The organism is Zooshikella ganghwensis DSM 15267 (assembly GCF_000428585.1).
GTDB lineage: Bacteria > Pseudomonadota > Gammaproteobacteria > Pseudomonadales > Zooshikellaceae > Zooshikella > Zooshikella ganghwensis.
In genome coordinates, this window is the sequence record NZ_AUAF01000006.1 from 1 (window position 1) to 94797 (window position 94797).

Consider the following 94797-nt stretch of genomic DNA (forward strand, 5'->3'; position numbering starts at 1 on the left):
CTTAACACCACCTGATCTATATTTTTCTACGTAAGAACGTAAGGTTTCGTCATCGATGAGTAATGCATCTTTAACTTGGTTTAGCTTCCATCCGCTACCAAGCAAAATCACTGCATTGATTTTATACGCTGCATGACGATTGCGCTCAGCCCTATGAGCTATGCGCAACGCCTTTAATTCTTCTTCTGTGAGCCAAAATCCTTTCATGGTCGCAAAGGATATACAATTTCCCTTGTTAAATCAAAAGATTAAACCTAATTCTCAAACGCTATGGGTATATAAGCGAAAGCTAACGGATTAGACCAAAGTCTATACTTCGTAACTTAAAAATTAGTTGAAAGTGAGTATGGAATAGGTTAGCGTGACTTTGATAAAAAATATTACATTGATATATAAAATATAAATACGGAAAAAAGAAGAGTCTAATAGTATAAAGACTAATACAGGGGGTTGTAATGAGAGATCATCTACTTTTTTTGATGACTCTTCTGCTGTTATCTTTTAATAGTGTATCTGCAGAAAGGTTGAAGCCATTAGAGGTGAATACCTTTAAAATTGCTAATGGTCGACTGTATCACGTCGATAAAAAAAGTCACTCTACAGTTATAAATCACTCTGCTGAACATTCAAACAATAAAATTCTACTTAAAAGAGCTGAAAGTAACTATTACGATCATAGTGATCAATACGAACATTACCAGCAAGTTTATAGAGGGATAGATATTGAAGGTTCTGGCTTAATACTTAGTAAAAATAATCATCATAACGCTCAAGTTCTTTACCAGAAATTATTTAAAAATTTAGAAAGAGATATTGTAACTACAGCAGAACCACCCGATTTTACTCTAGACAAAGTTAAGCTTTGGCTTGTTGAAAACTATTTAAAGAGACAACAGGCTGTGAGTGATTGGCAACTCACAGGTTATACAGTTAAACCTGCTATTTATATTGATTCAAATGATAAGGCCCACTACAGCTATAAAGTTGAGTTTTTAGCGCGTTCCCCATCTATTATTAAGCCAATAAGAGAAAAACTGTTTTTAGATCCCTATTCTCAAACTATCATTGCCCGTCAAGACCTAATTAAATACGAAAGTGAACGTATTGCTGGTAGTGGTTATGGAGGAAATAAGAAGGTTGGTTATCGTCAATATAGTCAGCCGAACTATTTAAACAGAAATGATACGGCATTAGAAGCAAATACATTTTTAGTAAGTTACGATGGGGTAGCTACTTGCACAATGGATCAAGATAATGTGCAAGTTCTGGATGCCAGTCAGGATGATGCTATTAAAACGCCTTATCGCTATCCCTGCTCATTGTCTGGACAGCACGATGAGACTCAAATCAATGAAGCTTACGGTGTAAAGAGTGATGCTCAATTTCATGGTCAGGTAGCGTATCAGTTATTTGACCGTTTACCGTTTATTCATAAAGGGCCTCTTGGTAAGCATGGAGGGAAGAAGAAACCCGTCAAGATTCGTGTACATTCGGGCTCTAAATTAGATGATGGGTTCTGGGATGGAGAGTATATTAATTTGGGGGATGGTGATAAGTACTTTTATCCTTTGGTTTCTTTGGATTCTATTACGCATGAGCTAGCTCATGGTTTTCTTGAAACATACTCAAAACTTGAAGGTGATGCTGGTCACTCATTTGGTATCAGTGAGTCATTTGCAGATATTGCAGGTGAAGCAGCAGAATATTTATTAGGGAAAACACAAAGCTCTAACCTTAATGATTGGCTCTTTAATAAAGAGTCATTTAAGCAAGGAAAAGCCGCTCGTTATTTTGAAAAACCTTCTCAAGATGGTAAGTCAATCGATAGTGCTAAACACTATCATTGGCAACAAAATGGTCACTACTCAGCGGGTGTTTTTAACAAAGCATTTTATCATCTTATTAATGACAATAATGGATGGACTCCACTTGAAGGATTTGAATTATTTGCTCTGGCTGCAGTAAATTGCTGGGGCGATTACCCAAGTTTTACTGAAGCAGCACAGTGTGTATTAGACCAAGCCAAAAACTTGAATGTTTCAGATACAGCGCTAGCAGGGAAAACAATTGAAGAGCTTGAAAAAGAAATTATGTCTGCTTTTGCTAAAGTAGATGTGTATGTGCTGAGTAATACGGGGAGCCATGCTTTGTTTGACTATAGTGTCTCTTACCGTGAAGTTACCTTTACTAATTTGAGTCACCAGTGGGGTCGTGTGAATGGCTCTTCTTTTGTAAAATGGCACTGGGATTTTGGTGATGGGCTTACACAAATTGAAACTAACTCAGCTGCATTAGTAGAACATCAATATAAGGAGGATGGCTCCTATAAAGTCACACTCACCGTAGAGGATAGTTCAGGAAATCAATATACATACAGTAAGACAATAAGTTTAACGCCACATTATTGTACGCCTTCGGGTAATCCTGGTGATCAAGATTTTATCAAACAAGTTAGTTTAGTGAGTACAGCTCTAGGTCAACAATTAGGGCCTGTTACCTTGCAAGAAACCTCGGGTTATGGGAAGTATTTGAATACTCCTTTTAAAGTAAATGCGGGTGAAAATTTTACTATTAAGCTAAATAAAGAGAGTAATAGCTATAGTCATTATTGGTCAGTTTTTATTGATTCTAATGGCGACGGTGATTTTGCTGATGAAGGCGAGTTAATTACTGAGTTTAAGAGTAAAGAGAACATAAGCTCACAAATAACTATACCTTTAATGCCCGCTAACGCCAGTACGCGAATGCGTATTGCCATGAGTTGGGGAACGAAAATAAAAAATCCTTGTGATTCACTCAAGGTTGGGGAGTTTGAAGACTATCTGCTTATCAATGGTGGGACGGATACTCATCCAGATCCGCTAGTCAGTTTTAGCTTCAGAAAGGTAGAAGATACTGTTTATTTTAAAAATACTTCACGATATCTACCTGATGAAATGGATTGGCAGTGGCAAATCAATGGTCAAACTTTCAGTGGTAAACCGGCATTTAACAGCGAAATCTCACATCAATTTGAAGTACCAGGAGAAGGTGAGCCTCCAATTTCTTACCGGGTATCACTTGTTTTGAATGGTATATATACCAGTGATGTGGCAGAAATTACTTTTGAAAATGAAGCAGATACTTCAGGCTTGCCGCAAGGTTATTGTAACGCACAAGGCAGTTATGCTTTTTACGCCTATATAAATAAATTTGGACTCGGAACATTTTTGAATAGTTCGGGGAATAGTGGTGGCTATCAAAACTACACAGATCAAACAATTTCTTTAAAAAAAGGAAATACATATTATTACGCTTTAACACCATATTATTCATGGGGTAAGAAAGATTCTTATGCGGGTATTTGGATAGACCTTAACCGAAATGGTCGTTTTGAAGATAATGAAAAACTGGTAACAGAATCAAACTTTAGAGAAACTATTGCAGATAGTTTTTTGATACCAGTAACAGCAAGCACAGGTTTAACTAAAATGCGTGTAATATTGAAAAGTAATGAGCGTCCCAGTGCTTGTGGCACATTTGGTCATTTTTTGAATGGCATAGGCGGGGAGGTAGAAGACTATATTGTTAATTTACAATAGTATGATTTTGCCTTAACAAAATAAGTCGTCAAAGATACGGTTTAGTTCGTCAATAATCACCAGTTAAAGATATCTGTTTGGTTAGAATAATTAAAATGTATTCACTGAAGTTAATAGGTGTCTTTTTCTGTGAAAAAAATAAAACAGAATAACTATTACTAAATTGAGCAATCAACACTATACCCACAGTGAAGGTTTTTTTAGGGGCGGCTGTCAAGCGATGAAGCCCCTGGAGCTTATATAAATAAGTGACTGGGGTGGCAGTAAACTGCATTCCCACCATCCTTGGTGGTCAAGAGCCTGACAACAAAACCTAAAATTGATTCGCGAAGGGTATAAAAAGCATAAAGAGGACTCCGTCGTGAAACTTAATAAACTCTCATTTGCTATCGCTGCCATAGCGATGTCAGGGGCATTATGGCTAGGTAATCCAGCCTGTGCTGTTGAACACCGTTTATCTGCGCCTGTTGAGGAGTTAACGCCTTCGTTTAATAAGGCACGAGATCATATTGACAAAGTCATAGGTAAGAAAAGTAATGCTGTCAAATTAGACCTTTCTGACCAAAAACAATATGATTATATTTTAGAGCATTTACGCCTAACGGGTACTACCAGAGAAAAGTCGCCACAGTTATATAGAATGTTGGAGCAGTCTAAAAAAGAGCACACATTAAAACGTGAATATCATAAAATGCTGAAGTCAGGCGTAGCAAAAGACAGAGCTATTTCATTATTGAGTGCTAATAACAATGAGCAGATTAATTTAGCGAGAATTTTAACGAATAATAAACCTAAAGATATTTTTCATCGAATTCAAGATTTGGATGCGGGTAAAAATGTCAAAACGAAAAAGAATGAAATGCTGGCAAAAGCTAGGACCAGTATTACAGGTAAAATGACGTATACTTATACCAGTGCTGTTGTAATGGGACCTCATCCAGATGACCCCAAAAAGATGATTAAACTGGGGCATCCAGGAGGAATACATGCATTTGCAGGAAATGCAAATAATGTGGTGGCTTATAGTCCAGTAACCGATGAAATTATTAGCGCTGTTTACGATGATGGAGATTTGTTAACTGTTGAATCGATAGTGATATATGAAGATGCTGATGGTAATAAAGGTCATTATGTCACAAGGTCTAAAAAAACAGTCAGTGAGTATAAAGCGAAGAAAAAAGGAGAAAGTTCAAATGGTGAACTTGATCTCATAGCACCTGTGGATAAAAATGAAGATAATAAAATACAGGTATGTTTAAATCGAGATCATGGTGACTGTGATTATGAGCAAATGTATCCTGCTAATACGCCAAATGATAAGCTATTAATTAAACTTCCCTTTCAAGGAACAATTACAATACCGCATAAAGTAAAAAAAATATATAAGCCTTCTGAAGTACCCGCCGACTCATTCGTAACTGGAAAAACAAATATTTGGATATCAACCAATACTGGAGAACATGCCCAGTTAGTTGATCCTGCAACCGGAAAAACTTTTGTCGACTTTATGGACCCACCTCGTGAGGTAATGATTGATGGTAGGCCACATACTATTATTTCCTGGGACATCCCTAGAGAACAGGCTGTATTCGGTACTGCGACAATGTATAAACGGTTCAAAAATGTTGAGTGGGAGATCCATATTATAGCAGATGTTAATCTCATGTTTTATGAAGGGATAGAACCATTTACCGTGGATATTACTGCCGATAATAGCCAAACACCTTCACATCAATGGGTTATTGAAAGTCGAATGCCTTTTATGTATTTCGAATATAGCTGTATGGCAAAAGGTACACTGATTACAATGGCTGATGGTACACAAAAACCTATTGAGCAAGTCATGATTGGTGACCAAGTGCAAGCTAATGGCTTAGTTATGAGTGTTGAAGATACTTCCATTGGTAATGAAGTTTTACCGATGGTTCGCATCAATACTAAAGATGGAAAATCTGTATTATTAACGGAGACTCACCCAGTACTCACTAAAAATAGAGGTATTGTTTGGGCGCAGGAAGTTCGGCAGGGCGACCAGTTAATTACCCAGCAAGGTACTACATCTGTTATAAAGGTGGCTAATGAAAACTATAACGATACAGTACATAATCTAAAACTAGCTAAGCTCGAAGATTCAAAAGTCGTACTGGCAACGGATTCAAAAGCTGTGTTTGCTAATGGTCTGTTAGTAGGAGGAATTACTATGCAAGCAGATTACTCCTTTAAAGATCAACAATCGTTAACGGTTGAACAGCAATTACAACAAATCCCTGAACGCTGGCATCAAGACTTTTTGAATAACCAGTAATTACCTAAAGATATCAGTAACTGTGTGAAAAGCTGTACATCACATACACGGTTACTGATTCTGAGTTTTTCCTTCATGAATAGCAGGGCGTTATTAATCAATTAGTGAGCATACCTAAAAATGTGATTTTTAGACGTGCCCAGACGTAAACGCTAAATTTAAGGACATATATTGATGAAGATAAAAAAGTATAACTTCATCCAGGCCATGGTACTTACAGCAGGGGTGAGTTTAGCTTCTACAGCAAGCTTTGCAACTGAAATACCAGGCATCGATAATGATAATATTCCTTTGGGGACAGCCTATCATAGTAAAAAAGGTGGATTTTATGGTTTTCAAGCCGTTAACGGTGATATAGATGAAAGCTATGGAAATACTGAATCGGAAATTCGCTTTGCGGTTGATCTAGGTTATAAGCAGCTTTTGGATATGGTCAATGGTAGTGTTGATGTTGGTGTAAAAGTGAATGCCGTGAGTGTTGATGCAGGTGGTGAGTACGCTACTGAAAATGCAGCGGATGAATATACAGGTACCTATACTTTTTATCTAAATAGTAAACCCAAAAAACGACTACTGGTGCCTGTAAATAACCAAGGATATCAACCTACAGCGGCAGCGGTGGAGTTAGCTGATGAAAGCCCTGGAAATCGTTTTGAGGAATTGGGCGACGAGTTTGTAACAGCGATTGAGTATGGCTCATATTTGTTAATAAATATGAAAATCGAGTATCGCAGTGCTAAGGATAAAAAGAATATTGGTGGTTATCTAAAAGTCGATGCCATGGGTGTTGTCAATGTCAGTGGTGATTTGAACTTATTGGATGAAGCGACTAAAAATTCTGTCAAAATATCGATTACTGCGAAACAAGTGGGGGGTGATCCACTTCGCTTAGCGAATATTATTCCTGATGGTTTAATGAAATGTAGTTTAGCTAATCCGACACCTTGTTTTAATTTATTTAAAGAAGCTGTTGTTTACCTTAAAACAGATTATATTAATCAACTTAATGGTTTAGATAAATATAACCCTGTCAAACTTTATACGCAGCAGTATAAATATTCTGGTCCTGCGTTAAATGTATTACTGCCTCAAACAGGTTATGAGGATGTTGAGTATTTGACCAAGCTTTCGGTCAAACGAATGAGTGATCGTTGGGTTAAGTCTATGTTAGATAAGCGTCGAGCAGAGAATATTTTAAACTATTACTCAGCTACGTTAAATTCAGAGGATAAAGCAACTATTAAAGATATTGAAATTAAAGCGCGATTCAATGCGTATAGCTATGCCAGTGCCGTTTCTTACTGTCAAAAAAATCCCCTCGGCAGCTATTGCCGTGAACGTGAGCAAATGATTAATGCCAGTAGTATTAGAACGTATGATGATTCAAAACTGAATTTAAGCTCACTTTGATAGGGAAAAAGAGATGTTAATAAGGAATCGTATTTTAATCATTATGCTTTATTGCATGGCTGCTTTTTTTTCAAGTGTTAGCTATGCAAATCAATATCAAAACTATGGTATGTGGGATGATATCCTTTCACCGGTTCAAGCTGTTGGTCGCTTTCAGTGGCTAGAAAAATGCTATAGTGGTCTATTGGTTGAAACCTGGGAAAGAATGTATGATGCTACTGACTTACAATCTGAACAGGATACAATTAATGAGTTAAAAAAAACATGGCTTTATGAAGACGGTAGACTTAAGAGCTTTCCTCAATATTTAACGTTTGGTAATGAAGACCATGAAAACCCTGTAAACTGGAAAGCGGGTATTTCAGTCAGTGAATCTTGTAAAACAATACCTGTGGGGTATCGGATTATTGGCTTAATTACCAGCTTTGATTTTAAGGACTATTGTAAAATATCTGCAAGAGACTCATCAAAGGGCTATATAAAACAAGTTGAGTTTGGCACGTTTACTAATATTAGTGGTGCTAATAACCTGTCTAATTTTTGGGGACGTGTTATTCAAGTAGACCGTGGCGGTAATTATCATCTGGTAGTTACTCCTGGTTTTACAGTTATGGCATGGCCTGAAACATGGCACGGTTGGATTGACTGGAATAGAGATGGTGATTTTTCTGATAAAGGTGAAGCTATTTTAATCAATGAAGTGAGTGATGAGGCGATTAGTAAACTGATTAAAATTCCTGCCAATGCAAAACCAGGATTTACCAAAATGCGAATAACTATGGACGTGGGTGGTGGTAGTCGTAATCCATGTAACAATATCCGTTTCGGTGAAGTTGAAGAATACACCATTAAGATTAATTAAGGCAGGGCAAGGACATGAAATCAATATTATTTTCAGGTCTGTTGGTGAGCACAGCACTGAGTGTGAATAATGCTGCTGCCGCAATGAACAGAGATTTACCATTTGATAACCAGCCAGAAAGATCGTGGTCGATGATGTCGGAACGGTTTGGCACAAAAATTCCTGGCTTGGTCAATGATCATATTCAATTAGGTACTGCTTACGACAGTTCAAGAGAGATTTTTTTAAATCATCAACCTGTTGCGGGTGTAGAACGGCAGAATTATGGTGGTGTTAAATTTACCATTACCTATGATCAGGATACCAGTTATGATGAAGTCCTGAGTATGCTTAATGGTAGTGTTGATGCTTCTGTAGCAATTAATGTTGTGCAGGTTAATGCGGGTGCTCATATCGCTAAAGAAGCTGCAGAGTCGGAGTTTGCCAGCTCTTATACCTTCAGTGCAACAGCTACACCCAAAAAGCGTGTTTTACTGCCTGAAAACGCTAATACAGGTTTTGTTTTATCTCCAGTGGGAGACGCCATAGCCACTCAGTACCAAAATAAATTAGCTGAGCTGGCAGGTGATGAGTTTGTGACTTCCATTGAATACGGTGCCCAGCTGTTTGTTAACATGAAGGTGGAGTTTTTAAATAGCCGTGATAAAGATAATATTGGGGGATATTTAGGCGTTGATGTTGCTGGGGGGATTGTATCCGTTAAAGGTGAGCTGGATTTTCTGGATGAAGAGGTTAAGAAATCGGTTAAAATTACTGTGAGAGCACTGCAAAAAGGGGGTAATCCAATAGAATTACTAAAGGTTATTCCTAATAATATTATTACTTGCTCATTGGAAAACCCTAAGCCGTGCTTTGATTTATTTGAAGAGTCCATTCAGTATGCAAAAACTGATTTTCAAACACAGTTTGACTCATTAAGTGACTATAACGTTGTAAGTTATGAAACAACTCGTTATGACCGTAGTACAGTTGACGTGAAACGTTTAGTTCCAGAATATCAAGAAGTCAGTTGGCAACGTGATCAAATTATCTATGAGATGACGGATAATTATAAGCGCGCAATTAAGGATGAACAGCGTGCATCTGATTTACTTGCAAGTTACTTTAGTTGGATGCCGAGTGAGCAGCGCACGAAAGTGGAGCAAATTAAACAAGCGGCGTATAACAACGCTTGGCTATATTATGACATTGCCAAGTACTGCCAGGAGCATCCTTTTGGCACTGAATGTGTCGATTATTGGAATAATGTCAAAGAAACCTGTGCAAGCACTGCAGAAGAAGCCTGTATCGCTGAGTATGACCACTCTCAGTTAGAAGTAAACAGTGAAATTAAATCTGTGCATCAATGTGAAGTTGCACGGCAAACAGCCACCAATAAAGGTTTGGAAACCGATCGACAGTCGCTTGCTTATCGTAAGTTACGCTGGGCACCTGTTTTTGTTGATAATGCTAGACCCAACGATGGTGTCCTAGAGTGGACTCCTTGTGAGTTTGCGTTAACGACTTACGGTGATTATTTCATAAATTAATATCTTTAAAGCTATACCCTTTTTATGAAGGGTATAGTACACACAAGTTAGGTACTACTTTGTAGGAACCAACCCGGTGAAAAAAATAACCACAATCCTACCAATTATGTATAGTGCTCACTATGATATTGGGTCTAGTGTTATAAACAAGGCTGCTTTGAAATCTAGTTTGCTTGGTTTTTTAACGGCATCATTGATTTCGTTATCTTCTCAGGGGATGACTGCTGAATACATAGCAGATAATGCGCAGTTAGCATGGCTTGGGCTTGGTGTTGATAGTCGTAGTGGTTTTAAAAAGCAGGCATGTGTTGCTGGGCACTGGAAAAAAGCTGGAGATACCAGCGTCGAGTTAAGTTATTTAGGATCTCGCCAAGTCAAAGATACCATGGAGCAGGTTTTTGGTAAGATAAAAGGCGGCGTAAATGTTATTATATTTTCTGGCTCTGTCAGTGTGTCGATGACATCGCGTATCTCAGAAAATAAAACGACAGCAGCTTCAACCCTTAAACTTGCCTACAATGGACCCAACTATACTCTAGAAAATCGTCGTTTAACATCTCTAGGGCAGGCAATGACCCATGCAGACCCAACCAGCGTAATGAGTAACTGCGGCGATGAGTTTATCTATCATATGGATACCGGAGGTGAGGTTTATGTGACGGCAAAGTTGCACTTTAAGTCAAAGGAAGCATATAAAAAGTTTGTTACTAAAGTCAAAGTACGGGTGTTATTTGTCAAAAAGACAAAAACATATACCAAAGAGTGGTACAACTATGCAGAAGATGCTGTTTACAGCATTAATGTGGTAACAAAAGGCGGTAATACCCCAAAATTAAAACAGTTGCTCAGGGATAATCCTCAGTACTGTAAGATTGAAAATATTAACGATTGCTTTAATACCGCTAATTTATTGTTTGCTTACTTATTTGGTGATAATGGTTATCACCAGGACCTAAGCGCTGCGCCAATGAAAGTGCTGTCATTTGACACTCGGCGCTATGATGATTCTGGACACTTTGCCCTTAATCCACCCAATGAACCTTATGTTGACCCTGGTTTTAAAATTCAGGAAGAAAAAATAAAGATTACACTTCTAAAGCAGTACGACTATCAACAGTCACTTCAAGCATTTTATGCTGTTGAATCTAATAATGTACAAAAAGAAAAATATGCGGAAGAAATTGCTAAAGTAGAACATAATCTAACTGAACTTCATCAGGCAACGGTTACATGTCAGGCGGCATCAGCTTTCGTGGTGTGCCGGGCGGCAGTTGATCAGGCAATGGCAAATTTATATCCAGTGCAGATCTAGTTAACAATTATCCAATTAGTTTTTATTGTGCAATGCTAGGGCCTGTTAACACTATTTGAATATCACTGTTATGACGGTAAAAGCACTCATCTAGGCGCGAAGTTTAGTTGTTCTAAATGAACAATGAGCAACAACGAGTAGTGCTTTTACCGTCTTAACCCTTCGGGCCGTGATTATTTTTCCGCCTAGCGGTGTTACAAGTCATTTATGTAGAATGACTACACGGCATTCCTTGTGCCTAGCTAGGCGAAAAAATACTCTACGGCAGTGGTGATTCAAATAGTGTTAACAGGCCCTAGTCAGTATCAGCCTACTGACATAACGCTGTCAGTAGGGCTGGTTTATTCTGTTTAAGTGTTTTCAAAAAGACAGAAGGGTTATTGTATGGGAGAATATAAAGGTCAGTGTGCATGTGGAGCAGTTGCATACTCAATTGATGGAGAGCCAATTAATACAGCTTTTTGTTACTGTAAAAGTTGTCAAGTGCATACTGGTTCTGATAAATGGTTTGGTGTGTGGGTGCCAAAAGAAAAGCTGACTTTTACAAAAGGGCAGCCTACATTGTATACCCGCCTAGGTGACTCAGGAAAAGATATGATACACAATATTTGTGGTCATTGTGGAACTACGCTATGTATCGAAGTTACAGTAGGGAATTTTTATTCTGTTTCTGCGAGCACCTTAGATAACCATGAGAACTTAAAGCCCAATATTGCTATTTATACGGCCTCTGCGCCAAGCTGGGCCGTTTTTCCTGAGGGTATTGCCAAGTATGATGTATTACCTCCTGAGCTGAGTGGTTAAAAAAGGACTCATAAAGGGCATATTACCCACTGCTGCGTGCAGGACGGTAAGCATGTGCCCACCATGCGAAAGCATCTACTCCACGGGTTTGAATCCATACCTTACCTTTACCAGAAAAACGACAAACAAAGCCTTCACCTGAGAAAAATAATGATTTATAACCACCCACTTTGCTAATTTTATAATCGAGGTGTTCGGTAAACGCTACAATATTGCCAGTATCGACCACATAATTATCCTGAACATCAATTTCGATAATAGCTCCATAGCTATTGAACCATAAATCGCCTTTACCCGATGCGCGGATTAAAAATAAATTTTCACCAGAGAAAAAGCCTTTGGTAAAGCCTTGCCATTTTGTTTCAATGTTTACGGACATAGCCGAAGCGACAAAAGCGGAATTTTGCAAGTACAATACTTCATCATTTAAATACACATGCATCATATCGCCAGGCGCGCCTGGTGCAATACCAATTTCACCGGGGCCATGGGCGGCAGTAAACTCATTTATGAAAATAGACTCTCCTGTTACAAATCGTCCCAGGCCACCCTTAAGTTTCGTTTTCATCTCGATATGGGTGTCCATAGTTGCCATGGCCGAGGCTTCTACTTTTAAGGTTTGATTGGCAGGTAATTGGACTGTTACAAAACTGTAATCAGGTTTACCTTCTATTTTAAACTGTAAGCCAGGATGATCGGTTGGTGATTCAAATGTGTCACTGATGGGTGAGGAGGAGTCTTTTTTTACTGACGTGTTGTTGTTTACAGAAAGGTTTTGAGTAGCTGCTCTTGCTTCAGCATCAGCTTCGTCTGCAGTTAAAATACGACAGCCAATACCTAACTTATCCAATACATTACGAATTTTAATAGCGGTTGCCTGATCAACATTTCTTTTTATCGTGACTGGACCTTTTTGTAATGTTTGCATCGCTACTTCTGGTGTTGTTTTGAACAAACGAGCAAACTGAGCGGATGCATGCTCTATATTTGTAGCATCTGCTATTTTACCTGTTAATGTTACGTGATATTGGTTATCTTGCATTTGTGAACTTCCTGTGCGAATCGCTTTTGTCTCTGCTTACGGCGCTTAAACTTAATTATCACTTTAATTAATCTATGGTTTAAAGCTTGTTATCACAGATTAAAAGCCATTCACTTAAAATAAGACAAAACCTATCGAGATCTCAGATCACCGCCGAGCATAGCACCAAAGCTACTAGGATTATGTGACTGACACCAAACAGTACCTTTACCATGAAACTTACAGACTAAACCTTCTCCACCCAAAAATGAATGCAACCAGCTTTTTCCTGCTTTGGTGATGGTAAAGTCCAATGTTTCATTGAAGGCGACAATATGGCCCGTATCAACAATATACTCACCATCCACATGAATAGGATAAATAGCGCCAAAAGAGCTTATAAGTACTTTACCTGAGCCTTTTAAATGGACCCAAAATACCCGCTCGCCAGATAATATTGATTTAAACCCCTGCCAACCCAGGTCAATCTCAATGGCATGTTCACAGGCGAGAAATGAACTGCCTTGTACAACCAGTGTTTCATTATCCAGCGTCATGACTTCCATATCGCCAGCCAAGGCCGTGCCTAACCATACCTCACCCGTGGTGTTTTGTGCTTCAAAATGGTTAATGAATAATGACTCACCAGCGACCATCCGCTTTACAGCTTTTAGAATACTGCCTTTGCCTCGCTTATGGGTGGTGGTAGTAACGTTTATGTTATTGCTCATCGCAATCATGGCACCAGATTCAGCAGTGCACACCTCAGTGGGGTTTAAGGTGACTTTAGCCGCAGTATTTCCTGGCCGATGCAATAGCTGTATTTCCATTAAGAGGCCCTTTGTGAAAACATCAACAGACACTAAGGTAGTTTAGGGTTTATCCAACCTGCCAGCCCGGATAAACTACGTGTTTGTATGGTGATTTTGCCTTTGCCTACGACACGTGTTACTAACCCTTCACCACTGAAAAGACTGGAAAAAATGCCACCCGCTAATTGTAGCTTGAGTTTAATGGTGGGTTCGTAGGCAACTAAATGGCTGGTATCAACAATATACTCGCCATCGATTTGCTTTTCTAAAAGTGCGCCAAAAGCACCGTACCATACTGTGCCATTGCCCTTAACCACAATTTTAAAGAGACCTTCTTTGGCTAACCAGGAAACAAAACCAGCCCACTTAACGCCTACTTTAATACCCTCAGTACAGGCTAAAAATGCACCAGGTTGCAAGTAAAGCGTTTGTCCTTTTAACTCAATGGCTTTTATTTCGCCAGGAGTTGGCTGAGCAAGGGTTATCTGTCGAGTACTTTTAGTATTATTAGCGAACTCATTAATAAATAAGGTTTCACCACCTAAAAAATGACGTGCTAATGCAGGAAAAAAACCACCATTAAAACGAGAGTTCAAGTCTAAGTCCGCTGACATGGTTGCCATAGCATCAGACTCAGCGGTTATTCTCTCTCCAGGAGATAGTTCAACATCTAAGTAAGAAAAGGCTCGCCCGCCTTTAATTTCAGTTTTCATCTGTAGTTATGTCCGATGAAGTATGAGTCACAAATTGTTGTACAGCTTGTTTCAATTTGTCAAATTCTTTATCCAGATTACGAAATGAAGCACTATCTGCTTGTGTGAGTAATTTTAGCTGATCAATTCGATCTGATGTAGTTGGGTGGCTGCTCAGTAATGCCAAAGATTGTTGGATTAACGCGTGATTTTCATCATCGGTAACTTGCGATAAGCGTTTTTTTTCTTCCTCTTGAATTTTCTTGAAGAATTGGTGGAGTCCTTGGGGGTTAATATTGGCAGCTTTTAATAGCACAACACCTTTTTCATCGGCATCAGCTTCAAACTGTCTGGAGTAACTCTGGTTGATTAATAAAGGAGCAGCCTCGGCAATTACTGCTAAAAGTCCTGTCATATCGCCAAGGAATGCATCTATGATAATAAATGTGCCACTGGCACTGATCATATTGCGTAGTCCATGTTGCTCTGTCACATGCGCAATTTCATGGGCAACAACACCCAGTAATTCTTCGGCACTGTCTGCTTTTAATATGAGTCCTGAATGAATAACAATATAGCCTCCAGGTAATGCAAAGGCATTGACTTCCTCATCTAATGAAATTGAAAAATGAAAATCATAGCGTTTATCAGGTAATGCGGCTAATAGGGGGCTGGTAAGAGGTTTAAGTAGTAACTCAGCCTGCTTATCAGGCATGAACGTGCTTTCTAACTGATACTGTTTTAAGGCTCGTTTGGCTAGAGTTTGTTCCCAGTCTGCTGGTACCTGCCGAGCAATCATTGCAGCCATTGGGTCTATGGCGAAGTAAAGTGAAAATGGACTGGCAATAAATAGCAGGCTAACGACTATAAAGATGATATGGTTTGTTGTGCGTTTTCGTTTGGCATGAGATAGCTGGACAGCAATTGTAGGATGATCAATCAATAAAGGATCATTCAGTATCGATCGGTCACTGGTGTAGTACGACAGCTCTGGCCAGTCTGGATGAGAGATAAATACCAGGCGATTACTTGCACCGCCCAATTTAAACTCGCTGCCTTCAATAGGAATGGCTAGTTTCTGTTCACCACCAATAAAGCTGATTCTACCGTTTTCGATAGATAGTGTGCCAGAACATCGACCATTGGGGAGGTTTTTATAAAAAGCATGAGCGGTGTAGTTATGCTGAGAATTATCCATAGATTAAAGACTTTTGGCCTTGATGATAGTACCTATAATAAGTGTTGTTGGTGATTTTTAGAATCATTGATCTAACCTTTTTTGAATTATCATTATTTTAGGTATTAATGCTCTAATCAAACTACACTTGGAGCAAATTTCATTCAAGTGAAGTTGTAGTTATGATTTACACGTTTGTAAGAGCAGTCTTTTTATTCTTTCTCTCTATTTGTAGTCTGTATGTTATTGCTGATAGCAAAATTAAATTAACCATCGGAGAGTGGCCTCCATTTATGGCTGAGGGTTATAAACACAAAGGTGTTATGTCTCACATAGTTGAAGAAGCATTCAAGGCTGAAGGCATAGAAGTTCAATATCGCTTTTACCCATGGAAAAGAGCTTATAATGAGGCAGAAGAGGGTAAAGAGTGGCAAGGCACGGTCGGCTGGTCAATGTCTGATGAACGTAAAAGCTCATTTATCTATACTGAGCCTGTGATGAAATTAAAGGATGTTTTCTTTCACCGTAAAGATATGCAATTTGACTGGAAAACATTTGATGACCTAAAAAAATATCGTATCGGTGCTTCAGTAGGTTACTTTTATGGTGACGAGTTCGAGGGAGCTGAAAAAGAGAAAAAAATTAAAGTTTATCGCATATCTAAAGATGCGAGTAATATGAAAAAATTAGTTGATGGGAAAATTGACTTATTCCCACAAACTTTGGGTGTTGGCTATGAGATGATTGAAACAATGCCTGAAGCAAAGGGGGTAATTATCCATCACCCTCATCCAATAAGAGAAACTGACTATTACTTGATTATCAGTAAAAAGGCTGATAATGCACAAACTTATGTTGATGCTTTTAATAAAGGAATGGAAAAAATTAAAGCATCAGGTATGTATGAACAAATTCTAAAGGACAGTGCGGAAGGAAAATATCGCCAATAAGTTGCTTCTGACAAAGTCGGGAATACAGCAAGAAAGCTTGTTGAACTGTTTGCCGTATGGATGTGGCATTGGCAACAGTTTATGCTAGGACCTGTTAACACTATTTGAATATCACTGTTATGACGGTAAAAGCACTAATCTAGGCGCGAAGAGTGAAGTTTAGTTATTCTAAATGAACAATGAGCAACAACGAGTAGTGCTTTTACCGTCATAACCCTTCGGGCTGTGATCCACCTAGCAGTGTTACAAGTCATTTATGTAGAATGACTACACGGCATTCCTTGTGCCTTGCTAGGCGAAAAAATAGTCTACGGCAGTGGTGATTCAAATAGTGTTAACAGGCCCTAGATTAGAATACCTAATTTTTAGACTTGAAAAAGTAGTTTTAAAAGCAAATGAGAAACTGTAGAACAATATATTTTTTCATATTACAACCAGTCATCTAGTCCATACTTATCGAGAATGGTTTTAAGTTTGCCTGTTTCCCGCAACTTTTTGATGCCATCAGAAAATAATTGAACGTAATTTTGTGAAACATTTTTTGCTGGAGAACACGCAATGTATATGTCTTCTGGTTCAAGGAGTAAGCCAGCTTCGACGATGTCATTACTTAAGCCAAGTTCATTGAGCTTTGACTTTACGACCAAATCAGCTCCAACTGTCACAGTAATGCGCCCAGCGACCAGCTTCCTTAGATTTTTTTCAAGCGCGTTATTACTGCTAATGACCTTAACCATGGGCGATGATTGCTTGTTTTCTATGTAGGCATCTAAATTGTCACTATAATCATATCCACCAATAACCCCAAGTCGCTGGTTTTCGAGTGAGTCAATGCCTTTAAAGGTCCAGGTATTGCCTTTTTTGACATAAAAGGTAGAGCCAACTTTGCCCCATGATTCGGTTGGGTAAATAAAATCGGGTGCTTCGCTTTTGCTTACACCTACTAAGCAATCATAATTGCCTTGTTTGACTTCCAAAAGGCTACGTTGCCAAGGCATCATTTTGTAATCTATTTGGTGGCCGTGTTCACTCATAATAGCGTTAGCTATTTCAATCATATAACCTGGCTTTTCATCCTTAGGTTCACCATTAATGGGAAACCATTTATCTGCTCGGATGGTTATCGTATCTGCATGGGATACCTGAATTAATGGACTCAAAGTAAGCACAATTATTGCCTGCTGAATTAATTTCATCAGTTTTTTCCAAATTTTAGGGTATTTAGCAGTTCCAAAGTTTAGATTATAATGCCGCCGCTATCATGCTTATTATATAAGCATTGTAAAGCTACTTTTACCATCTTCTGATTAGGTTTAAATAAAAAAATAATACATCGATGTAAGGGGTATTTGGCGGACGTTCGTTATGCTGATTTTGGGAAAAGGGTACTTCAGAACAGGTGTCAACAAAAAACTGGCTTAATGCAAATCGAAATTTAGCGGTACATCTTATATGAAATTTAAGCACAAATGATTGAGTTTAAACTGCTATAACTAAAGGTATTGTCACGACACCGGCGCCTTTGTAGTTTATGCAGTATTTTAAAAAGGCTTCCTTTATTCCTTCATCTTTCAAGATCGTTATTTTATTAATGATCTATTTTTTTCTGTCAGCATCCGCTTATGGGGTTGATAGCGATATTCGCGTTGTGCATTCATTAACAGGGCGATCAGAGCAAGAATCTTTCAGTTATATGCTATCAATTTCAGACTGCCAGCAGGTATTAAAAGTGGTAGTGCCTGAATTAAGTAAGACTTATTTGCCTGATGAAATGACGTGGAATAGCCAAGGAAATTGTAGCTTACGTATTGACTTTGATAAATTGCAGTTGTTGCCTAGCGTTTCGTTGCAGCTGGCTGATGGATCTACGCAGCAAGTTCAAGAAACATTTAGTGTGGAAGCTCAAAAACCACAATTGACCTTACAGAAGGTCAGTGTTGCTGAAGAAGAAGGAAAAGGTTTCTTGCGAGTTGATTTAACGGCAAGTGATGATGTAGATATTCACTATATTGCGCTTAATGTCAAAGGTGTCCGTATTTCAGACCTTAGGCGCTACAGTGGAATTTTAAATCAAGCATTGGATAATGCATTTGCGGCCACAGCGACAACAAAAATACTTTACCCTTATCATGAACAGCAAACATCTTTTGTTTTGGAACTCCCACTCGCTGATATTTCGGTAGAAGAAGCCATCCAAAATGGCATGGTGATAATTGATGCTTATTGTGTCGATAGTTCTGGAAATCGCACTACCATTGCTGAAATGATGACATTGTCAGAAAGTACCGAAGAAGCCATTTTAAGTACTCATGTTATCCCTAAAGCAATGGTTTTTTCTAACTCACTACAGAACTTCCAAATTATTCCAATGGTGAATTATCAATACCGTGGAGAGGTGGCTTTGTCGGGGAGTGGTCGGGGTGTAAGTTACTCAACAAATGCACCTAACAAAGTATGGGTGAGTGAAGAAGGGGCTGTTTATCCCTTACAGGAAACGGCTGGTGAGACAGTTGAAATCAAGGTTGCCTTCCCCAACGGTGATACGCAATCTATTCCAGTCACAATTGATTTTAATAAGCGTGTTAGCCGCTTAGCCACTAATCAAATGGGTACCGTTGACCCCATAATGATTTCTAGGTTGAATCAGTTTCAACCATGGCAAGACTTATTTGTGGTATTTGATGATGGGACGGTGACGGCTTTACCCAATAACATTGCAGTAGACTATCAATTACAGGTAGAGGAAAAAACACGGCTTGAGCTGTCTACTGAGCAGGGACTATTAGCAAAACACAGTATTGATGAAAATGCCCCTGCACAATTACAGGTAACGGTACCCTCACTCAATAATTTATCGTTAGCAATACCCGTATCCGCAAAAGATGGTCCACCTCTTCTTAAACTTAAACCTGCTGGTAAATTAGTTGCTGAGCAGGCTTTTTCACTACAGGTTGATGCCGAAGATGATGTAGGTATTAATGAGGTTAACTATTATTTGAATAATCAATTAGTCGCGAGTACTTCTGCTGCACCTTTTCAGGTGTCCTTGCCTATTCCGGATCGGTTCGTAGGTCAGCAGGTTGAGATAAAAGCCATTGCTTATGATACGTTGGGCCAGTCGTCTATTGACCAGTTTACAGCACAAGTGGTCAGAGATGAGGCTGGTGTTTTTCCAGAAGTGCAATTTGAATTACCCATTGAAGGCAAGCGGGTAACAGAGGGCACATCATTAACGGCTCAATTAGCGATTGATTTAGGCATCATGGGCAAAGGTGAAACACGTTCATCTATCCAGTCGGTACGCTTTTTTATTGATGGTAAACCAACATTACCAATTACTTATCCGCAATTTACACTCAGAGATGGGCCTACGAAAGAAAAATATTTTTTTGAATTATGGCGTACTAATATCAACCTTGACCCCATTGGCACAGATGAAACAGCAATATCACTGTATGCAGAAATAACGAATACTCAACAAAAAAAGCAACAGCTCCCTGCAAAGTTAATTCGGGTTTTTAAAAATAAACCACCCATTGTGAAAATTGTGAGTCCTTTAACCGGGCGTGATGTCAGTGCGGGTGAAAAAATAACCATTAAGGTGGATGTATCTGATGATACTCTTTGGCTAGGAACGGCATTAAGGATTTCAGCCAATGGGAAAATGATTGAAGAGCAACAAATAATCGATATCACTCAACAGCAAAGCACAGCGTATAACTTAGGTAATACCCAACGGGAAATAAAACTCTCAGTACCTGCTGAAGCCATTGGCAGTTCTATTGAATTACAGGCAGAAGCTATTGATGTTCATGAGCAACGTGCACTGAGTTCGCCTGTTGTTATTTCTGTAAAAGCTGATACTAAACCTTCTGTTGCCTTAACTTATCCCGTTGAAGGAACTGTCATGACGGGAGATATTCCGGTTGAAATACGGGCTACGGCCACGGATGATTTAGGGGTGCAACGGGTAGCATTTTATGTAAATGAAGTATTACTCGGTACGGATACTCGGCCGCCTTTTAGTGTTATGTATACGCCACCTGTTTTAGAAAAAGAAACACCTGTTCAAGTAAAAGCCATGGTTTTTGATACGGCACAGCAACAGGCAGAAAGTAATGTGGTGAATGCTGTTATTGGCAAAGATGTTGAACCGCCGGTGGTTAATGTTGTATCTCCCTCAGAATACTCGGGTGATGGCCACTTAAAGGTCATTGAGCAGGAGCAGTTCGTTTTAAAATTAGCAGGCTATGATAATGTGGCTACTACCTCAATTTTGCTACAAGGATTACGCCATCAGCAAGGTCAAGGTTATCAATTAACGGGTGATGAAAATGATCAGGTAACATTTACTGGACAGGATATTAAAACTATTCCGGGTGCAGTCAATGCATATTCTTTAGCGTTGTTAGTGAATAGTCCTGCCACAGTGACTCAGGATACAGGTGACGTACTTTCGCTAAGAATTAATGTGAGTGACCAGCAGCAAAATACAGCAAAACTTACACAAACACTGTTGGTTTCGAAAGATAACCCACCCGCAATAACAGAATTCCAACCAGCAAATGTTCAACCGATGTTATTGAGCAAGCCTTATTTATTTACCTTGGTGGCTGAGGATGATATTAGTGTCAATAATCTGGTGGTGGAAGCAAGGCGGCCTAACACCAGTGATGTTGTATTCGCAAAAACCTTTGCTGGCGGGACAGATTTTCTAATTGATAAAAAGTTGATTAAGGATTTTGCATTGATATTGGCTGATCAACCCGCATTAGCCAGCTTGCCTGCAGTTGACTTGACGTTTTTTGTTGTTGATAACAAAGGTCAGCGCTCTCCAGCTCGGCAGCAAACACTTACCTTTTCACAAGATAATGAGCCACCTATAATTACACTTTTTGGGCCAGATGAAGGTAAAAACTATTATGCGGGTGAGAAAATTCAGTTAGATTTTTCTGCTCAAGATGCATCAAGTATTAAGCAAATTAATGTATTGCTGGATAGTCAATCCATTTACCAAAAAAACTATACGACAAATAGTATTAAAGAACGGCTACCTGTTACTGTACCTAATGGCCAACCCTCTTTTACATTAAGTATTTCAGGTAAGGATACTTATGATAATGAATCGGCCATTATTACCAAAACCTACACCATTATTCAGGATGAGAAACCTCAGGTTTCAATAAGAACGCCTGCCACTAACAGTGTTTTTATGGAAGGAGCATTGTTTGCGCTTAATGTGGCTGCCAGTGATGACCGTAAATTGCAGTCACTCACCGCCTACTGGCTTTTTTCTGACCAAACACAGCAGCCTATCCATAGTTTTAAATTATCAGATCAGGCGAGCAGTAATACGCAAGCTTCTAGCGTTCGCCAAGCACACTATCATCATCATGATGTACGGGTCCCCAAAGCGGTTGGCGGCAATGAGGCACAGCTTATCGTAGAAGCCAAAGACAGTAGCGGTCAAACACAGCAAGCTGCCGTCACGCTTCAACTGAAACATGATGCAGAGCCACCTGCGGTATCACTCACCAGTAACCAGTTTGATATTTTACCAGGGCAAGCGCTGACATTAACAGGGGTGGCCAGTGATAATCAGTTTATTGACCGCATAGTGCTGGCTATTAAAGATGCTAATGGCCAGTTATTAACACCTGGCATTTCCATTGGACGCAAAGACGAAGTAAAACAGGAGGTGGTACAGGATGTATTAACGCTTGGTACCTTTATGAAAGGGAGTCGTTTTTATTCAAATTTTGATTTGTTGGCTAACTTTTCCAATCAGGATTTTCTCACCTATGCCCGCCAGCCGCTCACGGGCACATTGACAGTAACGGATAAAGGGGGAAATAGTGCTGAGGAGTCATTGGTCATTCGGTTGCTCCCTGATAAAACACCACCACAGATATCGATTTTACGTCCAGAAAGCCAACAGTTTAGTAATGATGAGTTAGCGTTTTCTTATTCTGTTACGGATGATTTCTTGTTGGCTTCTGTTGTTTCTTATGTCGTTAAAGGGAATGACAAAGTCATTGTCCAGCAACAAGAAGGAATTAATGGTCCACATCATTCAGTGTCAGCACTCAGTAAACCACTGGCTGATTTTAACTTAGCGGTGAATGATCAGTTTGATGTATTAGTAGAGGCAAAAGATCAGTTTGGCAATACGGCATTACTATCACGTGCAGTAGAGGTAATAGCAGATCAGCCACCCAAGGTAGTTGTTACCAGTGAGCCTCAACAGATCCAGGGCAGTCGTATTGATTTGGCTATCCAGGTTGAGGATGATGCAGTCAGTCGAGAAGACCCTGTGTGGCTCTTTCCGCTTGCCACAACCTTAAGTGGTTTAAAGGTTGATGATTCATCATCGACGCAGGTTTCACGCCAGATCCAGCAACAGGTTAAGCAGCAGACAGTGACTTCACCCAGTCCACGGATGATTAATATGCCAGGCCTGACCTTGGCCTATCCAGAAGCCGGAAATTGGACAGGCCAAATTTGGGTTGGAGATCAATTGGTATTAAGTGTTAAGCAACAGCAAATGACGCTGTGGCCTGTGCCTTCACTTACATCTGACTCAGTGATTCGTTTTACAGATGGTCAACAGAATGCACTCCCCATTACAGCTGAGGTAACTCGGTATACAGACGATCTTTGCTTGGCTAAGCCCGATATCCTCACCAAGACCTTTGATGACGGGCAGTTAGCTTTAAAAGATTTGCAGGTAGCGGGTACCCATCGTTTGGAAATTAGCCTGCTTAACAACAATCCAGTACTGAATGGCTTGCTACGGCGCATGGTGATTCAGCTGGCGCAAAGTGATCAGTTGTTAGCGTCACTTATGGTAGCAGTCAGTGATCAGCAGCAAAATGAAGCGCTGTTGTATTTACCTAAGTTACTGTCTGCGCGGCAAGCTCAAACAGAGCTTAAACAGCAGGTGTTGACATCAGTAATGACTCAGGCAGATATGGCTATGGCCATGTTAGTCAGTGCCTCTGACCGGGCCACTCATACGCGTGATATGCAACAGCTAAACCCACTTTATCATTGGCAACTCAGGGGGGATACTTTGCCTCCTGAGCTGAGCTTATTATCCCCATCATCAGGCAGTCATGTCATCAGCCAGCAACAGCTCTTCTTAGAACTCAACTTGGCAGATAATTCCACGCAAATAAAAGCACTTCAGTTAATGAATAGTAAAGGACAGCTGTTACGTGCGTTTAGCCCTAAGGCAAGTCAAACCAGTGTTAAGCTGCCCTATACTGTGCCATCTGGTTTATTGACAGGCGATCTGGCACTGACTGCTCAACTTGTTGATTGGTCAGGAAATCAGCAACGTCAGGTGTTTTTATTCCCCATACAGCAAAACCAGCTACCCACCATTCAGCTGACAGGTTGGCATGATCAGGCTAGGGCGATTAAGGATTTGGAGCGATTGAGTTATGGCGAGTTTTGGGTCAGAAATGGTGGTCGCTTTACAGTCAATTGGCAGGGGGCTGACGATACCGGGGTCTCTAAAGTTACTCTGCGTCAGTTGTCAGCGGAAGGGGTTCCCATACAAACCCTGTTTGAGAAAAGCTATGGGGTATCCTGTCCTAATGCACCTAATCTGGTAGCTGATGAGCAGGTTAGTATTGATTTTAACGAAACGGCTCCCACACAGTACGAACTTATTATTGAAGATAATGCCCAGCAGCAAGCCCGCCAGCACTTTTTAGTCTACCCACAAGCTAATATCCAGCCACAAATAGCTATTCAATCCCCTGCTCAGGACCAGTTTATTGTAGCAGGCACCCAACAGCTCCTGGTGAAAGTGTTAGGGGTTGATGATCGAGGTATGAAAGGTTCTCCCAGCTTCCGCGTCAATGGTATGCCCGTCTTTCTCTCACAGCCTGATGTTAAAAGGGAGAAACTGGAAAAAGAAGAAATTAATGTCGTGTTGCAAGGGTTTTATGATCGATATGAGGCGCTCTATAACCCTCGTATCGCAGCAGAAGTCGCGATTAAAGAAAATATGGTTGAGCGCTACTATGTGCTGACGCTGCCTGAGCTATTGATGGATACCCAGCAACCCCTGACATTGCAAATGACCTGGGCTGATAATGAGTCGGCAGTGGCAACCTTAGAGCGGCGCATACAGGTTAAAGCGGATGATATTCCACCTGTTGCCGTATTTGTGGGACCTGCGGTTGAGGTGGGGGCAATAGAAGGTGCAGATATGACCCTGCTGTTACAGGGGTACGATAATGTACAAGTGAAGCAATTGGTGCTGGAAAAGCGTTATGGCATTAAGTTAAAGGATGGTAGTTATCAGTATGGTGATTACACGGTTATTCAACGCTATGAAAATACATCTCCAGTAGACTTCAATCCAGTTACCACCCTCAATATAGACTCTCCTTTATATCGGCATTTAGTGCATATTGATACCCAGTCTCGCATTCTTAGTTTGTTTCCGACGATAAGCCGTCAGCAAGTGGAGCGTATGGATGTTTGGTTCCGCTTGGAGGCATCCGATAAAAATCGTCAAGCTCACCGTGAAGTGGCGTTTCTCGTTAAACCGGATGAGCAGCCCATTGTCGATATCATGACACCCCAGCCAAACCAGAAGGTGGTGGAGTCTACAGCGTTAGAGGTGTTGGTAAATGCTCAAGATGATGTCGGGGTCGCTTATGTCAATTTATCAGCACGCTATGCTGATGGTAGCGAATATAGTTTTACCCAAAATGAGCCTCCGTATCGATTTCAAGTCCCTATGCCAACCTATCAGAACACGGGTTCAGCGGCTGACAATCAAGTAGAGCTTTGGGTGGAAGCAGTCGATACCTATGGGCATCGCTGTCCTTTAACAGACTTTAATCAACTACCAGCCTGTGAAAAGTTAACGGTTTACACTCAGACCGATCAGGCCCCCCTTATTACCCTGGTAAAACCTGATGCTGGGGCGGGTTTTATTGAAGGCCAGTCTGTTCTGGTACAGCTCAATGCGGCTGATGACGTCGGGGTGGATCGGGTTAACCTACAGGTTTCAGGGTTGGTTGGCGGTGACCAAGTACTGACTGATGTCGAGTTTCCCTATGAGTTTTTATTAACCTTACCCTATGGCCAGGCGGGCAAGCCGATTAGTTTAACGGCCAGTGTCACTGAAGTGCGCCAACAAAACCCACGGACGATTTATACCCCTGTACCACGTAAGCTGAATGTAGAGGGTGATCAGGTAGCGCCGGTTATTGCCGTCAAGGCACCCGCTCAGCAGGGGGCACAAATCTCTGAGCTACGAGTTCTGCCTTTTGCGGCGGAAATCTATGACAATGTGGCGGTTTCGCGCTTAGAAGCGCAGTTACGGGTCGATAAAAATCAGGATGGAGTGTTTGCTGATAACGAGGTGGTCCAACAACAGACTCAGGTTGCACCACCTTATGCGGGTAGTTTCAGTGTCCAGTCGCTGGCAACCTACTTAACTGGTCAGTCAAATGCAGGCAATGTGTCACAGCTGCCCTTGCAGGTAAAATTTATTGCTTATGATGGAGTAGGTAATACGGCTGAACAATCGGTAGCAGTTCAATTGGTCGCCAACCAGCCTCCGACGGTGACCAATATCCAGCTATTAGATAACCGGGGCTTTAATTTAGGTGAACAGTCTGAGATGGCCGAAGGCCGGCGGGTACGACTCAATGTTCTGGGACAAGATCCGGAGCAAGGGGTTGCCAGTGCTGCACTTTATTACAGCTTATTAGATGATGATGGCAATAACACTGAGCTTATCTTTTTAGGTGAAGATGTTGCTGCGCCTTTCCAGTTTGACTGGCAGATTCCAAAAGGCAGGGTCGGCCAACGCATTCGATTTGTTGCCAATGTTAAAGATGTGGATGGTTTTGCCTCTACAGACTTTGCCCGGCCGTCCACTTTGACTATTACGGCAGATGCTCCACCTGTGGCTAAAATTGTCAAACCCACTAATGCGAGTAGCGCGTTGATTGCGGGTACGGCGCTGGAAGTGGTGGTGGAAGCGTTTGATGATTTGGGTGTCGATGGCATTAACTATGTGGTGTTTTATGTTAATGGCAAGCCCATACGAACCGTTACCAGTAGTCTAGGCGCGCTGACAGGTTCATTAGCACAAAATCATCTTTATCAGGCCTTTTTGCCTGCACCAGAAGGTGTGGATGGCTTTTTGATACAAGCGCTGGCCTATGATCAGCAGGGCCAGGTGGGTCAAAGCCAAGTACTGCAAGTGGGGCAAGTCAGAGATACGGTTCCACCGAAAATCAGCATACTCTCACCCATTGACCGGGATATTTTGACAGCAGAACAACCACTGAAAGCAGTGGTTGCCGTCGATGATATTGGTGCCCCCATTGAGCGGGTAACAATGAGCTGGCAGCGTGAATATGAATCTGTGGGTGGTTGGCAAGTGTTAGCCAGTGATGAGTTGGAATTGAAGCAGACCACCAGTAATGACCCCGCTATCCCGGTAAGTGATCCGGAAAACCATCGCTATATTTATTGGGCAGAATATAGCAGTGGCATGATTTTATCTCGGGCTCGTGAACGTAATGAACGGGTCCGGGTGGTGACAAAGGTGGTGACACCTGCCCATACCGTAGAAGAAACAGCTTACTATGAAGTCGGCTGGCCGATCAGTCAGCGGCGCTATATGGCTCCCGCAGAAGGGCATACTGCTGAAGCGCGTGGGGTGTATTACACCGCCGTTGATCAGTTTAAATCTATTCGCCAGTCATCGACTTCAGATAGCCTACAGGGAGCGATGGTGGGCGCTTGGTCCACCCATGACCCGATGCGTTATGAGCAAGGTTTAGGTCATATTGAGGGTACCAGCCAAAGTAAAACACCACCACGTACGGGGATATTTATTCTGGATGCAGTGGATGAAAAAGCTGGGGATGCACAGGGTAATTTTTACGTTTACTCATCGCTACTCAACAGTGCTGCAGAAATATTTACTGGGACCATCACTGAGATTACTACTGCTTCTGATCTGGTATTAGCGGCTAAAATTGCCTCACAGCAGGATAATGTTAATGTTGAGGCGTTCAGCCAGAATGAACATACCTTTGTCACCACTTTAGCGCAGGAAATTGAGCAAGACTGGGGTGGCTCAGCAGACCAGGCCACAGGGCGTATTGATCTGACCAATACGCAAGCGGAGTTATTATTATTTGCTCATCGTAATGGTGATGGGCAGTTTGGTTTAGCTTATCAGCTCACTGGGCGAATACAGCTCCCTTACGAAGATGTTTATGGCGTTGCCCGTAAAGATCACTTGGCGCTGGTAGCCAATGGCTATGGTGGGGTGCAGGTATTTGACATTAGTAACCCGACAGCTCCTTACAAAATAGGGTTTATTAAGCCCAATGGTTATGCCAGAGATGTGGTGGTTCACCAACATTATGCGTTTATTGCCGCTTCTCACGAGGGTATTGTGGTCGCTGACCTGGCGGACCCAGCACTACCGATAGTGGCACAGCTGGATACCTTGGGTATTGCCAACCGGTTGACCTTGCAAGGTGACAGGCTGTATGTGACTGACATGGCAGGGGATGGCGGCGCATCCCAGCTCAACATCATCAACATTAACAATCCCTTCCAGCCGCAACTGGTCAAAGTGGTTGAGCTACAACCTAACCGGCCTGACCTGGTCGCAGATGGTATGTACGATGTGCATGTGTCAGGGCATTTAGCCTATGTCACCATGCATTACTCTGACCAGGAAGATAAGCCTGCCCAAGCTCTGGTAGAAATGATCGATTTGAGCAAAGTCGATGACCCGACCATTGATGCCACAATTCCAGTGTTAACCAAGGCTAAGGCGACATTAGATGATTATGCCTCTCGAGGCATTACCCTTGCCCGCGGTGGCTTGCAGGTCGCAACGGGTAAAGGTGGGATTGCACGGGTTGAAATGCCAGAGCTGTCTATCCTGCAGCATACTCCTGTGCTGAATCAATATGATGTGGGGCAGCAGTTACCGGCGATCGAAGTGATGTTCTCAGCACCGCTTGCGGCTGAGCAGGCAGAGGCTGTTCGCCCATCGATTCAAATCAAGGTAGGAGATCCTATTGTCGGTGAGTTGATTACGGATCAGTTTGAGCTGGCCTACAAACCAACAACCGGTAATGAAGTGAGTCGTCAGACGCTTCTGGTTAAGCGCAAGCAGGGCTTCAATCTGGCACCTAATCAGCAGTATTTTGTAACGTTGACGGCTGGGTTGGAGCCACTAGCCGGTTATCCGCTCAGTGAAGACTATCAATTTGGCTTTACCACACAGCGCTTTCTCAATGCTGCAACACCTGAAATCCAGCGCATTTGTGCGCAGTCAGCCGCTAACACACCCGTTGATAGCTGTGTCAGTGCTGGTGATATCAGTGGTGGTACACCAATTCGTATTACTGGTAAGCACTTTGGTGATAAGCCCAAGCTAGTAGTAGGTGGACAGCCACTAGTGGTCAGTCGAGTTGAGCATGATGATCTCACAGGGGTGGATACCCTTTATGCAACAACAGTCCCCAACTATGCGGGGCCTGCTGCCGTCAAAGTGACTAATGCATATGAGTTATCCGATGTGTTGTTAGGAGGCTTTACGTATGTTGATCAGTTGGAAATATCTTTCTTGACCCCAGCGGTGGTGAATACCAGTCAGCGGGGTGAAAACGATCAGGTGGCCATTGTCGGTTATGGTTTTCATAGCAGGATTAAGGTCACTGCCTATAAATCAGGGCAGCCTGCAACAGCACAGATTTTTACGCCAGGTGCTGGCACCTTACAGCTGCAAAGCGCAGAGCGCATGCAGTGGACCGTACCTGATTTTGGCGATGAAAATTATCGTGGTTTTGTTGATATTGAAGTGGAGGATGAGCTAGGGCGCCGCTTTGTCCGGCGAAATGCTTTATTTTACGGCAAGTTGACAGTTGATCGCCGACTGATCAGCTCAGCACCTTTAGCAGCCAACAAAATCCAAGAACTATTAGCCGATCTGGCTGAAGGTAAGCCTACAGACTTTTTGCAGGATGCAGGTCGTTTACCACCTGGGCAAATTGTTGACCTGCAGTTTGATTCAAGCCAACCCCTGCTTTATGTATTAGGTGCAGGTATTACAGATGGTGTAGCCCCTGACCATGTTTATGATCGGCAACAGTTTGAGCATTATTTTGCACCAGGCTGGATATCACTGGTTCATTATGAGCCTGGCCGCTTGGCTGAAGCAGCGACTGTGCATGGTTTAGGGTATTACAACTTGCCTCAGGATCTGGTGCCTCAGGGAATGCTGGTTCATGGTCAGCAGTTGTATATCTCAGCAAAAGGGTATCACTTTAAGCATATTCAAACCGAGTTTAATAATCGGACCGCGCTACTGGTTTATCCAGCCAATACCACTGTATTTGATACTTCAAGCTCTGGTACTGGCAACAGTAGTGTATTAGCGCCCAGTACCGAGCGAACCCTGCGTTATGCCTTACCGTTACCCCTTACCGCTACTCCCAGCAAAATGGTCGCTAAAGATGGGTTACTCTTTATTGCGGCGGATAAGCAAGGGGTTGCGGTAGTCAATATCAATCAGCCAGAGCGGCCAGTGGTAATTCGCCAGATTGAATCGGCTTTGATTCAAGGGCGAACGGTGCCATTAACCGTAGTGGATATTGCCATCGTGGAGCACTATCTGCATGTTACGACTGATCGTTATCGGGTGATTTATGATATTCGCCAGCCATCACTGGCACAGGTGGGGGTGAGTGAGCTGAATGGTTTAACGGCAACGACACCCACTAACCCATTACTTGCCACCAGCCGTAATATTACTTTGCTGGATGCCAGCCAGGCAGCCTATCCACAAGTGAAAGGGCAGTATCAGTCGTTTAACTTTACCGTACCCGGTACCATCAAAGCGCAAAAAATGCAGGCTGCCAGTGTTGCTGCCGCCTCATTTCAAGGGCTGCTTGGTAGTGAGTGTAAGGGGTATGCTACCTACTTAGCCCTTTATGATATTGCGCGGCCAGCACAAATCAGCTTATTGGATGCCTTGGCAGTACCTACCAGTCGTTGTGTGGGTGAACTCCATGTGCCCTTCTGGTTCTGGCATCAAACCCCTATGGATTATGCGCCTAACGGCGTGATTGCGTTGGCAACCCCATTAGGCAAGAACCAGTCACAGCTGTATTTTGTGGATCCTGTGCTATTGGATATTGCTCAGACCTCACCTGTAGCCAATGAGCGTTACGTACGACGTGATATCCAGCCGGTTATTACATTAACTCGGCCAGTTAACCTGACGGTTGAGCAGCTGACATCACAAATTGAGTTTGTGGCAATCAACGGGGACGCATCAGGTACCGCAACGCCCACTGCTGTCCCCTTTACTTTGGGTTTAAATGAGCAGCGTAACCAAATTACCTTACAACCTAGTTCCACCCTGGCTGCGAATCAGGCCTATCAGCTGCGTTTACAGAGCAGCGCTGATCGACGCAGTGATACTCTACCTGTTTTCACAATGGACTTTACCACAGGGGCTTTGTCTGCAGCGCCACTGGTGATTCATCAAGTAACTCCGAGTGCGCTGACCATCGAAGGCGGGGAAGTCACCGTTGAGTTGGATAATGTCAGCGGTAATCTGAGCCTACAGTTGTCGGGTATGCCATTGGAGACCCTAAGCCAAACTGACTTGGGCAATGGGCGTACGCGCTATCAAGTGCGGGCCCCTCGGCAGCTGGCAGGGCCTGCCACTCTGGAAGCAAGTACTGACCAAGGAGGTTATGCCCAGTTTGTTGGGGCAGTACAGTACCTTGATCCGTTGCTGCTGAGTACCGTCACACCTAGCCAAGGACCACTGACCGGGGGAACACGGGTGCGTATCTTAGGCCAAGGGTTTAGAGGTGATGCCGGAGGCATGGCCATTAAAGTGGGCAATCAGTCGTTGTCTGCGGATGTTATTAAAGTGCTGGACAGTAATACCCTGGAAATTATTACCCCGCCAGGTCCCTTAGGCACTGTTGATATTCAGGTTGCTCAAGCAGATGGTTCAGCAGGTGTGCTGAGTAGCGCTTTTACCTATCAACAAACTGTTCAGTCGAATATTGCTGGAGGCGAAAAACAACGTATTTTGGCATTAGCCCTTGACCCGACTGAAAATTATTTATTTGCCTCGACAGGCAGTGAAATTCTGATTTTAGATGCTCAGGCCAGTCGCTATACCAGCCGTGCTGAAAACCCACTTAACCCAGATGATTTGCTAAATCGGGTGGACCTAAATAAAGACGGCATTGATGACCGTATTCTCGCCAAAATAGCGTTACCAAAGGGATTGGTGGCACTGGATGTTGAGCCTTACTTTGAACAGGGGGTGGATCGTTTATTTGTCACAGCAGTACGTTTGCAAGATGGTCAACCGAGTCAACCCGAGTTAATGGTGTTGGCCGTTGATGCGCTGAATTTAGCCAATACCACGGTTATTAAGCGCCTGCCGTTGCCAGGTGAGGTGGCACAGGGGTTAACCGTAAAAAATTATAAATCCTTAGTGGCAATGGGGCGTGCTGGTGTGGGCTTGGTGGATAGCTTTTATCAGCAAAAGCTCTACTTGGTTGACCAGCAGCTGATGCCACAACAAACTCCAGTACTGGATGTAGCTCAGGCTCTGGAGGTAGAGCGTATACCTGGGCAGTCAGTCTATGTTGCGGTTGGGGGAGATTATGATTATCAGTCTTTCAAACTTAATGAGGGAGCAGGTGGCTTGTTTATTGTTGAACAGCAAGCTGCATCATCTGCCAGCGATCGAACTGAGTCAGCCTCCGGATTAGTTGTCTTGAGCCAGTTACCTGTGGCTGCGAATCGGGTCAAGGTCAAAGGTCACTTTGCCTATTTAGCGGCAGGTGCTGAAGGGCTGGTGATTGTGGATATCAGTAATCCATTACAGCCAGTGATTGTCAGGCGCTTGAGTGAAGTCGGTTTTGTTCACGATGTAGATATCAATGGCCATCTGGTTTACCTGGCGCTGGGTAAACAAGGGATGGTACAGGTGGATATTGCGGACCCGACACAGCCCGTTATTGTGGCAAGCTTAAATGCTTATCAGGGTAATAACTTAACGCAAGTGGTGGCGGGTAGTGCAACGGCTTTGGGTGCAGGCCAGTCAGGCAATGCCCAGTGGGTAGCTCAGGTGGTGCCTGATGCATCCCTTAAAATCTATGATATTGACCCGCAGCAGCAGCTCAGTGCTTTACCCTCAGGAGCTCTAGAGATCATACTTCGCTTTAATAAAGTGGTGGATGGGTTAGACAGCAATAAGGGCTTATTTAGCCTGAACGATGCTACTGGGCAGCCATTACCTGCTAAGGTATCCCTACAGCATAATGATGTGCTGCTGACCTTAGCCGCTGAGCATGTTAAAGCCCTGCAGGATCAGCAGCCATTACAGCTTGCAGTAAAAGCAGGGGTGGCCAGTACCATCGCTAATACTAGTCAGGTACTTTACCGTCTGGCGCAGGATGTTTATTACACACTCTATTTTAATAGTGGCAAAGACCCTGCGTTTAGTTTGGTTAATATCACACCCCACCATGTGTCAACAGCACAGTCGACCGAGGTCAGTGTAGCCGTCAGTGTTGCCGCAGCACATGCATCCCAGCTGAAGTTTTATGTGGGCGGCGTCAGTGTTCAGCCTCAGGCGATTGAGCCAGACCAGCAGAACGAGAGCATCTGGCTAGCAAAACTAACCATTCCACCGTTATCGATACCCGGTCTTTATGATTTATCTGCTGCCTTGGGAACGCAACAGCAACGGCTGCAAGGAGCCATTACGGCATCAGCACCACTTAGTTTTACCAGCATCAATCCTGGCTGGGGGCCTGCAGCGGGTAGGCAAACGGTCACAGTGCTGGGGCAAGGCTTCGAGCCAGGCACCACAGTCAGTGAAGGTTTGCAGATTTGGATTGGTGATACGGCGGTCAGCCAGGTTGAGGTGCTTTCCAGTCGAGAGCTGAAGCTGGTAACACCGAAAGGGTTACCCGGTAAACATACGGTCAGTGGGCGCGATCGTTTTGGGCATCAAGCGTTACTGGAAGGAGAACGGGGCTATGGCTATGGCTTACAACAACAGGTGGTACTGAACACCGGTAATGTGCATCCAACGATGCTGAACGTGTTGCCAGCATCGGGCATTGTTTTAACCAATGGGGGCTATTTACAGCAGGGCTATACCCTGGTGCCTGTTGAGCGTACTGCCTTTCCGGATAACTATCGGGCTGCTGCGTTTGCAGTGCAAGACCCGCTACATCCGTTATTAGTAGGGGGGGCACCTGCATTAACGGGGGATACCCAGCAACTGGTGAAGCTGGGGCAAATACTATCGTTGAAGCAAAAACAGGCGGCAGCTTCATTAATGCAAGGCACGTCATTGCAGTTATCCAGTGCCGAGCAGCAACTGCTCAGTCAGGAAGGTCGTTATGCGTTAACCATTGGTTTGGATTCCAGCCGGATTTATCCCGTCACCGAATGGGAAAATAGTATTGCCCGGCAGCGGCTTTATGTCGCCAGTGGTGTGGGAGGGATCAGCCGGTTAAATCTGGATGATCAGAATGCAATGCAATGGCTAGGTGATACCGATATCAATGGCCTGACCACGGATATCATTAAGCAGGGTAACAGTGTCTTTGCGTTGACAGCTCAGCCAGATCCTCCAGACGGTATCAAAGCACCTCAGAATTGTAGTTTTGTGGGCATTCCTGCTGAACCTGATGCCTTGATTCCAGTTAACTATCAGGTGGCCACGGATCCACTGCAGGTAACGGATAATGCCTTAGCCAGTGTCCAGGCTAATGCCCAGCTAAAAGGGCAAAGGGGGCGCTATCATAAAGGCTGGTTGTATTCAGGAGGAATACCCGCTGCGGTGCTATGGGGCAATTGTCCTTCCTGGTCAGGTGAAACGTTGCGAGCGCCTGAAAGTGGCAGCCAAACCAGCCAAATAATGGCGGTAAACCTGTTTGATCCTGCATTACAGGCGAACTATGACTTTCAGGGTAATGTACTGGACTTTGTCTTTTACCAGGCCGCTGTTCAGCCTGACTCTCAAGAACCTATGGCTGCAACCTATCTCATTGCGGCGTTAGGTACACAAGGCGTTGAGCTGGTACCACTGCATGCGGCTGAGCAGCGCGTGCGGATTGGTTTAGATGAGCTTAGTCCGTCAGGTAAGTATGCTGCCCGTACCCTGCGTATTCAGGGTAATACCCTGTGGGTCGCTACTGAGCAGGGTCTTGTCATGATTGATATGACTGACCCAGAGTCTCCCAAGGTGATTTCAGCGGGTAATGATGAGCCGGTGTGGGATATGGCCATTCATAATGATCGGGTGATTGGTGTGGCCGATGAGGGGCTACGCCAGTTTGAACTACCTGGTGCACTGGTGATGGGGGTTCAGGTAGGAGGAGAGCAAACGGGTAGCCAGACTAATGATCAAGCACCGTTCATTACAGCAGGAGATAAGGTTTCTCCCGGGGATCAGCAGTTAATTACTGTACAGTTTAATGAGCTGGTCAGCACTGAAAGTATCCAGCAACCAGGTGCTTTGGTGCTGCAACGTCGAGTACCCGAAGGTTTGCAAAATGTACCGATCACCTTTGAGGCTGCGCCTGATGCACCTGCCAGCACAGCGGTTCAGTTTAAAGTGAGCCTTGAACCCAACGCTGTTTATGAGCTGGCCGTCAATCAAGCCAATACGGTGCGAGGCCGTGACTTATGGTTACCCTTTAAACAGTCACTGCAGACAGCGGCCCAGTCGTTTAAACCTTTCTCAATTCATAATGTCAGTCAGGGACGGGTTCGTTATGGTAATCAAGAAGTTCCGGTTGTTATCCATGGGCGTGGCTTTAGTGCAGACATGCAGGCTCAGCTAAACCAGTATCCGCTTGCCCTGTCATTTATTGATGAGAATACGCTGCATATTCCTGCTCACACCTTAGACATGCTCCCCCTCAGTTCTGGGCAATATCACTTACGGTTAAGTCATGCCGGGTATCAGCAGGATTGGCTGGGTGCGGTGATTATCAGTGATGCGACGCCGTTGACGGCAGCCAAGTTTTGGCTAGCCCCGGATAATACCGATCAAGAAGGTGGGCAGCGTATTAATGTAACGGTTGATAAACCCGTACTCCAGCCCGGTACCACGGTCCTGCTAAAAGCACGTAACAGTGATCAGGAAATCTACAGTGGGCAAGCGTTAACAAGTGAAGCTGCAGGTGCGGAGGCGATTCAATTACAGGATGACGTACAAAGTCAGCAGGCCTTTAGCTTTTTGGCCCCCACCGTATTAGCCGCTGACCTGTATGAGGTTTGGTTACGCATCCCCACCGGCAACAGTCAGCAAGAGGTCTATGTTGGTGATATGTCATATACCTTACCTGGTGGTTTAGCCATCAGCTTGCCGAACTATCCACCGATGACCATAGGGGCTGTCACCCGCTGGGATAATTATCTTGCCGTGGGGGTTAAGTCAGGTCAGTCACGCTCTGCCAGTAATCGATTTTTGATGAATGCTGGTTTAGAGCTTTATGACATTAGTTTGTGGGACCGCCCTGTGCGCTTGTCACAGCTGCCTATGACAGACCCAGTGACTGGCATTGAACGCTGGGATGACACCTTATTTTTAGCCAATGGGCAAGGTGGAGTCCAGGTAGTGGATATTCAAGATAAGGCATCACCTTTGCTGGTGGCGAATGTAGCAACCCCAGGTTATGCCGCCATGGATATTGCGCTGTCTGCACCTACGGCTGAACAAACACGCGTTCTCGCTCTGGTGGCGGCGAATGATTTAGGTGAGGGGTATTTACGGTTCTTTAGTCTGGAGCGAGAAGGGCTAACCCAGGCTGCGGCGCTACCTACCTTAACCTTCAGTAATGATGCCCAGCAGCAAGCTGGGAGTGGTGAACAGCGCCTACTTGGTATGCCTGTGGATGTGGCATGGCAGGATGGTCAGCTTTATGTGCTGACTGTGCATCAAGGCAAGCTGTCATTAGTGATCTTTGATCAACTCCAGCCTACCGTGAATTATCAGGTGGTGGCTGTGCCAAGGGCGAATGTCGGAGGGGATTTGGCCAGTGCTAAATATGCTGCAGCGCTGCAAGTTTCGCCCTCTCAAGTGACTGTGGCAACCACAGATACATCGTTGATTTTGGCGAAGCAGGATGATCAATGGTCACTGCGGTATTGGCAGCAAAATCCTCAGCAGCAGGTTGAGCTTGCAAGTACCGGAGGGCAGGTGTTGCAAGCTGAACAGGGAGGGTTACGAGTCACGCAGAGTCCGGTTTTTGCCTTGGCCTCAGTCATGCCAGCGAAAGACAGTGTGCTGCATCCTGGAGCCACTATTACCCTATGGTTTAACCAGTTGATCAATACCGAGTCCAGTGTCATTGGTAGTAGTGTGAGCCTGTTGCAGGCCAATGGCAGCTCACTGAGTAGCAACAATTATCGCATTGAAGCCAGTAACACACTAGAGGGCGGGCAGGTCATCATTACGCTGGCAGATACCTTGAGTTACAGTGGCGTGCTCCGGTTGCAGGTGTCATCAACACTGGTGGATTTACAAGGCCGAAGTTTGGCGAGTGTTATTGATCAAGCTTATGTTATGAATGATCAGCACCAACCTGCCATTACTGAGGTGAAGCGCCTGGTTGCCGGAAAACAGCAGCGTCATTACTTCCATGCTGATGGTTCGGAGCAAGCGATTATCAAGGGGAAATACTTTGGTACAGATACAGCCAACCTCCACATCAAACTGGGCAGTCAAATACTCAATCCAGCTGACATTGTTGATGTGACGGATAGTCAGCTGACGATTAATGTTCCCGCACTGGCCATGGCTGATGCCAGTCAGTCAATCCCCTTAACCATTAAACGCCTGGATACCCTCACTCAAGCGACACGCTATGGTGCTCTGGTCATTTTACCGAAGCAGCAGATTGTTGATTTCAGACCTAGAACTGGTCCCCCACAAGGTGGTAATTGGGTTGATATTTATGGGTTGGGCTTCAGCCATCAAACCCAGGTACGTTTTGCGGAAGCGGTAGCGGGGGATCTACAGGTATTAAGTAGTCGCCACTTGCGAGTAAGGGCACCTGCGGGCAGCTTCGGTGATGTGATCCTGCAAGCCCAAAATACGCTGTTCCCTGGTGAACAGGCCCAAAGCACCGATGCTTACTTTTATACAGGGACTGGTACCGGAAGCACTGAGCTTGCCAGTGATCGTGCTAGCCCAGTAGCAAAAGTATTAGCCAGAGAGCAGATTCTCTATGCCGTTACTGGCGGTGGTATGGATGTGGTTAACCCGCAAGGTGAAGTGGTGAAACGGCTGACCAGTAATGTCGCACGACTGTCTGTCTTTGACCTGTCTGATCCGGTCAGGCCTGCATTGATTGAAAAAAATATTGCGGATCAGACACTACCCTATCATTTTGCTGTGCCCCAAGGCCTAACCCCCAATGGATTTACGGCAATAAGGCAGGTAGCCGATAGCCTGTATCTGGTTGGTGGGCAGCAGCTGTTTTATTTTGATGTCAGTTTACCGGCTGAACCACAGTTGATTACTCAGTTCTCGCTGAGGGGGAGAGCTTCAGACCTGGTCGCATCAGGAAACACCCTGTATGTTGCTACTCAGGTGGGGTTACAGGTATTGCAAATCGATAGTCACCAACAACTGACTGAGCTGGCATTTATTGAAGCGCAAAATCTGGGTGGACAGCCTGGTTTACTCTTTTTTACCCCTGAACAGCTTTGGCTCACTTTGCCGGCAACCCAACAAGTCAAAGCACTGGCGTTGAGCACTGGGGCCTACCAGCAACAGCAGGTACTGGATTGCCAGGATATGGCCGGTAATAAGTTCACCCCGCATGGCATCATGGTGACGGAAGACTTGCTGTGGCTAGCCAGTGGGCGTAATGCTTCAGTCGTTGCCTATTTGCCACAGCAAGGTGAGCGTTACGTGCCAGTGGCTTCATTGAATTTGAAACAGCTTGAAAAAGGTGAGCTGTTAGCCAGTGAGTTGAGGCTACAAGGGCAGTACCTATATGTGGTGGCAGGCCAAGGGGATATTCAGGTGTTTAATGTGGCTGACTGGTTAGCCAGTCGCTTTAGTCAGCGACCTGAACTGATACAAGCCTATGGCATCACCGGTAATGTCACCAGCTTGGCTGTCACAGCTAAAGCTTTGTATGCAGGTACAGCGCTGCTTTATGAAGATGGTGAAGCAAGGGAAAATCCTGTCAGTAATGAAGTGATTCCTCGTATAAATCATATGGGGGGAGGTATTAATACGATTTTGCCCTCACAGTTGATGGTTATTGATCAACAGCCTGCAGCACGCCAACTCTTAGCGGTGGAGGGTACTGTTGCGGTGCAATTTAACCGAATACTTGATGCCACACAGGTGAGTAACGCTGATGAGCAGCTCTTCAGTTTAACCGTCGCAGGGGAAACTACTCCTGTAGCAGGCTATATATCTCAACGGGTCAATAACCAGGGTTCACAGTTAATTTTTACCCCAGCCCAGCCTTTATTGGCGAATAAGCGTTATCAAGTAAGCGTGGCATCTGCCTGGCAGGATATTCAGGGGCAGACGCTGGGCCAGCCTTATGCATTTGCAGTGACCACCACTGATGCTGCACAGCCAGTACTGCGGTCAGTGGATCAGGCACTTGGCAGTTGGCGAGGGGGGCAAGCATTAACTTTGTCTGGGGAAGGGTTTGGCCTGGATACTCAGGTCTGGATCGGGGACTTACTATTGTCCCCTGAACAGGTTATTGAGCGCTCTCCCAATAAGCTGGTGATTCAGCTGCCCAGTTATGCTCTGGCGAAAGCACAGAATCGGGCTGTCAATATCAAAGTCACCAATGGCCCACTGGCCTCGACCTTAACGGCGGCCTACACGTTTATCGCTGACCCTCAGATTGAAGCGATTGGTGCTTGGGTCAATGGTCAACTGCAGCCAAACCAGAAGACATTTGTCTTTAACAGTGGTCAAGCATTCGCCATTCAGGGAAAAGGACTATCCGCTGAGACCCAAGTAAGCATCAACGGCGTCCGTGTTGCCCAGGTCAAACTGGTCAGTAGTAATCTATTAGAGTTAGCCATTCCTGCAAATGTGTTGGGACCACTGCAGGTAGCCGTGAGCAATGATGGCTTTAAGCAAGACGTGCAACGGGATATATCACTGCAGGTCCGCTTACAAGGACAGAAGCAGCTCCTGGCGGTTAACCAGGTGGCACGCTGGCAGGATTTGCTGGTGACTGCGCGGGGTACAACCCTGAGCTTGTATAGCACGGCAGGTAGTGCCGTTCCGGTTTTACTGGCAGAACTTTCACTGCCTGAGCATCCTGCAGCCATCACCCTTAATGACAATACGTTGGGGGTGATTCTGCAAACGAGTCAAGACGTTCTGCTGTATGAGCTGACCAATGTGTATCAGCCCAGCCTGCTCAACCGGTTAGTTCATGTGGCAAGCAGTAATACAACCGCTCAAGCTAACACAGCAGCTACATCCAATAGTTTCTTGGTACGTGGGGTTAATGTGTTGCGTCAGCAAGGGGATATCCTGCAGCTAACAACACTGAATGGCCGTGACTGGTTGTCTTTGAATTTGCGGGATCAAGGCGAGGACCTGCCAATATTAGGCCTTGCTGCTACAGATTACTATTTAGTTGTTGTTAAAGCCGGGTGGCTGGAGTTACGGCAACTGAGTCAGCCAGAAACCCTTGTTGTGGCGCAGCCTATTGCCGCGCAAACATTGCAGCAACTGTTAATCAATAAACATCGAGTAGGACTCGTCAGTGGAAATACGCTGTATGTCTATGATACTGCCTCGTTGATCACAGGGCTGGCTGAGCCACTGCTAGGTGCAGCCTCAATACCTGATGCGACTGATAACGATCACTATGCTTGGAGCGGAGAGTTGCTGGTGCAGTCTCAGCAGGCACATATTCGCTTTTACGATATTAGCGTTGATAGGGCGGTGACTGATTCGCAAAGGTTGCAGCTTGTTACCATGACCAGCCCTATGGCCGTAGGGCATTATTTAAAAGGGTTACAGCTAAGTCGTACCTTGCTGGAGTGGTGGGATAGCCATGCTTTTTACTCTATTGATTTACCCTTTGTGCTGAATAGTCAAACGCAACCTGAACAGCTTTACAGTGAGCAGCAGCCACTGCAGCTGAGTATTGCCCAGCCTAATCAGTGGCGGTCAGTAGGCTATCAATTGGCGAATCTACAAAGTGGTGATGATCTATCTCATACAACCCGATTGGATGGCCGGCAGGTAGTGCTTGAGCCATCAGGCTCAACCTTTGCCGTGGGAGGACTCTATCAATTACGGTTAGTCAATGAGCCAGCACAAGTGGTGCAAGGCGTGAGTTTCCAACATGATATTCCCTGGCGCTTAACAACACAGCCTGTGCTGGGACGAGCACCACCGCAGATTACCAGTGTGAAGCCCTCACTGGTTATTAAAGATCAACCTTACACATTTACCTTACATGGCAGTGGTCTAGCTGATATCACCTCATTACAGCTCGGTACGTTGCAGTTGACACAGCAGCAGCTCACCTATGACCCACAAAACCAAGCATTAACCTTTACCGCAGCACTTCCCACTCAAGGTATACAAACCTTACAAATTAATACTGCTCAGGGTGTTCAGCGGATACCTGCAGCGTTGAATGTCGTCTCACCGTTAGTGATTACCCAGGTCCAGTCCAATTATATTGGTGGCGTTGACCAGGTCAGTAATCAAGCAGGACAACAAGTAACGGTGGATATCAGTGGTTACTCATCCGATGTCACACTCCATTGGTTCCCTCAGTCAGGTGGCTATCAGGCAGGTACCGGCAATCAGGTGGCATATCAGGTACAGCAGCCTGCAAGTGGTCAGACTGGTAGCACAGCGCAGCTTCAGTTCGTAACGCCAGCGAGTACGGCAGGTTTGCGGTATCAGGTGGTGGCACGCCGTGCACTTCCTGCGACGGCTGCGGTGGAAAGCCATACAGCAGCACAAATGCTGTTGGTGGTTGATGATAAGGCCCCTGCTATTAAGCTTGTGCAAACACTCAGCTCACAACAGCCACTGAGATTAGAGGCCAGTGAACCGATACAGGCAAGTGGGCCCAGGGCATTCAGTGTGACTAAAATCTTTAAGGATTACCAAACCCACAGCTCACCTCAGGAAGATATTTCTGGGCGGTTTGCCGACTTACTGACTCAAGGTAACCAGCTATTGCTGCAGCTTCGTCCTGGTCAAACACTGGAGGTCAACGCCTTTTACGAAGTGAAGCTGTTTGGACTGCAGGATCAGTATGGCAATGCAGCAGCTGATAATGCGTTAATCACTCAGGGTACGTTAACCACGCTATACCAGGGTACTGACTCACTGCCTCCTAATAGGCAGTCAGTCACGTTGGTGAATAGTACAGATAATGCACCTGTCACCACTGCTACTTTAGTGAAAACCGGAAGTCGTTATCGCTGGCAAATTCAGGCAAATGATAACTACCTGGCCTCGGAAAAACTTCACTACAGCTATCGGTTATCGTTCGATGGGGGGCAAACTTATGCAACCAGCTGGCTTACTGCCAGGCAAGGGAACGTTGATATTGAGGTGCCTGCTGGTACCGTTGGTGTTGCGTTAAAAGCAATGATCAGTGATGGCAAACAAAGCATTGAAAAAGTTTGGCAGTTTGCCGCGACAGATCCTAGTTTAACATTGCAGCGCATCACCATGACCCCTTCACCTGCAGAAGAGCGACAGCAAAGCCTGATGGCTTTTGAGTTAACCGGTGATGTGGACCTGGTGCAATCAGCCAGCGTGCTCATTGACAATGGACAACAAGCAGGCTGGCAGCCAGTGACCATTGACCCTGCTACCCACCAGTTAACCTTTACCCTGACCCAGCCACGGCTATCTGATCTACCAGCCGCCGCCGGTAGTGGTCAAACGACTCGGCAAATCCCAGTTAGCTTACGTTTACAACTTGGCAATACGGGCACTTCACAACTACTGACCTTTACCGATAGCTATCTATTGGGGCCTGATGCTACTCCTCCACAGATAAGTATTGTCAGCCCTCTAGAGGGTGAGCGTGTGGCGAAAGGGCAGTCATTGAAGGTCTTGTTGAGTAGTTTTGACCAGTTTGGCATTGACCGTGTTGAGGTTTGTGTCAATGCCGCTGATGCCCAGCAGCCATTTACTGATGCTACAGCCTGCCAGGTCCTGACAGGTAGTAATCAGCTGACCTTAGCCATTGCCAAAGATGCCCCTGCACTCTTGCGGTTACAGGCAAGGGCTATTGATCTCAATGGTTTGGTCAGTGATACCGCCACCGTGCAACTGGCCACAGTGGATGCTACGGATATCCTGCCAGAGTTGGCGATTGTTGCGCCTAATCAGGGGCAAACATTTTACAGTGGTGAGACCCTTAATCTGTCGCTGCGCATGGTGAACCTGGCACAGGCTGAACTACACGTCGCATTAGCCGGTGATACCCAACATACTAATAATCCAGCATCAGTGATGATCACCAAACCGAGTGCAGAAACGGACTATGTTTCGTATGCACTGACCTTACCTGAAGTAACTGAGGCGATGGTTGCAGTACTTAAACTGACCACTACAGCCAGTAGTCAACTGCCATTGCCTATGGTGAGTCAGCAGTTGATTAATGTTTTACCCGCTCCTGGGATCAGTACTGCCCCAGAGATTAATGTGATTCCAGCACAGCGGGTGCTGTCGGGCAGTGAGCTGTTGATTCAGGTCCCCATACCAGAGGGCATGACGGACTTTAGTAAGGCCTCAACAGTTGCAGTTGCTGGGGTTGATCAGGCGCAATCCTTCGCCTTTGGCGATCAATGGCGGCATCTGCGTGTAGTGCCTGGTAATGCTGCCATCGATATTGCTGCAACCTTGCAGAACCGAGCTAGGCAGCAGGTGCAGCAACAGCATTCCGTGCAGCGGATCAACTATCTTTCTGAGCAGCCGTCGACCTACTACCAGGCAAGAACAGCGGGTTATGCGCTTGGCCAGCTGGTGGTCGTGCCAGGCTATCGTCCTGATCCAGCTGCGCCGGTTAACACGACTGAACCTGTGCAGGGACTGGTTTGGGTGGAAAATCGTTACCAAGGCGGCTATCAGCTGCGTGACCAGCATCAGGTGCTGTATACCTCACTGCAAGGGCGCCTGCAGCAGCTGAGTTTTACCGGAACAGGGCTGGTGGCGGTTGAAACCTCAGCAGAGCAGCAACAACTGCTATTCTGGCCGCTGATATCGGGTACGCAGTCAGGCGATTCCGTAGGGCGGTTTGGCCCTCCCATTAAGCGGCTCTTCCTCGCAGAGCTGTTAGGTGGTAGTGGTGACTTTATCTTTACCCGTTCGGGCAACGTGCTGAGTGGGCTTCAGTATCGCCCAGGCTCTGCATCCCCCGGTTTACTGTTACCGATGCTTGGCAAATCGCTCAGTGGTGATATCCAGCAGGCAGTGGTTGTTGAGCAGCGAGTCATGGTGCTTGTGAAGCGAGAAAATCAACAATCAGCATTAGTGATATTGACACCATCATCGGGTCAGCAGCTACATATGGCAGAAATAAACAGTCTGCTAGTCAGCGAACTGACATTACCTGAGGAGGGCGGAGAAAACACCAATAACTGGCAGGGAATGAGCGGGTTGAGTGATGAGCTGTATCTATGGCGAGGGCAACAGCTACAGCGAATCCGGCTGACTGATCCTGTTCAGCCCAACAGTTGGACACGGCAAAAAATCTCGATGTTGGGTGATATTCAGCAGGTGGCCCATGACGGTTATTTACTTTGGGTATTGACCCAAAGTGCGTTAGGTAACTACTGGGAGGTGTGGCATCAGGCCGAAAGGGTTGGCCTGATACCTCATACAGCTCATGAAGTATTAATCACGGCACAAAATCTATTTAAGGTCGAAGCAAATACCATCACTCAGCAGTCACTGCTTGCCAGTGCTGCGCAGTTAAGTACTCTTGACTTGACTGAGCCAAACTTGGCGGCCACCAGTATTGAGCAGATTGCACTGCCTGGAGGCTGGCTGTTGACTGGCTTGCCAGCAGCTCCCCTGCAAACAGCACAAAAATGGTATATCACTAATCAGCAGCAACAGCGGTTGCCTGCTCAGCAACTTTCAGTAATCCATACACTTAACCAAACCTTGCAGCATATTCTGGGGGCAAGTGCGCCCAGTTTGCCACTGTCAGCCGCAATACTATGGTTACCGGCTCAGCAATCTGAGCAGAACATTGTGGTCCATGGTCTGTCTCATAATCAGCATCTACAGCAGGTATTGACGCTACCTGCCAGCGTCAACACAGACTATCAGTGGACGTTACCTAGTCAGCGACAAAGCTTAGCAGAGCAGGGGCACTTACCTTTGGTGCTACGTGCCCAGCAAGGTAGTCCTTCATTACAGCAAGTACAGATTAATGATCAGTTGCTTACGCCAACCTATGACATTTGGGGGAACTACTATCTCGACTGGCCTGCAGCAGCAACCGGTGAGATGGTGCTGGCTATGCAGCAACCACTGCAGCAGCAACAAGCGGTCGATACGGTTGCTAATGAGTCGTTAGCCACCATGGTCATTGCTGGGATCGTAAATAACTCAGTGCATAGCGAAGGCAGTGAGGTGCAGTTATCTGTTTCCGTCACCGGCTTGGATGAGACCTTAATCCAACAGGGTATGACAGTTCAGGACTTACAGCTGCGCCTAGAAGACTTTAATGGTGCCACAGTGTTCAGTGAGTGGTTAACCGATGCTCAGTTAACGCAGGTGCTTAATGAGGGAACGGTATGGCGCTGGCGATTACCTCAGGTTGAACAACAGGCCAGTTACCGCATCAAGGCTCGGGCCTATATTGGTCAAGCTCGTTACGTCACGGAGCAGGAAGTTAACCTGCGGGTGATTCCCCAAGTCACCCTTGCAGTGCCTGAGCTACTGCCTTTACCTAACCATACTTATGCAGGTAGTACACTCAATCTGGCCTTTAAGCCAGACCAAGCCAATTTGGCTGGGCAAGCCGTGCAGAAAAGCATTGCTATTTACGATGAGCAGCAGCAACTCCTGCATGCTGGAGGGGAGCAGGTACGCTTTACGGTACCAAACGCTGTTCGTCAACTACGGGTAGTGGCTACGGTTGATGATGGTTTGGGTAACCAGCGACAGCAGCAATGGCAGCTGAGCGTTAGGGCTGCTCCGCAGTGGGCTATTTCAGCAGATTCCCTGCCATTTGATGCTTTTCTCCCCGTGGTAGGAGGTTATTGGTATAGCCAGGGGGCCACACTGCGAAACCTGCAAGGTCAGAGTTTTACCGCTAATGGTCCGCTGACTGCACTGGCTATGGTAGGCGCCCGGTTGGCCCTGGCAGAGCAAGGGATCGGAATCACGCTGGCGGTGACTGAGGGTAATCAACTACAACGACAGGGCCATTATCCCTTAGCAGGGCGTGTACAGTTAATGGCCAGTAATAGTCGTCAGCTACTTGTTGCGCATGGGCAGCGTTTAACGCTGTTGGATACTGATAACTTTAATGCTTTAACTCAGGACTCGGGTACTACGGTACCGCCTAGTTGGGTGCTTGAAAGTCCGATATTGGGTGTGCAACGTTATGGCAGCGACTTTTTGTGCTTAACACAGCAGCGACTCTGGAAAATTACTGCACAGGGGCAACAGATTAAGTTGCTGGATGGACACAGCCAGTTTGCAGGAAATACCTTCAGTGCAATGGCAGTGTATCGTGATGCAATTTACCTCGCACTGACTAATGCATCAGCTAGTCAACAGGGGTTGATCAGATTGGTGAGCGGGCAGTCACCTCAACATATGATTTTACCGGTTAATGCTCAGCGCTTGTTGGCATTATCAGGTCAGCTATTAGCACTGGATAGCCGGCAACAAACCCTGCAGCAGATCGATATCAGCTCACCGGATGCCATTCAGATAACAGCAGAGTGGCCTATTACCTTGAGCGTTGATGTTGATAGTGAGCAGCAGTCGGTGCTGGCTCATAATGCACTGAATCAAAGTGCATTGAGTCAAGGCAAGTTGTGGCTTGGTGGGAAGGCCGGTCAGGTCATAGAGTGGCAGCGCATGACTGATTATCAGACACAACTGGTTACCTCAGCTGCACTATTTGCCGCCAGTTATCCAGCTCCAGAGCACGTACTGCCTCAAACAGAGGGTTTTCGTGGGGTTGTCAGTGATGTGGCACTGGCACAAGGAACCCCCATACTGGCAGGGGGACACTGGGGCGCAGCCTGGTTGACGGCTACTCAGCAAGCGGGTTGGCAACTGCAAGCTTATCCTCCTCAGGCTTTTACCCAGGCAACCCAGCAAGTAGCAGCGAATATTCACTATCAGTTTATGGTTCAGCCTGGCTTACAGCGGGTGTTGATACAGCACAGGCAAACCAACCAAGTACGAGAATTTATCCGTAATATTGATCCGCAGGCCATTGCCTTGACAGCGCATCATTTAATCATTGCAGCAGGGAGTGAGCTGTACTGGTTACCGCTGCCTGCTGCCGGACAACCATTTACTTCAAGTCCATATAAAGCGGACTCAGCGCCACACTTATCGCTGGGTACAGCAGCCATTCAGCAACTTACCGCGCATGGGCAAAGTGTCGTGGCACTGCTGGACAACGGTCAGCTATGGCAGGTGACTGCAGCCGTTGCGGCGGCAGGACAGCATCAGCCATGGCAACCCCCATTGCTATTGAATGAAGGTGATGTCGATCAGCCGACGGCAATGGCACTAGGGGATGGCGCGCTATGGCTTGGCCAAGGCAGCCTGATACAGCGCCTTGACTTGATTACCCGACAACGCCAGGACATACCACTGAATCAGTTACTGTTGAGCTACCTGGTTTATCAGGATGGCCTGCTATGGCTAGCAGCCCAGCAAGCGGATAATACTGGGCAATATTGGGTTCAAGCCTTAGATACTCAGCAACAGCAACTCATTGCTGATAGCCGCCTCAGTATGGATAAGCCCATTACCGCGATGGCGGTAGATGCCAATCAGCTATTGCTGGGCTATGGGGTACAAGGGGCGCAACTTATTCAAATCCCTGAACAAGTGCTAACAGCCAGTGCTAGTCGCCAGCAGCCCTTACCACAAATTATTTCTCACCTTGAAGTGCCTTTACCTGTGCAATTCGTTCAAACCCAAGGTATTGCCGCAGCCGCAGTGTATGCGAATGAACAGCTTATTGCCCATTGGCATCAGCCTCCTTTCACAGGTACGGTGCGTTTACCTCCCTGGCTACCCACAGGACAGACACTTCAACTAAAAACCACGGTAGAAGACGTCAATGGTCGAGTTATAAGTGCTACCTCTGAGCCTTTTTTGGTGCAGCTACCTGCTCAACCTGGCAACACCTTCCGAGTGCAGGCTTTATTTGCAGAGCACAGCTGGTCGCCAGCACCTTTCATCGCCGAAGCCAGCATTCAGCAGAATCAGCAACCCATTGCTCAAGTGCTATTCCTCCATGCGGAGCAGGAAAATGGTCCCTGGCAGGTTGCCCAATCCCTGGTTGGTACGCCTTATATCTATCGGGATAATTTGGTCACACCTGCCACAGGTACTTATTTGAAAGTGCGTGCGGTGGATGTGTTTGGCAATGTGGCAGAAAGTAAACCACGGCTGTTCTACCGTCATGCGGACAATCGACCGCCACAAATCAGCTTAACTGTAGCTGGGTCCGGTACCCAACAGCTCACCACTAGCCAGGGTGAAGTGACTGCACAAGCCACACTGGGAGAGTCATATCACTTCAATGTGTCGCTAGAAGATGCTGAGAGTGGCATTGAGCAGGCATTGTTACGAAAAGATGGACAGGTCATTGCTGCGGCCTTTGCGGGTCAGCCCTTGCATTATGCTGTGGTGCCTAGTGCTGTTGGCCAAGCGGAGTATCAGCTGGAGGTTAGGGATAAAGCAGGCAATCAGCAGCAGCTTCGAGCAGTGGTCACCGTTGTTGGGGATCGTTATCCAACACTTGAGGCGTTGGCAAGTAGCCCATCCTCACAAATTTATGAGCAACAGTCTTTTTCAATCACGGTATCGGCTAAAGATGATATTGCGATACGTCAGTTGCAGGCTACATGGAATGGGCAGACACAAACCATTTCATTTGATCAGCCACAGCTCCGCAATTATAAGTTGACCTTAAGTGATGCCCGGACTGAGCGTTTAACTCAAGCCATTACCGATACGTTGACAGTTCAGGTCACGGACAGTAGAGGGCAAAAGGCTCAACAGACTCTTTCCTTGCAGGTTTTACCTGACCCCGTTCCCGATGCCAGCCGTATTAGCCTGAATTACCCGGCACAAACGGTATATGGGGCGACAGTGGCGATTAATTTGCGGCATTTAAGTCAGGCTGATGCGATGGCTGATGCGTTGCGCCTAGACCTACTGCAAGTGACGCAGACAGGAACCCATGTGCTGACTTCACTCACCAATCATCAAGGTCGCTATGATAACTATACGCACTATGTGCGCTTGCCTGTGCAGCCCTTACCTGAGCATCGTTACCGCTTTAAGGTGGTATTAACTGATCGTTTAGGCCAGCAGCAGCAAGGTGCTGAGCAGCAAATTATCCTGACCCAAGCACCCACAACATTAGTGTTTACCGAGGTTGCCAAAGTGGTCAAGGTAGGACAAGCACCGGTATATCAGGTGCGGGTGACGGATGCGAATGGTACTGGGGTAGCGGGTCAGCGTGTACAGTGGGGGTTAAGGGATAGCAGCAGTGGCTATGTAAGTCAGCAGGGAACGAATTTAACGGATACGGATGGCTATGCCAGTTTAACTCTGAATACGTCACGGCAGGCTAAAACTTATGAGCTACAAGTATCACTGATGGATTACGCTGCCATTGCTATGGTGCGTCAGCAAATTGAAGTACAAGCAGGCGTGGTCGCGGAGCTTCGTTTTAGTCATTTACCCGCCACAGCTGCGGGTGACAATCTGGGCATTGCCGTGCAAGGTGTTGATAGTCAGGGTAATAGGGTAACAGATGATAATCGCACCCAGTTTCTGATCCGCTTACCGAACACCCAGTTCCAATGGGTACCTAGTGAACAGTTAGTGGTTCAATCGGTTATTGAAGGTAGCCAGAACCTATCACAAGCACTTGTTACTCTAGCCAATGGCCAAGCGCGTTTAGTATTACAAGCCGCCACTCAGGCTAACCGTTATTTACTGCCACTACAGACAGCTCAAGGCCAAGGGGCGCTCCGCTTCAGCTACCAGCTGGATGCTCACCAGTTGGCTTTCCATACAGTGTCTCAGTTGCCCATTAACGTGATTGCTGGAGTCCCAGCCAGTGTCTTACTGACGGATGCACAAGGTCAACCACAAGCTTCAGGTGATGTCGCTGCAGTAGATACCCATCATGAGGTGGCATTACAACTGCGTTTGATGGATCGCTTTGGCAATCTAGCAGCTAATCAATCAGCAATGCATGTGCCTGTTTATACCACCGAGCCTGCGCAGATCAATCAACAAGGAGTTACCAGTCTCATTGCATTAAGTCAGGGGCAAGGTCAGCTGGTGGTTACCAGCGAGCAGTATGGCGAGGCAACCGTGGCGATTGGTCTAGCTTCAGGTGAAGCACCTCCTGAGTTAACCGGCATTGATCATAGTAGTGTGTTCCGCATCCAGTTCAGCGCGCAGCCACCTGAAGTCAGTCAAGCGTTGGCGACTAATCAGCAAGGCAGTAATACTATTCAGTTTATTTTCACCTTCGATGAGCCTATTGAGCTGAGTGGGGCCAATGGTGCAGCAGTTACCTTGCGACCAAAAACGGGAGATACCATTACGGATACTCCCATAACCGGTACCGTGAACTTACAAGGTCCTCAGCAGCTGGTATTTAGCCCTGCAAGTCCAGTGGCACTGGGCAGTTGTTATCAGTTTGATACCACAGGTTCAACATTAAAGGCTCAAGGTCGAGATGAAGCGATCAAAGTGCAGCAAGGAGAAGTCTGTACACCGCATTTACTCTGGAAATATGGTCAGAATATCAGCGTATCTGCCAGTCAGCTCACTGATCCAGCACCTGCTCATAGTCCTGCACAGTTTATGTTGACAGACCCACTATCCATTACTGCACCGCTGAGTCTGTCGTTACCGTATCAACTGGCTAATGGGCTCAGCCGGTACTTGTTAACCAACCTGAAAATTCATATTGGGTCGGCCACGCTGGGAGCTGAGGCAGTCTCCAGTCGAGATTACACTACCAGTGCATGGCTCACCCTGCCTGTAAACTATAGCTATAACGAGCCAACCATTTCAGTCGTACTCCCTAAAGACCTGCTGGATCAGCTGGCGGCATTATCACCACCGGTAAGGGCAAATGAGCCAGTCCTGGTGCAGCTGAGTGGCGATTACCGGGTTAATAATGAGCAGTCCTTTAAACTTCGGACAGGACGCCTGGCTGGTGTGAAGGTATTTGCTGAAGCTCAGGATACTGATCAAGATGGGCTGATTAATGGCCTGGAAATTATGCTGGGTTTAAGGCCAGATCTGGCTGATAGTGATGGTGATACTAAAGCTGATGGTGACGAAGACCTGGACAGTGATGGTTTATCAAATCTGGCTGAGCTGGCAGAAAAAACTCGATTAAACCGCTATGACACGGATGGTGATGGTTTATCCGATGGCAGTGAAGTACTGACCCATAAAACCAATCCACTCCTGGCGGATACTGACGAAGATGGTATCAATGATGGGGAAGAAGTCAGGCGTATACCTCCTACCTCGCCATTATTGGCCGATACCGATAACGATGGTGTGAATGATTACACTGAGCTTGTCAACGGGCTTGATCCTACCCGCAATGATATGGCTGAGGACCGTGATAATGATGGGTTAAGTAATGGCGATGAAATTAAACATGGTACCTACTTATCAGATTCAGATTCAGATAATGATGGCTTAAGTGATGGTCGAGAAGTAAATGAACTAGGGACTAACCCACTGTCCAGAGACACTGATGGTGACCTGCTAGCGGATGCTGATGATCCTGAGCCCCTGATTGCTGACCAGCAGCCACCACAGGTGGTAATTGCGCAACCAGCAGCCAATCAGCCGTTACTGTATGGACAACAGCTGCAGGTTAATGCAGAGGTGACCGAGGCTGGTCGGCTGGTAGAAGTGATGTTCCTGGTCAATGGCGTACAGGTCGCTCGTCTTACTAAACCTCCTTATCAATTCGCGGTGCAGCTACCCAGTGCGGGTAATCAGGTTGAGTTTGAAGTCCAGGCCCTGGATGTCAGTAATAACCTGGGCACCAGTGGCCCACAACCACATGCACTACAAAATGATCCGTTAACCACAGTGATAGGTCTGGTAGTTGATGGTCAAAATCGACCATTAGCGAATGTTAATGTGCAAGTAGCAGGGCAGTCTGCACAAACCGCACAAGATGGCTCCTTTGTAATAACTCAAGTGCCTGTTGCCCGTGGTGAGCTAGTAGCGCTGGTCAGTGGTCAACTGGCAGGTCAACCGGTTAATACCTTGAGCGAAGCTGTACAGCCAGTTTGGGGTGGGACCACCCAAATGGGCACCATTACCTTGCAGACACCTTTGGTCAATGTGGGGTATTTCAATGCACGACAGAATGCGGGTCAACTGTATCAGCGGCAGATTATCGAGCAGGCAGGCTTTAATGCCGTCCTGTTGAATGACTTGCAGTCTACTAGCCTGAATGCACTGGATATGCTGGTGCTTGACATTAATGCCGATCGAGTTGATCTGAATGCACAGCAACGGCAGGCGTTAGCTGATTTCGTAGCGGTAGGTGGCGTGGCCGTAATTCATGTAGCTTATTGGCGCAGTAATGCCTTGGACTGGTTGCCTGGCAGCCCTGCGACCAAGTTGCTAAGTCGCTATGCCCACGATAATAACTATCCCTTTGATCGTTGGGATACGTTAGCGGATGGTAAGGCTGGTCGCTTTACTCAATTAACACAGTCATATGCTACTCGGTCTTATTTACCAAAAGACAGTCTAGCTGCAACAACGCAGGCTTTGATGTTCTGTGGAGAACGTTATCAGAAGCAAGTTTCCGCCATTTGGTATGCCTATCAGCAAGGCTGGGTGTTCTTCTCAACCATTGGCCTTGAAATAACAAATGAAAGCTCCGTTGACCGGCAAACCTATGCACCGAATGTCTTGGCTTATGCCTATGAGCGCTCACTACTGGATTCGGATGAGGATGGTTTGGCTGATATTCGGGAAGTGAGTGCAGGTACTAACCCTTATCAAGCAGACTCTGATGGTGATGGTTTATTAGATGGGTTTGAGCAACGTTTTGGCTTTAATCCTTTGCAAATGGGAGAAGAAGATGCTGACCCGGATAATGATGGTTTAACCAACCTGGCGGAACAGACGGCAAAAACCCATCCACAGCAAGCAGACACCGATGGAGATAACTTAACCGATGGACGTGAGGTTAATGAAATTCACAGCAGTCCACTCCTGGCAGACACCGATAATGATCGGCTGAATGATGATGTGGAACTGGCCAATGGTGCTGATCCCACTAAAGCTGATACTGATCAGGATGGTTTAACTGATTATGAGGAGATCAATCAATGGTCAACCCGCCCTGATAAAGTGGATAGTGATGATGATGGTATCAGTGATGCTATCGAAGTCCGCTATTTTGCAGAGCATGGTAATAAACCATTAAATCCAAATAACAGTGCAGATGCAGATGAAGACTTTGATAACGATGGTTTGACCAATAAACAGGAAGTGGTGGAGTACCATACCGATCCTACCCAAGCTGATCAGGATGGTGATGGCTTATCCGATGGTGCGGAAATAGCGCAGGGTACCAATCCCGATAATCCTGATAGTGATAATGATGGGTTACTGGATGGTGAAGATAGTCATCCAAAAGATGTCGATACTCAGTCACCCCAGGTTGCTTTGTTAAAACCTGCAGCGGATAGCCGGTTACTACATGCCCAGCAGCTGGAGATTAAAGCAGAAGCAACGGATGACGGGCGAGTGGCGTCATTGGGTATTTATATTAATGGCAGCTTGTTACAGACCATTAATGGTGGCACAGCATCAATAACCTACACGGTTCCTGAGCAAATCGACACGCTACGTCTGGAAGTGATGGCCACTGATACGAATGGTAATCAGGCTACTTCAGGTGTGTTTACCTATACCGTCACCGATGATCCAGGTACAGAAGTGACTGGTCAGGTGCTTGATGCGCTAAACCAACCAGTAGCGGGTGTTCAGGTCAGCATCGGTACCCAGCAAGTGACGACCAATCATGAAGGGCGCTATCAGTTTACTCAGTTAGCAGCTACGGCTTTGACCTTGCAAGTCACTGCAGAAACGTTGTTTGGTAAGCAGCTAATGACTGCAAAATCAGAACCTTTTGCACCGATACCGGAGGGCCGGGTTGAGGTGCCTGCCTTAGTCTTAAAACGTTCAGGCGGCTGGCAATTGGCTGAAGGATTATCTGATGCTGAGGTGACTTATCCAAATCAAATAACTTTTAAACATGAAATTGATGGTGGTGGATATCGATTTGATTTTTATAGTAATGGTTATATCAGTCGGGGTCATAGAGATCCTGTCATTCAAGCTCATAGATTATATGTTAATGATGAAGAGTATAGGGGACCACAAACAGTTCAAGGCAGACTATCTGGTAGAGAAATTTATTTTCCAGCTGTAAAAATAGGTGAGTTGGACGTAAGTCGAAGAGTTTTTGTTCCCTACAGTGATTCCTATGCACAATATTTGGAACGAATTACTAATACCTCAAATGATGTCCAAAAAGTTAATTTGACTATTAACGGACGGCTTGGGGCATGGGCAAACTCTTTGATAGTTGAGACGAGTTCAGGTGATCAGGGGTTTGATAGTCATGACTATTATGTAATTGTTGATGATTCGTATAGCTCATGGCGTGACTCTACGGGCTTTTTGTTTGGTGATACGAGTGACAAAACCCTTAAGCCCAGAAGAGTGAGCATTAGTGGCGGGTTTTATAATTTTGATTTTGAGTTTACGTTATCTCCTCAACAAACAATTTCTTTATTACATTACGCTATTCAAAACCGGTCCAACTCATATATAAAAACAATTATCACTAGATTATTACAAGAAGAAAGAACCTTATCGGCGTTAACAGTCGAGGACTTTAACGCGGTAGCAAACATTAAAACCTACATAGATACCGACAAAGATGGCATTGCGGATGCTGATGAAGTGCCGCTAAAACTTGACCCTCTTAATAAGGACAGTGACGGTGATGGTCTGGAAGATGGATTTGAGCAACGCTATGGCTTTAATCCACTGTCACCAGCTGGTGCAGGTGAAGCAGATCAAGACCCAGATAATGATCAGTTGAGCAATTTATTAGAGCAACAGCATAAGTCGAATCCTACATTAGCGGACACGGATAATGATGGCTTATTGGACGGTGCAGAAGTATTAACCCATCACTCAAATCCAACACTTGCAGACTCTGATGGTGATCGACTTTCTGATTTAGAGGAAGTACAAGCAGGTACTTCTCCATCACTGGTAGATACTGACAATGATGACCTTACTGATTATGAAGAGTTAAAAGATTACAAGACGAATCCTCTGCAAGCGGATAGTGATAATGATGGGCTGTCGGATGGATATGAGGTCAATCATAACTTGCAGAATGTTGCCGCAACGGATGATACGGACAACGATGGCTTAACAAATTTACAAGAGTTTGGCTTGGGAACTAACCCTCGGTTAGCCGATACTGACAATGACCAATTATGGGATGGTTGGGAGGTTAATCGCTTTAATACAAATCCGCTCGCTAATGATAGCGATGGTGGGGGTGGGTATGACAGTGATGAAATCTTAGTTCATGGTACAGACCCTAATAGTGCTAATGATGATTTCAGTATTTATGATACGGGCAGCTATTTTTCAGATGAAAATAGCCGGTACTGGGAAGTAAGAGAAAATGGTGCAGCTGCTATCCGTTACCGTGGGGGTGAATTTACCCGTCTGCAATTATCTCAACAAAATAGCACGATCAATTATGGCAACAATCGACGACACTTAGGTTCTGACGGTCGAGAAGTGTTCTTTGGTATCCAGTCAATTCATAGTTTGCTCGTAGGACGGCGGACATATATTCCCAATGTCGGTGGTGCTTTTGTACGGCAGATGGAGATTTTGCATAACCCAACGGATGACGAGATAACTATCGCTGTCTATTTAAAAGGCCTGTTTTTTGTTACTGATCAATATACGGAGATACACACAACGTCTGGTGATGATGTTTTAACCCTTGATGATGATTATTTGATATTAAGAAATAAAAATGATTCATCTCACCCAGTGTTAGGCCATGTTTTTGCTGGTCCTCATGTTATGGCTGACCCAACAGATGATACTTATGGAAGAAGTAATGATAATGATTGGTTAGTTGCCTTTAATGTCACTGTTCCTGCTAAGAGTACACGGATACTGACGCACTTTTTGCGGCAAGAGGGCAGTGTTGAATTAGCCTTAGAAAATGCTAAGCAAACACAGCGTTTTGAGTCAGCAGCCTATAATTATTTAACCCCAGAGCAGCAAGCTGCCATTGTTAATTTTTATGCCTACCCAGATCAAGATCAGGACGGTTTAAGTGATGAGCAGGAAATAGCGCTGGGTACAGATCCAAATAATATTGATACCGATAATGACGGTATTGTTGATGGTAAAGATACTGAGCCTACTCAAGCTGATACTGAGTCACCCGTTATTTCAATTATTGAAAAACCTGATTCAGGTACTGAAATTTATGCAACTCAAACCATCAATATTAAAGCCAGTATTACCGATAATGGTTTGGTAAAACAGGTTATTGTTAAATTAAATAATGAGCAAATTATTACTCGGGATAAAGGTGGGGAGCAGACCTTTGCTATTCAGCTATCCGAAGCGACCAGTCAGCAAATCGATATTATTGCGGTAGACAGTAATAATAACCAACAGCTTTCAACGTTGAATTTAACGATTAATCCAGACCCAGGAATGACTGTATCAGGACGTTTAGTCTTCAGTGATACGTTGAATGGTGAGGATATTACCCAGGGACTAAGGGATATTACCGTCAACATCATGAGTAAGGCTGCCAGTGAAAGTGGTGGGGAAGTTATTGATACCGCTGACTGGCCAAGTATTGTTACCAATCAAGATGGCTATTTTACCTTAAATCATATTCCTTCCTTAAAAGGAGAATTTGTCGTTGATATTAATGCTCAAATGGGTAACCAACCGATAGTTTGGCGTTCCGAGCTCATTACTCCAGAAGCGAAAAAACAATTAGCGTTAGGTGAAATTGAACCTAAGTGGCAAATTATTGATGGTGAATTTTTGAAAAAAATGGGGCAGTTTAATGTTGAGATGAGGCAGTATGACTTAGATAGTGAACAATTAGTTTATACATCGCTAAATGATGGAATAATTCCTCATTTTTACGGCGAAGATTATATTGCTTACTCGGATGATAAACCACAGTTTTTATTAGGTAACGGTACCGTTATTTTTGGCAATATAACTAATGGATCGACATTATCTCAAGATGCTTATCAACAGTTGTTAGCAACCAGGCCTTATCTTATTTTCTACCATGGTGAACAACTACCAAAACGAACGTTAAACTATTCCGTAGGCTTTGAGTGGGGTACAGAAAGTGACGGTTATAGTGAAGTTCCTGAACGTTTCTCTTCAAGCCCTATTCAAGTAATTAACTTTGAAAATCAAGAGCTGTTAATTACCTATCAAAATGTGCCTGATAAAGTCCATTTTGCAATTAATCCTGGAGGTGTCACTAATCCTGAAAATATAGATGTTATGCGAATTCCTATCGGGTTGACCATTGATAAAAATACAGCCATTGAATTTAACTACCAAAATCCACAAGTAGTTAATAAACGCTATATTCGCTTAGCACCATTAGCCGATGGTGGTTATTGGGTGACATCTGGCCACTTTGGGGATCGCTATTTAGTGGATAGTGACCGGGATGGTATACCTGATATTAAAGAAATATTGATGAGTTTAGATCACCAAAATCGTGATACGGATGGTGATGGGTTATTCGATGGCTTTGAAGTGACATATGATTATGAACCTCGGTTTATTGGTGAGGTTGGAAGTGAAGCTGGATTTGATTGGGATGAAGATGAATTAACCAGTTTACAGGAGCAAGAGGCATTAAGTAGCCCTTCATCTGAAGATACAGATGGAGATGGTTTACTTGATAAGGACGAAGTCAATACACATAACACATTACCTTACTCACCTGACAGTGATGGTGATTTATTAGCGGATGCGGCAGAAGTTGCCATAAATTTAAATCCAAATCTTGCAGACAGTGATCAAGACGGTTTGGATGATTATGAAGAAAAAATGATTTATTTCACCAATCCTTTACAAGCTGATTCTGATAATGATGGAATGCCGGATGGGTTTGAAATTAAGTACCAGTTAACGCGAACTGGTGCTGAAGAAGATACTGATGGAGATGGTTTAAATAATAAAGATGAAGCTACTCATGGTACGAATCCTCGTCAGCCAGATACTGATGGTGATTATTTATGGGATGGTGAAGAAGTTACCGTGGGTAGTAATCCTTTATTGGCAAATTCTGATGGACAAGGACGTCAGGATGGTGAAGAGATATTAGTTGACTACAGTGATCCTAGCCAAGCTGCAGATGATCTTACAGCTAAGGAACTTGTGGAAGGAACACTACAGTTTACACCGTTAGATCATATTCGTATTAACCGTGAAGGGCGGTTGGTTTTTGATAACAATACAGTACTGACAGCCTTTGCTCAGTTAACACTTGGGTTTGATACTGGCACCTCAACTTTATTTGATGATGATATAAAACGTTTGCATGATAATATTGGAGCAGCTGTTGCGGAAATTACCCTTGATAATGGTGTTAAAAAAGCTGAGGGTATGATTAATTTCAGGTTGCAGCAAATAAATAATGTTCGAGTTACACGAAAATTACAGGTTATTAATGATCAAACCCAATTTATTTCTGGCCTTCGATATTTAGAAGTATTTAGCAACCCTACTGATGCTATACAGCCTGTGAAAGCACGGATTCTTTCTGATTTTACCTACCGAACCCAAAGCCAAATCATCACCAGTAGTGGTGATGATCAATTAACCGCAGAAGATCAGTATGTGATCTTCCAGGCTACAGATCGCTATTCTAGAAAAGCATATTTTGCACATGTTTTTGCAGGACCCAATCGAGACTTACGGCCTGCACAATCAACAGGTATCAGAGTTGATTCTAATAATGATTGGCAAATTGATTATGAGTTTAACATCCCTGCAAAAAGTACTCGCTATGTGTTGCACTTTTTCTTAACAGCAAGCAGTGTAAATGAGCTACAGCAAATGGTCAGCAAAGTATTAACCATGCCGGAAATGGTAATTACAGGACTCACAGCACAAGAGCAGCAGCAAACGTCGAATATATTTGCATTTACTGATCAGGACTTGGATGGTGTGGCTGATGTTGATGAAGCAGGTCAGGGTACCGATGTGGCTAAGGCTGACAGTGACGGTGATGGACTATTAGATGCAGAAGACCCTGCACCACAACAAGCGGATAATATTGCACCCAGTATTAATATTCAGGGTATTAGCGAGGGACAACAGGTCATTGCAGGGCAAACACTTAAATTACAGGTGCATACAACAGATGATGGTAAAGTGGCGCAACTGCAATTGGCTGAAAACAATACGGTATTACAGACCATCACGGATCGAGCGCAACTTAATAGTGGAGATGGATATTCAATTACCTATCAAGTACCTGATCAAGCAGGACAAACCGCTGCTCAACTGACATTTACTGTGCAGGATACAAATAATAATCAACAGACTAAAACTGTTAATTTAACGATTATTACTGATCCAGGTACAACGTTAACTGGTCGAGTCATTAATGAGTTGGGGCAGCCGCTAGCAAATGTAACTGTGATAGTTGATGAGCAAAATAGTGTTCAGACTGATACTGAAGGTCGATGGAAAATAGAGAATATTCCTGCACGGGTGAGTGAGCATCAAGTTCGTTATTCACTACTAGCGGGTGGTTATACCTACACAAATAAAGAAGTGCTGAATGAATGGGTCAGTGGTGGAGAAACCCAACTGAATGATATGACCCTTACTTTCGCTGGAGAAGCAATGCCTGTGCTACGGGATACAAGTCAGCAGCAGCCTTCAGCTCATCAACCTATAGGTGTTAAACAACCGGTTCATCGCAATGCACTATTACCCATTACACCGAAAAACTGCCGTATTTTTGGGGAGCCATGTCGGCAAGTGTTAATTGATTTTGCTGGGATACTTCGTTTATTACCTGAGAGTCAATCTGCCTTTACTACAAGATCACCGTTTCTAGCAATTTTGGGTACACAGGAGCAAGCGCCAGAATCGGGTGATGTCTATTATTGGGAAGATAATCAGCGGTGGGTACTTCAATGGCAGAGTATCCCCTTGCATGCTAATAATATCGTGCCTGTACCAATGTATGAGGAAGTACCTACTGTTGAAATATTTAATGATGATTTATTACCAGGTGATGAGAATCCATTCTTAGTATGGCTACGCAGTGATGCTCCCTTGTCACTTAACGTTGATCCTTCAATACCTCGAAATAGTTATCGATTGAATATGAGTAAAGATGGAACGATAAAACTTTATTATCAACAGGTTCAACTTGAGGATGGCTTCAGTGCTCATATTTCCCTATTTAAGGACTTTGCTCGTTATAAATTTAATAACTACAACTATCGGGTAGATTTTCAGCAAGCAAATAATTTATCTTTTCCAAATAATGGTACGGATGCTAATGAGAGGTATGAAGGAACATTCCCACTCTCTAATCATATTATTACCTACTTGCCTGATGGCACAGGTCATTACCGTATTACCACTGAACAAGCCTGTGTTGATAATGACCACGATGAAGTATGTGATGGTCGTGAGTATATACTAGGTATGAGTACTGAAAAGCAAGACACTGATGGCGACGGGCTATGGGATAACTTTGAATTAAAATATGGTTTTAATCCATTAGTTGATGAAGGTATTAATGATCAAGATACCGATCAGGATGGCTTAACCACGCTTCAAGAACAGCTGCATTTTGCTAACCCCAAACAAAAAGACTCTGACGGCGATGGTATTATTGATGGAGAAGAAGTTAATAGCCATCAAACCTTAGCATACTCAATACACAGTGATGAAGACTTATTAACGGACCAAGAAGAGTTAGCATTAAATACACAAGCTAATAATAAAGACTCTGATAACGATGGCTTAAGAGATGATTTAGAAATCATCCATTATACCAATCCAAAACTTGAAGATAGTGATCAGGATGGTTTAAAAGATGGGTTTGAAATTAAATATGATTTACAGCGTGTATTACCAGAAGATGATAGTGATCAAGATGGTTTAACCAACCTTGAAGAACAACAATTAAATACCAACCCTCGTGCAAAAGATACAGATCAGGATGGATTATCAGATGAGCAGGAACTTCGTTTTGAAACTGATCCCACACGGTTTGATACTGATAATGGTGGGCGAGGTGATGCAGGTGAAATACTTGTAGATATTACTGATCCTTATAATGGGTTTGATGATTTTATTCGTGGTAATTCTTCTAATGTTTGTGTTTGGCTGGATTATCGTTGTAACCCCAAAGTCTTCTTCCGTGACAGCAATGGTGGAGTCTGGGCACCGACAGTGCTGTATGGTGGCATAGGTAATGGTAATTATTATGATGGAAGTGCGAGGAATGATAGAGAGTGGTTACATTTGAAATACAAAGTTGGAGGTAGCATTATTACCCGTAATGATAACCAACGGTATACCTCAAATGCTCTTGATTCAATAGCAAGCTCAATATTTGGACGATATCACTCTTATGGATTAAGCCCTCAATATCAACAGCTCTACTACCCTAAAGTTAATTTAAGTAATCAGTTAGCGGCTACAAGAACAATCTATATCTCTTCCTATGGGCAGCCATTTGTGCGCTATATTGATACCATTTCTAATCAAGGTCAACTACCCCAAACAGTGAATTTAGGCTACGAGTTAGGTGAGATAAGTCATGGTGAAATAGTGGCCACATCCAGTGGTGATTTATCATTTGATATTGCACAGGATCGTTATGTTATCAGCCAAACGGGCGAAACGAGCTACTTGATCTGGGTGTTTGCGGGTAGTGCATTAGTTGAAAACAGTGGTATAAGTACTGACCCGGTTATAAAACCATCTATTGATGGAAGTCAGAAAGTAATTAATTATACGATACATTTAAGTTCAAGAGCAGGTGCATCCATATTGCATTTTGTGGCTATGGCAGAGTCACTGGAAAGTGCTAAACAGCTTGCTGAAAAAATAGTGAGTTTACAGGGGAATACATTGGATGGAGTACCTAGTCAGTTGCGTGATACTGTACAGAACTTTGCAGTATGCACAGATAATGATAATGACCTGCTGTGTGATTATGAAGAGAGTGTTTCAGCATCTACCGAAAATATGGATGCAGATAATGACGGTTACATTGATGGATTAGAACAACGTTTTCACTCTGAAATAAAAAATACAGAGTCGATTCCTGAACATAGTATTTTTGTAACAGTTCCTCAAGCGGTTGGTAATAGTCGGCTTTATAAAGTCAATCCTCGTAATGGTGCCGCAACGTTAATAGGTGATACTGCTCACCAACAGATAGCAGCAATTGATACGACAATAACGGGTGATTTAATTGCTCTAGCAAAATCTGATTCAACTACTGAAAACTATCAGTGGATTACCTTTGATTTAGAAAGTGGTATGACATCAACTTACTATGAAAATAGTACAGCTTTTGGTGGAGTACTTCCTGTTATAAGTAATAAAGTTTCTAGCGAAACCTCAATATCCAGTAATTCAATTACAGATATACTCGTACTGGGGTTAAGTAATAGTACTGATGGATACTTAGCACTTGATACTGGAAGTCAATCAGCCAGAAATCGGTTAGGTATTTATGAAATAGGTGAGCAATTAATTGATCTGACAGAGCAAGATGAAAATGTTGAGTCGTGTGGCCAAGCTATTGCTCAACGTGGTAATTACCCACAAGCACCCGTCTATGTGATTGCTGAATGTAAACTCTTTAAAATCGACTTAGTTAATAACAAAATACTGGCATCTGGCGACATATCGTTTCCAGACTCTTTAGGAGTGCAGCGTAAAGTTATTGCAATGGATTATCATCGTTGGCTTGACAAGTTTGTTGCCATTATTTCGGATAAAATAGTGGAAAATGGACAAACACGTACATGGTTAGCCTTAATTGATCCTCGTTATGGAGATATTCGGTTTATTGGTGAGACGGTCACGGGTGCGAATACGATATCAGTATTGTTACCTGATGAAATAGTGAAGCGACCCGCTAGACCTCCATTTAGATACTCGATGCCATATTAATAATGAGGTGGCTATTTACAACCTAATGTGCATAACGCAGAAAATAAGGGTATTTATTTCACCCGCCGCAGATGGCCATCCGTGGCCGCTGCGGCATAACGATGCTCCCGGCATCTGCTCCATAAACACCCTTAATTTCTGCAGGTAAACATTGTGCATTAAACTGACAAGTTGGCTTACCTATATGGCTAATGTGAAGTGTATTTTTAGGATTTTTTTGTATGGATCAGATAGTAAGGCACAGTAAGACCAACACCACGAAACCGTTTGCGACATGGATGTCGCAGCCGAGCCTCCAGGGATGGATTTACGGCGTGTTGAGTGGTGTTGGTGCTATCTGGGCAAACGAGTGGTCCATGGGGAAAATAAGGTAATAACTACATACCTTACAACGAGTATATATAGATAAACAAGGCTTTAAGACTGCTATACTTTACAAGTTATTGTTTTAATCTGTCGCTTTGTTACCACTTAATAGTGGAACGATTTAAAGCTTAAAAAAACAGGAGTAATGTATGAAGTATAGAAACGGTATGTTGAGCGTTTTAATTATTTCTGCCGTTATCGCTGGTTGCTCCCGTGATGAAAAAAAAGAAGTGTTATCTGATAACTCCACCCTGGCAAAAGTGAACGATAAAATAATAACAAAAGATGCTTTTAATGCTTATTTGCAGTTTAAGCGGATACCCAGTGATAATACAGACTTAAAGTCGCGCGCATTGGCACAGTATCTTGAGCGGGAAGCACTTGCTAATGTGATAGAAAAACAGTCCCTCGTTACACAACAACAAATTGATACGGAGATTAATGAGTTTAAAAAACAGATGTTGATCAGTCGTTATTTTGATCAATATTTACAGAATCAAATTACTGATGAGGCGGTTGCGGATTATTATGCAAAAAATCAACAGCAATACTCTGCTGAAAAAGTTCACGTTGCGCATATATTAATTCGAACCAAACCTTCAATGACTGACGCAGAAAGGCAAGCAAAGTTAAATCAAGCTCAAGAGTTGTATAGCAAAATACAGGCAGATGCTGATTTTAATGAAACCGCTAAGCAGTACTCCGAAGATAAGCTTTCTGCGACAAAAGGTGGTGATTTAGGTTGGCTGCCCAAAGGTGCAATAGCACCGACGTTTTCAACAACTGCCTTTGCAATGGCACAAGGCGAAGTTTCTACACCAGTAGCAACGCCCTATGGTTTCCATATCATTAAAGTGGTTGAGCCAGCGAAGACGATTCAGCAACCTTTGGAAAAAGTACGTGGTGATATACGTTATATTTTACGACAGGAGGCTCGCAAAGCTGAACTTGATCGATTATTACAATTAGCAAAAATAAAACGGCTACAGGAGCCTTAATGTGATTAGGCGGTTAGCAGCGGTTAAAAAAATGATGGGGTCTTATATTCGCAGTGCTTTTATCATCCTGTGCACAGTAACTTTAGCAGGTTGTGATGATGCGCCTTCGACTAAAGAAAAAACATCTGAGCATCCTGTTAGTCAAAATGCTAGCGAGGTGGATGCCTCTGGAAATACTGCAGCTGCAGTAGACAGTAAACCTTTGTATAAAGTAAATGATGCGGTTATACGGGAACAGGACGTGCAGCTAGCAATTGAGCGTACGTTAGGAAATAGCGTTAATTTACAAGATGATGATGCCCTTGAAGAAAAAATTTTACAAAGTTTAGTGCAAAGCCAAGCGATGGCGCAAATGGCCCTGTCCGAAATGTCTGATCAAGAAAAGCAAAAACTAGAGGGGCATGTGAATGCCTATCGTGAAGAACAATTAGTGAAAAGTTACTTAACAAAACACACCAAGCCTGTGCCAGTCACAGCTGAACATGTACAACAGTATTACCAGGCACATCCTGAAGAGTTTAGTGCAGGGGTAAGAAAAACCTTTCAGGTATTTTCCAGTACTGAGCCATTATCGCCGGAACAACAGCAAGCATTGGTCACTCAGTTTGGTCAGTTAACCATGGATATGGATTGGCAAGCACAAGCTCAGCAATGGCAACAGCAGAAACTGCCTGTCAGGCTACAACAAACAACGTTAAAGCCGGACTTATTGCCTGAACCTTTACGGGCGTTAGTTGCTGATACACCTGCAGGCAGTCTTTCAAGAGTTTACACAGATCAGCCAACAGAAAGTGGTGACTTACAACCAGCAGCATCAGGTCAGATCGCAAAAGTAATGCGTGTCAAAGTGCTTAAAGAAGTCAGCCTGGGACAACAAGCATTACCTGAAGTGGCTGATAAAATTAGGCAAAAATTAGCTCCCTTGCGAATCCAGCAGGCGGTTAAAGAAGCGGCTGCAAAAGCAATGGCCCAAGTGACAGTGACTGATTTACGTGAAGAACAGCCTAAATAAATATTAGGGCACCTCAAAAATAATGAATTTTTAGAGATGCCTATCAAACAGTTTATAAGGCAGTAAGCTGGCAAGTATGAGGGAGTTACTTACTTCTTATTGAAGGGTTGAAAAATGTCGTATCACCCCATGCACGCAATTCAATATATCCGATACAGACCTCATTAATTTACCGGCATTTTCAGGAATATTCCTGAAATTCGGGTATCACTGTTATGATGTATTGGCGCTTTTTTCAAACCACTCCCCTTCGTTTGCTCTATTTATTTAGCTTACGACTCCTGTTGTGCCTGATATTGATTGGAGTAAATGTTGGTAGCCAGGCAGCACAGTATTGCTCATCATTGTTTGATGGGGCATTGCAGGTTAACCAGCATCGAGGTGGAATTGTATTTTATTTGGGTGGGAAGGTGGTTAATAACCCCAGCTTTGAACTGGAAACCCCCTGGATCTACGACTGGTTTGCCTGGAACACCTGTGGGCGTTATAACTGCTGGGCATCATATAGCACTGCGAATCAGATGGTTAAGCCGCAGTTTCGTTATAGCCAAAATCACATCAATGTGTACCTTAAACCTCGTCGCTCTTATCAGCTTCAAGCTAGAGATGGCAACCAGTTTGGCAATATTGTTGTGCGGCGTAATGCTGCCCTCCGCTTTGCGCAAGGAATGCCGCGAACACACATTAACTATTTACGTTTAGGTGGCCGTGCCAAAGTTTTGCTGAGTGCAGGCGATTATTGGATTAACTGGTTAAGCCTGGGTAATCGTAGCCAGATTTATTTACGGGGGGATGGACCGGTCACCTTATATGTTAACCATGGTTTTACCTTACCCCGCAGTAGCCGAATTAATATGAATGAGAGTAATGCAGGGAGTACGCCCTTATCCATTTATGTTAATGGTTCAGTTCGGCAAGCTAGAAGTTCGCGGATTACTGCGCGAATTTATACGGAACATCACTATCAGTTTGACCCTGAGAGCCAGCTATATGGTGCACTGAATGCGGGTGATATTGATATTGTCCGGGGGGCGAGGATTTTTTACTTGCCCGAAGCCAGCCAAGGCCAGCCTTTTTACTCGCATTGTCCCGACCTTGATGGTGATGGCATTCTCGATCACCTGGATGATGACCGAGATGGCGATGGCTTCTCCAATGCCATTGAAGAGCAGCTGGGTACCGACCCTGATAATGCGGCAGACAGCCCTCCGGATATGGACAATGATAAAATTCCAGATGCGCTGGATGATGATATCGATGGTGATGGTATCAGCAATGTCCATGAGCAACAGCTAGGTACCAATCCTCGTGATCCTAATAGTGTCCCCCCTGATCTGGATAATGATGGTATTCCTGATGCGCTGGATCAGGACCGTGATGGTGATGGTGTTCTGAATAGTGTTGATGCCTTTCCTGATGATCCCAATGAGAGCAGTGATCTGGATGGCGATGGTATTGGTGATAATGCCGATACGGATCGGGATGGTGACGGTATCAGTAATACCTATGAGCAACAACTTGGTACCGACCCCAATGATGCCTCAAGTACACCTCCTGACTTGGATAAGGATGGTATTCCCGATGCGTTGGATGACGACCGGGATGGTGATGGGGTCAACAATGCTAATGATCAGTTCCCCGATGACCCCAAGGAAAGCAGTGACCTGGACGGCGATGGCATAGGCGATAATGCCGACACCGATCGGGATGGGGATGGTATCAGTAATGACTATGAAACCCAGCTTGGCACCGACCCCAACGATGCCACAAGCACGCCCCCTGACCTGGATAAAGACGGTATTCCTGATGCGTTGGATGACGACCGAGATGGCGATGGGATCAACAATACGCTGGATCGCTTCCCCAATGATCCTCACGAACATTCAGATTTAGATGGCGATGGTATTGGTGATAATGCGGATACGGATCGGGACGGGGATGGTATCAGTAATGCCTATGAAACTCAGTTAGGCACTGATCCTAACAATGCGGCCAGTACGCCTCCGGACTTGGATAAGGATGGTATTCCTGATGCGTTAGATGATGACCGGGATGGTGATGGGGTTGCGAATGATCAAGATGCTTTCCCCGATGATCCCAGTGAAAGCAGTGACTTAGATGGTGATGGTATTGGCGACAATGCCGATACGGATCGTGACGGGGATGGTATCAGCAATGACTATGAAACCCAGCTAGGGACTGACCCTAATGATGCATCCATTACGCCCCCCGACCTGGATAAAGATGGTATTCCAGATGCCCTGGATGATGATCGGGATGGTGATGGGGTCGCGAATGATCAAGATGCTTTCCCCGATGATGCTAATGAAAGCAGTGACCTTGATGGTGATGGTATAGGTGACAATGCCGACACTGATCGTGATGGGGATGGTATCAGTAATGCCTATGAAACCCAGTTAGGCACTGATCCTAACGATGCGGCCAGTAACCCCTCAGACTTGGATAAGGATGGTATTCCCGATGCCCTGGATGATGATCGGGACGGTGACGGGGTCAACAATGCGCAGGATGCCTTCCCAGATGATGTCAGTGAGTCTAGTGATATCGATGGTGATGGCGAAGGGGATAACAGTGATCCTGATAAAGACGGTGATGGCATTAGTAATGCGTATGAAGATCAGCTTGGCACTGACCCCAGTGACCCGAACAGTACCCCTGCAGATTTAGACAAGGATGGAATTCCTGACCCATTGGATAATGACCGAGATGGTGATGGTGTCACTAATGATGAAGATGCTTTCCCAGACGATGCAACTGAATCCAGTGATATGGATGGGGATGGTCAGGGAGATAACAGTGATCCCGATAAAGATGGGGATGGTATCAGTAATGCGTATGAAACCCAGCTTGGTACCGATCCAAATGACCCAGCCAGTACGCCCCCGGACATGGATAAGGATGGTATTCCTGATGTGCTGGATGATGATAAAGATGGAGATGGTGTCAACAATGATGAAGATGCCTTTCCCGATGATGCCACAGAGTCCAGTGACTTAGACGGTGACGGACAAGGGGATAATAGTGATCTGGATAAAGATGGCGATGGCATCAGTAATGACTTTGAAACCCAGCTCGGTACCGATCCTGCTGACAGTACCAGTACGCCTCCAGACAGTGATAAAGATGGCAAGCCAGACGCCATTGATGATGATCGAGATGGCGATGGTGTTGTCAATGACAGCGACGCTTTTCCTGATAATCCTAATGAAACCCATGATTTAGATGGTGATGGCATTGGGGATAACAGTGATCCCGATAAAGATGGTGATGGTGTCAGTAATGAGGATGAACTGGCGGCAGGTACAAACCCTGCAGATGCAACAGATTATCCTGTTTTAGAGCCTCCCCAGCCACTTATCAGTACCCCTGATAATCAGCAAGTCTCAACAGATACGCTGTTGATCGAAGGTGGTCTAAAACAGCAGTGGGATAACAGCTTGCAGTGGGCTGCCCGAAGTGATCGCTTTGGGGATACGCCCTTTGTGGTTAAGTTGCTGCAAGGGAACCGTTGGCAAACCACTGTGCCATTGGCCGTGGGGCGCAATATTATTGTAGTTTCTGCTAAGGACAGTCGCGGACGAGTAGGGCAGGCACAGCTTACGGTGACTCGTGTTGATACGGGAGTAGCGTTGGCCCTGCAAGTTAACCAGCCAGTACCGGGTAGTGTGGTCACGCAAAATACTGTTGTGGTTAGCGGTGACATCACCATTCCTAAAGCGGTAGCTCAACTTTCAGTCACCGTAGCAGGACAACCTGCTGTGGTGAGTCCAACCTCAGATAATACACGTTTTACCTTTACCGCTGAGGCGGTCACCCTGGTAGAAGGCAGTAATACCCTGGCCTTACAGTTAAAGGCTGACGAGCAGACCCTCGACCGCACACTAACCTTAACCTACAAAACAGAAATTACCGCAGCAGCGCCGACGATTGCGGCCGTTCAGCCGGCTAAAAATAGCTGGTTAGCGGAGCCAGGATGGATACAGCAGGCCACTATAAGTAGTACCGTAGGGTTAGCAAAAGTACAGCTCAATCAGCAGGATATTCCCCTAGGCTCAGTACAACCCAAAACCTTTCAGTTGCAGGAATTGGTGAGCTGGGGAGGACAGGGGGATAGTTGGACGGTGACCCTTCGTGCTGAGGACAACCTGGGACAGGTGACCGAGCAGCAACTAACGTATCATCGGGATCAAACCCCGCCTGTTATTCGTTTACAGGCTGCTGCGGGGAGCGGGAGTTTGCAGCCGTTACCCGCTGTCAATCAAGTGGTCACTCAGCCTTATCCATTACTGGGTTCAGTGCTGGAAGAGCAACTGGCGAGCTTCACGATTAATGATCAGCCTGTCACTCTGTTACCTGTCAGTGGCTCACCTAATGCATTGAGCTTTAATTCAGCCATTTCACTGGTGCCTGGACAAAGTCAATTGGTCACGTTAAGGGCTGTAGATCAAGCGGGTAATCAGCAGGTACTGAGTTATGCCTTGCAGCTCCGTGGGGAAGTTAATCTGAAGTGGTTAAGTCCATTAACAGCAGAGTATGTGCTGACTGGAGATGAGCCTTATCAGCTGGAGGTGGCAGTTCAGCTTTCAGGCACAGTAAGTGTGGGTACTGTGGTAGCGGTTCAGCTTGTAAGTGATGGCGGTGATACCACTTCCGATAGTACCGCCTCTGCCGCCATTGAGTTACAAGGCAATGATGTGCTGCGCTCCGCGACCTTAAATTTACCGAATACCCCAGGTAGTTTTCAGTTGGTTGCCCAAGCCACGGTTCAGGGGGAGGTTGTGAAGTCCATTACTCAACCGCTCCAGCTATTACCGGTTGAGCAGAAGCCTGTTGCCCTTGAACGAACCAGTCCAATAATTGGCAGTGAAGGTAACGAACCTAATCTGCCAATAACCTTTTATTTTAATCAGCCGGTTGATCAGTCTCTGTTAGTGGTGAAGGTGAATGAGACAGCCCATGGCTACAGTTATCAGGATATGGACCCGGCAGGTACTACGGGCGAGTCTGCTAAAGGCTATCAGCTGCAAGCGATAAACCGTGACTTTGCCCCAGTTACAGGCTCACTTTCTGTATTGCCTGGGGAGCAGGTGGTGGCATTTTATCCCCAGCAGGCGTTAGCCTATGGCGCTACGGTTTATGTCCAGGTGCAGTACCAAGGGCAGGAAATGCTCCGAGGCAATTATCGGACACGGCCACTGCCCACGTTTGTCAATGGTGCCATCATGGATATCTACCACCAGCCGGTCGCCGATATTCAAGTGCGTTTGCAAGGTCCTGTCGCGAGCGCAACTGTCTCAGCAAGTGATTCATTCACGTTTAATAGAACGGCAGTGACCAATAGCGATGGTGCTTATCATTTTGGCTACGGTGATAATGCGCAGCAAACACTGTCTGGTGGGCGTTATCGTTTAGAGATTAATCCAGGATTAACAAATCGACGTTTTGGCTCGCGTGTGCGTTGGTTAGATATTGAAGGAGGGCGACGCAATGAGGCCAGTATTGTGTCGCTGATACCTATGACTGAACAAGTGCTATATACCCCTGTGCAGTCTGGCCGTGTTAATCGCTTTGCTAATGATGCATTGCTCCTGGATAGTCAACAGGCCAGGCTGTTGTTTACCGATGGTCGTCAGCAAGGAGCTATGGCCGCGGTTTTTGTACCAGACAATCAAATCCCGTTTCCCATGACCCGTCCATTAATTCCTCAGTGGGCTTATGTGTTGCAGCCAGCCGGGGTTCAAGTCAGTGGTTCGTTGGCTGTTGATTTTGTTATTCCTGCATTGGATGGCAGCTATGATCATGTTCCCCCCAATGACAGTTATGTATTTTTACTGGGCTATAGTGGACAAGCTGATAGGATGGTGCCTGTAGGTGTTGGTCAGATTCAAAATAATCGCGTGGTGAGTCAGGGAGACACTTACTATGATCGGCTGGATGCCATTGCTTATGGTATTGCGGCACCAGCTTATCAAGAAACACTGAAAAATTATGCTGAGGGTAAAGCGAGTTTTGCAGAAGTGCTGTTGTTATTGCAGGAATAATGAGCTTATTGCGTTGATTGAAGTTGGGTGTTGGGTGTAAGGCAATAAAGTAAAGTTATTTTTTCCGCCCGCATTAGAAGGCCATCCTTGGCCACTAATGCTAACGATGCTCCCGGCATCTGCTCCAAAAACAACCTTACCTTATGCCCCAAACATTGAGTCAATAAATCAGATTGGGTGAAAAGAATAATTATTTGTTTGTTTAGTATTGGTGGGGTGTGGGTTCAGGTGCTTATAACGCCTAAGCCATGAAATTGGAATTTATAGTCAACCGTATCAAGGGAATGTGTACAGGCAAAAATACGTTTTTGAACGTAGGGTAGTTAAAAATATGCAGTGGTATGTGCTTGTTTTTAAATATATTAAAAAAGTGCAAAAGTACTTTTTATTGCCGTTTATTATTTTTCTAGTTGGCTATAGTACATTGACTCATAGCTTTTTATTAAATCCTAATATTCCTTCTAGCAATTACAATTACACTTCGCATACGGCTCAAGGAGCTGTTTATGCTAGGCAGACAGTTTTAGGTGAAAATGGTGCACCTGTTTTGGTTGAGTATGACTTGAAGGGTAATGAAGTTAAGGAAATAGGAGAGCAGACTGGTAGATATGAAAATGTCAGAATTATGAGTGGTGAGCAGTTTAATGGCTATCTTCGAAAAAAAGAAAAATTAGAAAGGCAATACTTTAACCAGTTTGATATCTTATCTAGAGACGAGTATCAATGGACTAGGTTTGTAGATCAGAATGGAAACCATGTTGAAAAGAAAGTTTTATTACCCGATACATTATATGTATGGGTGTTAAAACCTGGCTTTATCTACCCTGGAAAAAATTATATTCTACTTGAGGTTCCAATTTATCATAATGAAGACCCTGTTTCTGTAATACCAGAAAACTATATCAGGAGTTTGTTGGTTTCGACGGAGTCAGGAAAAATTATTTACAGAACTGAAAAGAATATTGGTTATAAAACTGGGTTTGTAGAAGGGAAAAGTACTGGTATTAATCGTTTTTTTACGAGAAGTGCGAGTGATGTTTTATTAAACCCAATACCTAATATAAAAATGATGGCTATGACTGGCAATGGTGATTTTTCATCTATGACCAATCAAGAAGGTAAGTATAGGCTAGAATTTTATAATCCAGCATGTCCGGGCTTTTTTCATGAGTATAGCAATCCTATTATTGCTGAGTTAAAATACAGTCGCTTTCACCCTAGAAAGACTGACTACTTTCCCTACTATCTTATAAAAGAAACCATATCTACATGTATTGGTTTAACTTCTTTGGGACCTACAGATGAAGTATATACATCTCAAAGTGGTTACTTATATCAGAGTGTAGATTTTCCTGTAGATATGCTAGTAGTTAGAGGGAAGGGAAGTTTTTTTAATAAGCTAGATGAAAAGGTTCCTCTTGCGAGTGAACAAACAAATTTAACATTATTTGATAGCACTAAATCACTAGAAGAAAAAATAATACCTCAGCTGGACTTAAATAATGATGGGCGTTTAGATACAGTTATTCCTGGGAAAATCGAGGCTGTTTCTACGCTGGATAGCAAAAAAGTTTTTGTTGAAGTCCTAAGTGTAGAAGATGCAGAAGTATTGGGTATTTTCTTTTCACCTGATATTTCGGGTAAGCAGCCAGATATTATCCGTCTGCCGGATTGGGCACAAGATTTACAGGATAAAGTATTACTTACACAAATTGCTAAAGAGGATTTAGAAAATACTGATTTATATGTGGTTAGAACGTCAACAGGTGAGTTGGTTGCTGAACAGAAAGGCTTTAATCCTTCAGCCTTGTCTAAAGATGTTGATGACAGTAGCTTTAATTTTTTAGTAAAACTACGAGGTCAGTTAGCTGAGATTTATCATCCTGGTTTTAATTTTTCTATATGGCAAGTTAGTGAAGGTTTTACAACAAATTTTCAGAAAAGGATATATGACCAAATTAGACCTGGAGAACAAATTACAATTTATTTAATTAATCGTGTGACAGGTTATCTTGGTCATAAGACCGTTACGTTAGGTAAAAATTATGCATTAATTGGTAGTAGCGATTTATCGACAGATGTTGGTGAAATACAGCTCTATCCACCTAACTTGAAACTATGGGCTATTCGTCGCCCTTATCCTTCAAGTTTTAATCAAAGCGAACATGACCAAATGATTAGCAATGAAGGAATGGGAATAACGAATGACCAGTTAATTGTTGTGTTTTCAGAATGGTTAGACCATAACGACAATCCTTTGCCTTTTGCATTAGCGGATTATGGATTCACAGGTAGGCTAGCGCGAGTGATAGCCCCATATCAGCTGGGGCCAGCTACTGGTGGAGATGCGCATGTTGCACACTTTAGTATTCGCCCTGGTCGTCAAACTCAGTTGGTACGCTTTCCAGAAAAAGTAGTGAGTCGTCAGCATTTTTATGTACAGGTTAATGCAACACCACAATATCGAAACCCGGATTTTTCATCTGCTCGAATTAGTGGGGAAATGCTCTTTGGTCGTCCAGAAAAGTTTGTACCTGTCAAAGTTCCTATCTTTGATGAAGATGCGGCACGGCAGGCCAATGCGATAACGGCTTCCGAACGGCAGAATTATTTTCAATGGGTTTACCGCCCTGAACTGCAATTTAGCTTATATGATCTGGATGTGCAGTCTTTACAAATCCTCAATATCACCAAGGGCAAGGAAACGATCCGTGATGTGTTAGTCAATCCCACTCTGATTATGCCTGGAGATAAACTGTTAACTTGGTTTTATAGCTTAATTTCTCCTGAAGTCGAAGCATTAAAAAGCTGGTCGAAGCCTGGAGAGCTTGTGTTAGCCATTGGTGATCAAGAGGTGGCTGTTACGTTAGGGAAGGACCAGAAAGTAAATATTGATAACTTGGAAAAAGTCCGTCAGTTGGATGCAGATGGGCTGCTCACCTTACGATTGTACGCCAACAACGATACCCAGAATATTTTATGGCAATACAATTTTCCAGGTCCCTTTCTACGGGTTCCAGAAAAAGTGGTTAAAGGTCGAATTAAATTAGATGTCCCCAATGAACGTGTGTGTACTAATCCTGCTCGTTTGAAATTCATCTTACAACAACCTGCCAAAATCACCCTTACCACCCGTGACCAGTTTAGTGGGAGTGGTGGGTCTGAAACAAAGCTACTGGATGAGGTACTTTATCCAGCAGGTACCCATCTTTATGAGTTTGACCCCGCGGCTTACCCCAATGGACTGTTTAGCTACCAGATGACGGGCGTTTCTGAAATTTCCCATAAAAAAGAGCAGTACAACGGGGTGCTAGAGGTATTTTATGATATCGATAACCAGTTGCCTGTGGGTCATGTGGTGGAGCGCAATATTGATTTATTTACCGGCAATTTAGCCTTCTCTCGCACCGATATTGATATTCCTGGTCGCGGGGGCGGTTTACAGTTTACCCGCAGTTACAACAGCCAAAGCCGTGATGCGGGTCGTTTAGGCCGAGGCTGGAGCCATAACTATGATGTGGCGTTATACCGTACCGGCTGTGGTTATGTCATGGTCAAAGGCATGGTGTTTATTGAAGAAGGGGACCGCTATCGGCCGGGTAAAGGCTACCACGGCACCTTAAAAAAAGTCGGCAATCGTTATGACCTGTACACCAAAGATGGCACTCGCTATCACTTTCGGCAGTATGCCTTCGACCAGAGTAACCGCAGTTGGCATCTCGCTTATATCGAAGACACTAATGGTAACCAAACCCAACTGAGTTATCACGAAGGCTTGGGGGATGGGCGCCTAAAGTCCGTGGTGGACGGTGCAGGTCGCCGTTTGAATTTTTTCTATGAAAGCCGGCAGGGCGATTTCCGTATCACCAAAATCAAAGCCCCGGGTGATCTGGAAGTGGAGTTCTTCTATGACGCCCAAACCCGGTTGGTTAACCGGATCATCCGCAGCCAGCAAACGGCTGTAGAAGAAAAATACGGCTACCAAGGGGCGGTTGATGATCCTCAGCAGATGGCCGACTGGGTGCAGCTGCATCGGATACAAAGTATCACCGATGCCAATGGACATAATACCCGCTATCAAGCCGTGCCCTACCAGCTGCAAGCCTCCGCCACTGAGAATCTGATCATGGATTCGGCCTGGTATAACCAAATCGACTATCCGGATAACACCCAGGCCCAATTCAGTTACAATGGCCGTGCTCGTCGTAATAACACAGAACTCACCACGACCGTCACCGATAACCGCGGGAACGAGACCCGTTATACCTTTAACCGTTATGGTTCCCCGTTAACCATCACCTCCCCTGCGGGCACCATTGAACATACCTGGGCTGACTTGGATGTCTTGCTGCTGTCTCGCACCAATGAAAATGGCGTCAAGACCACCTACACCTACGATGAACATGGCAATATCCTCACCGAAAAAGTCAGTGGAAAAGCAGACCACCCGGCCAAGGTCAATACCTATGTGCTGTTAGGGGAAGGTGCGGCTGAAGGCACTATTAAAAACCGGCCGGCCACCCAACAGGACCGGGAAGGGCGGCTGACCCGCTTCAACTATGATAAACGAGGCAATTTGCTCACAGTCACCCATCCGGATAGCACCACCGAAACCTTTACCTATGCCAACAATGGTGATCGCCTAACGGCCACCAATCAACGCGGCCATACCACCCGCTTTGCCTATGATGAATACGGCTATCTGGCCAGTACCACCGATGCCTTAGGCGGCATCACTCGACAGCAGTGGAATGTGCGGGGGTTAAAACTGCAAGAGCAAAATGCCCGCACCGATGTACTGGGCCTGACCCGTTACCGCTATGATGGCTTAGGCCGCCTGATTCGCCGTATTGATGCACTGCGTAACGAACGCACCTACGCCTACGATGACAATGGCAATAAGCTACGGGAGACGGATGAATTAGGTCGGGTCAGTGAATGGGACTACGACAGCCTGAATCGGGTGATTGAGCAGCGTAAGACCTTAGCGGGGCAGGTATTACGCCAGCAACAAACCTATGATGCCAACGGTAATGTGCTGAGCAGCACCGACTGGCTTGGGCAGACCACTGAGTATGCCTATGATGAAGTGAATCGCCGGATTTTAGAAACCTTACCCCCCGACAGTGCCGGAGAACGAGCCCAAACCCGCTTTGCCTATGACAAAGTGGGCAATCTGACCTTAGAAACCCGCCCGTTAAACCGCATCACTGAGTACCGTTATGATGATTATGATCGGCGGGTTTATGTCGGCGCTTACCTAAACGTGGGGGGCAGTGAACGGGCCGAGCAGACCACAACCTATGATGAGGTGGGCAATAAACTCAGTGAAACTGACCCGGAAGGGCGGCAGAGCTTTTTTGAATACGATGTTATGAATCGGTTGGTCACTCAGTTACAACCGTTGGGCCGTACTACGCGCTTTGGTTATGATGCCGCAGGCAATCCTATCAAAACCACGGATGCCCTGGACCGCGAGATCACCCAAACCTTTGATGCCCTCAATCGCAAGATTACCGTGACTGATGCCGAAGGCCATACCACCCAGTTAGCCTATGATGCGATCGGTAATCTCACCCAAGCCACTGATGCCCTGGGCCGGGTCAGTCGTACCCGCTATGACCCACTGAACCGTGTGACGGAACAAATCGATGCCTTACAGCACGTGACCCGATTCAGTTACGATGCGGTGGGCAATAAACTCACCGAACTATGGCCCAATGGCCGGTTACTCAGCTACCGCTATGATGACTTTGACCGTCTCACTGAGCAGCGGGATAACCTGGAAGGCAGTGCGCCGCTGTTACAGCAGGTATTTGATGGCAATGGCAACCTGCTGACCGCCACCGATGGCCGTGGCTTGGTCAGCACCTATACCTATGATCAGCGCAATCGACGGCTAACGGAAACCCTGCCAGGTAATCGTCTCACTCAGTATCAATACGATGCGCTGAATAATCTGGTGTTGCGCATTGATCCCCGCAACCAGCGTTGGCAGCAGAGCTTTGACTTACTGAACCGGGTAATCAGCGACACCGACCCCCTCGATCAGCAACAAACGTATAGTTACGACAAGGTGGGCAACCGTCTCACAGTCACCGACAAGCGCGGCGCGACCACCCGTTATAGCTATGATGCCCTCAACCAGTTGCTGACTACCACCGATCCGCTAAGCCAAACCCTGCAGCGCAGCTATGACCTGGTGGGCAATGTGTTGACCGATACCGACAAGCGCGATATTGTCAGTGCCTACAGCTATGACCGCAATAATCGCCGCCTGACCACCACCCGTGCTAATCAGCTGCTCAGTACCCTAAGCTATGATGCAGTGGGCAATACCCTCACCGAGACGGATGCCAACGGCAATACCACGGCCTATGAATACGACAAACTGAACCGAGTGATTGTGGTGCGGCAACCGCTCGATGCCATTGTTCGTCATCGTTACAACCCAATGGGTGATCGGGTGCTGACCATTGATCCGGCGGGGCGAGCTACCACCTGGACCTATGATGTGCGGCGACAACAGTTGAGCGAAACCCTGAATGTCACATTGACCAGCAATGGCAACCCAGCACCCGGCAGTGGTGAAACCACCACCTATGTTTATGACAATGTGGGTAATCGCATTCAACAAACCCGCCCCTTGGGTAATGGCTGGCGCTATGTCTATGATGATGCCAACCGTTTGCAGCAGATTACTGATGGTAACGACCAGACGACAAGTTATGCCTATGACGCCAACAATAACTTGCTGAGCCAGACCAATGCATTAGGGCGGGCCACGACGTTTGCGTACGATGAACTGAATCGGCGTACGACTGTTACCTATCCAACAGACAGCGGCGAAACAGCACGGGTGCATCGTACGGCATATGATGCCAATAACAATATCAGCCAATACACTGATGCCTTAGGCCAGTTAATTACCTATCAATACGATGCGCTGAATCGGGAGACGCAGCGGGAGTATCAACAAGCCCAGCTGATCCCCTCAGGGGCCAGTGTGAGTCTGACCATTCAGCAGGTGACGACACAATATGATGCTAACAGTAATGTCACAGGCATGACCGAAACCTATCAAGTCAGTGGTGGTGCAGGTGGTACGGAGCAGAAAGTCATTCAGCAGGTTTATGATGATTTTGATCGGCTGAGCCAGCGCACGGACGCCTATGGGCAGGTCGTGAATTATCAATACGATGCCAATGGCAATCGCACGGGGTTACGTTATATAGCAGGTGGGGGGACGACAAATACGCCACGTGCAACCAGCTATGTGTATGATGCGCTAAATCGACTGGCACGGGTGGATAATCCCCAGGGCAGTACCCGTTATCAATATGACCTCAGTGGTCTACTCCTGCGCACGTTATATCCTAATAATGCATCCATCAGCCAAAGCTATGATGGCGCAGGGCGGATTTTAGCCATGGAGCATCGAGTAGGGGATACGTTGGTGTCGCAATTTCAGTACCAGTACGATGCCAACGGCAACCGACTACAACAAATCGCCCGTAATGGCAGCACCCTGGAAACCACCACCTATACCTACGATGCGTTAGATCGACTACAACAGGTGACGTATCCTGAACAACAAGTGATGTATGCGTATGATGCAGTGTATAACCGGATACGGGAAACGACCACCGACGCGGCTAATAATCAGGTTATTAAAGATCAGGGTTTTAGCTATAACCTGCGTAATGAGTTGCTGGAAATTAAAGATCTGCCCGCTGACACTGTGGCCGTCAGTTATCAATATGATGCTAATGGTAATCAGATTCAGAAACAAAAAGCGGGTGTAACCACCGACTTTGTCTATGACATCCGTGATCATCTACGACAGGTGATGCAGGGTGGTTCCAGCGTCGGCCAGTTTTTATACGACACTCGTGGTCTACGTGTTGAGAAGTTAGGTAACCGTGGTGTAGAACGGTATACCTATGATGATCAAAGTGTCCTCGCCCAGTTAGATTCCAGCAACAATCCCATCGCCCATTACGATTACGGCCCCGGCCGGTTAATGGCCCTCACCCACCGCGATGAAGGTACCGCCTTTTACCATTTTGATGCGCTAGGCAGTATCGTCAATTTAACCACCACCACAGGTGCGGTACAAACCCGCACACTATATGACGCCTGGGGTCATCATCGCCTGCAAGAAGGTGACAGTTGGAACCGCTTTGGCTTTACCGGCCATGAAGAAGATCCCGAGACCGGTTTAGTGTATGCCAAAGCCCGGTTTTATGACCCGGATGTCGGGCGCTTTTTGAGTATGGATGCCTGGGAAGGGGATTTGACGTTAGCGCCCAGTTTGCATAAGTATTTGTATGCGTATGGGAATCCGCTGGTTTGGGTGGATCCTGATGGGAAGCAGGGCTATCCCGCTACAGCATATACAGCGAAGAAAGAAAGGGAAGCACAGATAAGAAAGGCAGAAGAAGATGCGCTGTATGCACAGCTCGAACAAGATAGTGATCATGGTGCATTTACGGAAGAGTCTACGATAGGAGGGCTTCCTGGCGGGTATCTGTTTTATAGCAGGTCAATGAATGCTGTATTTGGCCCAGGAGGTCACTATATAGATCCAATGATACGGAGTGCTGGTAAAGAAGAATATGCTTCTTATGTGAGCTGGGAGGGGGGGTATACAAATAAATTTGTAAAAGTGTTTACCCCCGTAGCTGCAGGTCTATTGCTTTCACGAAATGCGATGAAAAGCAAAATTATTACTGAGGGGGGAACGTATTCTCCTAGGAAGTCAGTAGGACGTGCAAACACTTGCAGTATAGAAGGACCTTGTTTTAATGAAAAAGGTCAAAAATTAACTCCTCTAACTCCAAATAATACTTCAGTTTCTGGTGCTTCAGGGACGTATGGAAAAGATTTAGGTGGATCGATACAAGAGTCTTTTAATACAGATTATGGTAGTGAGTTATCTAGGTTTAAGCGAACAGGGTTAAATATTGGGCAAGCTCCAGAACGTTTAAGAAGAGGCTTTGGAAATATACCTGAATCCGTAACTACGACGAGCGGAGTACCTATTCATCCTGTTCCAGGGAAAACAACTACAATTCTTGGAAATTATGTTGAGGATATGGACAACATAATTAACAAACAGTTGAACTATCCTAAAACAACGGATTTCGATGCAAAGCCTGGTGGCTTTAATGTATTGAATGTACCTGATGATATGTATAAAACACCGGATCAATTTTGGAATGAAATTAATAAGCCTTTTCTTGATATGGCGATAATGCGTGGTGATGATATTCTGCTAGCTACGAAACCAAGAGCTGATCTATTGCGCCGAGATGATGGTACATTAACAGGTTTTGGGCGTGAAATAGAACATCTAATTGATAATGGATATCGTTATGATAGTGTTACTGGAAAAATGGTTAAGAACTGAGGTCATGAAATGAAAGAACCATATGGGAAAGTGCTTAATTCCAATATAGCTGTGTTTAGAAAACTTGGATTTTCTAAGTCAGTTGATGACGAATACCTTGTAGTTTTTTCGAAAGAAAACTGTTTAGTTGAAATTTCTGCTGAAAGATATTATTTGCCTTCAATTACAACTAAGCTTATCGATCAAAAAGGAAAAAAATATTCGATTCGAATAATCAGGGAAATATTGGATAAAAATAATCTTGAGAAAGACACGAAAGAGCTTGAGGAAATTAGAAGGAAGTACAGATTAGACGACAAAAATATTGATAACGATTTACGCAAAAAGGGAATTGAGGAATATATAAACTTAAGTTTTAAACAATTAGTTGGCTTTTTATCAGGAAACCTAGATACATTAATTGTTATTGATGATCTATTTAAGGCTGAGTATTTAAAAAGGGAGGATGAATTAATGGGACATTTGAGAATATAAGTACAGTAAGAAAAGAAGTAAGAAAGGGACACCCTGTGCGCCGGGCTAAGCCGGCAAAATGTAGAGCACCAAATTGCCGCCGTACTTTTAACCAAGTTATTTATCGTGCCGTTTGGTGGCAATTTGAGCAATTTTTCAAATTAACGTCATAATAAACAAAGAAAGGGGACATGCACTTTTTGACTTAGGACAAAATATGAGCTGAGTAGCGGTGCTAATATACTGATTATTATTTGAGCAGTATTAGATGTGAGGTTTAAGGATGACACGGCCACGAAGTCAATTAGTTAGTGTGGCGGATACGCCGTACTATCACTGTATCTGTCGCTGTGTGCGCAGAGCTTTTTTGTGTGGTGATGATCAGGTAACAGGTAGAAATTTTGACCATCGTAAAGCCTGGTTGGTTGAGCGGCTTACTGAGTTGGTTAAGGTGTTTGCGATTGATATTTGCGCTTATGCGGTGATGTCAAATCAAGAAGAGGACACTCGCTTTTTGACTTAGGACAAAAAGGCATAAGAGGACACTCGCTTTTTGACTTAGGACAAAATATGAGCTGAGTAGCGGTGCTAATATACTGATTATTATTTGAGCAGTATTAGATGTGAGGTTTAAGGATGACACGGCCACGAAGTCAATTAGTTAGTGTGGAGGATACGCCGTACTATCACAAGGATCGCGAAAAAAGGGACACCCTAGATTTGACTTTGATCAAAAAGTAGTCAGGGTTGAGGGGCTATACTTTTGTTTATAAAGTAGTCAATTAGGTGTGGAGGTTTAAGGATGACGAGGCCACGAAGTCAGTTGGTGAGTGTGCAGGATACGCCGTATTATCACTGTATTTGTCGCTGTGTGCGCCGTGCTTTTTTGTGTGGCGATGATCGAGTGACAGGTCAAAATTTTGATCACCGTAAAGCGTGGATGGTTGAGCGTCTTACTGAGCTGGTTAAAGTATTTGCGATTGATATCTGTGCTTATGCGGTGATGTCTAATCATTACCATTTAGTGGTGCGCATTGATCAAGAAAAGGCGGAGCAGTGGTCTGATGATGAAGTGATTCGTCGCTGGCGCAAGTTGTATCAAGGCCCTTCTATGATTCAGCGTTATTTAGCAGGCGCAACACTGGATAAAGCTGAGCTTAATGTTGTTAATGAGATTGTTCAGCAATGGCGGCAACGATTATCTGATTTATCCTGGTTTATGCGTTGTTTAAATGAGCCTATCGCCCGTTGGGCCAATGATGAAGATGGTTGTAAAGGACGATTTTGGGAGGGACGCTTTAAAAGTCAGGCTTTATTGGATGAAGCGGCATTATTGACCTGCATGAGTTATGTGGATTTAAATCCTGTTCGTGCTGGCATGGCAGAAACTCCAGAGGCATCAGATTTTACGTCAATCCAAGCACGGATGGTGGCTTGGGCCAAGCGTCAACAAAAAAGCCAGCAGAAAAGAAAGACGCAAAATCAGACCTTTGTGCGAAAAACAAAACTGCCAAAACAAACCCTACCTGTCGTACCTCTATTACGTTTTTCAGGCAATGAAAAACAAGGTAAGAAAACAACAATCCCCTTCAATTTAAAAGACTATTTGCAATTAGTCGATTGGCTAGGACGTGCTATCCGTGATGATAAGCGTGGTGCTATCAGTACGCAACAGCCTTCTATTATTGATCGATTAAATATTAATAAAGATGAATTGCTTGCGTATGTAAGCCGTAAAGAAAAGCGTTTTATTGATGTGGTTGGAACCGAAAATAGTATTCAACAAGCCGTTATTCAATGGCAACGTAAATTTATTAAAGGTATTCGGTTTGCCAAACAACTATTTTCGGTAGAGAGCACTCAATATACATAATGTAAAAGAGTAAAGAATATAGTTTCATATTAATTGATAAAGAATGTGGTTTGCAAAAAAAAATGGTCGTGAAGAATCGTTATAGTTATGATATTCAGCTTTAGGCAATATTTGATTATTTACTATATGCCGTGTGACCATTTTAAAATAAATAGCTGTATTGGAACAGCTATTTCTGAGGGTAGATGTATAAACAGTCAAAAACAGTTTTGAGGTTTGAAGCTCTTGAACGAGTTTAATGCTAAAAACCATCATCAAGCATTTGGTCCATATCTTTAAGCACATCCTGTGCAAGTTCCTTGATGCCTTTTAATGCTTTTTTTTCAGTCGTTGCAAGGTAGGATAGGTTAGGAAACTCCTTGCATAGACCAATATAGCTTTCGTCTTCTTCTGACCAAACCGTTTTATAAGAAAGGCTTTTGTAGTCGGGCATCCTTACTCCTCCAATAATAAATCAATAAAATTATATTGTGTATCTATTTGGCTTTCAGGGTCAAGCTGTTTATAGCAATATGTTAAAGAGCCTACTTGAAGAAATTGCGGATTAATTACACAAAAACTACAGTTTGTTTGCAAAATGTTTTAAGCTTGATAGAAAGCAATAACTAACGTTCAACTTTTATTGTGGGTAGGTGAAGAACACGTTATGAGGCGTTAATTCTGCTAAGCTGGGGGAAGGAGTTCAGAATAAGAGTTTAATGTAATGAAATGCCTGAAAATAATACTGAGCATGTTATTCATAACATCGACTTCCTTATGGGCTGCTGAGGTACCAGTTGAAGTTGTTGGTTCCGGCGTGGTTCGAATAGCCACAGGAGAGTGGCCTCCATATATATCCAAAAAACTAAAACACTATGGTGTAGTTTCCCATGTCATTAAAGAAGCATTTGCTGAGGAGAATATCAAAGTTGTTTACACTTTTTTTCCTTGGAAGCGGGCATTAAAACAAGTCATGAACGGTAATTGGGATGCTTCTCCATCATGGGTGCCAACCCCTGAGCGATTGCATGATTTTCATTTTAGCGATGTAGTACATACCAGCAGCAAAGTTTTTTTTTATCTGAAAGAGAAACCTTTTGAGTGGCGTTCAATTAATGATCTGCAAAATTACACTATTGGTGCGACACTTGGTTACACCTATGGTGAAACCTTTGATAAAAGTGCAGAAAATGGTCAAATTATTGTGGTGCCACTGAGAAGTGATTTGTTGAATTTTTAAAATGTTACTAAAAGGGCGAATTGAGCTGTTTCCGGTTGAAAAAGAAGTGGGGTTTTCAATTTTGGGTGAGTATTTTAGTGTAGAAGATAGAAAGAGATTTACATTCCACCCTAAACCTGTTTTAGAAACATCACACCATTTAATCTTTACAAAAAATGCTAAAAAGAGTCTTTTCCTGCTGGAAAAGTTCAATCAAGGGTTAGCTAAGTTAAAAGCCAGTGGTGAATTTAAGCGTATGTTTGAAGCAAGCCTTAGGGGGGGAATATAAGGCAGAATAAGTTTAATATTAGCACTAGTATGAAAACTATATACCTTAAAGCTTACATAAATACCTATAAGCTTACAAAAAAGGATTTTTAGAGCTTATGGGAACAAAGGTGAAGCTGTCAAGCGTATTGGGTTTTCAAGGGAAGATTCCTGTTCAGCAGAATTTGCTGTATTTTTTTGGGAACTTACTACTTGACAAATGCTTAACTATGTTTTTTGTAAAAGTGTTAGCAGTAGTTTTTATTTGATTATTGTGGGTTTTATAATGGACGGTAAATAAAAAAATGAACGAAATACTTTAAATGAGGGTTAATGAGTGGATCAAAATCCTAAAACTGTTAAGATATACACTTATGAATACAACAGTTAAGCCTTGCTCGGATCGTTTTTTATATTGTTTTAAGGTTTTAAATGACCTGGTTTATGCTTAAGTTAGGCTGTTTAAAGCTTTGTTAAAACACATTAGTTGAAAGCTAAAAGACAGGCAGTCACTGCTGTGAAACGCCTGTTCAGTAATAATTTAGTGCTGATGTTGTACTGGGTGCGGAGAGTATTCATCCGTACCTTTAGGCAATAAATGATTCGCTAAGGTGTGTAGATCAAGCTTAACCAAGATTCTAAAAGGTGTAGTGATGTCGAGCTCCGATAATAAAGCTCATTTAAATCCCCCCGTTTTTTATACCGCATCAGGGTTGATTATACTCTTGGTGCTATTTACCGCTTTATTTCAGGAAACCGCTGATAGCTGGTTTAAAACAATACAAAGTGGCATTATCGATAATGGCAGTTGGTTTTATGTGCTGACTGTTGCCATTATTTTAATTGTGGTTGCCTTCCTTGGTTTATCTCGTTACGGCGAGATAAAGCTGGGGCCAGATCACTCAACCCCGGATTACTCTTATTTAACCTGGTTTTCCATGCTGTTTTCAGCAGGCATGGGTATAGGCTTAATGTTTTTTGGGGTAGCTGAGCCGGTGATGCATTTTTTATCACCACCGGTAGGTGATGCTAGTACGGTGGAAGCTGCTCGAGAGGCAATGAAAATAACCTTCTTCCATTGGGGGCTTCATGCCTGGGCGATTTATGCCATCGTCGCATTGATCTTGGCTTTCTTTAGTTATCGTCATTCTTTGCCATTAACACTGCGCTCAGCTTTGTATCCTATGATCGGTGAGAGGATATATGGGCCGATTGGTCATGCAGTGGATATTTTTGCAGTGATTGGTACCGTGTTTGGTGTTGCAACCTCACTGGGTTACGGTGTATTGCAAGTCAACTCAGGACTTAACCATTTATTTGATATCCCAGTAGATGTTACAACGCAAGTCTTCCTGATCATTGGGGTGACGTTGCTGGCGATTATTTCTGTCACAACAGGTTTGGACAAAGGTATCCGTATTCTATCAGAGCTGAATATGGGGATGGCGGTTTTACTTTTGGCGTTTGTCTTGCTATTTGGCCCAACGGTCTTCTTGTTGCAAGCCTTTGTACAAAATTTTGGAGCCTATGCTTCAGACATTGTCCGCAATACATTTAACCTGTTTGCCTATGAAAAGACCGACTGGATCGGTGGATGGACCATACTCTACTGGGGCTGGTGGATGTCATGGGCGCCTTTTGTCGGGTTATTTATTGCACGGGTATCGCGAGGCCGGACTATTCGCGAGTTTGCGATGGGCGTACTTTTTGTACCTACTGGCTTTACCCTAATGTGGATGACCTTCTTTGGTAACTCAGCGATTAATATGATTATGAACGAAGGGCTAACATCTTTAGGGGAAACGGTGTCTAGTGATGTGGCTTTAGCGTTATTTGCATTTTTAGAGCAGTTTCCAATGTCCAGCGTACTGTCAGTGCTCGCTACGGTAATGGTCATAGTGTTCTTTGTAACATCATCTGACTCCGGCTCCATGGTGGTGGATATGTTATGTTCCAATGGCCATGACAATACGCCTATTTGGCAGCGAATTTACTGGGCCAGTGCTGAAGGTCTCGTGGCAACAGTCTTATTATTAGTTGGTGGTCTGGGGGCTTTGCAAACCATGACCATTGCCAGTGCTTTGCCTTTTGCAATTGTGTTGCTGATAGCCACTTATGGGTTGATGAAGGCGCTGAGGATAGATGCTGCGAAGCGAGAAAGTCTACAAATGAATATTGCGCCCATTGCACCGACGGGTAAAGCGGGTAGCTGGCAAGACCGGCTGAGTAATATTGTGGATTATCCAAGTCGTGAAAACGTCAAACGGTTTATTGACAAAATTGCGAAACCCGCTTGTGAAACAGTTGCCAGTGAGCTTCAGACCCATGAGTTAGATGCATCTGTAGAAGTCGATGAAGTCAAAAACCGGGTAAGACTGGTCGTGTTTTTAGGAGAGGAAGTTGACTTTGTCTATGAAGTTAGAAGTCGCTCGCACATTAAACCAGCCTATTTGCAACCAGATATGGCTGAGGAAGAAGCTACAGAAGAGCAGCGCTACTACCGGGCAGAAATACACCTGCGTGAAGGTGGGCAGGATTATGATGTTATGGGCTGGTCAAAAGAAGCTGTGATTAATGACATTATTGACCAGTATCATAAACACATGCATTTTCTACACTTACTGCGTTAAATTAAGAATTATTCTTTAATTAATGTGTCGTGTATTAAAAGGGCTTAGAAATAAGCCCTTTTTTTATGGGTAACTTGACAGCGGAGGGTAAATAATGGTTATCCTGTATGATGTATTTTCACGGTGAGTCTGTAAAAATAATATTTACAGTGTTTTACTGACAGTTCCCGGAGTGCAAGTATGGTATGGATACCAACAAGGCTCAAAGCGTTATATCTCATGGGTGCGATAAGAGGTACTCTACAGCTTCGACCACGACCTCGATTACGTTCACGATATAGTTTCTTGAAAATAGTGTGTTGCTGGTTACTGGCTGTATTTTGCTTTTTTGGCTTTTTCCATAGGGCAAATGCACAGACACCTGAGAATATCTTAATCGTGGGGCAAATTGCTGAGCCGAAATCCATGGATCCTCATGCGGCCACTGCACTCAACGATTTTCGTATTTTAATGAATATGTATGATGGCTTAGTGCGTTATAAGCCGGGTACACTGGAGATTGAACCTGCGTTAGCTAAAGCATGGACTATTAGCAAAGACGGTAAACACTATACGTTTACTTTGCGTCAGGGGGTTAAATTTCATGATGGTACTGAATTTACTGCAGAAGCAGTAAAATTTAATTTTGAACGGATGCTTAACGACACGCATCCTTACCATAAAACAGGCCCTTTTCCGTTAGCTTTTTTCTTTAGTGTGGTTGAAAGCGTCATTGTGAAAGGACGCTACTCCGTTGAGTTTGTCTTAAAAGAGCCTTTTGCCCCTTTCCTTTCCAACCTGGCTTATCCTACAGGGTTAATTGTTTCTCCTGCAGCTGTTAAAAAACATGGTAAAGCATTTGGTCGTCAGCCTGTGGGTACTGGGGCGTTTCAATTTGCCGAGTGGCAAGGTAATCAAAAAGTCGTCATTACTCGAAATACTGCCTATTGGGATAGTGCGCCAACTTTAGAGGCTGTTATTTTCCGACCCATCACTGATGCCAATACACGTGTGGCGGAAATGCTAGCGGGTGGTATTGATTTAATGGTGGAAGTGCCACCTGATAACTTGGCAATGTTTGAAAAAGCAAAAGACGTGACTGTGTATCAGCAAACAGGACCTCATGTCTGGTTTTTAATTTTGAATATGAAGCATGGTCCATTTAAAGACAAGCGTATGCGCCAGGCGGTGAATTATGCCATTAATAAGCAAGCGCTGGTTAACAATGTATTGCAAGGCACAGCAGTGATTGCCGCAGGACCTACGCCCCCTGTATTTACATGGGCCTATAATGAGTCCCTTCAACCTTATCCTTATGATCCTGAAAAAGCCCGTAAGTTGATTAAAGCCGCAGGTTATCAAGGAGAAAAGCTGACTTTTTATGTAACAGAGGGTGGCTCTGGCATGTTAGAACCTGTAGCAATGGGTACTGCCATTCAAGCTGATTTGGCGAAAGTCGGGCTAAAGGTGGTTATTGAAAGCTACGAGTGGAATACCTTTTTGGGCAAGGTTAATCCGGGCCTCGGGGAAAAGGCGGACATGGCTGAAATGGCTTGGATGATTAATGATCCCGATACATTGCCTTACTTAGCACTCAGGACAGCCGCTTGGCCTGATAAAGGGGGTTTTAATTCAGGCTATTACACTAATCCGGAAGTGGATGCTTTGTTAAAAGCCGCGAGAAAAACGACAGATCAAGCACAGCGTGGACAGCTTTACCGAAAAGTACAAGCCATTGTGCATGACGATGCACCTTGGGCTTTTATTGCCCACTGGCAGCAAAACGCGGTGGCACACCATTCGGTAAAGGGGTTCCAACTGCAACCATCCTTTTTTTTGTTATTAAAAGATGTACAAAAACAGCGTTAATAATGCAGCACATGCTGTACCGCAGTGGCGCTAGGTCGAATGCTGACTTATATCGGTTACCGTTTATTAGCCATTACTCCCGTACTGCTAGGTTTGTCGCTGCTGGTGTTTTTGGTGATGGCGCTGATCCCTGGTGATCCTGCGACAGCGATTTTAGGTAATTTTGCAACACCGGAAAATGTAGCGCGACTTAATCAGCAGCTTGGTTTAGATAAATCACTTGCAGAGCAATATTTCATTTGGCTAAGTCACTTAGTCCAAGGGGATTGGGGGCGTTCTTATAGTCTCAATCGGCTAGTACTGGATGAAGTCCTGGAGCGATTTCATGCGACGTTAATACTGGCCGGTGCAGCTTGGCTGCTGTGCAGTGTGTTTGGGTTACTGGCAGGCGTAATTGCTGCAGTACGACAGTATAGCTGGATTGATAAAATCGTCACTTTTGTGGTGCTGGTGGGGATATCCATGCCCGCTTTTTGGCTGGGATTGCTCTTGATAATGCTGTTTGCTGTTGAGTGGCAATGGCTTCCTGCCAGTGGTATGTATGCCATTTATGGGGGAGGTGATATCAGGGATTTATTAACGCATCTGGTATTACCTGCATTGACGCTATCCATTGTAGCCATGGGGGTGGTGGCACGGCTTACACGCAGTGCCATGCTGGAAGTGCTGCGGCTGGATTATATTCGTACTGCACGCGCTAAAGGATTAAAAGAGCACCGAGTGGTTTTTCGTCATGCTTTAAAAGCGGCTTTAGTTAATATTATACCTGTCATGGCGATTCAAGCAGGATTTGTGTTGGGGGGAGCCGTTTATATTGAAACGGTTTTTCAATGGCCAGGTATTGGTCGTATGCTGGTAAATGCCATTGCCAGCCGCGATATTTTGTTAGTACAAGGCGGGGTGCTGATGGTAGCCACTGCTTATGTCTTATTTAATTTATGTGCTGATATTGCACAACATGCTTTAGACCCTCGTTTAAGACTGAGAAATCGTATTTAAACTTCAATTATTAAGTCATATTCATGCAGAGCTATGCTGTTTGGCGTAAAGGATTACATAAACCAAATCAGCCTGCTGTTCGGCCTTCAGGCTGGCAGCTTTTTATCCATAATCGCCTGGCGTATGTGGGAATGTGGGTTTTTGTTGGTTGTACCATCGTAGCCTGTTTATCACCTATTCTGCCAATGCCTGACCCTAATGAAACGGCACTTGCCCAGCGTTTGGTTAAGCCTTGGTTTACGCAATGGCTTGCCTCAGGAGTAGAGCAGGACCATGGGGGAGATAGTGGATGGTTAGGGACTGACCACTTAGGACGAGACATGTTGTCACGTTTATTATGGGGAACACAAGTCAGTTTACTGGTAGGCATTTCGGCAACCTTAGTTGCTGCATTGGTTGGGTCTCTCCTGGGATTAGTTGCAGGTTTTTGGGGAGGGCGTACTGATAACTTGCTGATGCGGGGTATCGATATGCTAATGGCTTTTCCCTATATTCTTTTGGCTTTAGCGATTGTGGCCGTATTAGGTGCAGGGTTGATGAATGCTTTGCTTGCTATCGCGATCGTCAATATTCCCTTTTTTGCACGTAATGTGCGTGGTGTCACCCTTGGTATAGCCCGTCAGCCATTTGTTGAAGCTGCACATTTAGTGGGCAAAAACAGACTGCAGATTTTATTGACGGATGTGTTGCCTAATGTCTTGCCTACTATCGTGATCACCATGACAACCACCCTAGGCTGGATGATTCTTGAGACAGCAGGGCTAAGCTTTTTAGGGTTAGGTGCACAACCACCGCAGGCAGACCTGGGCGCTATGTTAGGGGAAGGGCGAAAGCTATTATTTACGGCTCCCCATGTGTCGGTTATCCCGGGCTTGATGATATTTATTTTGGTCATGAGCATTAATCTTGTTGGGGATGGTATACGTGATGTGCTGGATCCTCGCTTAAAGTCTGGTGTAATGGGACGGCCTGCGGCAGCAACTGATGTGCAGTGTGAAAAGATTAAAAGCGAAATGATTACCGCTGAAGTGGATGGTCTTCAAGTAAATCAGTTGCAAACGGAATTTCGAATTGGAGCTACTACCTATCAGGCTATCAATGATGTCAGCTTAACCCTAGCGGCTGGTGAGTGCATGGGGCTGGTGGGGGAGTCAGGCTGTGGTAAGTCCGTTTTAGCACTTTCTATTGCACGTTTGGTCCCTTCGCCACCAGGCTGTATTGTGCACGGAGAGGTCAGGCAGGCCAGGGATGACTTATTACGTATACCTTTGAGTCAGTTGCAGAACATACGAGGTAACAAGGTGGCGTATGTTTTTCAAGATCCCGCAACAGCATTGCATCCGCTGTTTACTATAGGCGATCAGCTAGTAGAGGCAGTTCGGTCACATCATCCAGTTTCGTACCAACAAGCATGGCAGCAAGCGATTAATTGGCTTGAGCGGGTGCAGATACCTAATCCACAGCAGCGTGCACATAGCTACCCTTATCAGCTATCGGGTGGTATGCGGCAGCGGGTGGTGATTGCGATGGCATTAATAAATCAACCCCAGGTGTTAATTGCTGATGAGCCAACAACGGCATTAGATGTGACAGTTCAAGCTCAAATTTTGAGGTTACTTAAAAAGCTACAGCAGGATACAGGTGCCGCATTATTGTTTATTACTCATGACTTTGGCGTCGTCGCTTCGCTTTGTGAGCGAGTAGCCGTTATGTATGCAGGACAGATTGTTGAAATGGGGTATACGTCGGATGTCTTGAATCACCCAGCACATCCCTATACTCACCAATTAATTCGATGTGTTCCTAAGTTAGGTAATCCATTAACGGAGGAAGGCAAGCTTGCCACCATTGAGGGGTTACCGCCAGCCACCAATGCACTACCTACGGGTTGTTTCTTTAAACCACGGTGTCCTTGGGCAGACGCGAGTTGCAGCAAGTCTTCCATTGCCTTGACGCCTATAGCCAGTCAGCATTGGGTACGCTGTGGTAAGCCATTATGAATGTTCAACCTGGTCATTATCCTATATTAGAAGCGAAGCAGTTGTGGCGCACCTTTAGCGAAAAGCACTCATTTTTTAGGCGAAAGCAGCAGGGATTGCATGCCTTGCAAGGGGTTGATCTGTCAGTGCAGGCTGGTGAAGTGCTAGGGGTTGTCGGTGAATCTGGCTGTGGTAAGTCCACATTGGCTCGCTTATTAGTGGGATTAGACCGTCCTTCACGAGGTGATGTTTATTTTAATAACACACCCATTCACAGGCCTGATTCACAACACATGTTGGGTATGTATGACAAAGAAAATAAATACTCACTCGCTAAATCCTTACAATATGTTTTTCAGGATGCGGTAAGTGCGCTTAATCCTCGCAAAACAGTAGCAATGAGTTTGCAAGAACCCATGCAATATTTATTGGGTTTGACACGCCAGCACAGTGAAACCAGGTTAAAACAATTGATGGCTCAGGTTAAATTACCTTATGAACTATTACAGCGCTATCCTCATGAGTTGTCAGGAGGTCAGGCGCAACGGGTGGGAATTGCTCGGGCATTGGCTGCTGATCCAAAGGTTTTGGTGTTAGATGAGCCAGTGTCAGCATTAGATGTTTCTGTTCAGGCGCAAGTGCTTAATGTACTACTGGAATTAAAACAAACACATAAATTGACGTATGTGTTTATTAGTCATGATTTATCGGTAGTCGAAAAAATAAGCCAGCGAGTGAGTGTAATGTATTTTGGTCGAGTGGTTGAGCAAGGACCTGTTAATGATGTTTTTCAACAGCCATGTCATCCCTATACACGACTGTTATTAGCTTCAATTCCCAGGCTTGACCAGTCACTTGATATGAGTGGTATGGATAGTTCTACTGAACTACCTGATCCATTTAATCCACCTAAAGGGTGTGCATTTGCACCTCGATGTTCCAGAGCTAAGCCAACCTGCTTTCAGAAACAGCCAACATTATCCACGATGCCTGGAGAGCAACATACCGCAGCTTGTCACTTTCCACATTTATCCTAGGGCCTGTTAACACTATTTGAATCACCACTGCCGTAGACTATTTTTCCACCTGGCAAGGCACAAGGAATGCCGTGTAGTCATTCTACATAAGTGACTTGTAACGCTGCTAGGTGGAAAAATAATCACGGCCCGAAGGGTTATGATGGTAAAAGCACTACTCGTTGTTGCTCATTGCTCATTTAGAACCACTAAACTTCACGCTTCGCGCCTAGATTAGTGCTTTTACCCCCATAACAGTGATATTAAAATAGTGTTAACAGGCCCTAATGAGACTCGTTGTTGGGTTAATTAAAAGGAGAGCTTTTAAATGGACTTAAAACAACATTTAAAAGAAGGCGGTGGGTTTCTTTGTTGGTTTGCGTTGCTTATTTTAGTGGGATGTGCAGGACACATTGCTCCTGAGAAAAGTGAGTTACACGGTGTTGATGGTGTAGCTTGTGTCGGATACATTGATCAGCCTCCTGAAGGTGTTGTAGCGGAAGAAGATGAGTCATTGCTTGATGAATCTTTAGGAGTAACAGGAGAAGGGAAGCTATGTGCAGGAAAAACGTTTGTAGCAACCAAACCCGTTAAGGTTTACCAAGTATGGAATAGTCAAAAGGATTACACTAAGTATGGTCATTGGTGGTCATTTCAAGTACCTCATGGCCCTAAACAACAATACCGAGAACAAAATGTGATTTGTCCTTCTTGGAGCACATTAGACCGAATGAGTGAATGTACTTTAAAACCAGGTACTAAATTGGTGGTTGGTCCTGGCCAAAGTGCAAACTGCTTGTCAATAAGCTATCCAAAATCTGCCGTTAATCAAGTATTTGTACCTAATGATTCACGTAAGGACATTTTATACGTCGAAAACTGTACACCAGGCGACGTTTGGCCTTAAACTGCATGTATACCCTTCACGAATGATTTCTAGGTTTTGTTATCTTCACTCCTCACCCCAATCACCTATTAATACAGGCTCATGGGTAATATAGGCTCATGGGGCTTCGTCACTCGATGGCCGCACCTAAAAACCATTGGTATTGGGTATATTACCCATCAAAACGGTGGAAGCAGAAAATGCTTACACCGTTTCAATTGACTATGACATCAGTTGTGGCTGCTCTGTGGTAGCGCGTTTTTTAAGGTAAATGTGGCAAATAAAAAGCAAAGGTCCAGCGATACTTACCATTGATAAAAAGATAAATGAATACCGATAATCAATGTAAAGGAACAAGACGGTATATACCGAAATGATTGATGCACGCATAAAAAGAACTACGCGTTGAGCTTGCGCAATGAACCGTCCAATAAATTGATTGGGAATGTAGTGCATGATGATCGTTTGACTGGCAATTCTGGACAGTCCATTGAATAGCCCCCAGCCAGCAGAAGCCACATAAAACAGAGTTATTCCTGTGAAGTTAATGAGCATAGCGGTTGATAAGAAAAAGCCAATGCCCGCACAGATTAGTAAAATAACGCGATGCTCGACTTTTATTAGTTTGAAATGACAACCCCTGACCCCAACCTTTGTTTTGCCGAAACAAATTCAAAGGGACAGGGGATGTCAGTAGAAGAGTTTATCATAGCAGTTTATTGCTGGGTTGATGATAC

31 protein-coding genes and 1 pseudogene are annotated in these 94797 nt (G+C 44.5%); 24 read left to right on the forward strand and 8 right to left on the reverse strand.

Features of this window, described 5'->3' with window-relative positions:
• Positions 1 to 207, reverse strand: a 207-nt coding sequence (locus F607_RS27850) for a hypothetical protein (protein WP_038289721.1), incomplete at its 3' end; no start/stop codon positions are given.
• A 248-nt stretch (positions 208 to 455) separates the two neighbouring features.
• On the opposite strand from F607_RS27850, the gene F607_RS0102455 reads away from it, so the two are divergent.
• The 7 genes from F607_RS0102455 (at position 456) to F607_RS0102490 (ending at position 11803) form a co-directional block, all read left to right on the forward strand.
• Positions 456 to 3581, forward strand: a complete 3126-nt coding sequence (locus F607_RS0102455) for a GEVED domain-containing protein (RefSeq protein WP_027706771.1) — start codon at positions 456 to 458, stop codon at positions 3579 to 3581.
• A 361-nt stretch (positions 3582 to 3942) separates the two neighbouring features.
• On the forward strand, positions 3943 to 5886 hold the full coding sequence (locus F607_RS0102465) for a Hint domain-containing protein (RefSeq protein WP_027706773.1): 1944 nt from the start codon (positions 3943 to 3945) through the stop codon (positions 5884 to 5886).
• A 174-nt stretch (positions 5887 to 6060) separates the two neighbouring features.
• A complete protein-coding gene (locus F607_RS27855) occupies positions 6061 to 7296 on the forward strand; it encodes a hypothetical protein (protein ID WP_051310753.1) in 1236 nt (411 codons plus the stop codon).
• A gap of 13 nt (positions 7297 to 7309) precedes the next feature.
• Positions 7310 to 8158: a GEVED domain-containing protein gene (locus F607_RS0102475; RefSeq protein ID WP_157365361.1), complete on the forward strand. Its 849-nt coding sequence runs from the start codon at positions 7310 to 7312 to the stop codon at positions 8156 to 8158.
• A 14-nt stretch (positions 8159 to 8172) separates the two neighbouring features.
• Complete coding sequence (locus F607_RS0102480; protein ID WP_027706775.1) at positions 8173 to 9687, forward strand: hypothetical protein; 1515 nt, start codon at positions 8173 to 8175, stop codon at positions 9685 to 9687.
• Between the two features lie 76 nt (positions 9688 to 9763).
• A complete protein-coding gene (locus F607_RS0102485; RefSeq protein WP_027706776.1) occupies positions 9764 to 10999 on the forward strand; it encodes a hypothetical protein in 1236 nt (411 codons plus the stop codon).
• A gap of 384 nt (positions 11000 to 11383) precedes the next feature.
• Complete coding sequence (locus F607_RS0102490; RefSeq protein ID WP_027706777.1) at positions 11384 to 11803, forward strand: GFA family protein; 420 nt, start codon at positions 11384 to 11386, stop codon at positions 11801 to 11803.
• 22 nt (positions 11804 to 11825) lie between these two features.
• On the opposite strand, the gene F607_RS0102495 is transcribed toward F607_RS0102490, so the two are convergent.
• The 4 genes from F607_RS0102495 to F607_RS27860 all read right to left on the reverse strand — a co-directional run bounded on the left by F607_RS0102495 (position 11826) and on the right by F607_RS27860 (position 15526).
• Positions 11826 to 12845: a TIGR00266 family protein gene (locus F607_RS0102495; protein ID WP_027706778.1), complete on the reverse strand. Its 1020-nt coding sequence runs from the start codon at positions 12843 to 12845 to the stop codon at positions 11826 to 11828.
• Between the two features lie 131 nt (positions 12846 to 12976).
• Positions 12977 to 13654 carry a TIGR00266 family protein gene (locus F607_RS0102500; RefSeq protein WP_027706779.1) on the reverse strand — a complete coding sequence of 226 codons (678 nt, stop codon included), beginning with the start codon at positions 13652 to 13654 and terminating at the stop codon, positions 12977 to 12979.
• Between the two features lie 32 nt (positions 13655 to 13686).
• Positions 13687 to 14349: a TIGR00266 family protein gene (locus F607_RS0102505; protein WP_027706780.1), complete on the reverse strand. Its 663-nt coding sequence runs from the start codon at positions 14347 to 14349 to the stop codon at positions 13687 to 13689.
• Entirely contained in the window at positions 14339 to 15526 is a 1188-nt protein-coding gene (locus F607_RS27860; protein ID WP_051310757.1) for a M48 family metallopeptidase, read from the reverse strand. The genes F607_RS0102505 and F607_RS27860 overlap by 11 nt, the downstream gene beginning before the upstream one ends.
• A 161-nt stretch (positions 15527 to 15687) precedes the next feature.
• On the opposite strand from F607_RS27860, the gene F607_RS0102515 reads away from it, so the two are divergent.
• Positions 15688 to 16455: a substrate-binding periplasmic protein gene (locus F607_RS0102515; protein ID WP_038289726.1), complete on the forward strand. Its 768-nt coding sequence runs from the start codon at positions 15688 to 15690 to the stop codon at positions 16453 to 16455.
• A 428-nt stretch (positions 16456 to 16883) separates the two neighbouring features.
• Here F607_RS0102515 and F607_RS0102520 read toward each other — a convergent pair whose 3' ends face one another.
• Positions 16884 to 17651: a substrate-binding periplasmic protein gene (locus F607_RS0102520; protein WP_051310759.1), complete on the reverse strand. Its 768-nt coding sequence runs from the start codon at positions 17649 to 17651 to the stop codon at positions 16884 to 16886.
• Between the two features lie 335 nt (positions 17652 to 17986).
• Here F607_RS0102520 and F607_RS0102525 point away from each other — a divergent pair, with 335 nt between their 5' ends.
• From F607_RS0102525 to F607_RS0102565, 8 genes and pseudogenes are all read left to right on the forward strand, one after another.
• Positions 17987 to 63061 (forward strand): Ig-like domain-containing protein, encoded by a 45075-nt coding sequence (locus F607_RS0102525; protein WP_027706783.1) that lies wholly within the window; start codon positions 17987 to 17989, stop codon positions 63059 to 63061.
• A 515-nt stretch (positions 63062 to 63576) separates the two neighbouring features.
• The gene (locus F607_RS0102535; protein WP_027706784.1) at positions 63577 to 64425 is read left to right on the forward strand and encodes a peptidylprolyl isomerase; all 849 of its coding nucleotides are present in this window, start codon (positions 63577 to 63579) and stop codon (positions 64423 to 64425) included.
• Position 64426: 1 nt separating this feature from the next.
• Positions 64427 to 65437 carry a hypothetical protein gene (locus F607_RS0102540; RefSeq protein WP_027706785.1) on the forward strand — a complete coding sequence of 337 codons (1011 nt, stop codon included), beginning with the start codon at positions 64427 to 64429 and terminating at the stop codon, positions 65435 to 65437.
• A 215-nt stretch (positions 65438 to 65652) separates the two neighbouring features.
• Positions 65653 to 71499 carry a thrombospondin type 3 repeat-containing protein gene (locus F607_RS32475; protein ID WP_157365362.1) on the forward strand — a complete coding sequence of 1949 codons (5847 nt, stop codon included), beginning with the start codon at positions 65653 to 65655 and terminating at the stop codon, positions 71497 to 71499.
• 331 nt (positions 71500 to 71830) lie between these two features.
• Positions 71831 to 80911 (forward strand): RHS repeat-associated core domain-containing protein, encoded by a 9081-nt coding sequence (locus F607_RS0102550; RefSeq protein ID WP_027706786.1) that lies wholly within the window; start codon positions 71831 to 71833, stop codon positions 80909 to 80911.
• A 9-nt stretch (positions 80912 to 80920) separates the two neighbouring features.
• Entirely contained in the window at positions 80921 to 81385 is a 465-nt protein-coding gene (locus F607_RS0102555) for a hypothetical protein (protein WP_027706787.1), read from the forward strand.
• A 262-nt stretch (positions 81386 to 81647) separates the two neighbouring features.
• Positions 81648 to 81857 (forward strand): annotated as a pseudogene (locus F607_RS0102560) (transposase); the annotation flags it as partial.
• Positions 81858 to 82166: 309 nt separating this feature from the next.
• Positions 82167 to 83237 (forward strand): transposase, encoded by a 1071-nt coding sequence (locus F607_RS0102565; protein WP_027706789.1) that lies wholly within the window; start codon positions 82167 to 82169, stop codon positions 83235 to 83237.
• A gap of 241 nt (positions 83238 to 83478) precedes the next feature.
• On the opposite strand, the gene F607_RS27870 is transcribed toward F607_RS0102565, so the two are convergent.
• Positions 83479 to 83670: a hypothetical protein gene (locus F607_RS27870; RefSeq protein ID WP_038289730.1), complete on the reverse strand. Its 192-nt coding sequence runs from the start codon at positions 83668 to 83670 to the stop codon at positions 83479 to 83481.
• Positions 83671 to 83967: 297 nt separating this feature from the next.
• Here F607_RS27870 and F607_RS27875 point away from each other — a divergent pair, with 297 nt between their 5' ends.
• The 8 genes from F607_RS27875 to F607_RS27885 all read left to right on the forward strand — a co-directional run bounded on the left by F607_RS27875 (position 83968) and on the right by F607_RS27885 (position 94081).
• Positions 83968 to 84456, forward strand: a complete 489-nt coding sequence (locus F607_RS27875) for a substrate-binding periplasmic protein (protein WP_169719754.1) — start codon at positions 83968 to 83970, stop codon at positions 84454 to 84456.
• A 1-nt stretch (position 84457) separates the two neighbouring features.
• Positions 84458 to 84724, forward strand: a complete 267-nt coding sequence (locus F607_RS32480) for a hypothetical protein (protein WP_051310766.1) — start codon at positions 84458 to 84460, stop codon at positions 84722 to 84724.
• A 631-nt stretch (positions 84725 to 85355) separates the two neighbouring features.
• Positions 85356 to 87332 carry a choline BCCT transporter BetT gene (gene betT, locus F607_RS0102590; protein ID WP_027706791.1) on the forward strand — a complete coding sequence of 659 codons (1977 nt, stop codon included), beginning with the start codon at positions 85356 to 85358 and terminating at the stop codon, positions 87330 to 87332.
• A gap of 219 nt (positions 87333 to 87551) precedes the next feature.
• The gene (locus F607_RS0102595) at positions 87552 to 89180 is read left to right on the forward strand and encodes an ABC transporter substrate-binding protein (protein ID WP_084611074.1); all 1629 of its coding nucleotides are present in this window, start codon (positions 87552 to 87554) and stop codon (positions 89178 to 89180) included.
• Between the two features lie 39 nt (positions 89181 to 89219).
• Positions 89220 to 90179 (forward strand): ABC transporter permease, encoded by a 960-nt coding sequence (locus F607_RS0102600; protein WP_027706793.1) that lies wholly within the window; start codon positions 89220 to 89222, stop codon positions 90177 to 90179.
• Between the two features lie 23 nt (positions 90180 to 90202).
• A complete protein-coding gene (locus F607_RS27880) occupies positions 90203 to 92179 on the forward strand; it encodes a dipeptide/oligopeptide/nickel ABC transporter permease/ATP-binding protein (RefSeq protein ID WP_051310768.1) in 1977 nt (658 codons plus the stop codon).
• Complete coding sequence (locus tag F607_RS0102610) at positions 92176 to 93195, forward strand: oligopeptide/dipeptide ABC transporter ATP-binding protein (RefSeq protein WP_038289733.1); 1020 nt, start codon at positions 92176 to 92178, stop codon at positions 93193 to 93195. Before F607_RS27880 ends, F607_RS0102610 begins: the two co-directional genes overlap by 4 nt.
• Positions 93196 to 93502: 307 nt before the next feature.
• On the forward strand, positions 93503 to 94081 hold the full coding sequence (locus F607_RS27885) for a hypothetical protein (RefSeq protein WP_051310770.1): 579 nt from the start codon (positions 93503 to 93505) through the stop codon (positions 94079 to 94081).
• Between the two features lie 201 nt (positions 94082 to 94282).
• Here F607_RS27885 and F607_RS0102620 read toward each other — a convergent pair whose 3' ends face one another.
• A complete protein-coding gene (locus tag F607_RS0102620; RefSeq protein WP_157365363.1) occupies positions 94283 to 94615 on the reverse strand; it encodes a hypothetical protein in 333 nt (110 codons plus the stop codon).
• Between the last annotated feature and the right edge of the window lie 182 nt (positions 94616 to 94797).

Bases quoted from the DNA above. Each gene is read 5' to 3' on its own strand.
- F607_RS0102455 (WP_027706771.1), top strand. From the start codon at position 456: ATGAGAGATCATCTACTTTTTTTGATGACTCTTCTGCTGTTATCTTTT.
- F607_RS27855 (WP_051310753.1), top strand. From the start codon at position 6,061: ATGAAGATAAAAAAGTATAACTTCATCCAGGCCATGGTACTTACAGCA.
- F607_RS0102475 (WP_157365361.1), top strand. From the start codon at position 7,310: ATGTTAATAAGGAATCGTATTTTAATCATTATGCTTTATTGCATGGCT.
- F607_RS0102480 (WP_027706775.1), top strand. From the start codon at position 8,173: ATGAAATCAATATTATTTTCAGGTCTGTTGGTGAGCACAGCACTGAGT.
- F607_RS0102490 (WP_027706777.1), top strand. From the start codon at position 11,384: ATGGGAGAATATAAAGGTCAGTGTGCATGTGGAGCAGTTGCATACTCA.
- F607_RS0102495 (WP_027706778.1), bottom strand. From the start codon at position 12,845: ATGCAAGATAACCAATATCACGTAACATTAACAGGTAAAATAGCAGAT.
- F607_RS0102500 (WP_027706779.1), bottom strand. From the start codon at position 13,654: ATGGAAATACAGCTATTGCATCGGCCAGGAAATACTGCGGCTAAAGTC.
- F607_RS0102505 (WP_027706780.1), bottom strand. From the start codon at position 14,349: ATGAAAACTGAAATTAAAGGCGGGCGAGCCTTTTCTTACTTAGATGTT.
- F607_RS27860 (WP_051310757.1), bottom strand. From the start codon at position 15,526: ATGGATAATTCTCAGCATAACTACACCGCTCATGCTTTTTATAAAAAC.
- F607_RS0102515 (WP_038289726.1), top strand. From the start codon at position 15,688: ATGATTTACACGTTTGTAAGAGCAGTCTTTTTATTCTTTCTCTCTATT.
- F607_RS0102520 (WP_051310759.1), bottom strand. From the start codon at position 17,651: ATGAAATTAATTCAGCAGGCAATAATTGTGCTTACTTTGAGTCCATTA.
- F607_RS0102525 (WP_027706783.1), top strand. From the start codon at position 17,987: ATGCAGTATTTTAAAAAGGCTTCCTTTATTCCTTCATCTTTCAAGATC.
- F607_RS0102535 (WP_027706784.1), top strand. From the start codon at position 63,577: ATGAAGTATAGAAACGGTATGTTGAGCGTTTTAATTATTTCTGCCGTT.
- F607_RS32475 (WP_157365362.1), top strand. From the start codon at position 65,653: ATGATGTATTGGCGCTTTTTTCAAACCACTCCCCTTCGTTTGCTCTAT.
- F607_RS0102550 (WP_027706786.1), top strand. From the start codon at position 71,831: ATGCAGTGGTATGTGCTTGTTTTTAAATATATTAAAAAAGTGCAAAAG.
- F607_RS0102555 (WP_027706787.1), top strand. From the start codon at position 80,921: ATGAAAGAACCATATGGGAAAGTGCTTAATTCCAATATAGCTGTGTTT.
- F607_RS0102565 (WP_027706789.1), top strand. From the start codon at position 82,167: ATGACGAGGCCACGAAGTCAGTTGGTGAGTGTGCAGGATACGCCGTAT.
- F607_RS27870 (WP_038289730.1), bottom strand. From the start codon at position 83,670: ATGCCCGACTACAAAAGCCTTTCTTATAAAACGGTTTGGTCAGAAGAA.
- F607_RS27875 (WP_169719754.1), top strand. From the start codon at position 83,968: ATGTTATTCATAACATCGACTTCCTTATGGGCTGCTGAGGTACCAGTT.
- F607_RS32480 (WP_051310766.1), top strand. From the start codon at position 84,458: ATGTTACTAAAAGGGCGAATTGAGCTGTTTCCGGTTGAAAAAGAAGTG.
- betT (WP_027706791.1), top strand. From the start codon at position 85,356: ATGTCGAGCTCCGATAATAAAGCTCATTTAAATCCCCCCGTTTTTTAT.
- F607_RS0102595 (WP_084611074.1), top strand. From the start codon at position 87,552: ATGGGTGCGATAAGAGGTACTCTACAGCTTCGACCACGACCTCGATTA.
- F607_RS0102600 (WP_027706793.1), top strand. From the start codon at position 89,220: ATGCTGACTTATATCGGTTACCGTTTATTAGCCATTACTCCCGTACTG.
- F607_RS27880 (WP_051310768.1), top strand. From the start codon at position 90,203: ATGCAGAGCTATGCTGTTTGGCGTAAAGGATTACATAAACCAAATCAG.
- F607_RS0102610 (WP_038289733.1), top strand. From the start codon at position 92,176: ATGAATGTTCAACCTGGTCATTATCCTATATTAGAAGCGAAGCAGTTG.
- F607_RS27885 (WP_051310770.1), top strand. From the start codon at position 93,503: ATGGACTTAAAACAACATTTAAAAGAAGGCGGTGGGTTTCTTTGTTGG.
- F607_RS0102620 (WP_157365363.1), bottom strand. From the start codon at position 94,615: ATGCTCATTAACTTCACAGGAATAACTCTGTTTTATGTGGCTTCTGCT.